98 protein-coding genes, 1 tRNA gene and 1 pseudogene (1 of these 100 running past the window's edge) are annotated in these 115108 nt (G+C 64.7%); 45 read left to right on the plus strand and 55 right to left on the minus strand.

What is annotated here, in order from left to right:
* Positions 1 to 147: 147 nt before the first annotated feature.
* Positions 148 to 1155: a KpsF/GutQ family sugar-phosphate isomerase gene (locus BJ6T_RS07950; protein ID WP_028157821.1), complete on the minus strand. Its 1008-nt coding sequence runs from the start codon at positions 1153 to 1155 to the stop codon at positions 148 to 150.
* Between the two features lie 191 nt (positions 1156 to 1346).
* On the opposite strand from BJ6T_RS07950, the gene BJ6T_RS07955 reads away from it, so the two are divergent.
* Entirely contained in the window at positions 1347 to 3089 is a 1743-nt protein-coding gene (locus BJ6T_RS07955; RefSeq protein WP_014491793.1) for an outer membrane beta-barrel protein, read from the plus strand.
* A gap of 211 nt (positions 3090 to 3300) precedes the next feature.
* Here the strand turns inward: BJ6T_RS07955 and BJ6T_RS07960 are convergent, their stop codons facing one another.
* Together BJ6T_RS07960 and gltB are read right to left on the minus strand one after the other, a co-directional pair.
* Positions 3301 to 4752 carry a glutamate synthase subunit beta gene (locus BJ6T_RS07960; protein WP_014491794.1) on the minus strand — a complete coding sequence of 484 codons (1452 nt, stop codon included), beginning with the start codon at positions 4750 to 4752 and terminating at the stop codon, positions 3301 to 3303.
* 145 nt (positions 4753 to 4897) lie between these two features.
* Positions 4898 to 9631, minus strand: coding sequence for a glutamate synthase large subunit (gene gltB / locus BJ6T_RS07965; RefSeq protein ID WP_014491795.1), 4734 nt, complete (start codon positions 9629 to 9631; stop codon positions 4898 to 4900).
* A 491-nt stretch (positions 9632 to 10122) separates the two neighbouring features.
* On the opposite strand from gltB, the gene BJ6T_RS07970 reads away from it, so the two are divergent.
* Entirely contained in the window at positions 10123 to 10902 is a 780-nt protein-coding gene (locus tag BJ6T_RS07970) for a hypothetical protein (protein WP_014491796.1), read from the plus strand.
* 142 nt (positions 10903 to 11044) lie between these two features.
* Here the strand turns inward: BJ6T_RS07970 and BJ6T_RS07975 are convergent, their stop codons facing one another.
* Positions 11045 to 11815, minus strand: a complete 771-nt coding sequence (locus BJ6T_RS07975; protein ID WP_014491797.1) for an alpha/beta fold hydrolase — start codon at positions 11813 to 11815, stop codon at positions 11045 to 11047.
* A gap of 153 nt (positions 11816 to 11968) precedes the next feature.
* Positions 11969 to 12430 (minus strand): Hsp20 family protein, encoded by a 462-nt coding sequence (locus BJ6T_RS07980; RefSeq protein WP_014491798.1) that lies wholly within the window; start codon positions 12428 to 12430, stop codon positions 11969 to 11971.
* A 207-nt stretch (positions 12431 to 12637) separates the two neighbouring features.
* On the opposite strand from BJ6T_RS07980, the gene BJ6T_RS07985 reads away from it, so the two are divergent.
* Positions 12638 to 13585 carry an alpha/beta fold hydrolase gene (locus BJ6T_RS07985; RefSeq protein WP_014491799.1) on the plus strand — a complete coding sequence of 316 codons (948 nt, stop codon included), beginning with the start codon at positions 12638 to 12640 and terminating at the stop codon, positions 13583 to 13585.
* A gap of 58 nt (positions 13586 to 13643) precedes the next feature.
* Here BJ6T_RS07985 and BJ6T_RS07990 read toward each other — a convergent pair whose 3' ends face one another.
* Together BJ6T_RS07990 and BJ6T_RS07995 are read right to left on the minus strand one after the other, a co-directional pair.
* Positions 13644 to 16454 carry a di-heme-cytochrome C peroxidase gene (locus BJ6T_RS07990; protein ID WP_014491800.1) on the minus strand — a complete coding sequence of 937 codons (2811 nt, stop codon included), beginning with the start codon at positions 16452 to 16454 and terminating at the stop codon, positions 13644 to 13646.
* A gap of 189 nt (positions 16455 to 16643) precedes the next feature.
* Positions 16644 to 18440 carry an adenylate/guanylate cyclase domain-containing protein gene (locus tag BJ6T_RS07995; RefSeq protein ID WP_014491801.1) on the minus strand — a complete coding sequence of 599 codons (1797 nt, stop codon included), beginning with the start codon at positions 18438 to 18440 and terminating at the stop codon, positions 16644 to 16646.
* 214 nt (positions 18441 to 18654) lie between these two features.
* Between BJ6T_RS07995 and BJ6T_RS08000 the strand changes: the two genes are divergently transcribed.
* Both BJ6T_RS08000 and BJ6T_RS08005 read left to right on the plus strand, forming a co-directional pair.
* On the plus strand, positions 18655 to 19287 hold the full coding sequence (locus BJ6T_RS08000) for a LysE family translocator (RefSeq protein ID WP_014491802.1): 633 nt from the start codon (positions 18655 to 18657) through the stop codon (positions 19285 to 19287).
* A gap of 66 nt (positions 19288 to 19353) precedes the next feature.
* A complete protein-coding gene (locus BJ6T_RS08005; protein WP_014491803.1) occupies positions 19354 to 19764 on the plus strand; it encodes a GFA family protein in 411 nt (136 codons plus the stop codon).
* A gap of 3 nt (positions 19765 to 19767) precedes the next feature.
* Here the strand turns inward: BJ6T_RS08005 and BJ6T_RS08010 are convergent, their stop codons facing one another.
* The gene (locus BJ6T_RS08010; protein WP_028169936.1) at positions 19768 to 20520 is read right to left on the minus strand and encodes a sulfite exporter TauE/SafE family protein; all 753 of its coding nucleotides are present in this window, start codon (positions 20518 to 20520) and stop codon (positions 19768 to 19770) included.
* Between the two features lie 95 nt (positions 20521 to 20615).
* Between BJ6T_RS08010 and BJ6T_RS08015 the strand changes: the two genes are divergently transcribed.
* The gene (locus BJ6T_RS08015) at positions 20616 to 21509 is read left to right on the plus strand and encodes a LysR substrate-binding domain-containing protein (RefSeq protein ID WP_014491805.1); all 894 of its coding nucleotides are present in this window, start codon (positions 20616 to 20618) and stop codon (positions 21507 to 21509) included.
* A gap of 77 nt (positions 21510 to 21586) precedes the next feature.
* Here the strand turns inward: BJ6T_RS08015 and BJ6T_RS08020 are convergent, their stop codons facing one another.
* The 4 genes from BJ6T_RS08020 to BJ6T_RS08035 form a co-directional block, all read right to left on the minus strand.
* Positions 21587 to 22381 carry a dienelactone hydrolase family protein gene (locus tag BJ6T_RS08020; RefSeq protein WP_014491806.1) on the minus strand — a complete coding sequence of 265 codons (795 nt, stop codon included), beginning with the start codon at positions 22379 to 22381 and terminating at the stop codon, positions 21587 to 21589.
* Between the two features lie 191 nt (positions 22382 to 22572).
* Positions 22573 to 23538, minus strand: a complete 966-nt coding sequence (locus tag BJ6T_RS08025) for a Bug family tripartite tricarboxylate transporter substrate binding protein (protein ID WP_028169935.1) — start codon at positions 23536 to 23538, stop codon at positions 22573 to 22575.
* Positions 23539 to 23571: 33 nt separating this feature from the next.
* Positions 23572 to 24354: a histidinol-phosphatase gene (gene hisN, locus BJ6T_RS08030; protein ID WP_014491808.1), complete on the minus strand. Its 783-nt coding sequence runs from the start codon at positions 24352 to 24354 to the stop codon at positions 23572 to 23574.
* A 547-nt stretch (positions 24355 to 24901) separates the two neighbouring features.
* Positions 24902 to 25792, minus strand: a complete 891-nt coding sequence (locus BJ6T_RS08035; RefSeq protein ID WP_014491809.1) for an N-formylglutamate amidohydrolase — start codon at positions 25790 to 25792, stop codon at positions 24902 to 24904.
* A 327-nt stretch (positions 25793 to 26119) separates the two neighbouring features.
* Here BJ6T_RS08035 and cpdR point away from each other — a divergent pair, with 327 nt between their 5' ends.
* Both cpdR and BJ6T_RS08045 read left to right on the plus strand, forming a co-directional pair.
* A complete protein-coding gene (gene cpdR / locus BJ6T_RS08040) occupies positions 26120 to 26479 on the plus strand; it encodes a cell cycle two-component system response regulator CpdR (RefSeq protein ID WP_007597092.1) in 360 nt (119 codons plus the stop codon).
* 73 nt (positions 26480 to 26552) lie between these two features.
* Positions 26553 to 26627 (plus strand) — tRNA-Val (locus BJ6T_RS08045).
* A gap of 196 nt (positions 26628 to 26823) precedes the next feature.
* Here BJ6T_RS08045 and BJ6T_RS08050 read toward each other — a convergent pair.
* Positions 26824 to 27348 (minus strand): Cif family virulence factor, encoded by a 525-nt coding sequence (locus tag BJ6T_RS08050; protein ID WP_014491810.1) that lies wholly within the window; start codon positions 27346 to 27348, stop codon positions 26824 to 26826.
* Between the two features lie 158 nt (positions 27349 to 27506).
* Entirely contained in the window at positions 27507 to 28805 is a 1299-nt protein-coding gene (locus tag BJ6T_RS08055; protein ID WP_014491811.1) for a heme-binding protein, read from the minus strand.
* A 472-nt stretch (positions 28806 to 29277) separates the two neighbouring features.
* On the opposite strand from BJ6T_RS08055, the gene BJ6T_RS08060 reads away from it, so the two are divergent.
* Together BJ6T_RS08060 and BJ6T_RS08065 are read left to right on the plus strand one after the other, a co-directional pair.
* Positions 29278 to 29763: an L-2-amino-thiazoline-4-carboxylic acid hydrolase gene (locus tag BJ6T_RS08060; RefSeq protein WP_014491812.1), complete on the plus strand. Its 486-nt coding sequence runs from the start codon at positions 29278 to 29280 to the stop codon at positions 29761 to 29763.
* A gap of 11 nt (positions 29764 to 29774) precedes the next feature.
* Positions 29775 to 30020 carry a hypothetical protein gene (locus BJ6T_RS08065; RefSeq protein ID WP_014491813.1) on the plus strand — a complete coding sequence of 82 codons (246 nt, stop codon included), beginning with the start codon at positions 29775 to 29777 and terminating at the stop codon, positions 30018 to 30020.
* 105 nt (positions 30021 to 30125) lie between these two features.
* Here BJ6T_RS08065 and BJ6T_RS08070 read toward each other — a convergent pair whose 3' ends face one another.
* A complete protein-coding gene (locus BJ6T_RS08070; RefSeq protein ID WP_014491814.1) occupies positions 30126 to 30584 on the minus strand; it encodes an NUDIX hydrolase in 459 nt (152 codons plus the stop codon).
* A 230-nt stretch (positions 30585 to 30814) separates the two neighbouring features.
* On the opposite strand from BJ6T_RS08070, the gene BJ6T_RS08075 reads away from it, so the two are divergent.
* Positions 30815 to 31237: a RidA family protein gene (locus BJ6T_RS08075; RefSeq protein ID WP_014491815.1), complete on the plus strand. Its 423-nt coding sequence runs from the start codon at positions 30815 to 30817 to the stop codon at positions 31235 to 31237.
* A 9-nt stretch (positions 31238 to 31246) separates the two neighbouring features.
* On the opposite strand, the gene BJ6T_RS08080 is transcribed toward BJ6T_RS08075, so the two are convergent.
* Positions 31247 to 32338 (minus strand): enolase C-terminal domain-like protein, encoded by a 1092-nt coding sequence (locus BJ6T_RS08080; protein ID WP_014491816.1) that lies wholly within the window; start codon positions 32336 to 32338, stop codon positions 31247 to 31249.
* A gap of 194 nt (positions 32339 to 32532) precedes the next feature.
* On the opposite strand from BJ6T_RS08080, the gene BJ6T_RS08085 reads away from it, so the two are divergent.
* Positions 32533 to 34095: an adenylate/guanylate cyclase domain-containing protein gene (locus BJ6T_RS08085; RefSeq protein WP_014491817.1), complete on the plus strand. Its 1563-nt coding sequence runs from the start codon at positions 32533 to 32535 to the stop codon at positions 34093 to 34095.
* A 293-nt stretch (positions 34096 to 34388) separates the two neighbouring features.
* Here BJ6T_RS08085 and BJ6T_RS08090 read toward each other — a convergent pair whose 3' ends face one another.
* The 7 genes from BJ6T_RS08090 to BJ6T_RS08120 form a co-directional block, all read right to left on the minus strand.
* Complete coding sequence (locus BJ6T_RS08090; RefSeq protein WP_014491818.1) at positions 34389 to 35612, minus strand: ABC transporter substrate-binding protein; 1224 nt, start codon at positions 35610 to 35612, stop codon at positions 34389 to 34391.
* Between the two features lie 266 nt (positions 35613 to 35878).
* A complete protein-coding gene (locus BJ6T_RS08095; RefSeq protein ID WP_014491819.1) occupies positions 35879 to 36811 on the minus strand; it encodes an alpha/beta hydrolase in 933 nt (310 codons plus the stop codon).
* Between the two features lie 155 nt (positions 36812 to 36966).
* Entirely contained in the window at positions 36967 to 37482 is a 516-nt protein-coding gene (locus tag BJ6T_RS08100) for a hypothetical protein (protein WP_014491820.1), read from the minus strand.
* A gap of 20 nt (positions 37483 to 37502) precedes the next feature.
* Complete coding sequence (locus tag BJ6T_RS08105; protein ID WP_014491821.1) at positions 37503 to 39125, minus strand: flavin monoamine oxidase family protein; 1623 nt, start codon at positions 39123 to 39125, stop codon at positions 37503 to 37505.
* Between the two features lie 234 nt (positions 39126 to 39359).
* Positions 39360 to 40127, minus strand: coding sequence for a bestrophin-like domain (locus tag BJ6T_RS08110; RefSeq protein ID WP_014491822.1), 768 nt, complete (start codon positions 40125 to 40127; stop codon positions 39360 to 39362).
* Between the two features lie 264 nt (positions 40128 to 40391).
* Positions 40392 to 41249, minus strand: coding sequence for a carbonic anhydrase (locus tag BJ6T_RS42465; protein ID WP_014491823.1), 858 nt, complete (start codon positions 41247 to 41249; stop codon positions 40392 to 40394).
* A gap of 24 nt (positions 41250 to 41273) precedes the next feature.
* Positions 41274 to 42992 (minus strand): SulP family inorganic anion transporter, encoded by a 1719-nt coding sequence (locus tag BJ6T_RS08120; protein ID WP_014491824.1) that lies wholly within the window; start codon positions 42990 to 42992, stop codon positions 41274 to 41276.
* 323 nt (positions 42993 to 43315) lie between these two features.
* Between BJ6T_RS08120 and BJ6T_RS08125 the strand changes: the two genes are divergently transcribed.
* Complete coding sequence (locus BJ6T_RS08125; RefSeq protein ID WP_240537954.1) at positions 43316 to 44533, plus strand: DUF2252 domain-containing protein; 1218 nt, start codon at positions 43316 to 43318, stop codon at positions 44531 to 44533.
* 32 nt (positions 44534 to 44565) lie between these two features.
* Here the strand turns inward: BJ6T_RS08125 and BJ6T_RS08130 are convergent, their stop codons facing one another.
* The 3 genes from BJ6T_RS08130 to BJ6T_RS08140 form a co-directional block, all read right to left on the minus strand.
* A complete protein-coding gene (locus tag BJ6T_RS08130; protein ID WP_014491826.1) occupies positions 44566 to 44835 on the minus strand; it encodes a hypothetical protein in 270 nt (89 codons plus the stop codon).
* Between the two features lie 377 nt (positions 44836 to 45212).
* Complete coding sequence (locus BJ6T_RS08135) at positions 45213 to 45626, minus strand: DUF3606 domain-containing protein (protein WP_014491827.1); 414 nt, start codon at positions 45624 to 45626, stop codon at positions 45213 to 45215.
* Positions 45627 to 45830: 204 nt separating this feature from the next.
* Positions 45831 to 46400 carry an alpha-ketoglutarate-dependent dioxygenase AlkB gene (locus BJ6T_RS08140; protein ID WP_014491828.1) on the minus strand — a complete coding sequence of 190 codons (570 nt, stop codon included), beginning with the start codon at positions 46398 to 46400 and terminating at the stop codon, positions 45831 to 45833.
* A 79-nt stretch (positions 46401 to 46479) separates the two neighbouring features.
* Between BJ6T_RS08140 and BJ6T_RS47000 the strand changes: the two genes are divergently transcribed.
* Positions 46480 to 46620, plus strand: a complete 141-nt coding sequence (locus BJ6T_RS47000; protein ID WP_007597071.1) for a hypothetical protein — start codon at positions 46480 to 46482, stop codon at positions 46618 to 46620.
* A gap of 84 nt (positions 46621 to 46704) precedes the next feature.
* Here the strand turns inward: BJ6T_RS47000 and BJ6T_RS08145 are convergent, their stop codons facing one another.
* From BJ6T_RS08145 to BJ6T_RS08155, 3 genes are read right to left on the minus strand one after another with little or no spacing between them, the layout of a single operon-like run.
* The gene (locus BJ6T_RS08145) at positions 46705 to 48291 is read right to left on the minus strand and encodes an ATP-binding protein (RefSeq protein ID WP_014491829.1); all 1587 of its coding nucleotides are present in this window, start codon (positions 48289 to 48291) and stop codon (positions 46705 to 46707) included.
* Positions 48288 to 48992 (minus strand): response regulator, encoded by a 705-nt coding sequence (locus tag BJ6T_RS08150; protein ID WP_014491830.1) that lies wholly within the window; start codon positions 48990 to 48992, stop codon positions 48288 to 48290. The genes BJ6T_RS08145 and BJ6T_RS08150 overlap by 4 nt, the downstream gene beginning before the upstream one ends.
* Before the next feature lie 16 nt (positions 48993 to 49008).
* On the minus strand, positions 49009 to 50505 hold the full coding sequence (locus tag BJ6T_RS08155; protein ID WP_014491831.1) for a DUF4153 domain-containing protein: 1497 nt from the start codon (positions 50503 to 50505) through the stop codon (positions 49009 to 49011).
* 189 nt (positions 50506 to 50694) lie between these two features.
* On the opposite strand from BJ6T_RS08155, the gene BJ6T_RS08160 reads away from it, so the two are divergent.
* Positions 50695 to 52059 carry a glycoside hydrolase family 3 N-terminal domain-containing protein gene (locus BJ6T_RS08160; RefSeq protein ID WP_014491832.1) on the plus strand — a complete coding sequence of 455 codons (1365 nt, stop codon included), beginning with the start codon at positions 50695 to 50697 and terminating at the stop codon, positions 52057 to 52059.
* Here the strand turns inward: BJ6T_RS08160 and BJ6T_RS08165 are convergent.
* The gene (locus tag BJ6T_RS08165; RefSeq protein ID WP_014491833.1) at positions 52035 to 53657 is read right to left on the minus strand and encodes an ABC transporter substrate-binding protein; all 1623 of its coding nucleotides are present in this window, start codon (positions 53655 to 53657) and stop codon (positions 52035 to 52037) included. The two genes, BJ6T_RS08160 and BJ6T_RS08165, sit on opposite strands and share 25 nt — an antisense overlap.
* A gap of 108 nt (positions 53658 to 53765) precedes the next feature.
* On the minus strand, positions 53766 to 54656 hold the full coding sequence (locus BJ6T_RS08170) for a LysR family transcriptional regulator (protein WP_014491834.1): 891 nt from the start codon (positions 54654 to 54656) through the stop codon (positions 53766 to 53768).
* Positions 54657 to 54753: 97 nt separating this feature from the next.
* Between BJ6T_RS08170 and BJ6T_RS08175 the strand changes: the two genes are divergently transcribed.
* Both BJ6T_RS08175 and BJ6T_RS08180 read left to right on the plus strand, forming a co-directional pair.
* Complete coding sequence (locus tag BJ6T_RS08175; protein ID WP_014491835.1) at positions 54754 to 55431, plus strand: peroxiredoxin-like family protein; 678 nt, start codon at positions 54754 to 54756, stop codon at positions 55429 to 55431.
* A gap of 327 nt (positions 55432 to 55758) precedes the next feature.
* Positions 55759 to 56379 (plus strand): outer membrane protein, encoded by a 621-nt coding sequence (locus tag BJ6T_RS08180; protein WP_232208375.1) that lies wholly within the window; start codon positions 55759 to 55761, stop codon positions 56377 to 56379.
* Positions 56380 to 56397: 18 nt separating this feature from the next.
* On the opposite strand, the gene hydA is transcribed toward BJ6T_RS08180, so the two are convergent.
* Positions 56398 to 57852: a dihydropyrimidinase gene (gene hydA, locus BJ6T_RS08185; RefSeq protein WP_014491837.1), complete on the minus strand. Its 1455-nt coding sequence runs from the start codon at positions 57850 to 57852 to the stop codon at positions 56398 to 56400.
* Positions 57853 to 57966: 114 nt separating this feature from the next.
* On the minus strand, positions 57967 to 58575 hold the full coding sequence (locus BJ6T_RS08190) for a TetR/AcrR family transcriptional regulator (RefSeq protein ID WP_028169933.1): 609 nt from the start codon (positions 58573 to 58575) through the stop codon (positions 57967 to 57969).
* Positions 58576 to 58678: 103 nt separating this feature from the next.
* Between BJ6T_RS08190 and BJ6T_RS08195 the strand changes: the two genes are divergently transcribed.
* From BJ6T_RS08195 to BJ6T_RS08220, 6 genes are all read left to right on the plus strand, one after another.
* Positions 58679 to 59374 (plus strand): PspA/IM30 family protein, encoded by a 696-nt coding sequence (locus BJ6T_RS08195; protein WP_014491839.1) that lies wholly within the window; start codon positions 58679 to 58681, stop codon positions 59372 to 59374.
* Positions 59375 to 59410: 36 nt separating this feature from the next.
* On the plus strand, positions 59411 to 59686 hold the full coding sequence (locus tag BJ6T_RS08200) for a YiaA/YiaB family inner membrane protein (RefSeq protein ID WP_014491840.1): 276 nt from the start codon (positions 59411 to 59413) through the stop codon (positions 59684 to 59686).
* Between the two features lie 261 nt (positions 59687 to 59947).
* Positions 59948 to 61009 (plus strand): amidohydrolase family protein, encoded by a 1062-nt coding sequence (locus BJ6T_RS08205; protein ID WP_014491841.1) that lies wholly within the window; start codon positions 59948 to 59950, stop codon positions 61007 to 61009.
* A 72-nt stretch (positions 61010 to 61081) separates the two neighbouring features.
* Positions 61082 to 62194 (plus strand): amidohydrolase family protein, encoded by a 1113-nt coding sequence (locus BJ6T_RS08210; RefSeq protein WP_014491842.1) that lies wholly within the window; start codon positions 61082 to 61084, stop codon positions 62192 to 62194.
* 21 nt (positions 62195 to 62215) lie between these two features.
* On the plus strand, positions 62216 to 62629 hold the full coding sequence (locus BJ6T_RS08215; RefSeq protein ID WP_014491843.1) for a Rieske (2Fe-2S) protein: 414 nt from the start codon (positions 62216 to 62218) through the stop codon (positions 62627 to 62629).
* Positions 62630 to 62702: 73 nt separating this feature from the next.
* Positions 62703 to 62909 (plus strand): hypothetical protein, encoded by a 207-nt coding sequence (locus BJ6T_RS08220; RefSeq protein ID WP_014491844.1) that lies wholly within the window; start codon positions 62703 to 62705, stop codon positions 62907 to 62909.
* A 298-nt stretch (positions 62910 to 63207) separates the two neighbouring features.
* On the opposite strand, the gene BJ6T_RS08225 is transcribed toward BJ6T_RS08220, so the two are convergent.
* Positions 63208 to 64053: an SDR family NAD(P)-dependent oxidoreductase gene (locus tag BJ6T_RS08225; protein ID WP_014491845.1), complete on the minus strand. Its 846-nt coding sequence runs from the start codon at positions 64051 to 64053 to the stop codon at positions 63208 to 63210.
* A gap of 183 nt (positions 64054 to 64236) precedes the next feature.
* On the opposite strand from BJ6T_RS08225, the gene BJ6T_RS08230 reads away from it, so the two are divergent.
* From BJ6T_RS08230 to BJ6T_RS08240, 3 genes are all read left to right on the plus strand, one after another.
* Entirely contained in the window at positions 64237 to 65733 is a 1497-nt protein-coding gene (locus BJ6T_RS08230) for an aldehyde dehydrogenase family protein (protein ID WP_014491846.1), read from the plus strand.
* 119 nt (positions 65734 to 65852) lie between these two features.
* Positions 65853 to 66980 (plus strand): alkene reductase, encoded by a 1128-nt coding sequence (locus BJ6T_RS08235; protein ID WP_014491847.1) that lies wholly within the window; start codon positions 65853 to 65855, stop codon positions 66978 to 66980.
* A gap of 118 nt (positions 66981 to 67098) precedes the next feature.
* Positions 67099 to 67605: a GFA family protein gene (locus BJ6T_RS08240; RefSeq protein WP_014491848.1), complete on the plus strand. Its 507-nt coding sequence runs from the start codon at positions 67099 to 67101 to the stop codon at positions 67603 to 67605.
* On the opposite strand, the gene BJ6T_RS08245 is transcribed toward BJ6T_RS08240, so the two are convergent.
* Complete coding sequence (locus BJ6T_RS08245; protein ID WP_014491849.1) at positions 67559 to 67990, minus strand: TfoX/Sxy family protein; 432 nt, start codon at positions 67988 to 67990, stop codon at positions 67559 to 67561. The two genes, BJ6T_RS08240 and BJ6T_RS08245, sit on opposite strands and share 47 nt — an antisense overlap.
* 150 nt (positions 67991 to 68140) lie before the next feature.
* Here BJ6T_RS08245 and BJ6T_RS08250 point away from each other — a divergent pair, with 150 nt between their 5' ends.
* On the plus strand, positions 68141 to 69802 hold the full coding sequence (locus BJ6T_RS08250) for a thiamine pyrophosphate-binding protein (protein WP_014491850.1): 1662 nt from the start codon (positions 68141 to 68143) through the stop codon (positions 69800 to 69802).
* 230 nt (positions 69803 to 70032) lie between these two features.
* Here BJ6T_RS08250 and BJ6T_RS08255 read toward each other — a convergent pair.
* A pseudogene (locus BJ6T_RS08255) lies at positions 70033 to 71412 on the minus strand (LLM class flavin-dependent oxidoreductase).
* A gap of 285 nt (positions 71413 to 71697) precedes the next feature.
* On the opposite strand from BJ6T_RS08255, the gene BJ6T_RS08260 reads away from it, so the two are divergent.
* The 6 genes from BJ6T_RS08260 to BJ6T_RS08285 all read left to right on the plus strand — a co-directional run bounded on the left by BJ6T_RS08260 (position 71698) and on the right by BJ6T_RS08285 (position 77461).
* Positions 71698 to 73083, plus strand: a complete 1386-nt coding sequence (locus BJ6T_RS08260; RefSeq protein ID WP_014491853.1) for a M20 family metallopeptidase — start codon at positions 71698 to 71700, stop codon at positions 73081 to 73083.
* Positions 73084 to 73182: 99 nt separating this feature from the next.
* Positions 73183 to 74094, plus strand: coding sequence for an amino acid ABC transporter substrate-binding protein (locus tag BJ6T_RS08265; RefSeq protein WP_014491854.1), 912 nt, complete (start codon positions 73183 to 73185; stop codon positions 74092 to 74094).
* Between the two features lie 127 nt (positions 74095 to 74221).
* Complete coding sequence (locus BJ6T_RS08270) at positions 74222 to 74953, plus strand: amino acid ABC transporter permease (RefSeq protein ID WP_014491855.1); 732 nt, start codon at positions 74222 to 74224, stop codon at positions 74951 to 74953.
* A 4-nt stretch (positions 74954 to 74957) separates the two neighbouring features.
* Entirely contained in the window at positions 74958 to 75650 is a 693-nt protein-coding gene (locus BJ6T_RS08275) for an amino acid ABC transporter permease (protein ID WP_014491856.1), read from the plus strand.
* 12 nt (positions 75651 to 75662) lie between these two features.
* Positions 75663 to 76394, plus strand: a complete 732-nt coding sequence (locus BJ6T_RS08280; protein WP_014491857.1) for an amino acid ABC transporter ATP-binding protein — start codon at positions 75663 to 75665, stop codon at positions 76392 to 76394.
* A 206-nt stretch (positions 76395 to 76600) separates the two neighbouring features.
* Positions 76601 to 77461 (plus strand): D-amino-acid transaminase, encoded by an 861-nt coding sequence (locus BJ6T_RS08285; protein ID WP_014491858.1) that lies wholly within the window; start codon positions 76601 to 76603, stop codon positions 77459 to 77461.
* Positions 77462 to 77601: 140 nt separating this feature from the next.
* Here the strand turns inward: BJ6T_RS08285 and BJ6T_RS08290 are convergent, their stop codons facing one another.
* Genes BJ6T_RS08290 through BJ6T_RS08300 form a run of 3 tightly spaced genes read right to left on the minus strand, consistent with a single transcriptional unit; the run spans position 77602 to position 80975 of the window.
* Positions 77602 to 78063 (minus strand): carboxymuconolactone decarboxylase family protein, encoded by a 462-nt coding sequence (locus tag BJ6T_RS08290; protein WP_007615070.1) that lies wholly within the window; start codon positions 78061 to 78063, stop codon positions 77602 to 77604.
* A 28-nt stretch (positions 78064 to 78091) separates the two neighbouring features.
* Positions 78092 to 79708: an MDR family MFS transporter gene (locus BJ6T_RS08295; protein WP_014491859.1), complete on the minus strand. Its 1617-nt coding sequence runs from the start codon at positions 79706 to 79708 to the stop codon at positions 78092 to 78094.
* 34 nt (positions 79709 to 79742) lie between these two features.
* Positions 79743 to 80975, minus strand: a complete 1233-nt coding sequence (locus tag BJ6T_RS08300) for an HlyD family secretion protein (protein ID WP_014491860.1) — start codon at positions 80973 to 80975, stop codon at positions 79743 to 79745.
* A gap of 142 nt (positions 80976 to 81117) precedes the next feature.
* On the opposite strand from BJ6T_RS08300, the gene BJ6T_RS08305 reads away from it, so the two are divergent.
* Positions 81118 to 82026, plus strand: a complete 909-nt coding sequence (locus tag BJ6T_RS08305) for a LysR family transcriptional regulator (protein ID WP_014491861.1) — start codon at positions 81118 to 81120, stop codon at positions 82024 to 82026.
* Between the two features lie 115 nt (positions 82027 to 82141).
* Here the strand turns inward: BJ6T_RS08305 and iaaH are convergent, their stop codons facing one another.
* Positions 82142 to 83560, minus strand: a complete 1419-nt coding sequence (gene iaaH / locus BJ6T_RS08310) for an indoleacetamide hydrolase (RefSeq protein WP_014491862.1) — start codon at positions 83558 to 83560, stop codon at positions 82142 to 82144.
* 75 nt (positions 83561 to 83635) lie between these two features.
* The gene (locus BJ6T_RS08315) at positions 83636 to 87085 is read right to left on the minus strand and encodes an indolepyruvate ferredoxin oxidoreductase family protein (protein ID WP_014491863.1); all 3450 of its coding nucleotides are present in this window, start codon (positions 87083 to 87085) and stop codon (positions 83636 to 83638) included.
* Positions 87086 to 87237: 152 nt separating this feature from the next.
* Here BJ6T_RS08315 and BJ6T_RS08320 point away from each other — a divergent pair, with 152 nt between their 5' ends.
* Positions 87238 to 87693 (plus strand): Lrp/AsnC family transcriptional regulator, encoded by a 456-nt coding sequence (locus BJ6T_RS08320; RefSeq protein WP_014491864.1) that lies wholly within the window; start codon positions 87238 to 87240, stop codon positions 87691 to 87693.
* Positions 87694 to 87816: 123 nt separating this feature from the next.
* On the opposite strand, the gene BJ6T_RS08325 is transcribed toward BJ6T_RS08320, so the two are convergent.
* Genes BJ6T_RS08325 through BJ6T_RS08335 form a run of 3 tightly spaced genes read right to left on the minus strand, consistent with a single transcriptional unit; the run spans position 87817 to position 91056 of the window.
* Positions 87817 to 88602: a fumarylacetoacetate hydrolase family protein gene (locus BJ6T_RS08325; protein WP_014491865.1), complete on the minus strand. Its 786-nt coding sequence runs from the start codon at positions 88600 to 88602 to the stop codon at positions 87817 to 87819.
* A 14-nt stretch (positions 88603 to 88616) separates the two neighbouring features.
* Positions 88617 to 89984, minus strand: coding sequence for an LLM class flavin-dependent oxidoreductase (locus BJ6T_RS08330; RefSeq protein ID WP_014491866.1), 1368 nt, complete (start codon positions 89982 to 89984; stop codon positions 88617 to 88619).
* A 19-nt stretch (positions 89985 to 90003) separates the two neighbouring features.
* A complete protein-coding gene (locus BJ6T_RS08335) occupies positions 90004 to 91056 on the minus strand; it encodes an Ldh family oxidoreductase (RefSeq protein ID WP_014491867.1) in 1053 nt (350 codons plus the stop codon).
* Positions 91057 to 91351: 295 nt separating this feature from the next.
* On the opposite strand from BJ6T_RS08335, the gene BJ6T_RS08340 reads away from it, so the two are divergent.
* The gene (locus tag BJ6T_RS08340) at positions 91352 to 95467 is read left to right on the plus strand and encodes a bifunctional diguanylate cyclase/phosphodiesterase (protein ID WP_014491868.1); all 4116 of its coding nucleotides are present in this window, start codon (positions 91352 to 91354) and stop codon (positions 95465 to 95467) included.
* Here BJ6T_RS08340 and BJ6T_RS08345 read toward each other — a convergent pair.
* The 5 genes from BJ6T_RS08345 to BJ6T_RS08365 all read right to left on the minus strand — a co-directional run bounded on the left by BJ6T_RS08345 (position 95441) and on the right by BJ6T_RS08365 (position 101280).
* On the minus strand, positions 95441 to 95782 hold the full coding sequence (locus tag BJ6T_RS08345; RefSeq protein ID WP_014491869.1) for a hypothetical protein: 342 nt from the start codon (positions 95780 to 95782) through the stop codon (positions 95441 to 95443). The genes BJ6T_RS08340 and BJ6T_RS08345 overlap by 27 nt on opposite strands.
* Positions 95783 to 96007: 225 nt before the next feature.
* Positions 96008 to 97000, minus strand: coding sequence for a UDP-glucose 4-epimerase GalE (gene galE / locus BJ6T_RS08350; protein ID WP_014491870.1), 993 nt, complete (start codon positions 96998 to 97000; stop codon positions 96008 to 96010).
* Between the two features lie 19 nt (positions 97001 to 97019).
* Complete coding sequence (locus BJ6T_RS08355) at positions 97020 to 97826, minus strand: WecB/TagA/CpsF family glycosyltransferase (RefSeq protein ID WP_014491871.1); 807 nt, start codon at positions 97824 to 97826, stop codon at positions 97020 to 97022.
* Entirely contained in the window at positions 97819 to 100197 is a 2379-nt protein-coding gene (locus BJ6T_RS08360; RefSeq protein ID WP_014491872.1) for an exopolysaccharide transport family protein, read from the minus strand. The genes BJ6T_RS08355 and BJ6T_RS08360 overlap by 8 nt, the downstream gene beginning before the upstream one ends.
* Positions 100198 to 100479: 282 nt before the next feature.
* Positions 100480 to 101280, minus strand: coding sequence for a class I SAM-dependent methyltransferase (locus tag BJ6T_RS08365; protein WP_014491873.1), 801 nt, complete (start codon positions 101278 to 101280; stop codon positions 100480 to 100482).
* A 396-nt stretch (positions 101281 to 101676) separates the two neighbouring features.
* On the opposite strand from BJ6T_RS08365, the gene BJ6T_RS08370 reads away from it, so the two are divergent.
* The gene (locus BJ6T_RS08370; protein WP_014491874.1) at positions 101677 to 102705 is read left to right on the plus strand and encodes a glycosyltransferase family 2 protein; all 1029 of its coding nucleotides are present in this window, start codon (positions 101677 to 101679) and stop codon (positions 102703 to 102705) included.
* Positions 102706 to 102711: 6 nt separating this feature from the next.
* Here BJ6T_RS08370 and BJ6T_RS08375 read toward each other — a convergent pair whose 3' ends face one another.
* The gene (locus BJ6T_RS08375) at positions 102712 to 103698 is read right to left on the minus strand and encodes a glycosyltransferase (protein WP_028169931.1); all 987 of its coding nucleotides are present in this window, start codon (positions 103696 to 103698) and stop codon (positions 102712 to 102714) included.
* Positions 103699 to 103947: 249 nt separating this feature from the next.
* On the opposite strand from BJ6T_RS08375, the gene BJ6T_RS08380 reads away from it, so the two are divergent.
* The 3 genes from BJ6T_RS08380 (at position 103948) to BJ6T_RS47005 (ending at position 107689) form a co-directional block, all read left to right on the plus strand.
* The gene (locus tag BJ6T_RS08380; protein WP_014491876.1) at positions 103948 to 105015 is read left to right on the plus strand and encodes a glycosyltransferase; all 1068 of its coding nucleotides are present in this window, start codon (positions 103948 to 103950) and stop codon (positions 105013 to 105015) included.
* A gap of 61 nt (positions 105016 to 105076) precedes the next feature.
* Entirely contained in the window at positions 105077 to 106429 is a 1353-nt protein-coding gene (locus tag BJ6T_RS08385; RefSeq protein ID WP_014491877.1) for an O-antigen ligase family protein, read from the plus strand.
* A gap of 117 nt (positions 106430 to 106546) precedes the next feature.
* A complete protein-coding gene (locus BJ6T_RS47005) occupies positions 106547 to 107689 on the plus strand; it encodes a GNAT family N-acetyltransferase (RefSeq protein ID WP_014491878.1) in 1143 nt (380 codons plus the stop codon).
* 21 nt (positions 107690 to 107710) lie between these two features.
* Here BJ6T_RS47005 and BJ6T_RS08395 read toward each other — a convergent pair whose 3' ends face one another.
* Entirely contained in the window at positions 107711 to 108250 is a 540-nt protein-coding gene (locus BJ6T_RS08395) for an RBBP9/YdeN family alpha/beta hydrolase (protein WP_014491879.1), read from the minus strand.
* 122 nt (positions 108251 to 108372) lie between these two features.
* Here BJ6T_RS08395 and BJ6T_RS08400 point away from each other — a divergent pair, with 122 nt between their 5' ends.
* Together BJ6T_RS08400 and BJ6T_RS08405 are read left to right on the plus strand one after the other, a co-directional pair.
* On the plus strand, positions 108373 to 108849 hold the full coding sequence (locus BJ6T_RS08400; RefSeq protein ID WP_014491880.1) for an Lrp/AsnC family transcriptional regulator: 477 nt from the start codon (positions 108373 to 108375) through the stop codon (positions 108847 to 108849).
* 113 nt (positions 108850 to 108962) lie between these two features.
* Positions 108963 to 109847, plus strand: coding sequence for a protein-L-isoaspartate O-methyltransferase family protein (locus tag BJ6T_RS08405; RefSeq protein WP_014491881.1), 885 nt, complete (start codon positions 108963 to 108965; stop codon positions 109845 to 109847).
* A gap of 291 nt (positions 109848 to 110138) precedes the next feature.
* Here the strand turns inward: BJ6T_RS08405 and wrbA are convergent, their stop codons facing one another.
* The 3 genes from wrbA to BJ6T_RS08420 all read right to left on the minus strand — a co-directional run bounded on the left by wrbA (position 110139) and on the right by BJ6T_RS08420 (position 112443).
* Positions 110139 to 110738, minus strand: a complete 600-nt coding sequence (wrbA, locus tag BJ6T_RS08410; protein WP_014491882.1) for an NAD(P)H:quinone oxidoreductase — start codon at positions 110736 to 110738, stop codon at positions 110139 to 110141.
* Between the two features lie 203 nt (positions 110739 to 110941).
* The gene (locus tag BJ6T_RS08415; RefSeq protein ID WP_014491883.1) at positions 110942 to 111640 is read right to left on the minus strand and encodes a pirin family protein; all 699 of its coding nucleotides are present in this window, start codon (positions 111638 to 111640) and stop codon (positions 110942 to 110944) included.
* Between the two features lie 50 nt (positions 111641 to 111690).
* Entirely contained in the window at positions 111691 to 112443 is a 753-nt protein-coding gene (locus BJ6T_RS08420; RefSeq protein ID WP_014491884.1) for an SDR family NAD(P)-dependent oxidoreductase, read from the minus strand.
* Positions 112444 to 112562: 119 nt separating this feature from the next.
* Here BJ6T_RS08420 and BJ6T_RS08425 point away from each other — a divergent pair, with 119 nt between their 5' ends.
* Entirely contained in the window at positions 112563 to 113498 is a 936-nt protein-coding gene (locus tag BJ6T_RS08425) for a LysR family transcriptional regulator (protein ID WP_014491885.1), read from the plus strand.
* 110 nt (positions 113499 to 113608) lie between these two features.
* On the opposite strand, the gene BJ6T_RS08430 is transcribed toward BJ6T_RS08425, so the two are convergent.
* A complete protein-coding gene (locus tag BJ6T_RS08430; protein WP_014491886.1) occupies positions 113609 to 113866 on the minus strand; it encodes a hypothetical protein in 258 nt (85 codons plus the stop codon).
* A 148-nt stretch (positions 113867 to 114014) separates the two neighbouring features.
* Here BJ6T_RS08430 and BJ6T_RS08435 point away from each other — a divergent pair, with 148 nt between their 5' ends.
* Both BJ6T_RS08435 and BJ6T_RS08440 read left to right on the plus strand, forming a co-directional pair.
* Entirely contained in the window at positions 114015 to 115001 is a 987-nt protein-coding gene (locus tag BJ6T_RS08435) for a tripartite tricarboxylate transporter substrate binding protein (RefSeq protein WP_014491887.1), read from the plus strand.
* A 94-nt stretch (positions 115002 to 115095) separates the two neighbouring features.
* Positions 115096 to 115108 carry the 5' portion of a hypothetical protein gene (locus tag BJ6T_RS08440; protein ID WP_014491888.1) on the plus strand. 347 nt of this gene lie beyond the right edge of the window, so the window shows 13 of its 360 coding nt (coding positions 1–13); the start codon lies at positions 115096 to 115098; its stop codon lies beyond the right edge, outside the window.

Below are 115108 nucleotides of genomic sequence, written 5' to 3' on the forward strand. Positions count from 1 at the left end.
GATGGGGAGGCAGGTGTCGCCACACCCTCACTGTCATTCCGGGGCGCGCCACTTGGCGCGAGCCCGGAATCCATGGCGAGACAAACTCTGCGGCATGATGAAGCCCGGGCTCATCGCTTCGCGATGCCCCGGGATGACGGGTCAACCTTACGCCACGCCCGCCCGCAGCAGATCGTGCAGGTGCACGATGCCCACCACCTTGTCCGCTTCGGTCACGACCAGCGTCGTGATCTTGCTTGTGTTCAGCACCTCGATCATCTCGGTGGCGAGCATCGAGGGCGGCACTGTCTTCGGCTGCCTGGTCATGATGTCGTCGGCAGACGCCGTCAGGAGATCCGGCCGCATGTGGCGGCGCAGATCGCCGTCGGTGATGATGCCCGCGATGCCGCCGGCATCGTCGACGATGCAGACGCAGCCCAGGCCCTTGGCCGACATCTCCATCACCGCGTCCGACATCTTGGTGCCGAGCGGCTTGAGCGGGATCTCCGCGCCCGTGCGCATGTAGTCGCGAACGAATTTCAGCATCGCACCGAGCTTGCCGCCGGGGTGGAAATGCGCGAACTCCAGCGCGGTGAAGCCGCGGCCTTCGAGCAGCGCGATCGCGATGGCATCGCCGATCGCGACCTGCATCATCGTCGACGTCGTCGGCGCCAGATTGTGCGGGCAGGCCTCGCGCGCCTTCGGCAGCTCGATCACGATGTCGGCGGCCTGGCCCAGCGAGGACGCCGCGTTCGACGTCACCGCGATCATCGGGATCGCGAAGCGCGCCGAATAATTCACGAGGGTCTTCATCTCCGGCTGCTCGCCGGACCAGGACAGCGCCATGATGACGTCGTCGGCGGTGATCATGCCGAGATCGCCATGGGCGGCTTCCGCGGTGTGGACGAAGAAGGCCGGGGTGCCGGTCGAGGCCAGCGTCGCCGCGATCTTGCGCGCCATGTGACCGGACTTGCCGAGGCCGGTGACGATGACGCGGCCCTTGGCGTTGCGGATCAGGTCGACCGCCCTGGCGAAGGTCGCGCCCAGCGGACCGCGCAGGGCGGCGGCGAGCGCATTGATGCCGCCGCTCTCCGTCTCCAGCGTGCGGAGCGCGGATTCGACGCTATCGGGGATGGGGCCGGATGATGGGGTCATCAGCGGTTTCGAGCTCGGCATGTTCAGGTCCAGGGAGGAGGGGCACTCGCCCGTTGGCGCCTGCTTAGCATGCCCGAGCGGGAGAGGCGACGCGGCCGCCAAAGCCCTCAACCGGTCATTAACCATAATTGTTTTAACTCCATTAACGATGGTTCCCGCCAACCGGTGGAGGTCATCATGGAAGTCTTTGATTCCGTTGGAGTTCTTACATCGTGGGGGCGCCTCCAGGCACGAGCCGGAGCAAACGCGGGCATTTCCTGCGCGCGGCTTTGCCGTGCCTCGCGCTGACGGTCCTGCAAAGCGCGCCGGCGGCCGCCCAGAGCCTCACGCCCGACCTGTTCAATCCCAACCGCGGCGGCTTCGCCGCGCTCGACACGCTGCCGACGCGGCGTACCGCGGGGGTGCCGCAGGCGCCGTCGGATGCGCTCCCGGCGCTGCCCGATCCCAATGCCGATCCGCGCAAGCGCCAGCAGGCGCCGGCGACCTCGCGTGTCGGTCAGGTGCCGACCTACGGCCTGCCGGCGGCCAACGGCGCCAACGCCTCCGGCTACGACTCGCTCAACCGCAAGCGGCAGCAGCCCAAGCTCTATCCCGGGCAGCCGAAGCCGAAGCGCCCGGTCGGACCGGGCTCGCCGGTGCCGTCGGCAACGCCGGACAGGACGCTCGGCCCGCCGCGCATTGCGCCGCCGCCGTCCGAGACCGCGCACAAGACACCGGTCGCCCCGGCGATGGCCGGCAACGTGCCGGGCCAGCCGCTGCGCCGTCGCCTCAAGGTCGATGACGACGCGTTCGGCGCGGTCGGCGACTATGCCGGCAGCTTCCTGATCAAGGGCGGGCTCGAGCTGTCCGCCGGCTACGACACCAATCCGGCGCGCCTGAACAAGCCGGTCGGCTCGCCGGCCTATGTGGTCGCGCCCGATCTTCTCGTGATGTCCGACTGGGAGCGCCACGCGCTGGTCGCCGATCTGCGCGGCTCGTTCTCCGGCTACACCAACAACATGCCGGCGACTATCGACGGCTTCGCCTCGCCGTCGCCGGTCGAGATCGATCGCCCCGATTTCACCGGCCATGTCGACGGCCGCCTCGACGTCGACCACGATTTCAAGCTGACCTCGCAGCTCCGCCTGCGGATCGCCACCGACAATCCCGGCAGCCCGAACGTGCAGGCCGGCCTGCAGAAATATCCTGTTTACGCCGCTTACGGCACCACGCTTGGCTTCGACCAGACTTTTAATCGCTTCCAGGTCGCAGCCGGCGCCACGGTGGATCGCATCGCCTACACCGATTCCAAACTCACCGATGGCTCGACCTTCAGCAACGGCGACCGCGACTTCAACCAGTATGGCGGCATCGGCCGCTTCTCCTACGATCTCAAGCCGGGCCTGAAGCCGTTCGTCGAGATCGAGGGCGACACCCGCGTGCACGACCAGGCCGCCGACCGCAACGGCTACTTCCGCGATTCGAACGGCGGCTACGCCAAGGTCGGCTCGTCCTTCGAATTCTCGCGCATCCTCATCGGCGAGATCTCGGTCGGCTATTCCGCGCGCAATTACGTCGACCCGCGCCTCAGCCAGCTCGCGGGCTTCCTCACCTCGGGCTCGCTGATCTGGAACGCGAGCGGCCTCACCACGGTGAAATTCGCTACCGACACGCAGATCGCCGAGACCACGGTCCCCGGCTCCTCCGGCGTGCTGGTGCACACCTACGGGGTCGAGGTCGACCACGACTTCCGCCGCTGGCTCACCGCAGTCGGCAAGTTCACCTACGGCACCTACGACTACCAGAACCAGAACCGCAACGACAAAACCTACTCGCTCGAAGGCAATCTGATCTACAAGCTCAACCGCAACATCTGGATCAAGGGCACGCTGCGCCGCGACATCCTGGACTCGAACCAGGCGGGGTCAAGTTCGCAGGGTACGGTGGTGATGCTGGGGGTGAGGCTGCAGAATTAGCGGGCATGGCGGAGCGCGTTTGAGCGTATGCGCATGCGGCTTAGTTGGCACCGCTCTCGCCACCTACTCCGCTGTCATGCCCCGGCTTGACCGGGGCATCCAGTACGCCGCGGCCCATCATTTTAACTTCAACTGTCTCTGGAATGCTGGATCGCCCGGTCAAGCCGGGCGATGGCAACGTTTGTTGAACTGGCAGCAGAACTAGGCGCGGTTACCGCGGCAGATCCGTCTTCCCCATCAGGAACGTATCGATCGACCGCGCGCACAGCCGGCCCTCGCGGATCGCCCACACCACCAGCGATTGCCCGCGGCGCATGTCGCCGGCGGTGAACACGTTCGGGCGCGAGGTCTGGTAGTCGAGCGTGTTGGCCTTGACGTTGCCGCGCGGGTCGAGATCGACCGAGAGCAGCTTGAGCAGGCCCTCGTGCACGGGATGCACGAAACCCATCGCGAGTAGGACCAGCTCGGCATCGAGCTCGAACTCGGTGCCGGCAATCGGCTTGAACTTGTCGTCGACGCGCACGCAGTGCAGCTTCTTGACCTTGCCGTTCTCGCCGGAAAACTTCTGCGTCAGCACGGCGTATTCGCGGATCGCGCCTTCGGCCTGGCTGGAGGAGGTGCGCATCTTGAGCGGCCAGTTCGGCCAGGTCAGGCCCTTGTTCTCGCGCTCGGGCGGGGCGGGCATGATCTCGAGCTGGGTCACGGAGAGCGCGCCCTGGCGCAGTGAGGTGCCGATGCAGTCAGATCCGGTGTCGCCGCCGCCGATGACGACGACATGCTTGCCGCCGGCCAGGATATCGGCGACGCCGCCGAGGGGCTCCTCGGAGACGCGGCGGTTCTGCTGCGGCAGGAAGTCCATGGCGTAGTGGATGCCTTGAAGATCGCGGCCGGGGATCGGCAGGTCGCGCGGGGCTTCGGCGCCACCGGTCAGCGCGACCGCGTCGTACTCGTTGAGCATCTCGCGCGGGTCGACATTGCCCTCGGCGCCGACATGGCTGTTGTAGTGGAAGGTGACGCCTTCGCCTTCCATCTGCTTGACGCGGCGGTCGATGACGCCCTTCTCCATCTTGAAGTCGGGGATGCCGTAGCGCAGCAGGCCGCCGGCCTTGGCGAACTTCTCGAACAGGTGCACGTCGTGGCCGGCGCGCGCGAGCTGCTGCGCGCAGGCCATCCCGGCCGGACCCGAGCCGATCACCGCGACCTTCTTGCCGGTCTTGACGGCCGCCACTTCCGGCCTCAGCCAGCCATTGTCCCAGGCGCGGTCGACGATCGCGCATTCGATGGTCTTGATGGTGACGGGGTTGTCGTCGATGTTGAGCGTGCAGGACGCTTCGCACGGCGCCGGGCAGATGCGGCCGGTAAACTCCGGAAAATTATTGGTCGAGTGCAGGTTGCGCGAGGCCTCTTCCCAATTGCCCTGATAGACGAGGTCGTTGAAATCGGGGATCTGGTTGTTGACCGGGCAGCCGGGCGTGCCGGGCGCGACCGAGCCGGTGCCGTGACAATAGGGAATGCCGCAATTCATGCAGCGCGCGGCCTGGTCGCGCGTTTCCTTCTCGGTCAAGGGAACGACGAACTCGTTGTAATGCTTCACGCGCTCGGCGACCGGGGTGTACTTGCGGTCATGCCGTTCGATTTCGAGAAAACCCGTGATCTTGCCCATTAAACCCGAAGTCCCTGCCGCTTAATTCGTTTGTTGCTTCTTCAACCGTCATTGCGAGGAGCGAAGCGACGAAGCAATCCAGTCTGTTACTGAGGAGAAAGTCTGGATTGCTTCGCTACGCTCGCAATGACGGGCGCTGATACTGTTACGCCCCGATCGCGATTTTCGGCTCGGCGTCCGCGTTGGCGGCCATTTCGCGCAGCGCGCGCCGGTATTCGACCGGCATCACCTTGCGGAATTTGGGCAGCCAGTCCTTCCAATTGGCAAGGATCTCGGCGGCGCGCTTGGAGCCGGTCGCTTTCGCATGGCGCGTGATCAGGACGTGCAGGCGCTCGACGTCGGAGTCGAGCAGGTTCCGGAACACGTCGACCCGGCCATGCGCCTCGAGGTCACCGGCGTGATTGTAGGTGCCGGCGTTGATCAGCTCTTCCGACAGGACCGGCTCGAGCTCAACCATGCTGAGATTGCACAGCTTGTCGAAGTCGCCGGCCTCGTCGAGCACATAGGCGATGCCGCCGGACATGCCGGCCGCGAAGTTGCGCCCGGTCTTGCCGAGCACGACCACGATGCCGCCGGTCATGTATTCACAGCAATGATCGCCGGCGCCTTCGACGACCGCCACCGCACCCGAGTTGCGCACGGCGAAACGCTCGCCGGCGACGCCGCGGAAGTAGCACTCGCCCTGGATGGCGCCATACATCACCGTGTTGCCGACGATGATGCTCTCTTCCGGCACGATGCCGCTGTTGGCGGGGGGCTTGACGATGATCTTGCCGCCCGAGAGGCCCTTGCCGACATAGTCGTTGGCTTCGCCTTCGAGCTCGAAGGTGACGCCTTGCGCCAGCCACGCGCCGAACGCCTGGCCGGCGGTGCCCTTGAGGCCGACATGGATGGTGTCGTGCGGCAGGCCGGCATGGCCGTAGATCTTGGCGACCGCGCCCGACAGCATCGCACCCGCGGAGCGGTTGGTGCTGTTGATCCTGGCCTCGATCTTCACCGGCGCGCCGCGGTCGAGCGCAGGCGTCGCCTTCTCGATCAGCGTGCGGTCGAGCACCGCCTCCAGATGATGGTTCTGGCGCTCGGAGTGATAGATCTTCTGGCCCTTCTCTTCCTTCTGCTTGACGAACAGCTTCGAGAAATCGAGGCCCTTGGCCTTCCAGTGCGCGACCAGCCTGGTCTGGTCGAGCAGCTGAACCTGTCCGATCATCTCGTTGAAGGTGCGGAAGCCGAGCGACGCCATGATCTCGCGGACTTCCTCGGCGACAAAGAAGAAGTAGTTGATCACGTGCTCGGGCTGGCCGGTGAAGCGCTTGCGCAGGACGGGGTCCTGGGTCGCGACGCCGACCGGGCAGGTGTTGAGGTGGCACTTGCGCATCATGATGCAGCCGGCCGCGATCAACGGCGCGGTGGCGAAGCCGAACTCGTCGGCACCCAGCAGCGCGCCGATCACGACGTCACGGCCGGTGCGGAAGCCGCCGTCGACCTGGACCACGATGCGGCTGCGCAGCCGCTCGCGCACCAAGGTCTGGTGGGTTTCGGCAAGGCCGATTTCCCACGGCGAGCCGGCATGCTTGATCGAGGTCAGCGGCGAAGCGCCGGTACCGCCCTCGAAGCCCGCGATGGTGACATGGTCGGCGCGCGCCTTGGCAACGCCGGCGGCGACCGTGCCGACACCGATCTCGGAGACGAGCTTGACCGAGACATCGCCCGTCGGGTTGACGTTCTTGAGGTCGTAGATGAGCTGCGCCAGATCCTCGATCGAGTAGATGTCGTGGTGTGGCGGCGGCGAGATCAGGCCGACGCCCGGCGTCGAGTGGCGGACCTTGGCGATGGTCGCGTCGACCTTGTGGCCGGGGAGCTGGCCGCCTTCGCCGGGCTTGGCACCCTGCGCCATCTTGATCTGCATCATGTCGGAGTTGACGAGGTACTCCGTGGTGACGCCGAAGCGGCCCGAGGCGACCTGCTTGATCGCCGAGCGCATGGAATCGCCGTTCGGCATCGGCTTGAAGCGGTCGGCTTCCTCGCCGCCTTCGCCGGTGTTCGACTTGCCGCCGATCCGGTTCATGGCGACCGCGAGCGTGGTGTGCGCCTCGCGCGAGATCGAGCCGAAGCTCATCGCACCGGTCGCGAAACGCTTGACGATGTCCTTGGCCGGCTCGACCTGCTCGAGCGGGATCGGCTTGCGCTTTTCCTCGTCCGCATTCTTGATCCGGAACAGGCCGCGCAGCGTCAGCAGCCGCTCGGACTGCTCGTTCAGGATCTTGGCGAAGGCGCGGTAGCGTTCCAGCGAATTGCCGCGGGCGGCGTGCTGCAGCAGCCCGACCGACTCCGCGGTCCAGGCATGATCCTCGCCGCGGCTGCGATAGGCATATTCGCCGCCGACATCGAGAGCGGTCTTGTAGACCTGCGCCTCGCCGAACGCGTCGGCATGACGGCGCACGGCTTCTTCCGCGATCTCGGCAAGGCCGACGCCCTCGACGCGGGTGTGGGTGCCGGCGAAGAACTTGGAGACGAAGTCGGCCTTGAGGCCGACCGCATCAAAGATCTGCGCGCCGCAATAGGACTGGTAGGTCGAGATGCCCATCTTGGACATCACCTTGAGCAGGCCCTTGCCGATCGACTTGATATAGCGCTTGACGATCTCGTAGTCGTCGAGCGAGCCGGGCAGGCGATCCTTCATCGCGATGATGGTTTCGAACGCGAGATAGGGGTTGATCGCCTCGGCACCGTAGCCAGCGAGACAGGCGAAGTGATGCACTTCGCGCGGCTCACCGGATTCGACGACGAGGCCGACCGAGGTGCGCAGTCCGACGCGGATCAGATGATGATGCACGGCGGCGCAGGCCAGCAGTGCCGGGATCGGCACGCGGTCGGTGCCGACCATGCGGTCGGACAGGATGATGATGTTGACGCCCTCGCGGACGGCGGCTTCCGCACGCGCGCAGAGCTCGTCGAGCACCTGGTCCATGCCTGCCGCGCCGAGACCGGCGTGGAAGGTGGTGTCGAGCGTGCGCGACTTGAAGTGCGACTCGGCCACATCGGAGATCGAGCGGATCTTTTCGAGGTCCGCATCGGTCAGGATCGGCTGGCGCGCTTCGAGACGCTTGGTGGTGGCAAGGCCCTGCAGGTCGAACAGGTTCGGCCGCGGTCCGATGATCGAGACGAGGCTCATCACCAGTTCCTCGCGGATCGGGTCGATCGGCGGGTTGGTGACCTGCGCGAAGTTCTGCTTGAAGTAGGTGAACAGCGGCTTGGCCTTGTCCGACAGCGCCGAGATCGGCGTGTCGTTGCCCATCGAGCCCGCGGCTTCCTCGCCGGTGGAGGCCATCGGCGTCATCAGGATGGAGATGTCTTCCTGGCTGTAGCCGAACGCCTGCTGGCGATCGAGCAGCGACAGGTTGGAGCGCACGCCGGTGGTCGGCACCTTCGGCAGCTCTTCCAGCACGATCTGGGTCCGCTCCAGCCACTCCTTGTAGGGATGGCTCCGGGCGAGCTCGGCCTTGATCTCGTCGTCCGGAATCAGGCGGCCCTGCTCGAGGTCGACCAGCAGCATCTTGCCGGGCTGCAGGCGCCACTTGGTGATGATCTGGTCCTCGGGGATCGTCAGCACGCCCATCTCGGACGCCATCACGATGCGGTCGTCTTTGGTCACGAGATAGCGCGCCGGCCGCAATCCGTTGCGGTCGAGCGTGGCGCCGATCTGGCGGCCGTCGGTGAAGGCGATCGCGGCGGGGCCGTCCCACGGCTCCATCAGCGCGGCATGATATTCGTAGAAGGCGCGGCGCTTCTCATCCATCAGGGGATTGCCGGCCCACGCCTCCGGAATCATCATCATGACGGCGTGCGGCAGCGAGTAGCCGCCCTGCACCAGGAATTCGAGCGCGTTGTCGAAGCAGGCGGTGTCCGACTGGCCTTCATAAGAGATGGGCCAGAGCCGGTTGATGTCCTTGCCGTACAGCTCGGAGCTGACGGAAGCCTGGCGCGCCGCCATCCAGTTGGTGTTGCCGCGTAGCGTGTTGATCTCGCCGTTGTGCGCGATCATGCGGTAGGGATGCGCCAGCGACCAGGCCGGGAAGGTGTTGGTCGAGAAGCGCTGATGCACCAGCGCCAGCGCGCTCTCGAAGTCCGCCTCGTGCAGATCGGGATAGTACTTGCCGAGCTGGTCGGCGAGGAACATGCCCTTGTAGATCACGGTGCGGCACGACATCGAGCACGGGTAATAGCCCGCAAGGCCGCGGTCGCGGCGCTGGTAGATCGCCTGCGAGATCGACTTGCGCAGGATGTAGAGCCGGCGCTCGAAATCGTCCTCGGTCTTGGCGGTGCCGTTGCGGCCGATGAACACCTGGATGCAGGCGGGTTCGGTCGGCTTCACGGTGACGCCGAGCGAGGAATTGTCGGTCGGCACGTCGCGCCAGCCGAGCAGGGTCAGGCCCTCTTCCTTGATCTGGTCGGCGATGATGCTCTTGATGACGTTGCGCCAGGCGGTGTCGCGCGGCATGAACAGCGCGCCGATGGCGTATTCGCCCGGAGCCGGCAATGCGAAGCCGAGCTCCTTGGCCTTGCGGCTGAAGAACGCGTGCGGGATCTGCACCAGGATGCCGGCGCCGTCACCGGCGCGCGGGTCGGCGCCGACGGCGCCGCGATGCTCGAGGTTGCAGAGAATGCTGAGCGCGTCCGCGACGATCTCGTGGGACTTCTTGCCCTTGATGTTGGCGATGAAGCCGACGCCGCAGGAATCTTTTTCCAGGCTCGGATCGTAGAGGCCTTCGGCCGGCGGGCGCGAATTGTGTTCCTGAATCGGGTCGGTCGTTTTCGAGGCGACCGTCGCCGACAGTTCTTCTGCCACGATGTTTGCGCGCTCGAATTGCGACCCGTTCATTGTTCCAATCCTCTCCATGCGGCAAGCTGCCTCACCGCTATCTTCGGCGCACCTTGGGCGTTCCGCGGCACCCGCCTCTGGGTCACCGCTCGTCCGCTGCGAGCCGCATTTTCTTAAATTCAGGCCAAGGCGTTCTTCGTCCCCGAGAACGGCTTTGCCTGTTGCCTTCCTGGCGCTCGAAAGCACCGAGTTTCGTTGCAATCCGTATGCCGGAACTGCAAGCAAAATTGAGACAGTCTTCCTGTCCTAACCATCACCTTGCCAAATTTTTGTCTATCACACAAGCGCGCGGAAGTCCCGATTCCCGGAGTGTCAATCAGCGCTTTCCGCATGGTATGCGGCCCCGGTTTTGAAGCAAACGCGCCCCGATCCGGCCCTGCCGACGCCGAAATCCCGAATGAAGCTTCGGATCAGCCCTTCGAAAGGCGCGCCACGCCGCAAGAAGCGAAAGAGCGCGAGACATTCGGGGGCCTGACAGGAGCGTGTCGACCATGAAGTTTTTCACAGGATGTGTGGCCGCTGCCACGCTGGCGCTGGTGGCGACGGCCGCCGAGGCGCAGGTTCCGGCAAACGGCGCTGCGCGGGGCGCCTATATCGCGGTCTCGGATTTCGACGGACCCTATGGGCCGCCCGAAGCCGCGCCGCCACCGCCGCCGCGCTACGGTTACGGTTATGGCTATGGCTACGAGGAGCGCGGCCCGGCGCCGGCGCTGCTGCCGCCGACGGAGGTCTACGCGGTGCTGCGCGACAACGGCTTCTCGCCGCTCGGCATCCCGCGCCTGCGCGGCAGCGTCTACACCATCGCGGTGATCGACCGCCGCGGCGACGACGGCCGGCTGGTGATCGATGCCCGTGACGGGCGAATTTTGCGCTTCATGCCGGCCGCTGACGCCTTCGGCATGGCACCCGGCGATGAGATGCCGACGGTTGCACCTTACCGTCCGCAAAGCGCGCTGCCGCCGCCGACCATGGTCCGCGGCGGCCCGCCGCGTCCGCCGGCCTCGATCCCGCATGTCGCCAGCCGCACCGTGCCGCTGCCGAAGGCCGCCCCGCGCCGCGGCGAGGCGCCTGTCGCCGCCGCCAAGCCGGCCGCGCCTGCACCGCAGCAGGCACAAGCGCCGCCGGCACAGCCCACCCAACAGACCGCTGCCGTGCAGGCAAAGCCCGCTGAAGCCGCCCCGCAAACCGCCGCGCCAACCGTCGGTCAGGCCAAGCCGGCCCCGACGATCATGCCGACGCAGGAGATGCCGGCGGCGCAGGGGCTGGACTAGCGCGTCGCTGATTTGACGCGACGGCGCGGATTACAGATTCGGTGTCGTCCCTGCGTTCGCGGGGACGACACCGGGGACAGACCTGAGCAAAACAAAAGCGCCCGAAAAGCTCGGGCGCTTTCTCATTGCGGCGATCGCGCGCTCAGCTCCGCGCATACCCCGCGGCTTCCAGGATCAGATTGGCCACGTCCTTTGGATGCGACACCAGCGAGAGGTGGCCGGCATCGAGCTCGATCGTGGTTGCGTTCATGCGCTTGGCGAGGAAGCGTTCGAAATCGGGATTGATGGTGCCGTCGTTCTTCGACACCGCGTACCAGCTCGGCTTCGTGTGCCATGCAGCTTCCGTGGTGCGGCCGGCGAAGATCGAGGCGGCCGTCGGCCATTGCACGGCGTAGAGCTCCCTGGCCTGCTCCGGCTTCACGCCATTGGCAAAATACTTCAGGAAGGCGTCTTCCGAGAGCTTTGTATAGCCGTCGCGCTCGACGATGCCGGCACGGGCCGGGCCTGCCGGAAACTGCTTCGACAGCGCGACGAAGTCTTCGTTCGCATCGGGCGCGCGTGCGGCGACGTAGACAAGGCCGGTGACCTTCGGGTCGTTGCCGACCTGGCTGATCACGGTGCCGCCCCAGGAATGCGCGACCAGCACGGTCGGGCCATCCTGTTCGGCGAGCGCGCGCTTGGTCGCCTCGACGGAGTCCGCAAGCGACGACAGCGGATTTTGCACGGCAGTGACGTGCAGGCCCGCGGCCTGGAGGATCGGGATCACCTCCGACCAGCTCGATCCGTCGGCCCAGGCGCCGTGTACCAGCACCACGTTCTTCGCCTTCACCGTCTGCGGCGTCTGCGCGTGAGCCAGGCTGATGGGGGCCGCCAGCAGGCCCGCGGCGACGAAAAGGCTGCGCCAAAGTGACATGATCGTGCTCCGTATTGTTCTTGCTGCGATGCCCAAAGGACGGAGCGTGTGGTCGCGGCGTTACGTCTCCTCACCGTTCTGTGATGCGATGCAAAACGAAAAAACGCCCCGGGGCACCGGGGCGTTTTCGCAACTTGGCGGCTGTCGGCGTGCTTAGGCGGCGACCGAGCTCTCGATCACCTGCGCCTTCGGCGCGCCCGCGTTGATGGCGATCTGGCGCGGCTTCTTGGCTTCGGGAATCTCGCGCACGAGGTCGACGTGAAGCAGCCCGTTCTCGAGCGAGGCGTCCTTCACCTGCACGAAGTCGGCAAGCTGGAAGGCGCGCTCGAAGGCACGCGCGGCGATGCCGCGGTAGAGCACTTCGGACTTCGAGTTCTCGTTGGCGACTTTCTCGCCCTTGATCGTCAGCGTGTTTTCCTTCGCGACGATGGAGAGCTCGTCCTTGGCAAAGCCCGAGACCGCAACCGAGATGCGGTAGGCGTTCTCGCCGGTACGCTCGATGTTGTAGGGGGGATAACCGGGGCTGCCGTCCGAACCGGCCTGGTCGAGCAGGCTGAAGAGGCGGTCGAAGCCGACGGTGGAACGGTAAAACGGAGTCAGGTCGTAGCTACGCATGGTCTAGTCCTCCATTGAGCGACTGTTGGTAACCCGCCCGCCAATCGGGCCGGGCTTTAGTCTGTGTGCAGCCTGATGTTCCGGTTCCGAAACACTGGTAGCGGCCTGCACCATGGTGATATGGGTTCAGGGGAACGGCGTTCAAGAGGGCGGCAATCTGCGCCTTTTCGGCGCTCCAGCCCCTTGATTTGCAGCATTTCTCGCCCAATGACGCTGATCTCGATTCCGTCCAATCCCGTTCCCGAAGACGTCGTCAGCGGCACCATCAAGACACCCGATGGCGCCGAGCTGCGCTTTGCGCGCTGGGCGCCGCCTGCGAACCGCAAGGGCACGGTCTGCGTCTTCACCGGACGCAGCGAGCAGATCGAGAAATATTTCGAGACCGTGCGCGACCTGCGCGACCGCGGCTTCGCGGTGGCGATGATCGACTGGCGCGGGCAGGGCCACTCCTCGCGCCGCCTGCGCGATCCGCGCAAGGGCTATGTGCGCGACTTCTCCGATTTCGAGATCGACGTCGAGACCTTCGTGCAGCAGGTGGTGCTGCCGGATTGCCCGCCGCCCTTCTTCGCGCTGGCCCATTCCATGGGCGGCACGGTGATGCTGCGGGTGGCGCATGCCGGCAAGCGCTGGTTCGACCGCATGGTGCTGTCGGCGCCGATGATCGACCTGCCCGGTCGCGCCACCTCGTTTCCGGCACGGGCGCTGCTGAAGACGATGCGCCTGATGGGGATGGGCGGTCGCTATGTCCCCGGCGGCAGCGACCACATCACCGGGCTCAATCCCTTCATCAACAATCCGCTGACCAGCGATCCCGTGCGCTATGCGCGCAATGTCGCGATCCTGGAGGAGGATCCGACGCTCGGGCTCGCGTCACCGACGGTCGCCTGGGCCGATGCCGCCTTCCGCGCCATGAACACCTTCAAGGGCAAGAACTACCCCTCCGAGATCCGCCAGCCGATCCTGATGCTGGCGGCCTCCAGCGACAACGTGGTCTCGACCGCGGCGATCGAGGAGTTCGCCTATCATTTGCGCGCCGGCTCCCATCTCGTGATCGCCGGTGCCAAGCACGAGATACTCCAGGAGCAGGACCGCTACCGCTCCCAGTTCTGGGCCGCCTTCGACGCCTTCGTGCCGGGCACGCCGCTGTTCAAGTGAGGAAGCAGCGGCGGTGCGCTCCCTCGCCCCGCTTGCGGGGAGAGGTTAGCAGGCAGCGCTACAGCGTCTTCAGATACTCGATCAGGTCGTAGCGCTCTTGCTCCTTGAGCACGCGGCCAATGGTGCCGTCCTTGCCGGGGCCCGGCGTGCCATCGAACGAATGGCCGGCATTGCTGTTGCCGAAGGTCTCGGTGCCATCAGACGCTCGCGTCGAGAAGCGCGACTGCCCGGTCTTGCAGCTCTCGCCGTCGACGACCGCGAAGCCGACCTGCTTCGGATCGTAGTCGCGACCACCACCCATGCAGAACGATTTGGGGCGCTCGGCCGCGGGGCTCAGCATCCAGTAGAGCGAGGGCACCGATCCGTTGTGCAGGTAAGGCGCGGTGGCCCAGACGCCGTTGAGCGGGCGCGCGCGATACCAGGGCCGCGGCTCCTTCGCCTCGGGCGGCTGCGGACCGGGATTCGGGCAGTTCTTGCGCTCACCCCACCAGGCCTGCTGGACCTTCGGGTCGATCTTCGCATCGTCCATCGCCTTGCGGCTGACGATGTCGACGAGCACCATCAGCCCGAGCGAGTACGGCATGTCGGTCGAAGAGACATCCGGCAGGTTGCAGCTCCACCAGGCATTGAGATTCTGCGTGGGATCGAGCTTGAGAAAGCCCGGGACCTGAACCGTCCGCGTCTCCAGCACGCTGGCCTGAGCGGGATCGGTGCCCATGCCTTTGACGCTTTTCTGGACCTCGTTGAGGAATTTGTCTTTGCCGATGGTCTCCCAGCGCGACGAGGACCAGATGCTCTGGTCCGGAAACTCGGTGTCGAACACGGGATCGTTGACCGGTCCGAGATGGCATTCGACGCAGATCTGCGCGTAGAGCTTGCGGCCGTTCTTGACGCGCTCGCCATCGATCTTCCAGGCATTGTCGCCGAAGATGTCCGACGGCCATTTCGGCGATGTCAGTCCGGAGAGCTGCTTTTTCGGATAGGGCGCCGACCCCTTCAGCAGATCCTCGATCCAATTCAGATTCTTGATATCCATCGACGAGCGGAACAGCGTGTCCTTGGGGGTATTGTCGGACAGATTGAGCAACGCCGTCACGCCCAGCGCTTCGCCGGCGTTGCGGATCAGCGGTTGTTCGATGGACGCGTCATATTGCGCGAATTTGAGCCAGGGCACGGTCCAGATCGGCGGGAAGCTGACCGGCGCGTCCTTGGCATGCAGATTCTTTTCGAAGCCGCTGAGGCCGCTGATCGTCATGTCCTGGGCGAAGACCTGATTGCCGATGCGGTTGAGCGCGTCGAGACGGCCGTATCCTTCCTCGGTGTCCTGCTGCTTCTCTTCCCGCTTCGTCTTCTCGTTGAACCTCGTCTTGCCGTCGATGGTCTTCGCGTAGGTCTTCTCCCAGTCGATCAGGAATGTGCTGATCGTGCGCAGCTTCTGCTTCAGCGCATCGCGATCCGCATCGCTGGCGGAGGGGCCGAGCACACGGTCGGCGAAGCGCGTAAAGCGACCCGGCACGAGGAGCGTGTAGGCGATCGACAGACCCGTCGTGACCTCGAGCTTCCTCAGGTCGGTCATCGCCGGGCCGCCGTCGAAACGGACGTCGATGCCTTTGTAGTGGATCTGGCCGGTGTGGCAGGCGGCGCAGGTCAGGCCGATCCGGTCCTCGCCGACCTGGCCGGTCGCAGGGTCCGGTACGCCGGTCATGCGCGCAAAGCCGACGGGCAGGCCGTCGACGTTTTCAGCCTGGGCGCCCCAGTTAACCGGCGGATCCCAAAGCCGCGCCGGTATCGGCTTGGTCTTGTCGTAGATGTTGGCGTAGCCGAACCGGCGCAGCGTGGCGTCATCGGTGTTGATCGTCTGCGGGCTGGGAATGAAGCCGAAGCGCTGCAGATGGTCGCTGTCATGCAGCATCCCGGGCTTGGCGAAGAAATGAAGCCGCGGCTGCTCGAGCGCCATGAACCAGCTATAGGGCACCGGGAAGGTCGCGGTGCCCTGACTGGCGTGATGAAACCAGTGCCGGTCCTCCAGCGCCCAGTTTTGCTCGAGCCAGTACGCGGCCCGGGGTTCGACGAGCTTCGGCAATGGCGGCGCCACGAGGTCACCGAGGATGCCGGGCAGCATCGGCTGGAATTGATCCGGAAAGCGCAGCGCCACGACGCCAAAGACGAGGAGCGCGGCGACGAGTCCGCCGGCAACGCGCAATATGAGCGAGGGCGGCTTGACAGGCTGGCTGACGATCCGCTGCGTGATCCTCTCAGGGAATTTGCGCTCGTTGAACAGCGTACGCACGTCGGCGATGGCGAGATAGCGGTTCTCGCCTTCGCCCTTGCCCATGATCTTCAGCAGGATGGGCCATTCGAATTGCATCAAGATCCGGTAATACCAGCGCGCAGCGCTCCCGGCGCGCTTGAGATTGTCGCGCATGTAGCTCTGTATTTCCGACGCGTTGATGCCGGGCTCGGTGCCGCCGCCGTTGGGATCGGAATAGTCCCTGCCGAAGCTGGCCAGGCGGGCGATCTGTTCCTCGTTGACCTTGCCGTCGACGCCGAGGATGCGCGAACCGGCGCCACGCTTGTCCAGCGGGCCGCCGCGCAGCGCATCGAGCTGTGCGCCCGAAAAGATGCTCTTCAGGATGTGACCGAAGCCGTTGGCGATCAGTGCGATGCCGCGGGTCTCGACGCGGGCCACCGTCTTCATCAGCCCCTTGTCGCCGCTCGCATTCGCGATCGTCTGCGATAGCTTGCCGATCGGGACGGTCCCGCCGTCGACGAAACCTTCGCCGACGAGGCCGCGCAGGAAGGGGCAGGGATTGTCTGGCGAGACCTGGATCGAGGGATCGAAGGGAGGCTTCGAGGCGGGGTCGTTCATGGCCCAAAATCCTGAAAACAGCGAATCGTGAAATGAAGACGCGCCGATAGAGCGCGGAAAGTCCTAACAAACCGACAGCAACTTATACTACTTCAGCGTGTAAAGAAGTGTGGCTGAATTCACTGTCCTGTCAATAAAAGCCGGCGCGAGGTTGCGAAGGGAGTGGATCGGGACCGAGAAGGCCGCCTGTCAGGACTCGGCCGCGCGTTTGACGTCGCTTTGCACCAGGGTCAGCTTGCTGAGCGGCACGCCTGCGTTCAGAAGCCCCTCGCGGTAATGGGCAAGGTCCTCGGGCCGCTTCCAGTGGAAATTGCGCAAGTGACGATCGACATTCAGCGTCGGGTAGTTGCGCATCAGCACGCCGACGGCCTCGCCCGCCTCATCGTCCCGCCCCAACTGTGCCAGCGCCGCGGCACGGATCGCCAGCGCCTGCATGTGGTTCGGGTTGATGTAGAGCTGCTCGCGGGCCCAGGACAGGGTCGCGTCGTATTGCCCCAGCAGATAATGGCTGAAGGCGTTCAGCGCGGCCCATTGGTAGCGCGGGTCGCTGTTGTCGCGCTGCGCGGCCATCGAGAACAGCTCGATCGCCTCGCGGTGCTCGCCGATGACGAAATGGCAGATGCCGAGCACGCCGCGCGCGCCCATGTCGTAGGGATTGAGCGCGACCGCGCGCTTGGCGGCGTCCATCGCGGCCTCGTAATGCCCCTCCATGGCATGCGCCCAGGACAGGATCGAGAAGGCGAAGGAGGAGCGCGGGTCGAGCCGGACGCTGGTCTCGGCGAGGGCCATCGCCTCGGTCCACATCTCGCGCGTGCCCTTGACCCACCCGAACTGGATGCTCTGGATCTGGATCGTGGCGAGATAGGCGTGCGCGATCGACAGTTTGGGGTCGAGGCTGATGGCTTCGCGGAACAGGCCGACGGCGCTGGCCAGGTCTTCCTTGGTCTGCCGGTAGTAGTGCGACAGCCCCTTGAGGAAGCGGTCCCAGGCGGTCACGTCGGTGGAGAGCCGCGCCGGCGCCGAGGCCTCGGCACGGACGATCTCGGTGGCGATGGCGGCGGACAGATTGGTGGTGATCTCGTCCTGCATCGCGAACAGGTCGCCGATGTCGCGGTCGTAGCGGCCGGTCCAGAGCTGCTCGCCGGTCTCCGGCGCGACCAGCTCGGCGGTGACGCGGATCTTGGCTCCGGCGCGCCGCACCGAGCCCTGGATCAGATAGGTGGCATCGATCTCGCGCGCGATCAGGCGGGTGCTGGTGTTCCTGCCCTTGAACGCGAAGGTCGAGTTGCGGCTCAGCACGCGATAGAAGGATTGCAGCGACAGCGCGTGGATCAGATCCTCGGTGAGGCCGTCCGAGAAATATTCGTCCTGGGCGTCGCTGAGATTGGCGAAGGGCAGCACGCCGACGATCGCTGTGCGGTACTGCTGCGACAGCGCCGACGCCTCCCGGAGCTCGGGCGCGAGCACCGGCGCACCCTCGGGCATCCAGGTCCAGACCCCGATCGGGTCCTTGATGTTCTTGAAGCGATGGTTGCCGGCATCGACCAGCAGCGCGGTCAGGTGCTTGCTCGCCTCCCGGTAGGCCTTGGCCGAGATGGCGAAGCCGCCGGGGCTCGCCACCGATTCGAGGCGGACGGCAATGTTGACGTCGTCACCGAATACCTCGTCCTCGTCGGCGATGACGTCGCCCATGTGGATGCCGAGGCGAAACTGCATGGCGCGCTCGGCAGGCAGGTGATGGTTGCGCTCCGCCATCAGCGTCTGCATCGCGATCGCGGCCTCGACGGCGCCGACGATGCTCGGGAATTCCAGCAGGAAGCCGTCGCCGGTGTTTTTGACGACGCGGCCGCCATGGTTGAGGATGATGGGATGGATCGCGCTGCGATGGGCCTTGAAGGCGGCATGGGTGCCGGCCTCGTCGCTGCCCATCATGCGCGAATAGCCGGCGACATCGGCGCAGACGATGGCGGCCAGACGTCTTTCCATAATCCGGAGCTCCAAGAGATCGATGACCGGCCACGGCGTGGCAGTCGCCTCGAATCCCGCATTTCCAAGAACCTTGCCTTTATAGAGCAGATAAGGCTGAGCGAAAGCATGATCCGCATTGCAAATTTGAGGTAAATTCCCCGCAATCCTGGCGGTGGACGGCGGCGGCCGAACCGAATAAGCCCGCCTTTCAGGACGGACGGGGGCACCTCACATGCTGGGCATTCACGAGATCTGGCTCTTCATCCTGTCGGGCATATTGCTCAACATCACGCCCGGCCCGGACTCGGTCTACGTGATCGGCCGCAGCATGCAGATGGGCTGGCGGGGCGGCGCCTCGGCCGCGCTCGGCATCAGTTTTGGCTGCTTTTTCCACGTCGCGGGCGCGGCAATCGGCCTTTCGGCGCTGCTGATGGCCTCATCGACCGCCTTCTCGATCCTGAAGCTGGTCGGCGCGGCCTATCTCGTCGTGACAGGACTTCAGATGCTGTGGTCGCGCCCGGTGCTGGCCGCAGTCACCGACGAGCCGGCGCGCAGCCCGCTGCGGCGGGTCTTCCTCCAGGGCGTCTTCACCAACGCGCTCAATCCCAAGGTCGCGCTGTTCTTCCTGGCCTTCCTGCCGCAATTCGTCGCAGCCGATTCCCCGGACAAGCCGCTCGCCTTCCTGACGCTCGGCCTGATCTTCATCTTTACCGGGACGTTGTGGTGCCTGGTGCTGGCGGCGTTCGCGGCAAGGGCCGCCCATCGCTTGCGGAGCTCCGAAGGCGCGATCGCCTGGGTCAATCGCGCGCTCGGCGGCCTCTTCATCTATCTCGGCATCCGCGTCGCCATGCTGGAGACGCGATAATTCATTCGAACGGATGACTGGTCCGGCATGCAGTCGGCCCGATAGAGGCCGCGCGGGGAGGTTTCGATGGTTCGTGGAAGCTGCCTATGCGGCGCCGTGCGTTTCGAGATCGATCAAGTGCGAGCGCTGACGCATTGTCATTGCGCCAATTGCCGCAAGCTGACCGGTGCGGCCTTCGCCACCTATGCCCATGTCGATGCCGACAAGTTTCGCTTTGTTGCCGGCGAGGACATGACCGTGGCTTACGAATCCGCGCCGGGGAGCTTCCGCCATCGCTGCAAGACCTGCGGCTGCCTGACGCCGGGCAAGGCGAGTTATCTGCCGACCGTCAGCATTCCCGCCGGCCTGCTCGATGACGATCCCGATGTCAGGCCCCGCCTCCACGTCTTCACCTCGTCGCGCGCGCCGTGGTGGACGATCCAGGACGATCTGCCCCAGCACGAAAAATGGGTGCCGGGCTACGAACCCAAATCGTAGGCCTCAGGCGAACTCCTTCAGCAGTGCGCTGCCGGCGAGATAAACGCCGAGCAGGATCATCGCGATCAGGAACCAGCGGCGAAACGCTTCCGCCGGCATCCGCGCCCGCACCGACTGGCCGACGAACATGCCGGCAAAGGCCATGGCCATGCCCACGGCGCCCGGCACGGCGTTCGCCGGCGTCAGCAATCCGCCGGCGGTGAGATTGAAGGCGAGCGCCAGCGTCGCCGTCGTGAAGAACACGCCGAGCGCCTGCACCAGCTCGTCCTTCTCCATGCCGATCGCCTGCATGAACGGCATCGAGGGGATCACCTGCACGCCGGTCGAGGCCGAGATCACGCCGGTGATCACGCCGACCACGCCGCCGGCCCATTTCTCGTTCTGCGGCGCGACCTGGAACTTGAACTTGCTGAGCCCGACGATCGCGTAGATCACGAGCAGGATTCCGAGCACGATCGTGCCGTAACGGGCATGGGGACCGGTCAGCGCGCCGGCATTGAGCCAGCATCCGATCACGGTGCCGATCATCAGCGGCCACAGCCGCTTCAGGATGTCGCGCAGATAGGGGCCGGCGAAGGTCTGCCAGATATTGGTGACGATGGCGGGCACGATCACGATGGCGATCGCGCGGCTCGGCGCCATGCTCACCGCGAGCAGGCCCATTGACACGGTCGGCAGGCCGAGCCCGACCACGCCCTTGACGAATCCGGCGATCAGGAAGACGGCGGCGATGAGGATGAGGAGCGGGTCGATGATCATATCTTGCACATTGACCGAAGCCGCGCGCCGGCACAATCTGGAGGTTACGGAGACAGCCTTCGTCCTTGCCGGAGGCTGAGGAGAATCCAGCCATGCGCTTCGACCTCGTCGACCTCCAGCTCTTCATCGCGGTCGCCGACCAGCGCAGCATCACCCGCGGCGCCGAGCGATCGAATCTCGCCTTGGCCTCTGCCAGCGCGCGGATCAAGGGATTGGAGGATGCACTCCGCGTTGCCCTGCTCAACCGCGGGCGCCGTGGCATCGAGCTGACGGCCGCTGGTGAAAGCCTGCTCGATCACGCCCGCATCGTCATCCATAATGTCGAGGCCTTGCAAGGCGATCTCGCCGCCTATGCCAGCGGTGTGCGGGCGAGCGTGCTCCTGCTTGCCAACACGTCGGGGCTCTCGGAGCACCTGCCGCGGGCGCTCGCGGCATTCCTCCGTGAGCATCCCGATATCAATGTCGACGTCGAGGAGCGCGAGAGCGCTGACATCGCCGCCGCGATTGTCAGCGGCGCTGCGGATATCGGCTTCGCGGCGGAGCATGCGCTGCCCGACAGCGTCGAACGATTTCTGTTCAGCGAGGACCGGCTGATGCTGGTGGCCGCGCGCCGAAGCGACCTCGGCAGTCGTCGCCAGATCGACTTCCAGGAGGTGACCGAACGCGATTTCGTCGGGCTTACGGCGTCGACTGCGTTGCAGGTTCACATCTCCCGGCATGCAGCGAAGCTCGGTGCCCGCCTTCGCGTTCGCGCCCGCCTGCGCGATTTCGACGCGATCTGCCAGATGGTCGCCGCTGACGTCGGGGTTGCCGTTGTTCCGGAAACCGCGGCAAGGCGCTGCGCGAGATCGATGCCGATCGTGGCCATCCGGATCCGCGACGGTTGGGCCAATCGAAGATTGACGATCTGCGCCCGCAGCTTCAAATCATTGCCGCGCCCCGCCAAGCAATTGGTGGACTATTTGCGTGCCGAAGTTCAGAGGTGAGACACGATCTTGAAGGTCGGGGGACGACGCAGCTCGCCAAGGCTCGAAAAGGCCACCCACAAGGTGGCCCTTTCTGTCTACTTTTTGAGGTCGGCGGCGAAAAACTTGGTCGCCTCGGCCTTGGCTTCCTGATCCGCCTTGGCGTCGTATCTGAGTGGCAGGTTGAACTTCGTGCCGAGCTCGGTCGCTTCGGGGTTCGTGAAGGCGTGCACAGCGCCCGGATATTCGACGATCCGATAATCGGCCTTGGCGGCGTCGAAATCCTTCTTGAGCGCATCGTATTGCTCGCGCTTCACGAAGGGGTCGTCCGCGCCGTTCAGGATCAGGATTTTTGCCTTGACGGTTCCCGGCCCTGGCGCAGGCGTATTGAGACCAAGCGATGCATGAAAGCCCGCAACGGCGGCGAGGTCGGCGCCGGCACGCGCCATGTTCAAGACCACTGCGCCGCCGAAGCAGTAACCAACGGCGCCGATCTGCTGGGGATTGACCGAAGCCTGTTTGGCAAGCTGGTCCCGCGCGGCCTTGAAGCGCGACTCCATCACCGCTGGGTTCTTCATCACCGCGCCCGACAGCGCGCCGGCGTCCTTCGGGTTGTCGGCGGTCTTGGCGTCGCCATACATGTCGGCAATGAAGGCCGTGTAGCCCTGCTGCGCGAACTTCCGCGCCTCGTTGTGGATGTGATTGGTGATGCCCCACCATTCATGCACCATCACGATTCCGGGGCGCTTGGCTTGGCTGGCGTCGTCGTACACGACGAAGCCCTTCATTGTGGTCTCGCCGTCGCTATAGGTGACCGGCTCCTCCTTGATCGCGGCGTTTGCGCTGGTGACCATTGCGATGGCGCAAAATGCTCCCAGTATCATTGTCCGCATGCTGACCTCCCGCGGGTTTGGCGCCAATTACATTGGCATGCCAGACATTGCAGCGCCATACTGCGAAAGCGGCGGTGTGCGACACAGGGCCGTGATTGCGTGGTTAGGCCGGCTCGCGGCAATTCCTTGTGTTGCCCCTCGGGCAAAACAGGCGAGATCCAGGTCAATTCAATTCGGGAACAAGTCTTCCGCTACTTCGCTGTTTCGACGCCGGCGTCCTTGATCACCTTGGCCCATTTCGCGGTCTCATCCGCGATGAACTGCCGAAAATGCTCCGGCTCATCGCCGATCAACGTTGCGCCTTGCGCGGCGAGCTTCTCCTTCACCGCCGGATCTGCCATCGCCTTCGTTGCCAGACCATGCAGCGCGGCGACGATCTCCTTCGGCGTGCCCTTGGGTGCGACCATGCCGTACCAGTTCTCGATGCGCAGGTCGGCAAAGCCTGCTTCCGCGGTGGTCGGCACGTCGGGCGCGGTCGCGGAGCGCTCGGCCGAGCCGACCGCGATCGGCTTCAACGCGCCGGCCTTGACCTGCGGCAGCAGCACCGGAAGATCCAGGAAGGTCATCTGCACCTGCTGGCCCAGGAGATCGTTCACCGCGGGAGCTGCGCCACGATAGGGCACGTGGACGATGTCGATCCTGGCCGTCAGCTTGAACAATTCGCCGGCGAGGTGCGGCAGGCTGCCGGGGCCGGAGGAGGCGAAATTGAGCTTTCCGGGCTGCGCCTTGGCGAGCGCGATCAGCTCGCCGATGTCCTTTGCGGGCACGTTGGTGGCGACGACAAGCATTTCCGGCACGGTCGCAACCAGCGTCACCGGCGTGAGGTCGCTCGAGGTGTCGTAGGCGACCCGCTCCATGCTCGGGCTGATCGCGAGCGCGCCGGCCGAGGAGATGGCGATGGTGTAGCCGTCGGGCGCGGCCTTCGAGACCGCGTCGGTGCCGAGCACGCCGCCCTGACCGCCGCGGTTGTCGATCAGCACCGGCTGCCCTGATAGCTCCGACATGCGCTGGCCGATCACCCGGGCAATGATGTCGTTGGGACCGCCGGCCGGGAACGGCACGATCAGCTTGATCGGCTTTGCGGGAAAATTCTGCGCAGAGGCGAGGGTGGGAAACAGAAGCAGGAATGTGAGGAGGAGCTTAGGCCAGTTGTTCATGCAGGCTCTTTTCATGCACGCTCCTTGGGGCGTTTATCCGTTGAGCAGTTTCAGTGCTTCTTCGTGAACTCTGGCGTCGCCGGCCGCGATGATGCGGCCGCCGCCCTGGGCCGGCTTGCCTTCCCAGGTGGTGACGACGCCGCCGGCGCCGGTCACGATCGGGATCAGGGCCGCGATATCGTAAGGCTTCAGCTCGGTCTCGACCACGAGATCGACGTGACCGGCCGCCAGCATGCAATACGAGTAGCAGTCGCCGCCATAGCGTGACAGCCGCGCGCCCTGTTCGATGCGGCTGAAAATGGCGCGATCGCGTTCGTTCATCAGCAGCGGGCTGGTGGTGTAGCTCGTTGCCTCCGACAGCGAGGCGCAGCGGCGGACCTGGAGCCGGCGCTCGCCCGACGGGCCTTTATAAGTGGCCGAGCCGTTGTCGCCGGAGAAGCGCTCGCCGATGAAGGGCTGGTGCATCATGCCGTACACCGGCGCGCCCTTGTGCAGCAGCGCGATCAGCGTGCCCCAGATCGGAAAGCCGCCGATGAAGGATTTCGTGCCGTCGATGGGGTCGAGCACCCAGACATAATCGGCGTCCTCGCGCTCATTGCCGAATTCCTCGCCGACGATGCCGTGCTGGGGGAAGCTCGCCTTGATCAGCCGGCGCATCACCGCCTCCGCGGCGCGGTCGGCCTCCGTCACGGGGTCGAAATCCTTGGTCTTGCTCTTGTCGTCGATCGACAGCGAGGTGCGGAAGAACGGCAGGATGGTTTCGCCGGAGGCGGTGGCGAGCCGTCCGATGAAGGCTGAGAAGTCGATCACCGTCACGGCGCATCCTCAAAACGAAAGTCGGGTGAAGCTCGCTCTTGCCTAGCTCAATTCGCTTCTCGCGTGCAGCGCTGAGTTGGTTTGCTCCCTGGTATTTTGGATGCCGCAACCGGCTGCCCCATCCCAGTCATATGCTGGCCAAATATCGATCACAGAGTTGAAAACTTAGTTCCGAGTATGCCTTGTTCGTATGCAAACGGTTATCAACCCATTGAATTTCCTTATCAAAGAAACTGAATCTGGGTTTCGCTATAAGCAAATGAGCCATGTGCATATTGCATGGGAAACGGCTCGAAAGCCCTTGCACTTTGTGCGTCGCGGCCGCATATTGTTGCGGTGCGGTAGCGCTCTGCGTTACCGCTGCCCTCCTTGGGCGTTTCCTCCCTAGACTTGGGCCGCTTCTTCATCAGAAGCGGCCCTTTTTTCTTTGAGCCTCGATCTTCACTTCGAGCGCGTGAAAACGCGAAGCGAAGATTCGGCGCACGATACGCTGGCAGCTTGATCTGATGTTTGGTCGGCGATGCGATCGCGCGGCGGCGGCTCGCTATTATTCCGCCGCGGCCTGGAACGGGCCGAGATCGCCGAACGGGATCGTCGTCGCCAGCACGTCGGCGAGCACGCCGAAGTCGCTTGCCACTTGCGCAAAGCGCGGACTGCGCTCGCGTCGCCGCTCGTCCATGTAGATCGCGCGGTTGAGCTCGAGCTGCACCGCGTGCAGGCCGCTTGCGGGGTTGCCGTAATGCTCGGTGATGAAGCCGCCGGCATAGGGCTTGTTGCGACCGATCGAATAGCCGAGCCCGCCCATGGTCTCCTCGACCCTGTCCGGAAGCAGCGGCGTGCAGCTCGTGCCGTAGCGGTCGCCGATCACGATGTCGGGCCGCCGCGGCTCGTCCCTGCTGACGCCGACCGAGGGCATCGAGTGGCAATCGACCAGTACCACGGTGCCGAACATCTGGTGCACCTTGTTGATCAGCCGGCGCAGCGCGCGATGATAGGGCTTGTACAGCGTCTCGATCCGCGCCAGCGCATCGTCGACCAGGATGCGTTCGCGGTAGATCTCCTGGCCGTCGCCGACCACGCGCGGGATGGTGCCTAACCCGCCGGCGACCCGCATCGAGCGGGTATTGGCAAAGCTCGGCAGCCGGCCGGTGAACATGCGGGGGTCGAGCTCATAGGGCTCACGATTGACGTCGACATAGGAGCGGGGAAAGTTGACCCGCACGGTCGGAAAGCCGCGCTCGCTCAAATGGCCGATCAGCTCGTCCATGAAGGAATCTTCGGACCGCCGCAGCGTCGTCAGGTCGATCCTGGAGGCGCTGAGGAATTCGTCCGGATAGGTCGAGCCGGAATGGGGCGAGTTGAAGATGACAGGCGCGCGCCATTGCGCGGGCTCCACGATCTCGAAGGCGGGCGACACGTCGCCGTCAAACCGGGTCATCTTCTCAGGCTTCGTCCCTTCGCGCCGCAGGATCCGGGTCTCGGATCGAATTGATTCGGCCGGTGGAGCGGCTCTTATGTGTCGCCATTGTCTGGAATCGCAACCATTCTGCCAAGCGAAAAGATGTGATCGGCGCTGGAACATGTCTTAACCGTGTGGGCAGGGAAGCGGGGATGCGCCGGCGGCTCGATTGATTCGTGCCGCATTCGGGTTCACAAGGGACCGGCAGCGCAGCCAGCCCAGGGTAAAGATTTTCACCCCAAATTTACCGTCTGTCGGGCTTAGTAACCTCTGCTGATATCCTCTGGGGATTTGACGTTTCCTGCCATGCCCAAAATCCTGCTCGCCGAAGACGACAACGACATGCGCCGTTTCCTGGTCAAGGCGCTGGAAAACGCTGGTTTTCAGGTCTCGTCCCATGACAACGGCATGGCCGCCTATCAGCGGCTCCGGGAAGAGCCGTTCGAGATGCTGCTGACCGACATCGTGATGCCGGAGATGGACGGCATCGAGCTCGCCCGCCGGGCCTCGGAACTCGACCCCGACATCAAGATCATGTTCATCACCGGCTTCGCCGCGGTCGCCCTGAACTCGGATTCGGACGCCCCCAAGAACGCCAAGGTGCTGTCCAAGCCGGTGCATCTGCGCGAATTGGTCAGCGAAGTGAACAAGATGCTGGCGGCCTAAATCGGCCCCCTTCGGTCCTTGCACCGGCTCCCCTGAGCCGTTATAGGGACGCGACCCGATCTAGAGACATCTAGGGCGCGTAGCTCAGCGGGAGAGCACTACCTTGACATGGTAGGGGTCACAGGTTCGATCCCTGTCGCGCCCACCATCCTTCGCTCGCGATCGCGAGAGTAGGATGCCACACCGAAGCCCAACGGGCGCAGGCGGGCTTGCCGCCGCAAGCCTCGGCCAGGCCCAAACAATCCGCGATTGCGAAGCGCGCGCGTAGCTCGCATGGAGCGAAGCGCAATCCGGGATTTGCCCCGGTGCTGCAGCAAGCCACGCCCGACGATACCCGATCGCAGCTATTTCAGTTCCGTGTTCGCGACCGGCAGGACGGAGGCGACGGACCAGCCGTTCGCATCCCGTACGTAGGTCTGGCTGATCAGAAACGTATTCTGTTGGGGTGGCTTGCCGGGAAGGCCGCGCGTGAAGACGATGGGAACGAGGACCTGCATGACCTCGTTCGAGATCACGGCGACGTGGAATTTCGACATGTCGGGTTCGAGGTGCCAGGTGCCCTCGTAATAGCCCTTGAAGCGGTCCGCGACCGCATCACGGCCTCTGGTTTCGATACCTCTCGCAAACAACAGCGTGCCGGGCGAATTCCACAACATGGCCTTCACATCGCCCGCGTTGTGCGCATTCTGCGCGGCAATGAATTTTTCGAAGATGGTTCGCGCCTGCGCATCATCTGCCGCGGCCAGCGCCGGTCCGGCCGACCAGGCGGTCGCCGCGAGAAACAGCGCTGCGGCAATTGCCGCAACATGACCGCGCCGTGCAAATCGTCGTAGCCTGATGGAGCCGCGGGACATCTTGGAAGGGGGCATGATCATCTCTCTTTTGGATGACAATGATCATACCATTGATCGCCTCGCCGGCTTTTCAGGATCGCGCGAGCGGCGGTCACCGTTGCATCACGGCTGCGTTGGTTCAGGCCACGTCCGATGCCGCGGACGTGGCGCATCGTCGTCACACGCCATCCGCCTCACGTCAGCGGCAACAGATGATCCGGGATCGGCACGGGTGCTGCCGGCACCAGCGATGCGACCGAGACGTGCGGCCAGGTCAGGCCGGCGAAATCCAGCATGACCTTCTGTGAGTACTGGATCTGCGTCGTCGCCACTTTGACGTGGCCGCCCTTGAAGCCCTTGTTGGGCACGAACGGGATCGTGGCGACGAAGCTCGGAACCAGCGGCACGTTGCTCCTCTGGCGCGGTTGCAGGATCACCGGCGGCGTTCCCGGCGGCAGGGCCGGCACGTCGATGTCGTAAACCACCGTCTCGATCCAGAACACCGCGTCCATCTGGAAGGCGTTGGCGTTCGCGCCATTGCCGCCCGGCGGCGGAACGGGCAAGCCTTGAAGGAACGCGATGTTCGCGGTGCCGCCGGCGAAGCTCGGCGCCTGCGGATGCGGGCCGGGCGAGGGGATGGCCGGCAACGGGCCGCCGGACAGCGGCGTGCCGGGCTTCGTGGATGTCTCGATGGCGATGGTCTGGGTGATGGTCTGATGCGCGATCTGACTGCGCAGCACCGTGTTCGGATCGGTGATCATGGCCTGGGTGAGCTTGCCGGAGGCCATCAGTGCGGTCAGATCCTGAGGTAGCCGGCGGGTGGTGTTGTTGGCCGCGGTCTGATTTTGGAAGGGGATCTTGTTGCCCGGATTGCCGCCGATGAACGGGGTGATGTCGATCGCTGCGATGGTCGGTTTGCCGCCGACCGGAGGCAGCGCGGTGCCTTGCGCGACGATCGTCGTGCCGTGCGGGATCGACGCCATGCGCGCAACGGTGAACGGCTCGTGCGGATTGGTGGTGGCCGGCACCGCCAGCCAGATGCCGGGTTCGAAGTGAATGCCCACGGGCGTTCCCGTGGTGATGTCGTTGATGGTCTGGAGATACGGCACGCCGTTGAGGAATGCGTCCGCCTGCTGCAGCGAGCCGCGATTGGGGATCGAGCCGAGACTGTTCGAGAACGACATCGTCTCGTCGGTGAGATTCAGCTCCAGCACGTTGTCGTCGGGGTCCGTGGTGTTGATCGGCCCCGGCATCGGCGTCGGCGTGATCTTGCTGTCGGGCCGGAAGATCGTATTGAATCCCTGTCCTGTGAAGGTGCCCGTGAAGGCCGACAGCGGACCGAGGATGGGCGGCAAGGTGACCGGCGGACGCGCAGCTCGGGCAGCGGCCCCCGCGGCGGGCTGCGCGGCGTCCCTGAACACCTCGTCGACCTCGTGGATGGAGAAATTCGCGGTCTTGGTGAATGCACTGGTGAGTGGTTTGGGCTCGTCCATGGTGATCCCTCGCGATGCTGCAACTGTCGATGCCGGCCTTTCCCCGGGCCGACTGTCCGGGCAGGTGAGTCCTGCGCTATTGCGCCTCGTGATCCCGATCGCGTCTCGTGATCCGCCCGATGCCGGGCATGACAACATCGTTCACGCGCGCTCATGTGCGCGTGCCGACTACGAACATCGATCGGCCCTATGTTGTCGGCCGGGCCGGATACTCAACGGATCCGCGTGAATCGGTCGTGATCTTCAACTTGCGGTTCGGGCAAATGTGCGGTCGGAAAATAGGCGAGCCCTGCGAACTGAGCGAAGCATTGCTTCCTTCTCCGTGGTCGAAAATGAGATCATTAAAATGGATGTCGGGCGACTGGGCGGCTTCGGTTATGCTGGACTATCATACAACCTTAAGATGGTCGCAAATGTGTGCCAGGTCACAGGGCCAAAGAGTTGCAGCAACGAGAGACGAGCGAGGCTGCCCATGAGCGTTTCCGTCATCGAGCAGGCAAAAATCCAGGCGCAGGTGCTGGTGCCGCTGGTCAAGGCATTGCAGGCCGAGCTCGGCGAGGCGCGCGCCAACACACTGGTGCGGAAGACGCTCGGCGATCTCTATCGCGGCTTCGGTGAGGAGTTCTGGAAAACGAAGAACGAGACCGAGAACAAGACCGATCTTAGCAAGGCCGTGTCGTCGGCGTTCAAGGCCTATGCCCGCGACGATGCCCTCGCCTATGACGTGATCGCGCAGACCGAAGACACCTTTGCGTTCGACGTGACGCGATGCGCCTATGCCGAGTTCTACAAGGCGCTGGGCGAACCGGAGCTCGGCTTTCTCCTGGTCTGCACTGCCGATTTCGCGACCGCGGACGGGTTTGGTCCCGACGTCAGGCTCACGCGCACGCAGACCATCATGCAAGGCGCCAGCCATTGCGATTTTCGCTACCGGCGCGATACGGGGGGATCACGGTGAAGGGGACGCAAATGATGCGGGCAAGCTGCCTTGCCATGGCAATGCTGGCGCTGATGGCGTCATGCGCCGATGCGGCGATCATCGACTGGCAGGCCGAGCTTCAGCGCTGCCGCGTGCTGCGGCAGAACGTGGCGCCGCTGCTTCAGGCCGGCGAGGGGATATCCGCCGTCGGCCGCTCCAACAGATCCGTCCGCCGTTGCATCTGGATCCAGCGCGTGGCGGTGCGCAAGAAGATCCCCGGCGCGGAGGTGTGGTAACACTCCGTCATTGCGAGCGCAGCGAAGCAATCCAGAATCTTTCCACAGTGACAGTCTGGATTGCTTCGCTGCGCTCGCAATGACGATGTGGAGGCAGCGACGTATTCAGGTCCATCTCCCGCGCAGCAAGCCCTTCAGTCCTGTCGGATAGAGGCGCGGCCCGCCCTCGACGTCGAGCTCCGCAAGATCGAACCAGCGTGCGACGATCTCTTCGCCGTTATCCTCGCGGAAGTCGATGCGGTCCTGGCCGCTGAACGCGCCGTCCGGAAGCGCGACCTCCGCGATGAACATCACCTCGTGCCCGGTCGATCCCTCGTGCACAAAAATGTTCTCCATCACCAGCGGCTCGCCCGTGATGGCGATGTCCACGCCGAGCTCTTCGTGAAATTCCCGCACCAGCGCCACCCGCCAGCTCTCGCCGAACTCGATTTCGCCGCCGAGCGGGCGCACGCCCTTGATCCGTCCTGCATCGTCACGCACCTCGGCCGCGAGCAGGCGCCCGTCCCGCCAGTGCAGGCCGATCGCGACGACGCGGATGTGAGGGTGGGGCCGCCACGTGGTCATGGGGCATCGTTATCGTGCCCGCCGCCGCTGCGCAATGCGCGGTGGCGAGGCCTTGTCGGGCTGGATACGCACCGCCTTCGGCAGGCAAATGCTTCGCAGCCTTGATCCGTGACTCTCCGCCTGCCATTGTCCGGTCATCCATGACGGCGACGAGCCTGGTGGGATACAATTTGCGGCGTTCGGCGAAAATTGTCGCTTCGCCGGACGTGACGAGAAGGCAGGTTTCCGAGATGAGCAGCGTGAACAAGCCCGGCGGCAACTATTTGCCGGTGATCATCCATGGTGGAATCGCGTATGTCAGTGGTCAGCTGCCGCGTCGCGGTGAGGACCTGCTGTATGCGGGCAAGGTCGGCGCAAATGTCGATATCGCGGCCGCGCAGGAGGCCGCTGCTCTCTGCGCCGATCTCTGCATTTCGGCCATCAACCACGCAACAGGCGGAGAGGACAGGATCGTCCAGGTCCTGCAGCTCGTTGGCTACATTGCTTCAGCGCCCGGATTTACCCAGCAGTCGCAAGTCATGAATGGGGCCTCCGACCGGCTGATCGAGCGCTTGGGCGATCGCGGTCGTCACACGCGCACGTCTGTCGGCGTCGCCGAGTTGCCGCGGGGCGCTCCCGTCGAGCTGAGTATGATTGCCGCTGTTCGGTCCTAAGAGGCGGTCTTATCCGACGAGATATTTCTTCACCGCCGCCTCGTCCCACGCAATCCCGTTGCCCGGCTCCTCGCCCGGCAGGGCAAAGCCGTCCTTGATCTGCAATCGCGTCGCCAGCACGGCGTCGGCCCAGTCGACATATTCCAGCCAGTGCGCGGTCGGCGTCACGCAGAGCAAATGCGCGCTGACCTCCGAGAACAGGTGCGTCGACATCTCGATGCCGGCGGCCTGCGCGAGCGCGGCGGCGCGAAGCCACCCGGTGACGCCGCCGATGCGCTGCACGTCGGGCATCACGTAGTCGCAGGCTTCCGCGGACAGCGCCGCCTGCATCGAGAAGGCGCTGTCAAAATTCTCGCCGATCTGGACCGGGGTGCGCAGCGCATCCGCAATGCGCGCGTTACCAGCGTAATCGTCGTGGCGGATCGGCTCCTCGATCCAGGTCAGCCCCTCGTCGTCGAGCATCTCGCCGCGGCGGATGGCTTCGGTGACCGTCAGGGCCTGGTTGTAGTCGCACATCAGCGTGACCTGATCGCCGACGGCCTTGCGCACCGCGCGCACCACGGCGAGATCCTCCCGCGCATCGGGCCGGCCGACGCGGATCTTTGCGGCGTGAAAACCTTCGGCGAGCAGCTTGTGGGCTTCGTCCACCGCGGCGCCCGCCGGCATGATGCCGAGCCCCTTCGAATTGTAGGCCCTGACCGGCTTCGGCGCGCCGCCGAGCAGGCGCGCGAGCGGCAGGCCTTTGCTGCGCGCCAGCGCGTCCCATGCCGCCATGTCGATGCCGGATTGCGCCAGCCGCTGCAGGCCGGCGAGGCCGAGCAGGGTGAAGCGCTGGGTCAGCTTGCGCTCGATCTCAAACGGCAGCAGCTCGTCGCCGGCGAGGAGCTCTGACATTTCCGTGACCATCGCCGTCAGCGGCTTCAAGGCCGAAGGCGTGATCGAGAACAGATAGGCATGCCCCACCGCGCCCTGGTCGGTCTCGCAGTCGATCAGCACCAGCGGCGCCTTTGCGACCGCGCCGGTCGAGGTCTTGAGCGGCAAATTCATCGGCACGATCACGGGGCGCGCATTGAAGCGCTTGATGCGGATGGTCTCGGTCATATGGAGGATCTCCCGGCGGAGTGAATGCAGGTTAATGCCGATCTTAAACAATCGTCATGAAACGAAAAGCCATTTGCTGCGACCACCATGAAATGGGGTTGCGCGGCCTCGGATTTGCGGGCTCTCTGCCGCCGCAAGCTCTTGCCGCGAATTCCAGGGATTTGCGACAAGATCGCACACGACGGAGCCACAGGGTGAAACAAGAGATCTCCGAAGAACAGCGCAAGAGCGGCATCCTCACGGGGGCCGTGATCGCCTTGCTCCTGCTCGCCTTGCCGCTCGCGGTGTGGTTGGACCTGACCGACCTCAGCAAGACCGCGCTGCGCCGGCAGGCCGCCGACCTCAACTCGGTAATCACGAGCGTGCGCAGCTACTATGCGTCCAACGTGGTCGGCCGCATCCTGGCCAACCCTGATGGCACCACCAGGGTCGTCCACAATTACGAATCCGTCCCCGGTGCGATCCCGATCCCGGCGACGCTGTCGCTGGAGCTCGGACGGGTGATCGGCGCGCAGCAGGAGAACATCGCCTACCGCTTCGTCTCGGATTTCCCGTTCCGGAATCGCGCCGCGCACCAGCTCGACAAGTTCGAGAGGGACGCGCTCGACGCGCTTCGGAAGGACCCCGAGCAGAAGATCGTCGAGACCGAGACCTCGCTGTTCTCCGACAAGGTCCGGCTGGTCGCGCCCGTTACGATGGGGCCGGCCTGCGTCAGCTGCCACAACAGCCACCCCGAGAGCCCGAAGAAGGACTGGAAGGTGGGCGACGTCCGTGGCATCCAGGAGGTGATCATCGCGCAGCCGATCGCCGCCAACATCTTCTCGTTCAAGTTCCTGCTGGCCTATTTCCTGATCGCCGCGGGCTGCGGCCTGTCGTTCCTCTCGCTCCAGCGCCGCCAGGCCGGCCGCATCAAGGGCATGAACAAGGAGCTCGAATCCGCCAACGACTTCCTGGCTTCGCTCTCCATGAAGATCTCGCGCTACATCCCGCCGCAAGTCTACAAGAGCATCTTCAGCGGCCAGAAGGACGTCACCATCCACACCGAGCGCAAGAAGCTGACGATCTTCTTCTCCGACATCCAGAATTTCACGGCGACCGCGGAGCGGCTTCAGCCGGAATTGTTGACGCAGCTCCTCAACGAATATTTCACCGAGATGTCGGCGATCGCGCACGAACATGGCGGCACCATCGACAAGTTCATCGGCGATGCCATGCTGATCTTCTTCGGCGACCCCGAGACCAGAGGCGACCGTGCGGACGCTGAGGCCTGCCTCCAGATGGCCTGGCGCATGCAGCAGCGTCTTGCCGAGCTCAATGCGAAGTGGCGCGCGTCCGGCATCGAGCAGCCGTTCCGCTCGCGCATGGGCATCAACTCAGGCTATTGCAATGTCGGCAATTTCGGCAGCAGCGACCGCATGGACTACACCATCATCGGTGCCGAAGCGAACCTCGCCGCGCGCCTGCAGTCGATCGCCGAGCCCGGTGGCATCGTGCTGAGCTACGAAACCTTCGCGCTGGTCAGCGACATCGTCCGCGCGCACGCATTGCCCGCGATCACGATGAAGGGCATCAGCCGCGAAATCATTCCCTATTCGGTCGACGCGCTCAACGACGCGACGGCGGAGAAGAGCGGTGTCATCACCGAGCGCGCGCCCGGCCTCGAGCTGTATCTCGACCCCGCGGTGGTGAAGTCGGGCGATGCCGCACGCGTCCGCTCGCTGCTGGAAAACGCGCTGGCTTCGCTGAAGCCGGCGTGAGGGTGCGGACTCGCGAGCATCTTCTTTTTCCATCGAGAGAGTGTGCCGTGTGGCACCCCGCTCCCTAACCCTCCCCCGCAAGGGGGGAGGGAACGCAGTTGTGCGTGTGGCCGCTTCAGGGTGATGATGATTGGCTTTAGTTCTGTGAACTCATTGAGCTTGTGAGCCCAGCTCTCCCTGCGCGGCACAATGCGCTCCCTCCCCCCTTGCGGGGGAGGGCAGGGGAGAGGGGTGACCCAGCAAAAGGTGCGTGCTTGAACGCCGCGCCGCACCAACCCACCTCGACGCGAGACTCACCGCGCCGCCCCCTCGGTAAACGCAGTCTCGATCACATCACCAAAAGGCTGCCACGACCTGCCGTCGAACTGCACCAGCCGCATCTGCTTGATCGGCAGGTAGCTGTTCGGCGAGGTGTTCATCCTGATGTTGGGCAAGGCGACGGAGGGCTGCTGATCCCGCAGCGAAGCCGCCTGGCGCATGATGTTGTCGCGTGACAGGTCGTCGCCACATTGCTTCAGCACCTGCGTCAGCGCCTCGGCTGCGGCGTAGCCATAGACCGCGGCGCTGTTGTTGGTGCTTTCGACGTGGTGGTACTTGTCCATGAAGGCGAACCAGTCCTTCATGGCGGGGTCGTTCTTCCATGCGGGGTCGCTCGGATCCTTCAGGAAGGCCGCCGAGATCACGCCGGCCGAATTCTCCAGGCCCGCGGGCGCCATCGCGTTGGCGATCGAGGCGGAGGCGTCGTTGACGATGATGACCGGGCGCCATTTGAGTGACGCCGCGAGCTTAATCACCTTGGACGCCGTCGACGGCACGCCGAGGAAGACGAAGATGTCGGCGCCGGCGCGCTTGAGGATCGAGACGTGCCCTTCGAGATGCTCATCGTTGATATCGAAGGCGATGTCGACGAGAACGAGACGGTTCAGGTCGCCGAGACCTTCCTGGATGCCCCGGTAGAGCATGCGTCCGAACTGGTCGTTCTGCCAGAGCACCACGATCTTCTTCTTGGGGTAATAGGCCTGGATGTAGTTGGCATAGATGCGCCCCTCCGACCGGAACGACGGCTGCCAGCCCATGGTCCAGGGAAACGCCTTGGCCTGGCTGAGCTCCTCGTCGCCGGAGGCGACGAACAGCTGCGGGATTCGCTTCTCGTTCAGGTACCAACGCGTGGCGATATTGCCGGGCGTGCCGAACGAGCCGAACATCAGGTGCACGTCGTCCTTCTCGACCAGGTTGCGCGTCAGCTCCAGCGCTGTGGCAGGATCGGAATTGTCGTCGCGCGTGATGAAGCGGATCTTGCGGCCGTTGATGCCGCCGCGCGCGTTGACCATGTCGAAATAGGCGGCTTCCGCCTGGCCGATGGCGCCGAATTCCGAGAGCGGTCCCGAATACGGCATCACGTTGCCGATGCGGATTTCGTCGCCGCTCGCGGGTTGGTCTGCGCGTTGCTCGGACATGGCGCCAAGCGACGCGAGAGCGATCATCGAAACGAACAGCATCCTGCCGATGACGCGCATGCTCGATACCTTGATATTGGCCCCTCCAAGAGGTCGGCTCAATCCGCACCAAGTCCGCTTGATCTACGTCAAGCGTTTGTCAAAGCTGTGGCTTGATCGCCCGCTTCAAGGCGACGAATCGCGAACGAAACGACAGCCGTGTTGACGGGCTCCGACGGTAGTCTGCGTGCGTAGCGCGTCCTCGATTGAGAGGGTCCCCGTGTGGCACCCCTCTCCCTAGAGGGGTAGCTCGGCAAAGGTCGGAGTAATAAGCGAGCCGCGCGCCGCTACGGCAGCCCGCGCGCTTCGAGCTGATGCACAAGCAGCAGCGTCGGTTCGGCGAGGCTGTCGCCGGAGCCGTCGAGGCCGAAGGCGGCGGCGATGCCGTCGCGGCTGCGCAGCAGTGTGCTGCGCGGGCAATGGCCGGCGCCGCACAGCGTCTTCTTCAGGGTCTCGCCCTGCGCCACGACGCTCGCGGGATCGTTCGCGGCCCAGGCCAGCACGATCGGCGCGTCGACGTTGAGGATGCCGGGGAAGACCGACCGCTTGTCATATTCGGTGGGGTCGGTGCCGAGATAGGCCTTCTCGCTGTCGCTCGCGTCCTTGCCTGCGCGGTAGATCCCGGACACCAGCACGACGGCCGCGACATCGGCGCGATCGGTCTGGAACTCGGGATGCGCGAGCAAGGTGGCGACATGGAAGGCGCCGGCGCCGTAGCCGACCGCGACGATCTCGCGGGCATCGCCATTGAACAGGTCGATATTGCCATGGACCCAGGACAGCGCCGCCGCCACGTCGGTCGCACCCATCGGCCAGGCCGCCGCCGGCGCAAGGCGATAGCTGACGCGCACGCCGATCATGCCGTTGCGCGCGGCAAAGCACATCGCCTGGTCCTGGATCTCGCGGGACAGGTCCGGCGCGCCGCGATCGCCGGTAAAGGTGTCGCCCCCCACGAACAGCAGCACGGGCCGGGGCGTATCCGCCTTGGTCTCGCTGGTGGTGGCGACGTCGAGCACGTTGGCCTCGCTGTCGCCGTAGCGCAGCCCGCGCGAGAACGAGACCTGCTCGCACAGCCGCGCGGTGCCGCCGGCGGTCGTGTCGTTGTCGGTGAGGCCCACCCGGACGATATCGGACGGCCCCGTGAGCCGCGTCGGCGACGGACCGTGTGCGGAAGCTGCCGTCATGCCCAGGATGAGGAAGAAAGCAAGATAATTCTTCATGTTGGTATGTTGGTGCCGGCCCTGCGTGCCCGATATGGGCTCGCGCGTTTGGCCCGTCTTTTCAATTCGCCTTATTAGTTAGTTCGCCTTGAGGCGATTTCACGGCACCCGGTTTCTTGCCCACGTCCTTGCCCATGTTCTCGCCCATGCGCGGTTCAATTCCCCGGTTGGAACGTGCAGTCGGCCCCGCTGCCGTCCTTGCGGCGGATGGCATTGGGGTCGATCGTGCAGCTCAGCTGGCTCAGGCTCTCGAAGTTCGATCCCGCCGCACCATCGGGCGGAATGCCGGCGAGCGCTTCTGTCGCGAAAATTTCATTGGCCGTCGAGCCGTTCACGGTCCTGCTCTTCTTGCCGAAGGTCAGCTCGCAATTGCGTAGCGTGATGTCGACATTGCCGGTGCGGCAGACGATTCTGTCCACGGTCACCACGATCGGCTTCTTGTAGGGAATCTCGGCATTGGCGGCGAACAGCATCGCCACCGCCTTCTTCTCGGCGCCGGTCAGGTCCGGCGACAGCGGCGCGATCACGCCCGCGAGCGCCAGCGCCGTCGAGCCCGAGACTTTTGCAGGCGTTGCCCCCGAGGCTCCGGTGGCGTCGAAGGCACCGGCAAGAACGAGCGCGGAGACGATGCGGGCCCAAATCCGGGATCGGGCCCCTGTCGTGAATGTCATTCGCGTCGCTCCCTCTCCCGTCACGGCCTTGATGCCGCGAGGCGCCCCGAGCCTATGACAGAATTTCCGTCCCTGGCTGAGCCCTGCGCTTCAGGCTGCTTGTCGATGGCCTTGATGATCGCAGCCGCCGCCGTCTGGCCGGACTGGAGAGCGCCTTCCATGTAACCGAAATAGGCAAAGCAGGTGTGCTCGCCGGCAAAGAACAGGCGGTCCTCGAAACCCTTGGCCAGCAGCGGCCCGGCGCGGCAGACCTCGCCCGGGGCGGGACAGGAATAGCCGGCGGCGGTCCATTCGTCGCGCGGCCAAGCCATGAACTCCGGTTGATCGGCCAGATGCGCGACATAGCCCTTGTAGACGCTGCCGAGCTGCTGCGCGTAGAACGCATCGACCTGCGTCTGGTTACCGGGCCGGTAGTGCTTGAGAGCTTCGGCCGCGACATCGGCGCCGGCGAACAGGCTGAGCTCGACCGGGTGCTCCGGCGGGGCGATCTGGTTGTCCGTCCCTTCCCAGGTGACACCAAACTGGTTCGAGATGGCCGTCGGAGCGAGGCCCTCACCGATCCAGAAGCGCTTCTTGAGCGGGCTGAGATATTTCACCGCCGTCCCCATCGTGACGTAGTAGTCGTGCGGCAGGTGGGGCGTGATCGTGATCTTGGCGTTGGGTGAGTCCGGCCACAGGCTTGGGGGTATCGCGAGCACGGCATAATCGGCGGCAAAGGGCGCGCGTGCCGTTCCGTTGCCGGAGGGGCTGAACTCCAGGGTCACGCCTTCGCTGTCGATGCGGATGGCGCGCACCGGCGTCGACAGGTGGGTGCTGGCGCCGTTGTCCTTGATGTCCTGCGCGAGGCGAATGGCGAGCTCCTGATTGCCTTCCGAGCAGCGCAAGGTCTCGGTCTGGGTGAAGAAGGCGTCGATCTGGTTCTTCATCCGTCCGCCCGCGACGACGGCCAGATTGGCGAGAAGGCTCTGCTTGGTGGTCGGCTGGCCGGCGTCGTTGGAGAACTGCTCCTCCATGGCGTGCTTGGTGAGCTTCGAACAGTCGAGGCTCGCGATCCACTCCGCAATCGTCCTGGCGTCGAGTTTCCTTGCGCCCTTGGCGCGCCAGGGCTTGTCAGGCTTGACCCGGCCGGCCCACCGGCTGAGCTTGCCGAAAGCGTCGTCCATCTCATGATAGACCAGCTTCATCTGGCCGTCGGAGAGCTTGTGGCCGTCGAGAAACAGCGGCATGTCGAGCTCGAGCGCATCGAAATTGGTGTCCGAGGTGATAACGGACAGGCCGAGCTCGAACCGCTTGGCATATTTCAGCCAGAGCGGATGGTTGTAGCCGATCAGCTCGCCGCCGGCCTCGACGATCCCGCTCGGCTTCTTCTTGCTGAGAACCCGGCCGCCGAAGCGGTCGCGGGCCTCGAACAACGTCACCTCACAATGCGCAACGAGCTCGGAGGCCGCCATCAGGCCGGCGAAGCCACCGCCGATGATCGCGACTTTCGGGCGTCGCACCGCCAGCGCGCGGAGCGCGGTGGGTGAGCGGATCGCGGGCGGGGTGGGTTGAAGGGCGAGCTTGTCCTTGACTCGCCGCTGGCGCTCCGCCCCCGAAATCCTGGGCCCGTAACGCCGGTGCAGCCGCGCAAACAGCGAACGCATTGAAAAGACCCTCCAGGAAATCGCCGGGGTCACCGGTCCCATTGGCCTGTCGGCCTAAGGATAGACGGCAACCTCAGGGAGAGTCGAGTGCGGCATGAACGGCAAAACGATCGCAGCGGAAGCAGATGATCGCCCGACGATACGCGCGCGCATACCGCAGATGATCCGTCACGTTGCCGCTGTCACGCGCAGGCGCGCTGCACGCCGGCCGGCCCGGCGGCTCGCGGGACGACCTTAGCGCGCTCGATCGCCGAGCGAGTTCGCCAGACTTTCCAGGTTTTGCGGCCTCACCTCAATCAGGCCATGGCGAGGAGCATCGATATCGGCGATCAGGAGGAAGGCAAACGAAACGATCAGCGGTAGTACGAACAACATGCCTCGCCCGGCCTTGCCGCTTCGGTAGCCCATCAGCGCATTCGAACATAGCGCCATGATCGCCAGGAAAAACCATGCGGCAGTGGGGATCCGATTCCAGAACGCGGCCTGCGTATAGCCTTGCGAATTAAGCACATCGTTCATTCCGGCGATTGCCAGCGCTTCCACGGGCGTTGGCTGCGCAGACGAGGATTTGCGGACTGCAGACCAGAGAGCGGCTTGCAACTGAGCCGTCCGTTCTGCGATTTGCTTGCGCTGATCGTCGTCCTTGTTGAGATAGAACTGGATGCGTAGGCCCGTGTACTCGGCAAGGAGCTTGCGGACGATTGCGGCATCGGCGGCGGGAAGAAAATCGGCTCGCAACATTTCGGTTCCGATGGCGTTGGCTTCCGCCTCTTCGAAATTCTTGCGCTGATCATAACGATTGGCCGCCATCGAAAAGCTGAAGCCGATGATCAGGCCGAGCAACGTCAGGGTCGCCGCAAGGATGACGCCAAGAAGTTCGCTCTGCTCGTCGTCGGCGGTCGGATAATGTCTGCGTAGCCATGATCCTGCGACCGCAACGACCGACAGCGCCACAAAGGAAACAATGAACAAAAGCAGCGGGTTGTGTGTCAGATTTTCCATTGCGAACTCGGCAAAATCAAAGACTCCGACCTGCCCATTTCCGGTCGGCAAAGGGATAATCTAGCATTCATATTGCTGACAGTGTCGCGGGCCGCCTTCCAGTGGCCGCACGGTCGCTTAGGTCAACATGCGAATAATCCGACGTGAGCAAATCGCTCGCTCCGCCTCGTTGAGCGGGTCTCAATACAGCGTATCGCCACTTCGCTGATGGGCCAATAGAGCGCTTTGCCGGCGGCGCATTCCACTTGCCTGTTAGCACTTCCGCTATCGGAGCAGATCGGCAATTCGCTCCGACCGAACCATGACGTCGCCAAGGTCGACGAATCCGGCGAGGTCGTGCGGGGGTGCCGCAAGTCCGACGCCTTTGGTATCGCCTGGATGCGGCGCCCACACTTCTCGGGTATCAAGCAGGTAGACGCCATACACCGCCCGCAGGCCATGCGCGTCGTTCGCCCCGACCGCTTGCTGTATTGAATAGGCTGCGAGCGCGGCGTTGGTCACGATCGATGTCTCGATAAGGGCTTCCCGGTATCTCGGATGGTGCACAATCTCAGCACCGAACGCCGCGGCCAGCTTCCTTGCGCAGGTCTGAATCACGACCAGCAGACGATCCAGAATGTTGCGCAGCGAATGCTTCGTCGCGAGGGTCAGGTAGTCGCCGGGATCCAGGAACACATCCACAGCGCTGGTCACGGCGCCGCATCCGCTATGTCCCAGGACAACGATGAGCTTCAGACTGCCGCCCAGGTGCTCCACCGCAAACTTCAAGCTGCCCAGGACGTCGGTGCCCAGCACATTGCCTGCGACCCTGACGACGAAGAGGTCGTTCGGGCCTTCGTTGAAGATGAGTTCGATCGGCACCCTGGCATCCGAGCAGCCAAGAACCGCGGCGAAGGGATGTTGGGTGGGTGTTCCGATTGCGCCGGAGAGCAGGCCCAGATCACGCGCATCGACGGGCACGACTCTCTCTGTCCGCCCATGTTCGTCTTTGACCTGATCGAGCAGCGCGGCGAAGGTCCGGTTGCCTTCATCGAGACGAAGTCGCGCTTCGTCGCTATCGGATGGTCGGTGTCTCGCAGGTGCATCTGCTTGATATCGGTAGATGACGTCGACCGTTTTCACATCGGCTTCCTTTTGCGGACAGGGTTAGCCTGTCTGTCTCAGGGTCACCAAAAGCACCTTCTCGACAGTTGCTGTGCGATCGATGCCTCCGACCTTGTTCTCGAGGCCATCGGCGCGCAGGAGATCGCGCACCCTTCCGTGGGCGCCGACGATCCGCAGCGCGATACTTCGGCCGGAGAGCTCGGCCTCCAGCTCGCGCAGCATCCGTGAGCCCGCGAGATCGATAAACGGTGATGCGGACAGATCGCAGACCACCAGACGGATCGGGCCCGAGGTGGATTGAACGCGGGCCAGAACCGCTTCCCGCACGGCATCGGCATTGGGGTAGATCAGCGAGGCCTCCGGCCGAAACACGATCACGCCAGGCACCGGCTCGTTGTCAGGATGGCGGTCCATATCGGAATATTGTTCGGTCCCCGGAATCCGCCCGAGGAAGGCGACGTGGGGCTGCGATGCACGCGCCAGCAGCAGCAGAATGGAAGCCAGCGCCGCGAGCAGGATGCCGTGAAGAATTCCAAGCCAAAGCACGGCGAGGAGCGCGATCGCCGCTGCCAGGAAGTCGAGCCGGCTGACGTGCCACATGCGGATCATCGCCGGGAAATCCAATAGTCCATAGATCGCGGTGAGGACGACCGCGGCGAGCACAGCCTTCGGAAGGTTCTCCAGTAGCCCCGTGAGAAAGAGCAGGCACAGAGCCAGTGTGGCCGCGGCGAAGATGAGTGCTAAAGCTGAACGGGCGCCCGCCTTGTCGTTGACGGCCGACTGCGACAGTCCACCGGCAACCGGGTAACCCTGACCAATGGCTGCGGCGAGATTGGCGGCGCCGATGCCGAGAAGCTCCTGGCGTGCGTCGATTGCATAGCCGTGCTTTGCCGCAAGGGTTCGCGCCGCGGACACGCCCTCGATGTAGGCCAGCAACAGGCAGCCCCCCGCAAGCGGCAGGATGCCCTCGACGTCCCGGATCCGCAGAGCCGGCGGGGCGAGGCTCGGCAGACCCGACGGAATCTTGCCTGTCACGGGAACGCCAAGCGCCGGCAGACCGAGCAGGCTCGCGGCCGCGATAGCCAGCACGACGACGCCGAGCGCGACGGGGCGTCCCGGCATCAGGCGCCCGCCGGCGACGAGCAGAACGAGGGCCACGACCCCTACGAGAAGGACAAGCAGCTGGGTCTGACCGAGCTGTCCGACGAACAGATAAACCCGTTCGAAGAAGTTGTGACCGCCGCCCGGGACGCCGAACAGGCTCGGCAACTGCGTCATCGCGATGGTGAGGCCGGCACCAGCCTTGAACCCGACCAGAATGCTGTCACTGATCAGTTTGACCAGCGCGCTCAACCGCAACAGCCAGGCGAGGAAGCTGAGTGCGGCCACGGTGAAGGCAGCAAGGCTGGCGATCTGCACATAGCGGAGTGCGTCGCCGGCAGCCATCGCGCCCACCGTGCCCGCGATCATGAGCGAGATGGCGGAGGTCGGCCCGATCGCAAGCTGGCGCGACGAGCCGAACAACGCGTAGCCGATGCCTCCCAGCAGGTAGCCGTAGATGCCGACCTGCGGAGGCAGCCCGGCAAGTCCGGCATAGGCAAGGGAGACCGGGATTGCGTAGGCTGCGAGCGTGATGCCGGCGATGATGTCGGAAGGCAGCCAGGCCGCGGAATAATCCGCGAGCCACCGGGTTGGCGGTAGCCAGGACAGCCACGCGCTCTGCCGCTCGACGCTGCCCGTTGGTTCTGTCGCGTCTGCCATGGTGCCAAGCCTTTCGGCCGGTGGGACGGCAACACTGACGTGGCTGCCTCGCGATCGCTTGATCCAGGTCAATGCCCTCGAGGCTTCCCGATCGAAAAATGAAGCATAGACCGGGGTTCGTGATGGATTTTGCCAGTCACAAATCAGAGGCCAAGACGCGGCCGACTGCCGGCCCAACACCCCACATCGTCTTCCCAAGCGATCGCGCTGCCGCCGGCAAGGCTCTGCGCGACAAGCTCGCGCGCGAGCAACATGGCCGCTGGAAGCCATCCAAGGAGCGGCCGAGCCCCCTCGACATCCTGCGTAGATCGGACGCCGGCCGGGTGAAGGAGCTGGTGCCGATCCGCTATGGCCGGATGCTGCAATCGCCGTTCGCATTCTATCGTGGCTCCGCGGGCGTGATGGCCGCGGACCTGGCGCTCACGCCGAGCACCGGGCTGAACGTGCAGGCGTGTGGCGACTGCCACCTCGCGAATTTCGGCGGCTTTGCCACCCCCGAGCGCCATATCATTTTCGACATCAACGATTTCGATGAGACGTTGCCGGCCCCGTGGGAATGGGACGTCAAGCGTCTCGCCGCCTCGGTCGTGCTCGCCGCACGATCGATCGGATTGTCCGACACCACAGGCCGCAATTGCGCGATCGCTGCTGCGCGCGGCTATCGCGAACACATGCGCGGATTCTCGAGGATGGATCCACTCGCCGTATGGTACGCGAACATCGCCGCCGAGGATTTGATGGCGATCGCGCCAAAGAGGGCCCGGAAGCACCTGCAACGGCGGATCGACCATGCGGCCGTGGACAGGGGCTCGGAGCTGGATTTTCCCAAGCTTGCCGGCAGCATTGGCGGGCAAATCCGCATCACCGAGCAACCTCCGCTTATCTTTCACCCTGGAGCGGCTCACGGTTCTGATTTCCTGTCGACGCTCGAGGGGATCTTGCGCATTTACCGAGATTCGCTGGCCGACGACCGGCGTCAGCTATTCGACCGCTACCGGCTGGTCGACGCCGCCATCAAGGTGGTCGGCGTTGGAAGCGTAGGCCGGCGATGCTGGATCGTCCTGTTGATGTCGGAGGCCAACTGCCCTCTGTTTCTGCAGGTGAAGGAGGCGGCGCCATCCGCTCTGGAGAGCTATGCGGGAAGGAGTGCCTATCGTCATCACGGACAGCGCGTGGTTGTGGGTCAGCGCCTGATGCAGCCCGCGTCGGATATTTTCCTCGGCTGGCTCACGGGCCCCCACAACCGTCCGTTTTACGTACGGCAGCTGCGCGACGCCAAGATCAAGCCCCTGATCGAAACTTTCGACGCGAAAGTTCTGGAGGTCTATGCGGGCGCATGCGGCTGGGTGCTCGCGCGTGCGCATGCCAAGGTCAGCGAGATATCGGCGACGATCAGCGGGTATCTCGGCTCATCCAGCGACGAATTCGACCAGGCCATGGGCCACTTTGCGCTTGCCTACGCCGATCAGGCCGAGCGCGACCATGCCACCCTGAAAGCTGCCGTGAAGAAGGGCGACATCAGGGTGTATCTGGAATCCTAGCAACAGTGCTGCGCTGCGGACCAGCAAAGATCTCAGCGGCAGACGTAAGTGCCGTTGACTAGCACGCGCACGCAGGCCGTGCCGGCAGCGGCCGCACCTACGGCGGCGCCGCCAACGACCGCCCGTCGCGTCTGCCGACGCGCAACGCCCGCAACGCTGACAGGGGTCAGCGGGCGACCGACCCGCGCCTGAGCGCTCTCGACAGACAGCGAGACGCCGCCTTGATCGGTCCAGCCGAAAGAAAGCAACACCCCGCCCATCAAGGCGGCAGCTGCGACGGCAAACGTTCCCATCCGTTTCATAGGCCTTCTCCGTTACGCAACCAGTCCCCGCGCATGAGCTTGCTCGCGCCAGCTTCGCCAGTCTTGATTCAGATCAACGGGCCATCGCAGAACGATTCATCTCGAAGCGTCCTTTTCGACCAGAATGGACACGCTCACTGACATAACCCACAACGGGAATACCATCAGGCTCCAGTCGAGATAGTAGCTCTCGGCTAGGAGCCCGATCGCCACCGAGCAGTAATTCAAACTCCTGATTGACGGGGCGAATCATGCGCTACGAGCCCACCGACGATGAGTGGACTGGCATCGCTCTATCAACGTGATCAACCGAGCAGGTGACGTATGTCAGGCAGGCGCGCGCGGCGCATGTCCGCGCAGCGGTCAGAAGGGGCGTCTCAGGCCGCCTGCTTGCGCTTGGTCGGCTTGGCGGTCTTGCTCACCCTCTTCTTGGCTACCGTCTTCTTCGCCGCCTTCTGGGCCGCGAGATAGGCTTCGACTTTCCTGGAGGAATGGCCGGCCGCGGCGACGGCGGCCTTCAGCTTTGCCGGGGTGATCTTGAACTTCTTCGACCAGTAGCGGACCTCGTAGGCCTCGCTCAGCGCGATCCGGCTCTTGTCGGAGGCGCGGTGCTTCTGGAGCTTGATGTAGGCCTCGACCTTTTTGGCGGAGCGGCCGACCTTCTTGACGGCGTATTTCAGCTTGGCCGGCGTCACCTTGAACTTCTTCGACCAGTAGGCGACTTCGTATTTTTCGGTGAGCGCAATCAGCGCGCGATCGGCGCCGCCCCGCTTTGCCTTATTGTCGGCCATGCTTTCCTCCCCTGCCCTGGATGGCATCCAGTCTAGCATGCAACCCGATTTGGAACACAAGGCGTGGGTCGCGCGGCGATTGCGCGGTACGGCGGTTTTGCACCGAAGTGTCAAACGGTTGTCGCGCACAACCCCGCTTCAAGCCGGAAACGGCGTTCTACTGTGCATGGGGTTGTTTTCGCAATTTTAGTTTTGGACCGGCCGTTACGCCCGCTGCATCGTCCGAAAGGTGATCGAATAGCGGCGTGCCTCGACCGGCGGGATGCTGTGCTCCCAGTGCGACCGCGCCTCTCCGTCCATCAGGTAGAGCGAGCGCGGCAGGGCTTCGAGCGCGTGGCGCTCCCATTTGTCGCCGCTGCGGCGGCGGAAGCGGAATTTGCATGGCGAGCCCAGCGACAGGCCGAGGATCTCCTTGAAGTGCGGCTTGTCGCGGTGCCAGCCGATGCCGACGCCGGTGTCATATTCGGTGCAGAGCACCTGCCGGACGCTGCCGGCGGCGAGGCCCGCCCAGGCCTCGGCCTGCCGCGCGACGGGCAGGACCCACTCCGGGATCGGCTCGGCCTCGGCCAGCCGTTGCAGCGAATAGTCATAGCGATAGCCGAACGACGCCACCCGGCGGTTGCCCTCGAAGGCGCCGAACTGGAAGCGCTGCAGCGGCAATGCTGCGATGCGGTCGATCAAGTCCTGCTCGACCGCGGCCTCGACGAAGTCATCGGTATAGCGAAGCCCCGCAGGGCCCGCTTGCGGGTCGGCAAATAGACCAAGCTGCGTCATTGCTCGCATTTCCGTGATGGAACCTATTGGCGGCTGATGCGACTTACATAGGACACGAAAAAAAACGTGCGAGGCTGTCATGGCAGAGAAGCATACCGCCGATCCGGCGGAGATCATGCGGGCGACCGGTCATCCCGAGCTGGAATATGCCGCCGGCTGGACCATCGCCGGTCTGGTCACCATCGGCACCATCGTCGCCGCCTGGGTGTTCGCGATCTAGGGCATGATCCGGAAAAGTGTGAAGCGGTTTTCCGAACAGATCTTGCCAAAACAAAAAACTGAGGGGCGATGACCTCATCGCGCCTCAGGCAATCGGAAACTGGAGTTCGAAGGCCGCGCCCTCGTCGGTCGGCTTGAGCCTGATCGAGCCGCCATGGCTCGCCATCACCGCGCGCGCGATCGCCAGCCCCATGCCGGTGCCGCCCTGGTCGCGGCGGGTGGTGAAGAACGCATCAAAGATCCTGTCGCGGTTCGGCGCCGAAATCGGCTCGCCGTCATTGCTGACCGTCACAAGCAGGGTCGTCCGCTCGTCCACCGCCTCCAGCCTGATGGTCCTCGCCTTGTGCCGCATCGCGTTGTCGGCGAGATGCGACAGCACGATCAGCGCCTTCTCGCCGGACATGCCGATCGCCCGGTCGAGGCGGCCGCTGGCCTCGATCGAGCTTGCCGGAAAGCGGCTCCGGAGGTCGGCGACCACGGGCGCAAGCTCGGTGCGCTCGTTCTGCGGCAGGCTCTCGGCGCGGGCGAGCTCGCGCAGCCGCTGCGCCATCGCTTCAAGCCGCTGCGTGTCCGACAGGATGTTGGCGATGAACGTCTTCTGCTCGACCGGCGTCAGGCCTTCCGGCTTTCCTTGAAACGAATCCTGCAACAGCTCGGCCGCACCCTTGATCGAGGTCAGCGGCGACTTGAGCTCGTGGGTGAGGTGGGCCGAGAACGTCGCGATATAGTCGGAGCGCCGCGCCAGCTGCTCGGCCATGCCGAGGAAGCTGTGCGACAGCTGGGCGAATTCGCGGGTGCCGTAATGCCGGAGCGGCCGAAACGCCTCGCGATCGCCGCGGCCGATCCGCGCGGCGCGGTCGATCAGTTCGCGCATCGGCAGCGTGATGGTGCGAGAGAACACCAGCCCGATCGCGATGGTGCCGAGGATCACGGCAAGCCCCGCCAGCACAAACTTACCGCGCTCCTGGTAGAGATGATCAAAAATGTTGCTCGGCGTCCGCGTGGTGTAGATCACCCCCGCAACGCGGTTGTTGACGATGACGGGCATCGCCGAGAACACGTGCACGCCGAGGCCGCGGCTGAAGGAATAGATCGGCGGCGGCGGCCGATCCGGGACGCGGTTGCGCAAGGTGGCGCGGTACTGCCCGTGCAGCGCGTCCGCGACCTCCTCGATATGGGCGAGCGATTGCCCGACCTCGTAGCGCCCGGCGATCACCACGCCCTGCGGATCGAGGATGCGAAAGCCCGCCAGCGTCACCTTCTGGGTCTCGCGGATGATCGGCGTTAGCCTTGCGCCGATCTCGACATAGGCTGGCTGCGCCGGCTGCGGAGCGGCTTGCGCATCGGGCCGCCGCCGCAAGAGATCGTTGGCGGTGAGGTCGAGCGCGGGACGGATCGGGGTGACCTGGTCGCCGGGGTCGGGCAGCACGTTGGGCGGCACCTCGGCGCCAAGCGTCAGGCCGCTGTCGAGCCGCGCCGTAACCTCCTGCGCGTAGATGGTCGCGAGCACACGGCTCTGCGCGATCAGCTCGGCCTGGGTCTGGCGGATCAGCTGGTTGTCGTAGAGGCGGAAGAAGAACAGGCCGACCAGCGGCAGCACGCCGACGGTCGCAAGCACCGTGAAAATCACGAGGGTGAGCGACGGCCGCCATTTGTCGGGCGCTGCGCTCATGCATCTTTCTCGCAGCGGCCGAGCTTGAAGCCGACGCCGTGGATGGTCTCAATCACGTTCTCGCAATTGTGCGCCGCGAGCTTGGCGCGGATGTTGCGGATGTGGCTGTCGATGGTGCGGTCGGAGACCTGGATGTTGAGCTGATAGGCCGCCCGCATCAGCTGCTCGCGGTTGAACACCGAGGTCGGCCGGGTCAGGAACGCGCGCAAGATGCCGAACTCGATCGCGGTCAGCTTCAGCGGCGTGCCGGCAAAGGATGCGGCATGCTGCTCGGGATCGATCAGGAGGCCGCCCTGCGACAGCGCGCCCGGCCCGGCCTTGGCCTCGCCATGGCGCGGGCTGAGGCGGCGCAGGATGACGTTGACCCGCGCCACCAGCTCGCGCGGGCTGAACGGCTTTGTCACGTAATCGTCGCCGCCGATCTCGAGGCCGAGGATGCGGTCGATCTCCTCGTCGCGCGCCGACAGGAACAGGATCGGGGCGTCGGAGGTCTTGCGGATCTCGCGGCAGACGTCGAGGCCGTCGAATTCGGGCATGCCGATGTCGAGCACGATCAGGTCGGGCTTGTCGGCGGCAAAGCGGGCGAGTGCCTCCTTGCCGTCGCGCGCCTCGATCACGTCCATGCCGGCCTTCTTCAAGGCGACGCGGATGACTTCGCGGATGTGGCCCTCGTCGTCGACGATGAGAATGCGATGCGCCAAGAACCTCTCCGCTTCCTCAGCCTGCCCGCTGATCCTTCGCCTGCGCGTCCAGCCTGCGCTGGAGCCGCCAGCTCCGAAAGCCCCAGCTCCGCCAGGCCAGATCCTGGCGCTGCTGTTCTACAAGGCGGTCGCGGCGCGACACAAGGCAGCTCTCGGGGGCGCCGGGCCGGAGCAAGATGGCCTTGTCGATGGCAGGCAGCGCCTGCGGCCCGAGCGTCAGGAGATAGTTGATGTCGATCTGCACGCCCTTGCCCGATGCTTCCCGGCTGTGGACGACATTGTAGTCGGCAATGAACGCATCGAAGTTCACGAGCGAGCAGCCATAGAGCACGATCGTCAGCGCGATCAGATTGGCTCCGACGAGCCACTGGTTGGACCGGTTGAGCGCGATGCGCGCCACAATCAGGACCAGCCCGAGCGCCACCAGCCCCATCCAGATGAAGGCCGCGATCCGCCAGTAGGTCAGCATGTAGATGTCGACATAGAGATCGAGGCGGAGGATGGAGGAGGCGACGAGCAGGACGTTCTGCCCGACCCAGAGATAGACCAGCGGCCGGATCACCTTGGATTTTTCGGCCGCCCCGCCCGGGCGCATCGCCACCAGCACGAAGGCGGCGGCGAGCAACGCGGTCGCTATCAGCGGATAGGCGCCGCGATGGGCGTAGGCCGCATAGGTCAAATTGTCGGGCAGCGCCACATGGCCCCAGAGATAGATGCCGTCGAGGATGGACTGCGCCGCGAACAGCAGGTTGAACAGGATCAGCGAGCGCAGAATGGTGGAGGGGGGCAGAAATTCGGCCGAGACCAAGGGCGGGAGCGGGGGCGGCACGGGGCCGTCGGCAACGGCGGTGGTGACAATCGTCCTGCGCCGCCAGCGCACATGGATGAACGGCCAAACCAGCGCCAGCATCATGGCCCAGAACAGCACGCGCGGGATGCTGATATATTCGAGGATGAGCTTTGGATTGAGCAGTGACACCCACTGCTCGATCACCGGATTGGCCGCAGCGAACAGCGCGACGAAGACGGTGCTCAGCACGGCAGGCATCAGCCAGAGCGCGAGGCCGCGGGTGAACGCCGACAGGTTGAAGATCTGGAGCGCCTCGAGGAAGAACCTGAAGGGGCCGAGCAGGAAGAAATTGCGCAGCGCGCGGGCAGGCTCAGCGAACCCGGTCGTTTCCGGATTGGTTGCGATCAGAAGCGCAATGGTCAGCGCCATGGTGAGGATCAGCACGGACAGCATGTTGAGCTCCTCGACGGCCGGCACGAGACCGGCGACGAGAACGGCCGTGCCGATCATGGCGCGCCGCAGATCCAGGGCCGCTTGATTGAAGAGCACCGACACGCAGGCCATCGCGATCGCAAAGAGCGTCAGCGACAGCCCGATCCGCTGGCCGTAGAACAGCCAATCGGCGAGCGCGGCCAGCACGAGCGCGAGGCCGACCTTGGCCGGGATCGAGGAATGCCTGATCGGCCGGATTTCCGCTGCTATCGTCGAAGCCAGGCTCGTCATGTCCAAATGACCTTTCGTGATGGGTGGCATCACGAAGTCTGAACACCTCTTGTGCAGAAGGCGGGACCATCGTCTGCACGGTTTCAGGAGTCTTTTGCAGTTTTCGTGCAGGCGCGCGTTTGTCTCTCGCGCAGCGTGATTCGCTTTGATAGGTGCGAAGCATTCGCCACTCATAGCGTGTGACGCATCATGCAATTCCTCGGTCGTATCGGTCTCGTCCTGCTCTGGCTGGCCGCGCCGCTTGTCGCATTCGCCGCTGCCAACAAGAACGATCCCTATCTGGTCCCGCTGCGCGGCGCCGGAAACCTCGCGCTTGTCGCCGCAAGCCTCGCGATCGTCATCCTCCTGCTGCGCAGGGGACGGTGGCGCACCATCGCGGGCAAGCCGCTCGTCGTGCTCTGGTGCCTGCCGCCGGTCCTGATGTCGGTGGCGCATCTCAAGTTCGAGCTGCGCAAGCACGAGGTGCTTGCCGCGAGCGCCGCCGAGGCGCGTCAGCTCGGACCTCACTTCATGGTGGGCTATTCCTCCTTTCCCGAGGTTGCGCGCCTCGCCGAGCAGGGCTTGATCGGCGGCGTCTACGTGACCCGGCGCAACATCCGTGGCCGGACCGTCGAGACGTTGCGCACCGAGATCGCGGCGCTCCAGGACAAGCGGCGCGCCGCCGGCCTGCCGCCGCTGGTCGTTGCGGCAGACCAGGAGGGCGGCATCGTCGGACATCTCGCGCCGCCGCTGACGAGGGTGCCGGCACTGGCGACGCTCAGCGGGCTCGCCCCCGACGAACAGCAGGCCAAGGCCGAAGAGTTCGGCCGTACCCACGGCCGCGAGCTCGCCGGGCTCGGCGTCAACCTCAACCTCGCGCCGGTGCTCGACCTCAAGCCGCCGGTGCGGCGCAATCGCCTCGATTTTCATACGCTGATCGGCCAGCGCGCGATTGCGACCGACCCTGCCGTCGTCAGCACGATCGCGAGCGCCTATGTGCGCGGGCTGGAAGAGTCAGGCGTCGGTGCTACGCTGAAGCATTTTCCCGGTATCGGCCGCGTCCGCACCGACACGCATCATTTCAGCGCCAATCTCGATACGCCGGTGAAAGAGCTCGAAGCCACCGACTGGCTACCGTTCCGCGAGGTGCTGTCGCATTCGCGCAGCGCGCTCATGGTTGGGCATGTCACGCTGACGACCGTCGATCCCGATCGCGCCGCCTCGCATTCGAAACGCGTCATCGATGGCATCATCCGCGACAAGTGGGGTTACCAGGGCATGGTGATGACCGACGACCTCGTGATGGGGGCGATCTACCAGCACGACGTCTGCAAAGCCGTGGTCGAGGCGATCAACGCCGGCGTCGATCTGCTGCTGGTTGCCTATGACGGCGCGCAATTCTACCGGGTCTTCGCCTGCGCGCTGGATGGGGCGCGGCAGGGCAAGCTCGACGCGGCGATGCTGCGCACGAGCGCGGCGCGGTTGGCGCGGGGCTTCCCGACCGAGCAGGCGCGGGCCAACTTAGACGTCGTCCGCGTTGTCGAGCGGCATCAGCCCTTCGCGAACTGGCGGTAGTCGGGTTCGCGATGAAACCAGAACTCGTAGCCTGTGATGGCCTTTTGCATGGCGACGTCGTGGATCGGCTGGTTGAGTGGAACGATGGGAACGTCGCGCCTGCAGAGCGCGATGAAATCCTTCACGCACCGGTCGTATTCCGCTTCATCCGCCGTGAAGCGCGCCTTGTCGATCAGCGCGTCCATCGCCTTGTTCTGGTAGGACGAGATGTTGAAGATCGAATTGTTGCCGTGGAAATTCCAATAGAAATAGTACTCGGGATAATCGAGCCAGCCGCTGAAGCGGTTGAGCGCGAGCGGCAGCTCCTTCTTGTTCAGCGTCGTGCGCCAGTTCGCGCCGGGGATTTTCTCGATCGACGCCTTGATGCCGATCCTGGCGAGACTTTCCTGGATCAGGATGGCGGTCGGCTCGCCGACGGTCGCAGTGCCCGTGTCGAGCGACAAGATCGTCTCCAGACCGGACTCGAGGCCTGCTTCCTTCATCAGCGCCTTGGCCTTGTCGAGATCGGTGACATAGGGAGAGGGCTGTGGCCACACCGGCTTTGAGACATCGGCGGCGCCGCCGTACATCGGAACGGCGCGGCCGAAGAACGCGCTGCTCTGGATCTGCTCATAAGGCATCGCCCAGGCGATGGCCTGTCGTAGCTTCACATTGTCGAACGGCGGCTTCGCCGTGTTCAGCGCGACGTACCAGAGCGCGTTCGGGATCGGCACGCCCGAGACCTTGACCTTGCCTTCCTTGATAATCTGCTCGAAGTCTCGCGGCGCAAAGCCGCTGGAAATATCGGCATCGCCCCGCTCCAGCATCGCGCGGCGCGTGCCGGCCGAGGGGACGTCGCGCGCTATCACGCGCTTGATCTTCGGCAGTGGTCCGCTCTTCCAGTCGTCGAAGCGCGCGAGCACGGTCTCGCTTCCTGGCTTCCAGCTTTCGATCCTGTAGGCGCCGCCACCGGCCTCGTTGGTCCTGAGCCAGGCCAGCGCCCATGGGTCTTCCGGAGTCGCGTTCTTCTTGGCGAGTTCGGAATTGATGATGAAGGGCACGACGACGGCGACGTTGAACAGCAGCATCTTGTCCTTGCGGACATAATCGATGCGGAAGGTGTGGTCGTCGACGACCACGAACTGCTCGGGCTTCTCCAGCGAACCCGCCGACATCTGGAAGGTCGGGAAGCCGCCAACCTTCACGGCACGGTCGAACGACCATTTGACGTCCTTGGCGGTAACAGGCGTGCCGTCGTGGAATTTCGCGTCCCTGCGAAGCTTGAAGGTGCAGGACATGCCGTCGGCGGCGACCTCCCAGCTCTCGGCGAGTTCAGGCGCGAGCTTCTCGCGATCATGGGACACGGTCCCGTCGGGCAGCGTCCTGGAGGCGTAGGTGAGCAGGCGGTCGTAGCAATTCCAGGACAGGCCGTTCACGGTCTGGTTGGAGCCGACGCCCTGCATGTCGAGCGAGTTCGGCCCGAGCTCCTGCACCACCAGCAGCGTCTCGGCACACCCCTGGGCAGTGGCGAAGCGAGGTGCGATGGCGGTCAATCCCGCTGCGCCAAGGCCTCCCAGCAACACATTGCGGCGGCTGATGTCGAAAGACGATGCGTTCATCGATGCCTCCTTGAGCCAATTGCGACCAAAGGAGGCAAGCGCCATGCCATTAAATGCGACGCCTGGTGTCGCAGTCCGCCGTGCCCGCGGAACGGTCCGGCGCGTCCCTCATGGCGTCTGTTTCATGTCGGTTGCGAGATAGTCCACCAGAGCGCGTACTTTGGTCGAGGGGCGGCGGCCACCCGGGAAGACGGCATAGACGTCGATGGGCGAAAGCTTGTAGCTCTTCAACAGGGGGACCAGCGTGCCGGCGGCGATCTCGGGTCCGGCCATGACTGGCGATGTGATCGCGATGCCGAGCCCCGCCTGCACACAGGCGAATACGCCGGGGCCGGAATCGGTGGCGATGCGGCCGCGGACATCGACCGATGTCTCCGTTCCGTTCCGCGTGAACGACCAACTGGTGCGGCCGGACTGGCCTGGTCCGAAAATGCAATCATGGGACGCGAGGTCCGCCGGCGTTTTCGGTGCGCCACGGATGGCAAGATAAGACGGCGATGCCACCACGAGGCGCGGCAATATCCCGAGACTTCGCACGCCAAACCCGGAGTCGTTGAGCAGGCCGAGCCGAATGGCGACGTCGGTGCCCTCGGCGACGAGGTCCTGGCGTTCGTCGACCACGGATAGCTCGACGCGCAGCAGCGGATGCGCAGCCAGGAATTTCGGCAGGCGCGGGATGATGTTCCGGGAGCCGTACATGACGGGCATCGTGATGCGGATCGTGCCACGCAGCGAATCGATGCCGCGCGCGGCATCCTCGGCGTCCTCGATATCGGAAAGCACTTCGCGAGCGCGGGTGAGGAACAGCGCGCCGGCGTCGGTGGCGGTGATGCGGCGCGTGGTTCGCAGCAGCAGCTTGACGCCGAGCCGCGTCTCCAAGTCGCCGATGATGCGCGACACCGAGGGCTGCGACAAGCCGAGCTCGCGCGCGGCCTTCGAAAAGCTGCCGCTCTCGGCCGCGCGGACGAAGACGGCCAATTCTTGCAGTCGATCGCTCATTTGAAATCCGGATAAATGTTCTCCGTCTGCACTGTATACCCCTTCATTCACAAATGATCCAGATAGAGCGGGCCAACAGCAAAAGATGGAGCTACCCATGGCCCTGCAAGACAAACTCGACGCCTTCAAAGCCGATTTCGAAGGCGGCCGCTTCCCGCTCAAGCCCGGCAAGGAGGCGCTCGACACCATGCACCGCGCCACCGCCGAATTGATCGCGAGCGGCCAGGCGCAGCGCGCGAAGAAGGCCGGCGACGCCGCGCCGGAATTCATCCTCAGGGATCCCGACGGCAAGCCTGTGTCGTCGCGCGACCTGCTCGCAAAGGGACCGCTGGTCGTGTCGTTCTATCGCGGCGTCTGGTGCCCGTATTGTAACCTCGAGCTCCAGGCGCTGCAGGAGGCGCTCCCGGAGATCGCCGCGCGTGGTGCGAGCCTCGTTGCGATCTCGCCGCAGACCGCGCCGAACAGCCGCAAGTCGGAGCGCGAGAACAAGCTGTCGTTCCCGATCCTGAGCGACGTCGCGAGCGGCGTCGCCGACGCCTTCGGCATCCGCTTCGCGCTGCCGGCCGATCTCGTCGCGCTCTACAAGTCCTTCAAGAACGACCTGCCGACGTTCAACGACAATCCGGCCTGGGTGCTGCCGATGCCCGCGCGCTATGTCATCGGCCGCGACGGCATCATCGCTTATGCGGAGGTGAACCCGGACTACACGCAACGTCCCGATCCATCCGAATTGCTGCCGGTGCTCGACCGGTTGCGGGCCGGCAAGGCGGCTTGAGTCGTTCGCCATTCCGGGGCGAGCCGACGTGACCACGAAACGTGGTCGCGATTTCGCCCCGGAATTCCGACGGCGTCGCAGGTCTGCCCCCGGTAGAGCATGGCGCTGTTTCCGCTGTGGCCCGTTGGTCACACATCAAGATAAAGTCAACCTTAGGGGTGTGGCTGCTTGTCGCAACAACCCGTTTCCGGCAACAAGAGCGGCATTGCTTTTGGGAATTGGCGGGGGCCGGGAATGCATCGTCTTGCGGTGATTGGCGTTGGGTTGGTTTCGATTCTGGGATTTGCAGGCGCGGCAAGTGCGGCGGATCTGGCGGTCAAGGCCCCAGTGGCGACCAAGCAATTCAGCTGGACCGGGTGCTTCATTGGCGTTCATGCCGGTGGCGATTTCAGCTACGACAAGATCAGGAGCTCGGGCGATTTCAGCTCCACTGGTTTCATCGGTGGCGGGCAGATCGGCTGCGACTATCAGTTTGCATCGGCTTGGGTCGTCGGCGTCGAAGGCCGCGCGGCCTGGTCCAGCCTGACCAGCAAGACGCCCGGTCTCGGCAGTTTCGGCGGCGTGATCGTCCCGACGCAATTCACCGTCAGCAACGACTTCCTGGCATCGGCGACTGCGCGGCTCGGCTATAGCTTTGCCGGCAACTGGCTTGCTTATGGCCGCGGCGGCGTCGCCTGGACGCGGGAAAAGGCCGACAATGTTCTCACGCCTCCGCTTCTTGGATTCCCGGTCGATCCCAAGGCGACCGCGACGCGCACTGGCTGGACCGCCGGCGTCGGCCTCGATTGGGCATTCGCGCCGCACTGGTCGACGAACTTCGCGTACGACTACTATGATTTCGGCGCCAACGATTTCTTTCTGACCAATTCCGTCCCGCTGGTGACCTTCAGCGGAAACCTGAAGGACAGAATCCACGCCGTGACCGTCGGTGTGAACTATCGCTTCTGACCGAGGACCGGAGAAGTCCTACGGCGTGACCGCGCCGCGTGCGACCGCGCGCGGGGCGGTCAGTTGTTTCCATGTCGAGTTGGCGACGTGCACCGGCGAGAACGCCGGACGCTCGATGTAGTGACCGTCGCCGGCCTCGGCGCAGAGATCGCCATCCTTCCAGACGATGCGGCCACGCGAGAGCGTCGCGGCCGGTCCGCCGGTGCAGGCAAAGCCTTCGAACACGTTGTAATCGATCCGGCTCATCTGCCGCTTCGCGCTGATGGTCTTGCTCGCCCTGGGGTCCCATACCACGATATCGGCGTCCGAACCGACGGCGACGGCGCCCTTGCGCGGGTAGATGTTGAGGATGCGCGCGATGTTCGCCGAGGTCACCGCGACGAATTCTTCCTTCGTGAGCCGCCCCGTGGCGACGCCCGCGGTCCACAGAAGTGCGAGCCGATCTTCGAGGCCGCCGGTGCCGTTCGGGATCTTCCTGAAATCGCCGCGCCCGAACCGCTTCTGCTCGGTGGTGAAGGCGCAATGATCGGTGGCGACCACCTGGAGCGAGCCTGATTGCAGGCCGGCCCAAAGACTGTCCTGGTGCGATCTGTCGCGGAACGGCGGCGACATCACGCGCTGTGCGGAATGATCCCAGTCCCTGTTCTGGTACTCGCCGGCATCCAGCAGCAGATGCTGGATCAGCGGCTCGCCATAGACACGTTTGCCCGCGGCCCGTGCGCGGGCGATTGCCTCATGCGCCTCACGGCAGCTCGTGTGCACGATATAGACCGGCGTGCCCGTCATGTCCGCGATCATGATGGCGCGGTTGGTGGCTTCGCCCTCGACCTCCGGCGGCCGTGAGTAGGCGTGGCCTTCGGGGCCGGTGACGCCGCGCGCGATCAGCGCTTCCTGCATCAAGGCGACGACGTCGCCGTTTTCCGCATGGACCACAGGCATGGCGCCGAGATGGGCGCAGCGCGCGAACGAGTTGTAGAGCTCGTCGTCGTTCACCATCAGCGCGCCCTTGTAGGCCATGAAGTGCTTGAAGGTGTTGATGCCGTAGGTTTTGACCACGGTCTCCATCTCGTCATAGATCTGCTTCGACCACGACGTCACCGCCATGTGGAAGCCGTAGTCGGTCGCCGCCTTCTCGGATTTGTGCCGCCACTCCTGATAGGCCGCGAGCATCGACTGGCCGGGATCGGGCAGGCAGAAGTCCACCACCATGGTGGTGCCGCCGGTCAACGCCGCCTTCGTTCCGGATTCGAAATCGTCGGCGGTCACCGTGCCCATGAACGGCATTTCGAGATGGGTGTGCGGATCGATCCCGCCCGGGATGACATAGGCGCCGCCGGCATCGACGATCTCCGCGCCCGTCGGTGCATCGAGCGATGTTCCGATCGCGACGATGGTCTCGCCATCGACCAGCAGGTCAGCACGGCGCGAATGATCGTGATTGACGACGGTGCCGCCGCGGATGAGGAGGGACATGGGAGACTCCGGAGAGAGGACGAGACGCGGCGAAAGCTAGGCGTGCTGCCAGCGATGCGACAGGCGAAATTTTAGTCAGGCGTCGCCGCCAGTTTCGCTGCGCTCTCTCGGCTTCTACGCCGCCCTAGCGATCAAGCCGTCGATCATCGCCCGCACCAGGCCCGCGATTTCCTTCCGCAGCGCCGGCAGCGGCACGGCGACCAGCCTCTGCTCGAGCCCCAGCGCCACCATGCCATGCACGGCCGAGAACAGGCTGCGCGCGGTGATGCCGAGCTCCTCTGTCCCTCTGTCCGGAAACAACGCTGCCAGTGGCGCGTAGATGTGGCGGAACAGCTGCAACTGGTCGTCCACGGACCAGTCGGGGACTTCCTTGCCAAGCTCCATGCGATGCTCGAACATTGCGCGCCAGAGCTCGAGATTCTCTGCGGCGAAATCGCAATAGGCGATCGCGATGCGGACCAGCGTCTCCTGCGGCGATGGATTGCCCGCGCTCACCGCCGCGCTGAGCACCTTGTCGAGCCGGAGTAGCGTGCGCGAGCCGACGCGCAGGACCAACTCGTCCATGTCGGCGACGAGATTGTAGACCGCGCCATTGGCGCAGCCGATCTCGCGGGCGAGATCGCGGGTTTTGAGACCCGCCAACCCTCGCTCAGCGATCATCCGCTCGGCCGCCTGGATCAGGTCGGCCCGCAGTTTCTCTCGACGTTTCAAAGCTCTAGTCATTTGTTAATCAAATTCTTGAGCAGCGCTCAAATATTTATTGAACGATGTTCAAGGTCTCTGCTACAAACCATTCGTGAGCAACGCTCATAACAGGGAGCAGCAAATGTTCAAGACCGTAGTGACGCTTTTCCGCGGCAGCGTGGCCGCCGCGGGCGAGGAACTGGAAGACCGGACGGCCCTTCTGATCCTCGACCAGCAGATGCGCGATGCGGCCGCCGCCGTCGAGCGCAGCAAGCGGACGCTGGCACTGGCGATCGCCCAGGACCAGCAGGAAGGCCGCAAGCTCGAGGCGACCGTCGCCCGCATCGCCGACCTCGAGACCCGCGCGGTTGCGGCGCTCGACGGTGGCCGCGAGGACCTCGCCAAGGACGCGGCCGAAGCCATTGCGGGCCTGGAGGCCGATCGCGATGCGGCGATGACGGCCCGCGCGTTGTTCGCGACCGAGATCATCAGGCTGAAGCGCCACGTCGCAAGCGCGCAGGCTCGCATCACCGAGCTCGATCGCGGCCGCCGCGTCGCCCGTGCCTCCGAAGCGGTGCGCTCGCTTCGCCGCAGCGGCATCGAGGCGGCACGTCCTTACGAATCCACGTTGCCGGAAGCGGAGAGCACCTTGAGGCGCCTGCGCGACCGGCAAATGGAAGCCCAGGCCGCTGACGACGCGCTGGTCGAGCTCGATGCGGCCACTGGCCCGCTCGCCACCGCCGAAAGACTCGCCGAGCAGGGCTTTGGCCCCCGGCTCAAGACGACCGCGGACGACGTGCTGGCGCGGTTGAAGTCCAAGCGCATGCCGACGGCCTGACCCCAAACTCATCATTCGAACCGACAGGAGACCATCATGAACCAGAACGGCCAGCCCCACAGCAGCGCCTGGGTGACCTTCACTTACGCGTCCTTCGCAGCCTCCGCGTTCCTCGTCGCCATCGGCATCTTCTTCCTGCCGATCGATCTCTGGATGAAGGGCTATCTCACCATGGGCATCGTGATGCTGATCCAGACCTGCATCACCCTGACCAAGACGGTGCGCGACAATCACGAGAGCAGCCGGCTGGTGAACCGGATCGAGGATGCCAAGGCCGAGCGCCTGCTGATGGAAGTGTCCAAGGCGGCTTGAGGCGAGAGCGCATATAAGCGTGATGCTAGTTGCAATATGGAGCGGCGGATGCCCTGGCATCCACCGCTCGCGCCGTGAGACCATCCACCATCGAGCAGCCGTGGCGTGCGACGATCGCGGAGCTTCATACCGCGCCTGCGAAATGCAACCGAGCCATGACGGATCGCGCGGGCGGGCGACCTTGCGCGCCGGCGCGGGCAGGGGCACTCTGCGCAAGCGGCGCACAAGAACGCCGCCAATAAGATTGCGCGAGGAAGCTTCATGGCGGTGACGCGGATCGACTGCGATATCCACCCGGCGGTTGGTGGCACACGCACGACGCTGCTTCCCTATCTCAGCGATCACTGGAAAGAGCAGGTCGTGAGCCGCGCCATCGACGGGCTCGATCTCACCTCCTATCCGCCGAGCATGCCGCTGACCGGCCGTGCCGACTGGCGGTCGGCAAATGGCGCCAAGCCCGGCTCCGATCTCGCCATGGTGCAGAAGGGCGCCTTTGATCAATTGGGCGCCAGCCACGCGATCCTCAACGTGCTCTACGGCGCGCAGGCCGTATTCGACGCCTATATGGCCGCCGATTTCTGCAAGGCGATCAACGACTGGATCGCCGCCGAATGGCTGTCGCGCGATCCCCGCCTGCGGGCTTCCATCGTGGTGCCGATGCAGGACCCGGATCTCGCGATCGAGGAGATCGAGCGCCGCGCCGGCGACAATCGTTTCGTCTCCATCCTGGTGTTGGCGCAGGGCGAGACGCTGCTGGGACGGCGGCATTATTGGCCGGTGTACCGGCTCGCCGAGAAGTACAGGCTGCCGCTCGCGATCCATGCCGGCACGCAATATCGGCAGGCGCCGAGTTCGGCCGGCTGGCCGTCGCATCGCTACGAATACTACTTCGTCGAGGCGCAGGCGTTTCAGGCGCAGATATTGAGCCTGATCTATGAGGGCGTGTTCGGCAAGTTTCCGAACCTGAAAGTCGTGCTGATGGAATCCGGCGTGAGCTGGCTGCCGGCCTTCATGTGGCGCGCCAACAAGACCTGGCGCGGCGTCCGCGTCGAGGTTCCCTGGGTCGAACGCGAGCCGGCCGCGATCATCCGCGACAATTTCCGCGTCACCATGCAGCCGTTCGACGCGCCTAACGATGCCAAGAGTGTCGAGGAGATCATCGACCAGATCGGCTCGGAAAAGATGTTCTTGTTCGCGTCCGACTATCCGCACTGGCAGTTCGACGGCGACGATCCGATCCCGCCGAACCTGCCGAAGAGCATCATCGCGAAGATGTGCGTCGACAATCCGCTGGAAACGTTTCCGCGGTTGTCGCTGAACTAGCGCATGATCCGGAAAAAGTGGGAACCGGTTTTCCGATAAGATCATGCGCAAACAAAAAAACTGGAGGATCGCATGAGTGACGTCATCGACCGCCCGCTGCTCGACGAGGAAAAGCCCGCCACCTCGCGGCTGCGTATCGTCGATTGCGACGTGCATCCGAGCCTGCACTCGTTCGACGATCTGAACGAGTTCCTGCCAAAACGCTGGCAGCAGCATCTGAAGGAGTATGGCAGCCATTTGCGCACGCCTTATCTCTTCACCACGCCCTATCCGCGTTCCTCGCCACTGATCGCGCGGCGCGATGCGTGGCCGCCGACCGGCGGGCCGCCCGGCTCCGATCTCGCTTTCATGCAGAAGCAGCATCTCGATCCGCTCGACGTCGAGTTCGGGATTCTGCAGGTGCTCGATCTCTTCATCTTCTCGCAGCAGAACCTGGAGTTCGGCGCCGCGATCCAGCGCGCCATCAACGACTGGCAGCTTGCGTTCTGGTCGCACCGCGATCCGCGCTTGAAGGCCTCGATCCTGGTCGGGCAGGACGGCGTGGATCTCGCCATCGCCGAGATCGAGCGCTGCGCCAAGATCGGCGAATACATCCAGATCAACGTCTCGCCGCGCGCCAACGAGCCGCTCGGCCGCCGTCGCTATTGGCCGATCTACGAGCGTGCGCAGGCGCTGGACCTGCCGCTCGGCATCCATGTCGGCGGCTATGGCGGCCATCCGCCGACCGGCGGCGGCTGGCCGTCTTATTATGTCGAGGAGCACCAGTCCAACGCGCACACCATCGCGGCGCAGCTTGCGAGCCTCGTCATCGAAGGCGTGCCGGAGCGCTTTCCGAAGCTGAAGATCGTCTTCATCGAGGGCGGCTTCGGCTGGATCCCCTCGGCGGTGTGGCGGATGGACCAGCATTTCGAGCGCTTCCGCAGCGAGGTGCCGCATCTCAAGCGCAAGCCGTCGGAATATGTGCGCGAGCATTTCTGGTTCACGACGCAGCCGATCGACGAGCCCGACGAGGCGCGGCATCTGCGTTCGCTGATCGAATGGGTCGGCATCGATCGTCTGCTGTTCTCGTCGGACTATCCGCACTGGGATTTCGACGATCCGCGCTTCGCCTTCAAGACGCCGCTGACGGAGGCCGAGCGGAAGAAGATCTTCAGCACCAATGCCCGTTCGGTCTACAAGTTCTGAGCAAGGAGGTTCTGAACGGATATGGCCCGTCACATTGTCGCGCGCACCTCGGAGATCCCGCCCGGCGGCAACAAGGTCGTCGATATCGCGGGCCGCGACATCGTCGTGTTCCACGTCAATGGCGAGTTCTTCGCGCTGTTGAACCGCTGCCCGCATGAGGGCGCGCCGTTGGAGAAGGCGGCTTGCGTCGCGCGGCTGACCTCGCCCGAGCCCGGAATCTATGAGCGCTCGCGCGTCGGCGAGATGCTGCGCTGTCCCTGGCACGGCTGGGAATTCGACATGCGCAACGGCCAGTCCTGGTTCGATCCGAAACGGGTCAAGATCCGGTCCTATCCGGTCGCGGTGGAACGTGGCGAAGAGTTGCAGAAGGGCCCGTATGTCGCCGAGACGTTTCCGGTGCATGTCGAAGACAGCTATGTGATTGTCGAGGTCTGAGCCGGCATTGCCGATTGAGATTCCAACGCAGGTGCGTTATGGCTCTCGCGCTTTCCAGAGGCGGAGATGAGCTTTGTCGAAACAATCCCTGCGTGAGGAGGCCGAGCGCCTGATCCGCGAATCGATGGAAAAGAAGACCATCGTCGTCAAGCAGGGCTCGACCCGCATCGAGGCCGTCTGCGGCAAGTGCGGCGCGCCGAACCGGGTGCAGGCTGAAAAAGGCCAGAGCCGGGTCAAGTTCGCCTGCAAGAATTGCGGGCATCAGCAGGAAACGCTGTAGCGTTCTTAACCTCTCCCCGCCCTTCTGCGGGGAGAGGCGTAGGCCGCCTTTCGGCGGTCGTTCTCAAGAACGCCGAAGCAAAGCTTCAGCTATGTCACCCTCGGCGATGCGAAGCATCGTCCGACGCGATCCGGGTGAGGGGCATGGCACAGAGCCGCCGCGACAAAAGTCTCGCCGACTCCACGCCGTCCGCTACGGAATCCCTTTCAATAATTCGCGCCGCAGTTTGCGGATGCGGCGCCTCACCCCACCCTCTCCCCGTAAGAACGGGGCGAGGGAGTGAGAGAGCGGTGCAAGCCTACGCCCCCTTCACGAACTTCGCGAACGCGTCGGCATAGTCCGGATGCCAGCGCGACAGCGGCGGGCGGTTCTCGACGATGTCGCCGGCGGCCCACAGCATCCGCTTCTCGTCGAGCGCGCGAGGTACATCGTTGTCCGGACAGAGGATGTAGAAGTCGCCGGCCTCCAGCCGCGCCAGCATGAAATCCACGGTCTGCTCAGCCGTCCAGGCTCCGGCCGGCTTCTCGGTGCGGCCCTTTGCGGTCAGGCCGGTGAAGACGAAGCCGGGAATGAGCAGATGTGCGGTGATGCGGCAGTCCTTCGTGTTGCGCAGCTCGTGCTGGAGCGCTTCCGTAAACGCCTTCACGCCGGCCTTGGAGACGTTGTAGGCGGGATCGCCGGGCGGCGTGGTGATGCCCTGCTTCGAGCCGGTGTTGATGATGAGGCCGGGCCTGCCGCGCGCGATCATGCCGGGCGCGAAGATGCGCGAGCCGTTGATGATGCCCCACATGTTGACGCCGATGATGCGCTGCCAGTTGTCGGGCTCGGCGAACAGCGTGCTGCCCGGCTGAATGCCGGCATTGTTCATGAGGATGTCAGCACCGCCGAAGCGCTCGCGCACGCCGCGTTCCAGTTCCGCCACGCTCTCGGCCTTGCTGACATCGACCGCGAACGTCATCACATGTGTAGCAGGCGTGACGGATGACAGTTTTGTTGCAGCTTCCGCCAGCCGCGCCTGATCCACATCTGCGATGCACACCTTCAAGCCGACGCGCGCGAAGGCCAGCGCGGCAGCCAGTCCGATACCGGATGCGCCGCCCGTGATCACGGCGACATTGTCTTTGACGATGGCGGAATGTGGCATGGTTGGTCTCCGGGGAAGGGATCGGTCGAGCTATAACATGGCACTCGCGCGACCCTGCACAAGTCGGCATGGGAGGTCTTCGTTCCACGCCGCCTTTACGCCTTTCCGGCGGCGCTGTATTCTATTTGACCTAACGATCCCGCCTAGATCGGACCAATCAATCATTTGACAGGGAGTGCAGCCATGGCTGTGTCGCAGGCTATTCCGATCACGCGCCATCCGTTCGCCAACGGGTCCTACAAGCAGATGCTGATCGACGGGAAGTGGGTCGACGCTGCCTCAGGCAAGCGCTTCGAGACCCACAACCCCGCCACCGGCGAATTGCTGGCGACGGTCGCCGAGGGTGACAAGGAAGACATCGACCGCGCGGTCGCCGCCGCTCGCCGTGCCTTCGAAGGCCCCTGGAGCAAAGTAAAGCCGTTCGAGCGGCAGAACCTGCTGCTTAAGCTCGCCGACCTCGTCGAGAAGAATTTCGACGAATTGTCGCAGCTCGACACGCTCGACATGGGCGCGCCGCTCAGCCGCACCCGCGCCTATCGCCTGCGCGCCGTGGGCATGCTGCGCTATTACGCCGGCCAGACCACCGCGATCCACGGCGAGACCATCGAGAACTCGCTGCCCGGCGAAATCTTCTCCTACACGCTGAAGGAGCCGATCGGCGTCGTCGGCGCCATCATTCCCTGGAACGGCCCGCTCACCGCGACGATCTGGAAGATCGGTCCGGCGATCGCGACCGGCTGCACCGTGGTGCTGAAGCCCGCCGAAGAGGCGCCGCTCACCTCGCTGCGTATCGCCGAGCTGGCGATGGAAGCCGGCATTCCGCCTGGCGTCGTCAACGTCGTGCCCGGTTATGGCGAGACCGCGGGCGCCGCGCTCGCTTCGCACCACGACGTCGACAAGGTCGCCTTCACCGGCTCGCACGTCACGGGTCAATCGATCATCCGCGCCTCCGCCGGCAACCTCAAGCGTGTCTCGCTCGAGCTCGGCGGCAAGTCGCCGGACATCGTGTTCGCGGATGCCGATCTCGATGCCGCAGTGCCGGGCGCCGCGATGGCGGTGTTCGCCAATTCGGGGCAGATCTGCAGCGCCGGCACGCGTCTGTTCGTCGAGCAGTCGGTCTACGAAGAGTTCGTCGGCCGCGTCGCCGAGTTCGGCAAGAAGCTGCAGGTCGGCAACGGCCTCGATCCCAACGTTCAGATCGGCCCGCTCGTGTCCGAGGAACAACTCAAGCGCGTCACCGGCTATCTCGATATCGGCCAGAAGGAAGGCGCGCGTGCGCTCGCCGGCGGCGGCCGTGTCACCGAAGGCGCGCTGTCGAAGGGCTTCTTCGTCTCGCCGACCGTGTTCGCGGGCGTGCAGGACAACATGCGCATCGCGCAGGAGGAGATTTTTGGTCCCGTCATCTCCGCGATCGCATTCAAGGACATGGACGAGCTGGTCAAGCGCGCCAACAACACCACGTTCGGCCTCGGCTCGGGCCTGTGGACGCGCGACGTCAGCAAGGCCCATGCGGTCGCGAAGAGCCTGCGCGCCGGTTCGGTGTGGGTGAACTGCTACCAGGCGATGGACCCAGCCGTGCCGTTCGGCGGCTACAAGATGAGCGGCTATGGCCGCGAATCCGGCAAGCAGCATGTCGAGGAATATCTCAACGTGAAGGCCGTCTGGATCAAGACGGCGTAGGGCCTGCTCCCTCCGGCGTTCCGCGAGAGGGAATATCTGGTTTTAATGGGGCGGCGCCTTTTCCAGGGGCCGCCCCTCGCTATATGATCCGCATCCTTTCATAGTCGTCTGAGGCCCACATGAAATTCGAGGCGTTGTTCAAACCGTTGCAGGTCGGTCCGTACAAGCTCGCGCATCGCGTCGCGTTGGCGCCGCTGACGCGCATGCGCGCCGAGCGCGAGAGCTTCTCGCCGCGGCCGCTCAACGCCGAATATTACAGCCAGCGCGCCACGCAAGGCGGCTTGATCATCGCTGAAGCGTCGCCCGTGCTCTCGCATGGCCGCGGCAACCCCGCGACGCCCGGCATCTATTCGGAGGCGCAGATCGCCGGCTGGCGCAAGGTGACGGATGCCGTGCACGCCAAGGGCGGCATCATCTTCCTTCAGCTCTGGCATGTCGGCCGCGTCTCGCATTCGTCCTTCCACGGCGGTGAGCTTCCGGTCTCGGCTTCGGCGATTGCGATCAAGGCCGAAGGCATGAAGGCCATGACCGCCGACGGCAAGATTTCTGATTACGAGACCCCGCGCGCGCTGGAGACCGACGAGGTCAAGGGCATCGTCGAGGCCTTCCGGCAGGGCGCCAAGAACGCGCTCGCCGCCGGTTTCGACGGCGTCGAGATCCACGGCGCCAACGGCTATCTGCTCGAGCAGTTTTTGCAGTCGCGCAGCAACCAGCGCACCGATCAGTATGGCGGTTCGATCGAGAACCGCGCGAGGTTGCTGCTGGAGGTCACGCAAGCGGCGATCGACGTCTGGGGTGCGAACCGTGTCGGCGTGCGGCTGTCGCCCCACGGCATCGCCAATGATTCCGGTGAGCCCGATCCGATGCCGCTTTACACGCACGTCGTGAAGGCGATCGACAAGCTCGGCCTTGCCTATCTTCACTTCATCGAGCCACGCTCCAGCGGCGCCGGCCGTGCCGACGTCCACTGGGAGAACGTGCCCTCCGCAATGGTGCTGTTCCGCCCGCTCTACAGCGGCGTGCTGATGACAGCCGGCGGTTTCACCGGCGAGACCGCGAATGCGGCGATCGCCGACGGCCACGCCGATATCATCGCCTTCGGCCGCATCTTCATCTCCAACCCCGATTTGCCGCGCCGCCTTCGGCACGACTATCCGATCACGCCGTATAACCGCGCGACGTTCTACGGCGGCGAGGAGAAGGGGTATACGGATTACCCGGTGTATGACGAGCTCGCGACGGCGTAAGTCTCTCCGTCGTCATTCCGGGGCGACGCTCGGGACCGCGCGAAGCGCGGCCCGGGAGCGTCGAGCCCGGAATGACGATCGTGTATTGTCGTCTTCGCAATGACGACGGAGAGAGACCATGGCCAAAGCCGCAGTCGCCGCAGGAACCGCCACCGGCCAATGCCTCTGCGGCAAGGTCACCTTCGAGATCGACGTCCCCGCGCGTTGGGCCTGGCATGATCATTCTGCCAGTAGCCGCCGCGCCCACGGCGCGGCCTATGCAACCTATGTCGGAAGCTGGAAGAAGCGCTTTCGCATCACCTCGGGGAAAACCGCGCTCGCCCGCTACGAGGACAAGGCGACCAAGACCGCGCGCAGCTTCTGCGCCCATTGCGGCACGCCGATTGCGTACGAGCGGCCGCGCGGACCGCACATGGTCAACATCCCCCGCGCACTGTTCAACGAGCGCACCGGCCGCCAGCCGCTCTATCACATCGCGATCGAGGAGCTTCAGGAATGGGCCTATACCGGCGAGCCGCTGGTGCCGCTGAAGGGCTTTCCCGGTGTGGTCTGGCAGCGCTCGAAAAAGAAGAAGCGCGCTAGCGGCGAAGACCCTTTCGAGCTCGGCCGCGAGGAGGTGCTTTAGCCTTGGCGGCGACCTTGGTCTTCGCCGCAACAGCCTTCCGCGGCGCCGCTTTGCGTCCCGCGGTATTCGCCGCCACGAAGTCGAGCCCGCGCTTGACCCATTTTTTCAGCTCGGCATCGCTCTGATAACCGTCCGGCGCGAGGCGCACAAAGCCGGTCATGATGCGCCCGCGCATTTCCATGGGGCTGGTATGCGGCTCCTGCAGCATGCGTGCATGCGCGTCCGGGCCGACGCGGATCAGCATGCCGCCGCGCCCGCTTACGGTGCAGCACATGGTGTTGTTCACCATGAAGCAGAGGCCGCCCATCATCTTCTTTTCCGCGACGTCTCGCTGACCCGCCAGCAATTTGCGCACCCGCGCCGCGGTGTTCTCGTCATAGGCCATCGCGTCTCCCCGTGCAGGTTTACGCCGGAGCATGTTCCCAGCTCGCCCGCGCCGACGCAAGTCTGCCATGACGGCGCTTCCTTGCGTGCCTCGGCCAAGTTCGGCCATCATGCCTCATCTTGCGGCAGCGCCCGCGGGTCTGGAGGACACATGAAGAACAAGATTACCGGCCGCTCCGCTTTTCTCGCGCTGCTCAAGGACGAGGGCATCACCCATCTGTTCGGCAACCCCGGCACCACCGAGCTGCCGATCATGCATGCGCTGAAGGACCATCCTGATCTCACCTATGTGATGGCAATGCAGGAGAGCCTGGTGGTCGCGATCGCGGATGGCTACAGCCGCGCCTCCGGCAAGCTCGTCGCCTGCAACGTTCATGTCGCGCCGGGGCTCGGCAACGCGATGGGCTCGCTCTACAACGCCCAGTTCACGGGCACGCCGATGATCCTGACCGCCGGCCAGCAGGAGCAGGGCCACGGCCTGATGGAGCCGGTGCTTTATGGCCCGCTGGTGCGGATGGCCGAGCCGCTGGTGAAATGGGCGGTCGAGGTGACGCGGCTGGAAGATCTGCCGCGCATCGTCCGCCGCGCCGCCAAGGTCGCGATGACGCCGCCGACCGGGCCGGTGTTCATCTCGCTGCCGGGCGACATCCTCAACAGCGAGGCCGGCATCGATCTCGGCCGCTCCACCCGCATCGATGCCCGCGTAAAGCCGTCGGACGAGGCGCTGAAGGCGTTTGCCGCGCGGCTGCTCAAGGCCGAACGTCCCGTCATCGTCACCATGGACGAGGTGGTCAAGAGCGATGCACTGAAGGAGGCCGCCGAACTCGCCGAGCTTTTGGGCGGGGCCGCCTATCAGTCCTCGACGCCCTATGGCTCGCATTTCCTCTCGGAAAGCCCGAGCTTCGTCGGCACGCTGGCGCGCGTGCAGAAGGCCGCGCGCGACACGCTTGCGCCCTACGATCTGCTGATCGCGCTTGGCGGCGATCCCCTGCGGATGTCGGTCTATAGCGAGGTCGATGCGCTGCCTGATGGACTCGGCATCGTCCAGATCGGCCTTGTCGATTGGGAGATCGCCAAGAACTACGGGGCTGAAATCGCGCTCAAGGCGGATCTGAAGGAAACGCTGCGGGCGCTGATCCCGGTGCTGAAGGAGATGGGCGGCGCTGCGCTGGCAAGCCGTGCAAAGCAGCGCCTCGCCGAGCTCGCTCCGAAGAACTGGACCGCGCGGCGCGCCGCGCTGGTCGAGCAGATCGGCAGGAGCGCCGGCCGCAGCCCGATCGATCCGGATTTCCTGGTGCTGCAAATGGTCGAGGCCATGCCCGATCATGCGATCCTCGTCGACGAAGGGCTCACCTCGAGCCGCCAGGTCACGGCGTTGCGTCCGCACCGCGACCGCTATGGCTATCACGGCCTCGCCTCCGGTGGCATCGGCTGGGGCCTGCCGGCCTCCGTCGGCGCCAGCATCGCCAATCCGGATCGGCCCGTGGTGTGCTTCTCCGGTGACGGCAGCGCGATGTATTCGATCCAGTCGCTGTGGACGGCGGCGCATCACAAGCTGCCGCTCAACGTCGTGATCGCCAACAATGGCGGCTACCGCATCATCAAGCAGCGCCTGCTCGCCTTCCATGGCGACGACAATTACGTCGGCATGGATTTCGTCGATCCGCCGGTGGATTTCGCAGGGATTGCGACGGCGCTCGGCTGCGAGGCGATCAAGGTGAGTGATCCCCGTGAGCTGAAGGCGACGTTGTCGTCGGCGTTCAACCGCCCCGGAACGAAGCTGATCGAGGTGATGGTGGACGGGAAGGTGTAGGGGGCAGCTATCGTGCTGGTATTCGCCGCGTTCTCACTGTCATCACCCGCGAAAGCGGGTGATCCAGTATTCCAGAGGCGGCAGTAATAGAGTCGAGAGGCCGCGGCGTACTGGATGCCCCGGTCCCGGCTCCGCCAAGGCTACGCCGGGGCCACAAGGATGCTCGGCCGCCGAAGCCTTTTGGCGAAGGCGGCAAGCCGGGGCATGACAGCGCACCTAAGGTAAGCAGCCTACCCCTTCTTCCCCACCCGATATCCCGCGGCCGGATGCGGCGCGTCGAGCCTTGCGCGGCCGTCGCCGAACAGCTTCTCCCGCAATGTGCCCTTTGCATATTCCGGCTTGTAGCGGCCGCGCTTGGTCAGTTCCGGCACCAGCATGTCGGCGATATCCTCGAAATCGCCGGGCGAGATCGCAAAGGCGACGTTGAGGCCGTCGACGTCAGTCTTCTCGAACCAATCCTCGATCTTGTCGGCGACGCTCTCGGGCGTGCCGACCACGACCGGGCCGGCGCCACCGATGCCGACATGCTCGATGACGTCACGCACGGTCCAGACGCGGTCGGGGTCGCCGCGGGTGACGTTGTCGAGCGCGCTGCGGCCGGCATCGTTCTGGACGTGACGCACCTGCTGGTCGAGCTCGTAGCCGGAGAAGTCGATGCCGGTTCATCCCGACATCAGGGCCAGCGCGCCCTCCGGACTGATATGCGACCGGTAGTCGGCATATTTGGCCGCCGCTTCGGCTTCCGTGTTGCCGAGGATGATCGTCATCATGTTGAACATCAGGATCTCCGCCGGGTTGCGGCCGAGCGCGGCGGCTTCCTGGCGGATTGCCGAGACGCGCGGCCCGATGATCTTGGCCGACGGTCCCGACATGAACACGCATTCGGCATGCTTCGCCGCGAACTGCCGGCCGCGCGGCGAGGTGCCGGCCTGGTACAGCACGGGCGTCCGCTGCGGCGACGGCTCGCTGAGGTGGATGGTGTTGTTGATGCGGTAATTCGCGCCCTCATGATTGACGCGATGGACCTTTGTGGGATCGGTGAAGATGCCGCGCGCCCGGTCGCGCAGCACGGCGTTGTCCTCCCAGCTGCCTTCCCAGAGCTTGTAGACGACCTCCATATATTCGTCGGCGATGTCGTAGCGATCGTCGTGCCCGGTCTGCTTGTCCTTGCCGGCCCCGCGCGCGGCGCTGTCGAGATAGCCGGTGACGACGTTCCAGCCGATCCGTCCCTCGGTGAGGTGGTCGAGCGTCGACATCCGCCGCGCGAACGGGTAGGGCGGCTCGAAGGACAGATTGCTGGTGACGCCGAAGCCGAGATTCTGCGTCACCGCCGCCATCGCCGAGAGCAGCAGCAGCGGCTCGTTCGACGGCGTCTGCGCTGCATTGCGCAAGGCCGCGTCAGGGCTGTTGCCATAGACGTCGTAGACCCCGAGCACGTCGGCCAGGAACAACCCGTCGAAACGGCCGCGTTCCAGCGTCCTGGCGAGATCAATCCAGTAGGGCAGGCGGTTGTATTCGGCGGTGCGATCGCGCGGATGGGTCCACAGCCCGGGTGATTGATGCGCGACGCAATTCATCGCAAAGGCGTTGAGCCTGATCTGCTTGGCCATGATGATCCCCCGGCGCCCTGTACCAAGCGCTCTTCGAATGATAGACGTGCGCCTCAACTTGGCGAAGTTCTTGCATATAATTGGCCCTTGGCAAGGGGCAAGAATAGAAAGGCTTGCGCTTGGCAAGGCCAAAATCAGCGGCGCTCCCGCTCTTGGCAAGCCAATCTCAAGAGAGCAAGAACGAAATCGCAAGAGAACTACAAGAACTGTCCAAGTCCCCGCCACTTTCGAAGGGCTACCTGTCTCGGGTAAGGTCCTTCGTCCCAACGCCCCGAAAAACCAGCCATGACCAGAGCCGACGCCATCGCCCGCGCCCGTGACGATTTCAAATCCGGTGCGTTCCTCACCGAGCTCGACCGCCGCGTGGCCTTCAAGACCGAAAGCCAGAACCCGTCGCGCGGCGCCGAGCTGCGCGGCTATCTGGAACAGGAGATGATGCCCTCCTTTGCCGCGCTCGACTTTACCAGCCGCATCGTCGAATCCCCGAGCGGCAAGGCGCCGTTCCTGTTCGCCGAGCATCACGAGAGCGCGTCAGCGCCGACGGTGCTGATCTACGGCCATGGTGACGTCGTCGACGGCATGGAGGGGGAGTGGCGCGACGGCCGCGATCCCTGGCGCACGACGGTTGCGGGCACGCGGCTCTACGGCCGTGGTACCGCCGACAACAAGGGCCAGCACAGCATCAACATGGCGGCACTCCGCGCGGTGCGCGAAGCCCGCGGCGGCAAGCTCGGCTTCAATGCAAAATTCATCGTCGAAATGGGCGAGGAGATCGGCTCGCCCGATCTCGGCAAGGTCTGCGATCTCAACCGCGATGCGCTCAAGGCCGATCTGTTCATGGCCTCAGACGGACCGCGCCTGTCGGCCGACCGGCCGACCTTGTTCCTGGGCTGCCGTGGCGGCATCCGCATTCATCTCGACGTCAATCTGCGCGATGGCGGCCATCATTCCGGCAATTGGGGCGGCGTGCTCGCCAACCCCGCGACCATTCTCGTCAACGCGATCTCGACGCTGGTCGACGGCCATGGCCGGCTTCAGCTCGACGCGCTGAAGCCGCCGCGGCTCACCAACCAGATCCGCAGCTATCTCGCCGACGTGCAGGTGGTGCCGACCGAGGACGAGCCGGCGCTCGCGGAGAACTGGGGCGAGGAAGGGCTGTCGGCCGCCGAGCGGCTTTATGCCTGGAACACGCTCGAAGTGCTGGCGATGTCGTCTGGCAATATCGAGAAGCCGGCCAACGCCATTCCCGGCCACGCCAATGCCGTGCTGCAACTGCGTTTCGTGGTCGGCACCAAGGTCGACGGCCTGATCGATGCCGTCCGCGCGCATCTGGTGCAAAAGGGCTTTCCGATGGTCGAGGTGCGGGCCGCCCAGAGCTTCGCGGCATCGCGCACCGATTTCGACAGCCCCTGGATCACATGGGCGGCGGATTCGGTGAAGGAGACGACCGGCAAGGCGCCGGCCGTTTTGCCGAATTTCGGCGGCTCGTTGCCCAACGACGTGTTTTCCGAGATCCTGGGCCTGCCGACGATCTGGGTCCCGCACTCCTATCCTGGCTGCTCCCAGCATGCGCCCAATGAGCACATCCTGCTGCCATTGACCGAAGAGGCCTTGACGGTGATGGCCGGGCTGTTCTGGGATCTCGGGGAATTGCCCAAGCCATTAAGCTGAGCCATTAACCTGAGCCGCAATCCAGCCGAAAGTCACATTCTAATCCGGCCTGATTTGTGCTTGCATCCGGCCGCATCATCCTGAAAGGGGAACAAAAAAGTGAGACATTTCCGTAGCATCGGCCTCGCGCTCGCCGCGACCTTCGCCGTCAGCCAGGCCGGGGCCCAGGAGCTGACCGGCACGCTGAAGAACATCAAGGACACCGGCGCCATCACGCTGGGCTTCCGCGATTCCTCGATCCCGTTCTCCTATCTCGACGACAACCAGAAGCCCGTCGGGTTCGCGATGGACATCTGCTACAAGATCGTCGACGCCGTGAAGAAGGAGCTCAAGCTCGACAAGCTCGAGGTCAAGCTCAATCCGGTGACTTCGGCGACCCGTATTCCGCTGATGGCCAACGGCACGATCGACCTCGAATGCGGCTCGACCACCAACAATGCCGAGCGCCAGAAGCAGGTCGCCTTCACCAACACCCACTTCCTGACGGCGAGCCGTTACGTCTTCAAGAAGTCGAGCGGCCTGAAGTCGATCGACGACCTCAAGGGCAAGACGGTGGTCTCGACCGCCGGCACCACCAACATCAAGCAGCTCACCGAGGCCAACGTCGCGAAAGGCCTCGGCGCCAACATCATTCCGGCCAAGGATCACGCTGAATCCTTCCTGATGGTCGAGACCGACCGCGCGGTGGCCTTCGTCATGGACGACATCCTGCTCGCGAGCCTGGTTGCCGGCTCGAAGTCGCCGGACGACTACGTCATCTCCAAGGACGCGTTCTCGAAGCCCGAGCCCTATGGCATCATGCTGCGCAAGGACGACGCCCCCTTCAAGAAGGTGGTCGATGCGGCGACTGCGGCGCTCTACACCTCCGGCGAGGGCCAGAAGATCTACGAGAAGTGGTTCACCCAGAAGATCCCGCCGAAGGGCCTGAACCTCAACACCCCGATCTCGGCCGAGCTGAAGAACGAGTTCGCAAAACCCTCGGACTCGCCGAACCCGGACGACTATAAGTAAGCTGAGTTGTTCGCCTCTCCCCGCTCGCGGGGAGAGGAAGCATATTCCGGCCATTCTGGAGGGAGTGGCCGGACATTTGCATAGGCGCCCGAGACATCTGTGACGGGCGCGTTCGCGCGGGGGACACGTGAACTACCACTGGAACTGGGGAATATTCTTCGAGCCGAACCCGATGGGGACCGGCACCTATCTCGACATGCTGTTGTCGGGGCTGGCGCTGACCCTGAAGACGGCCGTGCTCGCCTGGATCATCGCGCTGATCTTCGGCTCGCTGATCGGCGTCATGCGCACGCTGCCGTCCAAGCGCGCCAATTGGTTCGGCTTCTGCTGGGTCGAGTTCTTCCGCAACATGCCGCTGCTGGTGCAGCTCTTCCTGTGGTTCTTCGTGCTGCCGGAATTGCTGCCGAAGGCGGCCGGCACCTGGCTGAAACAACTGCCGAACGCACCGTTCTGGACGGCCGCGATCGGCATCGGCTTCTTCATGTCGGCGCGCGTCGCCGTGCAATTGCAGGCCGGTATCGGTTCGCTGCCGCGCGGGCAGAAGATGGCGGCGACCGCGCTCGGGCTGACCACCGCGCAGGGCTATCGCTACGTGCTGCTGCCGATGGCGTTCCGCATCATCCTGCCGCCGCTGACCTCCGAGTTCCTCAACACCATCAAGAACACGGCGGTGGCCATCACCATCGGTTTGCTCGAACTCACCGGCCAGGCGCGCTCGATGCAGGAATTCTCGTTCCAGGTGTTCGAGGCCTTCACCGCCGCGACCCTCCTCTATCTCCTCGTCAACGCCGTCGTGGTGACTGCGATGCGCTTCCTCGAGCGCTGGGTCGCGATCCCCGGCTACATCACGGGGAAATAGCGCCATGCTCAGCAATTTCGATTTCGACGTCATCCGCCGCTCGCTGCCCTATCTGTTCTACGAGGGCATGACGTTTACGTTGACGCTGACGGCGCTCGCCGCGCTTGGCGGCCTGATCTTCGGCACGGCACTCGCGCTGATGCGGCTCTCGGGCTTCAAGATCCTGGGCCGCATCGCCGGCGTCTATGTCGACTTCATGCGCTCGCTGCCGCTGGTGCTGGTCATCTTCTGGTTCTATTTCCTGGTGCCCTATATCGGGCAGTGGCTGACCGGCGCCTCGCGCCCGATCAGTGTCGGCGCGTTCGCATCCTCTCTCATCACTTTCATCATGTTCGAGGCCGCGTACTTCTCCGAGATCATGCGCGCCGGCATCCAGTCGATCTCGCGCGGACAGCCGGCCGCGGCCAGCGCGCTTGGGCTCAATTATGCGCAGACGATGCGCTACGTCGTGCTGCCGCAGGCGTTCCGCAACATGCTGCCGGTCCTGATCACGCAGACCATCGTGCTGTTCCAGGACACCTCGCTGGTCTACGTGCTGTCGATCACTGACTTCCTCGGCGCGGCCAGCAAGGTCGCACAGCGCGACGGGCGGCTGGTCGAAATGTACCTGTTCGCGGCCGTCGTCTACTTCACCATTTCCTGCATCGCGTCCTTCGGCGTTCGCCGCCTCCAGGCGCGCATCGCCATCATTCGATAGAGCGCATCGGTCATGATCGAAATCAGCCACGTCAACAAATGGTACACCCCGACCTTCCAGGTGCTGACCGACTGCACCACCAGCGTGACCAAGGGCGAGGTCGTCGTCGTCTGCGGTCCCTCGGGCTCGGGCAAGTCGACACTGATCAAATGCGTCAATGCGCTGGAGCCGTTCCAGGAGGGCGACATCAGCGTCGACGGCACCAAGGTCAACGATCCCAAGACCAATCTGCCGAAACTGCGTTCGCGCGTCGGCATGGTGTTCCAGCATTTCGAGCTGTTTCCGCACCTGAAGATCATCGACAATCTCTGCCTCGCGCAGCAGAAGGTGCTGGGACGGTCGTCCGACACGGCTGTGGCAAAGGGTATGCAGCTCCTGGATCGCGTCGGCCTGAAGGAGCAGGCGCAGAAATTTCCGGCGCAGCTCTCCGGCGGCCAGCAGCAGCGCGTCGCGATCGCCCGCGCGCTCGCCATGGACCCGATCGTGATGCTCTTCGACGAGCCGACCTCGGCGCTCGACCCCGAGATGGTGAGCGAGGTGCTCGACGTCATGGTCGATCTCGCCCGCGAAGGCATGACCATGATGGTCGTCACCCACGAGATGGGCTTTGCCCGCAAGGTCGCCAACCGCGTCATCTTCATGGACCGCGGCGAGATCGTCGAGGACGCGGCGAAGGAGGACTTCTTCGGCAAGCCGCGCAGCGACCGCGCGCAGAAGTTCCTGTCGAAGATCTTATCGCATTAACCTCTGCCGTCATTCCGGGACGCGCCTCCTGGCGCGGGCCCGGAATCCATAACCCGGCTGGTGGTTATGGATTCTCTGATGCGCAATTGCGCATCAAAGCTCGTCGCTCCGCGTCGCCCCGGAATGACGGGTTGAGGGTTTCGTGGCCCCAACAAATCCCGTATACGGACAGGCAAATCCCGCTTTCCCTGCCCAGGAGACCCGCCTTGGACTCGATCGCCTACGTCAACGGCTCATTCGTCCCGCTCTCGGACGCCAAGATCTCGGTGCTTGATCGCGGCTTCCTGTTCGCCGACGGCATCTACGAGGTTTCGGCCGTGCTCGACGGCAAGCTGGTCGACAACGCTTCGCACCTGACCCGCCTGGAGCGCTCGGTCGGCGAGATCAAGCTGAAGCTGCCGGAGACAGTCGAGCGCATCACCGAGCTCCAGAAGGAGCTGATCGCGCGCAACAAGGTCGAGAATGGCCTCGTCTATCTCCAGGTCACGCGCGGCGCCGACAAGGGCCGCGACTTCGCCTTTCCCAAGGGCGACGTCAAGTCGAGCCTGGTGATGTTCACCTCCGAGAAGGACATCATCAACGCCGCCTCGGCCAAGACCGGCATCAACGTGATCACGGTGCCCGACATCCGCTGGGAGCGGCGCGACATCAAGAGCGTGGCACTGCTCGCGCAGGTTCTGGCGAAGCAGGCCGCGGCCGAAGCCGGCGCCGGCGAGGCCTGGATGCTGCAAGACGGCTACGTCACCGAGGGCGGTTCGTCCTCGGCGTTCATCCTGACCAAGGACGACGTCATCGTGACCCGCAAGAACTCCAACGCGATCCTGCCGGGCTGCACCCGCAAGGCCGTGGTGGCGCTCGCCGAAGAGCGTCAGCTCCGCGTCGAAGAACGGTCTTTCACCGTGGAAGAGGCGCTGGCGGCGAAGGAGGCGTTCGCCACTTCAGCCTCGCTGTTCGTGCAGCCGGTGATCGCCATCGACGGCAAGAAGGTCGGTGACGGCAAGCCAGGTCCGATGGCAACGCGCCTGCGCGAGATTTACGTGGAGTTCGCGAAGGCGACGGCGGTCTGAGCCGCACGCCCAGCTATCGTAGGGTGGGCAAAGCGAAGCGTGCCCACCATTCCCCCAGCGAAGGCGTCAGAAGACGTGGGCACGGCGCAAGTGCGCCTTTGCCCACCCTACGAGATTTGCCCGAGAGGAAGCGCCGCCCCTCACGCCACCGACGCCTTCACCTTCACCGGATGCACCGCGCGGAACGCGATCGCGATCCGGTTCCAGGCATTGATGGCTCCGATCAGCATCGTCAGGTTCACCGTCTCCGCGTCGGAGAATTGCGCGCGGACCTGCTCGTAGACGTCGTCCGGCGCGTGGGTCTCGGAGATCAGCGTCACCGATTCCGTCCAGGCCAGCGCTGCACGCTCGCGATCGGTATAGAGCGGGGATTCGCGCCAGGCGTTGAGCAGATAGATGCGCTGTTCGGTCTCGCCGCGCTTGCGGGCGTCCTCGGTGTGCATGTTGATGCAGAAGGCGCAGCCGTTGATCTGCGACGCGCGGATCTTGACGAGCTCGATCAGCGATTTCTCGAGTCCCGTCGACTGGATCTGCTCTTCCAGCGCCATCAGCGCCTTCATCGTGTCGGGGGCGGCCTGGTAGAAGTTCATGCGGGGTTTCATGGTTGGTCTCCTTTTGCTGGGTTAAAGGTCAGTGGGCGCCACCGGCCGAAACTTGGCCGGGCTTCTTCAGGAAGAGGGAGGCGATGAGGGCGACGATCAGCGCGACGCCGAGCAGATAGAAGGTGTCGCTGAAGGCGAGGATGTAAGCCTGCTTCTGCACGACATGGCCGATCGCAACATAGGCGCGATGCGCAGCATCGACACGGTCGAGCACGCCGTGGTTGATGAAATACTGCGTGAGCTGCTCCAGCCGCGTACGGGTGGCCTGCTCGAACACCGAGACCGACTGCATCAGCACGTTGGAGTGATATTGCTCGCGCTTGGTCAGCAGCGTCTGAAGCAGCGCGATACCGATGGCTCCGCCGAGGTTGCGCATCATGTTGAATAGGCCCGATGCGGAACCGGCATTCTCCGGCTCGATTCCGGCGGTGGCGACGGCCGAGAGCGGCGCGAACACAAAAGCCTGTCCGACAGCGCGGACGACATTCGGCCAGAACAGCTGATCGGTGGCGTAGTCATTCGTCATGTAGATGTTCATGAAATTGGAGGCAGCGAACAGCGCGAAGCCGATGCCGATAATGATCCGGGCATCGAAGCGCTGCATCAGCCGCGGCACGAGCGGGATCAGCAACAGCTGCGGTAAGCCGGTCCAAGCCAGAACCATGCCGATCTGCTCGGCGTTGTAGCCCTGGATGCGCGACAGATAGACCGGCAAGATGAACACCGAACCGTACAGCGCGATGCCGAGCAGGAAGTTGGCGAGGATGCCGAAGCCGAAATTGCGGCGAACCAGCAGACGCAGGTTCAACAGCGGCTTCTTCGCAGTCAATTCGATCACCAGGAAGGCGGTCAGGGCAATTGCGGCGACAATGGACAGTTTGACGATGAAAGGTGAGCCGAACCAGTCGTCCTTGTTGCCTTCTTCCAGAACGGTCTGCAGCGCGGAGAGGCCGATCGCCATGGTGATGATGCCCGGCCAGTCGCCGGCGCGCAGCAGTGACAACTGCATCGGCTTGGCTTCCAGCGAGAGCCACAGCATCGCTATCATCAGCGTGCCGGGCACCAGGTTGACATAGAAGATATACTGCCAGCCCCAGTTCTCGGTGAGATAACCGCCAATGGTCGGGCCGATCGCGGGCGCGAATGTTGCAGAGATTGCAAAAAGCGCGAGTCCGATCGGTTGCTTCGTCTTCGGCAGCAACGTGATGATCAGGGTGAACGCCATCGGGATCAGCACGCCGCCGGAGAATCCCTGCACCGCGCGCAGCATGATCATCTGCGGAAGGTCCTGCGCCAGCGCGCAGGCCGCGGAGAACACCAGAAACAAGGTCGCGTTGGTGAGCAGATAGATGCGGATCGAGAACACCTGCGCAAGCCAGCCGGAGAGCGGGATCACCACGATCTCGGCGATCAGATAGGAGGTCGAGATCCAGCCGCCATCGTCGATGCCGGCGCCGATCGCGCCCTGGATGTCGGCGAGTGATGCGTTGACGATCTGGATGTTCAGCACCGCCATGAAGGCGCCGAGGGTGGCGCCGATCACCGCGATCCAGGTTTTTGCGGAAACCGCCGGCGTGGCGGGCGCAGCAGGGGCGGGAATGCTGGCAGCGGAGGCGGCGTCGGCGGTCGGTTGGAGCGTGCTCATGGAAGCCTCGTCTCGGTCACGGAGACAGGATGCATTAGGCGGTTGGTTTCGATAATCGAGGAAGCGTGGGAAGGATCGTCCGGCAGGACTTGATAATCCTGCCGGCCTTCCCGGCTTCAGCCGCCGTTCGGGCGGGGGCGTTGTTGGCGAGGCGCCCAGCCGTCTCGCGCTCGGCCAGCACAGTCGCCTTGGTGTCGATGGTCGGCACCGCCGACATGCCGGGCCTGAGCAGGCCGGTCAGGCTGTGGTCGTCGAGCACGATCTTCACCGGCACGCGTTGCACGATCTTGGTGAAATTTCCGGTGGCGTTGTCGGGCGGCAGCAGCGCGAATTCAAGTCCGCTGGCTGGCGAAAGGCTGTCGACGTGACCGCGAAGCGTGCGATTGCGAAAACTGTCGACCTGCAGCTCGACCGGCTGGCCCGCACGCACATGCGTGAGCTGCGTCTCCTTGAAGTTGGCGACGACATAAACCGCATCGAGCGGCACCACCGCCATCAATTGCGTGCCGGCCTGCACATACTGGCCGACGCGTAACGAGCGTGCGCCGACCGTGCCGTCCACCGGCGCGGTGATCTCGGTATAGGACAGGTTCAGCTCTGCCTGCTGTGCGACCGCGCGGGTGCGGTCGAGCTGTGCAGTTGCTTGGGCGCGCTGGGTGGTGAGCACGTCGACCTTCCGCTGCGTGGCCACCAGGCCTGACTTGGCGTGCTGCAATTGCGCGTTGCTGGCGCGGAGCGCCGCATCGGTCTGCTGCGCACGCTGGATCGTGCCGGAGCCCGACTTCATCAGGTCGTCGTAGCGGGCGCGTTCCTCCTGCGCGAATTTCAGATTGGCGTCGGCCGCGGCCACGTCGGCCGTGCTCTGCTCGATGATGGGCTGCTGCAGTTCGAGCTGGGCGTCGATGTTGCGCACCGAGGCTTCACCGGCGGCGACATCGGCGCGGGCCTGGTCGAGCGCGGCCCTGAAATCGCGGTCGTCTATCTTCGCGAGAAGCTGGCCGGCCCGGACCTTCTCGTTGTCGCCCACCAGCACCTTCGCGATGTAGCCGGAAACCTTGGGGGCGACGATGGTGGAATCCGCCTTCACATAGGCGTCGTCGGTGGATTCGAGGTAACGGCCGGTGCTCAGGTAGTCGTAGCCGAAGTCGCCGGCCGCGGCGATTCCGAGGGCTAGCGCCAAGCCGATGGCCGCCCGCTTGACCGCCTGCCGGGACGGGCGAAAGCTGATTTTCTGATTGGTTTCAGTGACATAAGAAGCGTTCGACATGGCATCCTCGGAATTCCCAACCGCCCCCGGTCCGAACGGTGCGCCGTTGATGCCGGCAAGATGCGCTGTCTTCCCGCTTGTGATAATCCCGGAAGAAATGGAAGCATTATCCAGCCATAGCGGATAATCCGGAGCCAGACCTATGGACCGCTTCACCAGTCTCACCGCCTTCGTCCGGGTGGTCGAAAATGGCGGCTTCTCCGCCGCCGCCCGCCGGCTCAACATGTCCACGACCATGGTGAGCAACCATGTCCAGGCGCTGGAGGACCGGCTCGGGGTTCGGCTCCTGAACCGCACCACGCGAAAAGTGAGCCTTACCGAAATCGGCAGGGCCTATTACGACCGCTCGATGCAGATCCTCGCCGATCTCGAACAGGCCGATGACATCGCGGGCGCGCTGCAATCGACGCCGCGCGGCACGCTGCGCATTCACACCGCCACGCATATGGTTCCGTTCGTGGCTCCAGTGATGGCTGAATTCCTCGCGACCTATCCGGAGGTGAAGGTCGATCTGCGCATGGGCGAGACCAATGTCGATCTGATCGAGGAGGGCTTCGACCTTGCGCTGCGCATGATCGCGCCGCCGGACTCCAGCCTGATCGTGCGGAGCCTGGCGACCTGGCGGCACGTGCTGTGCTGCTCGCACGGCTATATCGAGGCGCATGGACGCGTGCAGACGCTCGAAGAGCTTGCCGGGCACAATTGCGTGCGCCACATCAACTATCCCTTCGACGAGTGGCGCTTCTTCGATCGCAAGGGTACGCCGGCCTCGGTGCGCGTCTCCGGCAACCTGATCACCAACAGCGGCGAAGCCCTGCGCGAGGCCGCGTTGCAGGGCGCCGGCATCAGTCTTGCGGCCGGCTTTCTGGTGGGGGATGACCTCGATGCGGGCCGGCTGGTGCGCCTCCTGCCGGAGTACCGGCCGGTCGAGATGTCGATGAACGCGGTCTATCCGCATCGGCATCATCTGTCGGCGAAGGTCAGGACCTTCATCGACATGCTCGTGCATCACAGCGCCGAGCAGCAGAAGCTGATCAATCCGTATGCGTGAGTGGCGCGGCGGCAGAGCCGTAGGGTGGCAAAGGCGCGTTAGCGCCGTGCCCACCATCTCTCCATGATTCGAAAAGAGGTGGGCACGCTTCCGCTTTGCCCACCCTACGATGCCGTCAACGCGGCGGCGGCAATCGCCCGAACACGCTCTCAAGCGCCACGCCGATCGCAAGCAGGCGGCGATCGCTTCCCGCAGGGCCGTCCAGTTCAAGCCCGACAGGCAATTTGCTCGTCGCACCAAGCGCGATCGGGATCTGGACGCCGGGAATGCCGGCATTGCTGCCGGGGTCGGTGTTCTGGATGAACAGGCCGAAATTCTCGAGGCTGCTGGACTCTGGATTGGAAGCAATCGCGACGCGCGGCGTGGTCGGGAAGGCGATGGCGTCGAGCCGGTTGTTGGCAAAGGTCTTGGCGTAGAGCGCCTGAAGCGCGGGCCGCGCGGTCTTGATCGCGGCGTCATAGATCGGCTTGGCGTCAACCAAGGTGCCATCAGGGGTGGGCAGTTTGCGCGGGATCACCAGGCCGTCATAGGTGCCCTTCACGTCGGCGCTGGAGATCTCCTCCGCCAGTGCCTCGATGGTGAGGCCGGTGCCGGTGTGCTTGAGATAGGCGACCAGATCGAAATAGGCCTCGTACAGGGCGACAGGAAAGCTGACCTGGCCGTTGAACTCGGCCAGTTGCGGCATCTCGATCTCGACTACGACGATGCCCCCGGCTTTCATCTGTGTGACCGCCGCCTCGAAGGCGGCCTCGGTATCGGCATCGAGATTGGTCAGCATCGCCTTCGCGATGCCGATCCGCACCTGCTTCAAATCAGCCGGCGCAATCGTGTCGCCGCCTGCGATCACGCGATCGAGCAGCGCGACATCCGTCATCGTCGCGGCCATGGGCCCCGCGGTGTCGCGGGTGTGCGAGATCGGCGCAATACCCTCTTGCGGATAGCGTCCGACCGTGGGGCGCAACGCGGCGCATCCGTTCAGCGCCGCGGGCACCCGGACCGATCCGCCGGTGTCGGTGCCGAGCCCGCCCGCGACGATCCGCGCGCCGAGCGCGGCGCCCGTGCCGGACGAGGAGCCGCCGGCAATCAGCGTGCGGTCATAAGCGTTGCGCACGCCGAACTCCGCGCCGGTCTTGAACGCGGTGTTGTAGCCGGAGATGCCGAAGGCGAGCTCGTGCATACTGGTCTTGCCGATGATGACGGCGCCTGCAGCCCGCAGCTTCGCGACTACGGGCGCGTCGGTCTTCGGAACGTAGTCCTTCAGTGCCGGTGTGCCGGCGCTACAGGGCAGTCCCGCAACCTCGATATTGTCCTTGATCACGATGGGCACGCCGCCGAGCGGCTTTGTCCTGTCGCCCGTCGCGTCGAACGCAGCCGCGGCCTTCAGGGCACCGGCCTCGTCCAGCGTGACGAAGGCATTGAGCTCCGCACGGGCTTTGGCGCGGCTTAGTGCCTCTGTCGTGAGTGCGATGCTCGTGACTTTCCCGGCGCGCAGGTCGGCGACGGCCTGACTCAGGGTCAATTGGTCGAAATCCATGATGCGTCATCCGATTGCAGGGGCGCCAACAGGGGCCACCTAAAGCCCGGAGGCTGAGGCCTCACTGGTGCCGCGTCAACCGTGGACGTGCATCTTTTGCGTTACCGATGTCGCCAAATTCGTGAGCAACCTCTCGACCTCGGGCTTCACCTTGGCGATCGCGGTGTCCTTCACGGGTCCGTAGCCGCGGATCTCCATCGGCGCCTTTGCGACGGCAACGAGGTCGGGCAGATGTGCAGCCTCGAGCTGGCCGAGCATGCGTTCGATCAGGCCTTCATACCAGGCGATCAATTCCCGTTCTGTGCGCCGCTCATTCGTGTAGCCGAACGGATCGAACGGCGTTCCGCGCAATCCCTTCAGCCGCGCCAGCATGGCGAGCGGCATCTGGATCCACTGGCCGAAAGCGCGCTTGCGCGGACGGCCGCGTGCGTCAGCTTTTGACGGCAGGAACGGCGGCGCGAGATGATATTGGATGCGAAAACCATCCTCGAACTCGCGCTTCAGCTCGCCGAGGAAACCGCTCTGCATGTGCAGACGCGCCACCTCGTATTCGTCCTTGTAGGCCATCAGCTTGAACAGGGCGCGCGCGACCGCCTCGGTCAGCGCCTCGCTGTTCAGGTTGGCTTCGGCGCGGCGGACCCTCGCGATGGTCGTCCGGTAACGCGCAGCATAAGCCCTGTCCTGATAGGCGGCGAGGAAATCGGCGCGGCGATCGATGATCTGATCGAGCGTCTCGGCTTCGGGCGCCTCGTCGCCCCCCGGCAAAAACTCCGGATCGGCCGCGGCGATCCGGCCCCAGGCGAAGGCCTGCTTGTTGCGCTCGACCGCGACGCCGTTGAGCTCGATTGCACGCAGCAGCGCCGGCAGCGCGATCGGAATAAGCCCGCGCTGCCAGGCAAAGCCCAGCATGATGATGTTGGCATAGACGGCATCGCCGAGTAGCCGCTCGGCGAGCGCGTTGGCGTTGATGGTGTCGAGATTGTCGTTGCCAGTGACTTGTCGGATCGCGCGCAGTCGGGCAGGCGAGGCGAGATCGGCGTCGCGGAAGCGGACCACGTCGCCGGTCGGCATCTCCGCGGTGTTGACCGCGGCGCGCATGCCGCGCCGATAGGTGCCGGACGCCTTTGCTGAGGAGCTGACAACGAGGTCGCAGCCGATGAGCGCGTCGGCCGCGCCCTGGTCGATGCGGACCTGGTGCAGCGCGTCGGGACTCGCGGCCAGCCGGATATAGCTCAGCACAGGCCCGAACTTCTGCGCAAAGCCCGTGAAATCGAGTACCGAGACGCCGCTTCGTTCCAGATGCGCGGCCATGCCGATCAGCGAGCCGACCGTGATCACGCCGGTGCCGCCGACGCCTGTTACCAGCAGGTCGTAGGGACGGTCGAGCGTGGCGGGAGCAGGCAGGGGAAGCGTAGCCGCGCGGCCGACTACGTCGATCTCGCTCGCACTCTTCTTCCGGCGCGTCGCGCCTTCGACGGTGACAAAGCTCGGGCAGAAGCCGTTGAGACAGGAAAAATCCCTGTTGCAGGACGAGAGGTTGACCTGACGCTTGCGACCGAACGGCGTCTCCTTCGGCTCGACACTGAGGCAGTTGGATTCGACCGAGCAGTCGCCGCAGCCTTCGCAGACGAGATCGTTGATATAGGCAAAGCGCTTTGGGTCGGCCATCTGTCCGCGTTTGCGCCGGCGACGCTTCTCGGTGGCGCAGGTCTGCTGATAGATCAGGACGGAGACGCCGGAAATGTCTCGCAGCTCGCGCTGCACGGAGTCCATCTCCTCGCGCGGATGGATGGTTACGCCGATCGGCAGGTCTGCCGGCAAGAACTGCGCGGGATCGTCCGACACCAGCGCGATGCGTCCCACGCCCTCGGCGCGAACGCTGTGGGCGATGGCATGCACGCTGACGGGACCGTCGACCGGCTGGCCGCCGGTCATCGCCACGGCATCGTTGAACAGGATCTTGTAGGTGATGTTGGCCCCGGCGGCGATCGCCTGCCGGATCGCCATCGAGCCGGAGTGGTAGTAGGTGCCTTCGCCGAGATTCTGGAACACATGCTTGTGGCCGGTGAAGCGTGACGACGCCGCCCAGTTGACGCCTTCGCCGCCCATCTGGATCAGCGAGGAGGTCTCGCGGTCCATCCAGCTCGCCATGAAATGGCAGCCGATGCCGGCCAGTGCCTTGGAGCCTTCCGGCACCTTCGTCGACGTGTTGTGCGGACATCCGGAGCAGAAATACGGCGTGCGCGTCGCACCGCTGACGTTGATCGTGCGCGCGGCCTCGGGCATCAAGCCGGCCGCGCGTGCGGCGAGATTGAGGCCTGGGAACATCGGATCGAGCCGGCGCGCGAGCACGCCGGCGAGCGCACGCGGCGACAATTCGCCGATCCAGGAGATCAGCCGCGCCCCTCGCTCGTCGTGCTTGCCGACCATGCGCTCGGGCTTTGAGCCTGGATAGTCGTAAAAATATTCCTTGAACTGGCTCTCGATGATGCCGCGCTTTTCCTCGACCACGAGGATCTCGCGCTTGCCCTTCACGAAGTCCATCGCGTCATGCAGCGCCAGCGGCCAGACCATGCCGACCTTGTAGACGTCGATGCCGATGTCGCGGCAGGCCGCTTCATCGAGGCCCATCAGCCGCAGGGCCTCCATCAGGTCGAGATGCGCCTTGCCCGTCGTGACGATGCCGTAGGTGGCGTTGGGAATATCGTAGATGTGGCGATCGATCGGATTGGCTTTTGCAAAGGCGTAAACCGCGTGCTTCTTCGCCTCCAGCCGCTCCTCGATCTGGGGCCCCGGCAGGTCGGGCCAGCGATAGTGCAGGCCACCCGGTGGCGGCGTGAAATCGGGCGTGTTGAAGACGCGTGGCGGGCGCAGCGCGACGGATGCACCTGACTCCACGATTTCCGAGATCGCCTTGAAGCCGACCCACATGCCGGAGAAGCGGCTCAGCGCGTAGCCATATTCGCCGAATTCGAGATATTCGCCGACGCTTGCGGGGTGCAGCGTCGGCATGAACCAGCTCATGAAGGCGACATCGGATTGATGCGGCATCGAGGAGGAAACGCAGCCATGATCGTCGCCGGCAACGACCAGCACGCCGCCACGCGGCGAGGAGCCGTAGGCGTTGCCGTGCTTGAGGGCGTCACCGGAGCGATCGACGCCTGGGCCCTTGCCGTACCAGAGCCCGAACACGCCATCGACTTCGCGATCTGCCTGCGTCTCGACCTGCTGCGAGCCGAGCACCGCGGTTGCCGCGAGGTCCTCGTTCACCGCGGGGAGGAATTCGATGTGATCCCGCTTCAGCCGCTCCTGGATGCGCCAGAGCTCGAGATCGACGCCGCCGAGCGGCGAGCCGCGATAGCCAGAGATGAAGCCGGCGGTGTTCAGCCCGGCGGCGCGGTCGCGCCGCGCCTGGTCGAGCGCGATACGGACGATGGCCTGCGTGCCCGTGAGGAAGACGCGGCCCTCCTCGCGATCGTAGCGGTCTGAAAGCTCGTAGCTGTCGAGTGATGGAACGGCGTCCATGGCGGACCTCGTGCGGCATCCTGCCTGATGACGGAAGGGTATGCCGGGGAGGCTGGTAGGTCTTGCCTATTCACCCTGTCTTGATCGATAATTCGGTAAAATTTTGCGGAATACGGCAAAATTCGGTAAAAGTTACCGAATCGGGGGCTTCCATGATTGAAGAGCAGGACGCGCGGATTCTCGCCCATCTCCAGACGGACGGCCGCGCCACCAATCAGCAGCTCGCCGACGAGGTCGGCATGTCCACCTCGGCGTGCTGGCGCCGGGTGCGCGCGCTGGAGGAGGCCGGCGTCATCCAGGGTTATGCGGCGCTGATCGCGCGCGAGCAGGCAGGCTTTGCGATGTCGGCCATCCTGCATGTCTCGCTGGAGCGGCACGATGCCAAATTCGTCGACGAGTTCGTCGCGCGGGTGACCACGCGGCGCGAAGTGCTGGAGTGCTTCGCGACCACGGGCGACGCCGATTATCATTTGCGCGTCGTCGTGCAGGACATGGCGGCCTACAACCGCTTTCTCGACGAGTTCATGTTCCGCATCCCCGGCATCCGCTACGTTCGCAGCAACGTGGTGCTGAAGGAGATCAAGACGAGTGTGGCGCTGCCGTTTTGATGGCGCGGGACGTGCCGTGGTGCCGTAGGGTGGGCAAAGGCGCGCTTGCGCCGTGCCCACCGTCTCGCCTCCATTACGAATGCGGTGGGCACGCTTCGCTTTGCCCACCCTACGGCACCTCTACTACCGCTGTTCCCGAACAAACCTGTTCCGCAACGTCCCCACGCCGGTGATGTCGATCTCCACCACGTCGCCATGCCCGATGTCAGGCGAGGCGCCGTCCGTGCCCATCCAGATCACATCGCCTGGCCACAGCGTGAAGTACTTGGTCAGCTCGACCAGGAACGGCACCACGCCGAAGATCATGTCGTTGGTATAGAAGCGGTTGGTCTCCTTGCCGTTGACCCGGACGACGGTTTCCATTTTCGCCGGATTGGCCTCAGTTTCGATCCACGGGCCCATCGGCTTGAACGTGTCGGCGTTCTTCGAGCGCCACAGGCTGCGGTCGGCCTTCTGCCAGCTGCGTTCGCTGACGTCGTTGCCGATGGTGTAGCCGAACACGCAATCCATCGCATTTTGTTTGGTCAGATGCTTCACCTTCTTGCCGATCACGACGACGAGCTCGCCTTCATAGTGGATCTTGTCCGTCGCAAAGGACGGGATCACGACGTCCTCGTCATGCGCGATCAGCGCGTTCTGGGCGCGGTAGCCGATCTCGGGTCTGTCAGGGACGGCAGGCACCTCGCCGCGCTTGTCGGCGGCTTCCTTCAGGTGCTTCAGATAGTTCAAGCCGACGCAATAGAACGTGCGCGGGATCAGCGGCAGCTCGATCCGAACCTGCGCCAGCGGATGCGTGCGCGAGGTGCGCTGCCATTCGCCGAAGGGATCGCCGTCGACCGCGATCACGTGGTCGCCCTCGACGAGCCCCCAGGACGTCTTGTCGGAGGCGGTGAATTTCAGCCAGCGCATGTCGCGTCCTCCGATTATTCCGCGGCATCGCGCGGCTGCACCTTCCAGGCTCCGGCCGCGGGCCGCTTCAGCCCGAGATTTTCGCGGAGTGTCTTGCCCCGATACTCCTTCTGGAACAAGCCGCGCCGTTGTAGCTCCGGCACGACGTGTTGCACGAAGTCCGCATAGGAGCCGGGCACATAGGTCGCGGCGATGACAAAGCCGTCGCAGCCACGCTCGACGAACATCTCTTCCAGCCTGTCCGCGATCTCCTTGGGACCGCCGACCATGGCGTCGTGGACCTGGCCGCGGCCGGAGAAGGTGACGAAGTCGCGTGCGCTCGGATTGCTCTTGCCGGAATTCTTCAGCACGCCGTCGCGGATGCCCAGAATGCCCTGCATGCTCTTCAGCTCGTCCGTCGTCAACGGCTCGTCGAGGTCCTTGGAGGCAAAATCGTAGTTGAGCGCTTCGGCCAGCAGCGACAGCGCGTCGATCTCGAGCGGCAGCTTGTTGATCCGCGCCATCTTGTCCTCGGCCTCGGCCTTGGTCGCGGCGCAGACCGGCGTCGTCAAATTGCAAAGGCGCATCTGATCGGGATCGCGGCCAGCCTTGGCTGCCTCGTTTCGAACAGCGGCATAACCTTCCTTGGCACCGGCGAGATTGCGCGCGGCCGTGAAGATCACCTCGCCCCAATGGCCGGCAAAGCGCTGGCCGCGGCCGGATGCGCCGGCCTGGATGATGACGGGATGGCCCTGATCCGAGCGCGGTACCGTGAAGGGTCCGCGGGACTTGAAGGCCACTCCCTTGTGATCGAGCCGCTTCACCTTGGCCGGATCGGCAAAGCGGCCGCTTGTCTTGTCCATGATGAGCGCGCCGTCTTCCCAGGTGTCCCAATGCCCGAGCACGACCTCCATGAATTCGTCGGCGCGGTCGTAGCGGGAATCATGTTCGGGATGGGAATCGCGCCCCATGTTGAGCGCCTCGCCGTCATTGAGCGAGGTGACAACGTTCCAGCCGGCGCGCCCGCCGGACATCAAATCGAGGGTCGCGAAACGACGGGCGACGTCGAACGGCTCGTAATACGTCGTCGAGCAGGTGGCGCCGAGGCCGAGCTTGTCGGTGACCATGCCCATCGTGGTCAGCACGATCAGCGGATCCATCTTCACGCAGCGGATGCCGTATTCGACGGTGTGGGCATGATCGTTGCCGTAGCGGTCCGGCATCGCCAGCCGATCGTCGAAGAACGCCATGTGGAACTTGCCGGCTTCGAGGATCTTGGCGATCTCCTGATAATAGTCCGCCGACATCGAATCGTCGCGCGAGTCCGGATGCCGCCACGAACTCGGCAAATTCGTGCAGTTCTGCGCCTGGAGGAAGCCGACCAGTACCATCTGCCGCGTCATGCTGTTCTCCCAAATTCCGTCAGGCCAGATCGAGGACCGTGTCGAGCCGGTACTCGCCCGCCAGCGCGCGCAGCTTTTCCCAGGTCGCATCCTCGATCTCGATGCCGTCGCGCAGGCGTTGCTGCTCGCGCAACCCCTCGATTTCGCCGGGATAGTACACGCCCTTGCTGCTTTCGGAGGGCGGCGTCGATTTCAGATAGCGCGCGAATTCGGCGACCTCGCGCTTGAATTCCTTCAGCGGGCGGAACGCGGCGACGTTGAACACCGCCATGAAGCAGCCGTCATTGTGACGGCCGGTCGGTTCGACGCCGAAGCCGAGACCGGTGAGCAGGCCGCACAGCACCTCGACCATGGCGGCGAGGCCGCTGCCCTTGTAGCCTTCGGTGCCGCCGAGCGGCAGCAGCGCGCCGCCTTTGCGATATTGCGTGGGGTCGGTGGTGTGCCGTCCCTCGGCATCGATGATCCACCCCATCGGAATCTCCTCGCCGCGGGCGACCGCGAGCTGGATCTTGCCGGCCGCCACCGCCGAGGTTGCCATGTCCAGATAGAACGGCGCATCGAGATCGGACGGCACCGCGATCGAGATCGGGTTGGTGCCGAGCCGGGCCTCCTTGCCGCCGAACGGTGCGACGTGCTTCGGCGAGCGGCCGGAATCCGCCGTCGCAATCCCGATCATGCCTTCGCGCATCGCCATCAACGGATAGGCGGCGAGGCGGCCGACATGGCTTTGCCGGAACACGGTGCAGGCGGCGACATTCGCCGTCTTCGCTTTTTCGATCGTCAGCGCCATCGCCTTGGCGTTGACGTGGAAGCCGAACCCCCACTGGCCGTCGATCACGGTCGTGGTCGGCGATTCCTGGACGATGGTCCATTTGGCGCCGGGCACGATGTGGCCGGCCTTGATGCGGTCGATGTAGGTCGGAACCGCGATTACGCCGTGGGAGTCGTGGCCGGCGAGGTTGGCGTTGACGCAGCCCGTGGCCACCGCATCGGCCTCTTCCTCGGAAGCTCCGGCGGCGCGGAGCAGCGCGGCGCTGATGAGCGTGAGGCGGTCTGTCTTGACGATGGGCATGGCGTTCCCTCGGCATTGTGCCCTTAACGGGCTGCTTGTTGGGAGCCATCGTCTCAAAGCGTGGGAGCGATATCAATCTCCCGTAAACCAATACAGGGCTGCAAATTCGTAACGAGAGCGCGCCTTTGGCCGGAGAATCCTCCCGTGCGGCGGCATTCCCGACAGTTTGGCGCCGGCCGTTCGCAGCTCGTTCACTTTGATCGCGGGTTTGCAGCGCGCAATAACGACCACTTAGGCCGTCGCCGTTCATAAAGTACCCGGGAGAATTAGGCAGAAATGCCCGGGAGCTGAGACCGTGCAGACGACCCTCGCGCGCACCTTTGCAGCGTTGAGTGCCATCAACGAAGCGATCCTCTACGCGAAATCGCCGGACGAGCTGTACCAGAAGGTCTGCGACGCCGGGTTTTCGAGCGGAGACTTTCTGGCCGTTGCCGTGTTTCTGGTAGAGCCGGATGGCCGGCGGCTGTGCTTTGCGGCCGGTTGCGGCGATGACGTTGCGCGGCTGCGCTCCATCGTGATTACGACGGAAGCCGACACACCCGAAGGGTCGGGTGTTGGCGGCGAAGCCTTTCGCGATCAGAAGCTGAGCATCAGCAACGATTACCTGAATGATCATCGCTCGCTGGCGTGGCGCGAGGGCGCAGCCAAGGCCCACATCGGCGCGGCTGCGGCGCTGCCGTTGCTCTGCAACGGCAAGAGCGTCGGCGTGCTCTTTGTGACCCGCAGCGAGGCCGGCTCGCTGGACGAGCAGATGGTGTCGCTGTTCGAGCGCATGTCGGCCAACATCTCATATGCGCTGGACAATTTCGCGCGCGAGACCGCGCGGCAGACCAGCGAGCGGGCGACGCGACGGCTCAACCGCATGTTTGGCGCGCTCAGCGCGACCAACGAAGCCATCCTGCGCGCGAAGACCGAGTATGAATTGTATCAGCTCGTGTGCGACGCCTCGGTGCACGGCGGCAAGTCGCTGGCGACCTTCGTTCTGCTGAAGGAGCAGGACTCGCATTGGCTGAAGCCGGTCGCCGGTACCGGTGAGAATCTGGAGATCGTGGCCCGGACCCGCTACTCCGTCGATCCCGAGAATCCTTACGGTCGCGGCATCTCCGGCGAGGTGTTTCGCACCCAGAAGCCGTTTGTCGAACGCGATCTCGCGCGTCGCACCAAGGGGACGCCGTGGGAGCAGGCCAATGTCAACACGGGCGTTGCCGCCTGTATCGCGGCTCCCCTGATCCAGCATGGCCGAAGCATCGGCGTCATCTTGTCCTTCCTCAGCCAGTCCTGGGCGAAGGACGAGGAAGTTGTCGCGCTGATGCTGCGCATCGCCGAGAACGTCTGCTTCGCGATCGACAATTTCGACCGTGAGGCCGAGAAGGCGCGGATCGCCGAGGAGGAAGACCGCCTGGCGCGCATGTACGCGGCGCTGAGCGCGACCAACGAGGCGATCCTGCGCGCACGCTCGCGGGCCGAGCTCTTCGACCTCGTTTGCGAAGCGACGGCGAAAGGCGCCAAATTCACCTCGGCCACCATCGCACTCGTCGATCACCATGCCGAGCTGCTCCGCGTCGTCGCCTGTTACGGGCCGAACGCGGAGATGGTCCGCACCTTCAAGTTCTCCACCTCCGACCAGATGCCCGAGGGGCGCGGGCTGACCGGGACTGCCTTCCGGACGCGCCAGCCCTGCCTCAGCAACGACGTGCTGTCCGACGACCGGATCAAGCCTTGGCAGGCCAACGCCCGCCGCAACGGGATCGGATCCTCCGCGGCGCTGCCGCTGTTCAATGGCGACAGGGTCGAAGGCGTCTTCCTCTTCAACTCGCCGGAGCGCGGCACGTTCACGCCCGAATTCGTCGAGCTGCTGCAACGACTCCAGGCCAATGTCGCCTTCGCGCTCGAGAACTTCGATCGCGCCGACGAGAAGGCGAAGGCCGAAATGCAGCGCAACCGTCTTCGGGGCATGTTGGAGGCGCTGAGCGCGACCAACGAAGCGATCATGCGCGTGAAATCCCGCGCCGAGTTGTTCGAAGCCGTGTGCGAGGCCGCCGTGCTCGGCGGCACGTTCACGTCTGCCACCATCGCCTTGGTCGATCCGACGGGGCGCTATCTCGACATCGCCGTCACCAAGGGCGAGTGCCGCAGTCACGTCGAGAACTGGCGGTTCGCGACATCCGCCGATGAGCCCGAGGGACGGGGGCTCGCCGGCACCGCATTTCGCACCAAGGCACCTTGCGTCGCGAACGAGCTCCTCACGGACGTTCGTGCGACGCACTGGCGTCGAATCGCGCGGGATCACGGGACCAAATCCGGCGGCTGCTTTCCGCTGCTGAAGAACGGCACCGATGCCGTCGGCGTCCTTCTGTTCCTTTCGCCGGACGAAGGCACTTTCACGCCTGACCTCATCCAGTTGCTGGGGCGCCTCGCGGAGAACGTCTCCTTTGCGCTCGACAATTTCGCCCGGGCCGAGGAGCGGTCACGGGCCGAGGCGCAGAAGGAGCGCCTGACGCGCATGTTCGCCGCGCTGAGCGCCACCAATGAGGCGATCGTGCGGGCCAAGTCGCGCACCGAGCTGTTCGAGCTGGTGTGTCAGGCCGCGTCCACCGGCGGCAAGTTCACCTCGACGACCATTGCGCTCGCCAAGGCCGACAGCGACCAGCTCGCGATCGTCGCGGCCGCCGGGCCGTCCGCGGAGACCACGAGGAACGTTCGTCTCTCCATCGACGCCGACCGGCCCGAGGGGCGCGGCATGAGCGGCACCGCGTTCCGCACCCGGCAGCCCTGTGTCAGCAACGACTATGTCAACGACAGCCGTGTGAGCGCTTTCCATGCCGTTCTGCAAGGCGACGCCGCGCGCTCCGGCGCGGCGTTCCCGCTGATCACGCACGGCCAGCCCGTCGGCGTCATGATCTACATGTCGACCGAGCAGGAGACCTTCACAGCCGAGTTCGTCGAGCTGTTGCAGCGCCTCGCCGATAACGTCTCCTTCGCGATGGAGAATTTCGATCGCGCCGACGAGAAGAACGAGGCCGACGAGCGGATCGAATACCTCGCCTCGCATGACAGCCTGACCGACTTGCCGAACCGCGAGACCTTCAACGGGCTGTTGCGGGAGGCGATCGACCAAGCTCAGCGCCACGATCACCGTTTCGCGGTGTTGTTCATCGATCTCGACCGCTTCAAGGTCATCAACGATTCGCTCGGCCATGAGGCCGGCGACCTGCTCCTGCTCGAGGTGGGGAGCCGGCTGCGCGGTGCGCTGCGGGAAACCGACGTGGTCGCGCGCCTCGGCGGCGACGAGTTCGTGGTGATCCTCGACCAGTGCGGTGAGATCGACGACGTCCAGCGCATCGCGACCGGGCTGCTCGTGGCGCTCGCCGAGCCCATGGAGCTGGCCGGCCACGAATGCCACACCACGGCCTCGATCGGCATCGCGATGTATCCGGCCAACGGCTCCGACGTTCAGACGCTGACCAAGAACGCCGACATGGCGATGTATCTCGCCAAGGAAGACGGCAAGAACGGCTACCGCTTCTTCTCCAAGGAGGTGAAGACGCAGTCGATCGAGCGGCTGTCGCTCGAGAGCGCGCTGCGCCGGGCGCTGGAGCGCGAGCAGTTCTCGCTGAACTACCAGCCCAAGGTGGACATGGAGACCGGCCAGATCACCGGCGTGGAAGCGCTGCTGCGCTGGACGCACCCGGATCTCGGCAGCATCTCGCCGGCGCAGTTCATTCCGCTTGCGGAAGAGACCGGGTTGATCGTGCCGATCGGCCGCTGGGTGGTGAAAGAGGCCTGCGCGCAGGCCATGGCCTGGCAGCGCCGCGGCCTGTTGCCGGTGTCGATGGCGGTCAACCTGTCGCCGCGGCAGTTTGTCGACGAACATCTGCTGCAGGACGTCGACGAGGCGCTGGCGGCCTCCGGCATGTCGCCGGTGCTGCTCCAGCTCGAGGTCACCGAGAGCATGATGATGCGCAATGTCGGTCGCGCGCTGAAGGTGCTCGACGCCATCCAGAGCCGCGGCATCCGTCTCGCCATCGACGATTTCGGCACCGGCTATTCGTCGATGTCGCTGATGAAGCATTTCCCGATCGATACCATCAAGATCGACCGCTCCTTCGTGCGCGACCTGCCGCAGGATTCGGAGGACCAGGCGATCGCGCAGGCGATCATCAGCATGGGTAAGGCGCTCGGCATGACCGTGGTCGCCGAAGGCGTCGAGAACGCCGAGCAGGAGGCGTTCCTGCGCGCCCATGGCTGCGACGAGATGCAGGGCTTCCTCATCTCCAAGCCGGTGCCGGCGCGGCAGATGGCCGAGCTGCTGCGGCCGATGGAGCTGCCTGTCGCACCTCCGCTCCAGCCGGAGCAGGACCTCGCTGCGACCGAGGCCGCGGCGTTACGGCTGAAACGCGCTGTCATCTGACGGCTGCGGGTGCAGCTCGCGGACGTTGTCTTGCTTGACCTCCGCTTTGCGCGGAAAATCATCCGGCCAGGGCTGCGAGGTTTGCTCGGTGAACAGCTCGAGGAGGGCATGCGCACCTTCGGCAAAGCTTGAGCCGTCGCCGAGGCCCAGCTCGCAACACCACACCTGTCGCATCGGCTCGTGCACGTCGACCACCGCCATCGCCGGTCCCCACCACCAGGCCGGTGCCGGCGAGCGCTCGTCCTCCGGCACGGCGTGCCATAGGACGAGCTCGTCCATCACGCGCTCGAATTGCAGGCTTGCGGCCTGGTGCATTCGCTCCGTGCTCCCTGGGCTGCGCCTGAAAGCAGGCCGATGCCCGGACTCGATCGTGGCCTTCGCTGTGAAGAACAGGCTCGCGCTATTGGCGGAGCCTCACGTGCCGCTTCCATTGGCGGCCATAAGAGCAACATGCGGCGGTCGGGACATACGCCGCCGCCGGCTGTGACCATCTCTTTAGCCGCTCAGGGGCCCGACCGGCAAGTCGCAATACGGGCCCGTCTAGCGCGTTCTGAGCGGGTGCGCTGTCTGGTGCCAGGCCCAGGCAGTCCGGATCACCGTCTTTAGATCGGAATGGCGCGGCACGAAGTTCAGCACGTTTCGCGCGGCGGAGGCATCGGCGACCAGATAGGTGGGATCGCCGGCGCGACGCGGCTTCATGGTGTGCGGCACCTCGCGCCCGGTCTCCTGCCTGATGGCGTTCAGGATCTCGCGGACCGAAAAGCCGGAGCCGGTGCCCAGATTGAAGCTGCCGCCGGCATGTCCCGTTTCCAGGAGCTTCAGTGCTGCGACATGCGCCGCCGCGAGGTCGGTGACGTGGATGTAGTCGCGGATCGCGGTGCCGTCGGGCGTGTCGTAATCGTCGCCGAACACGGCGAAGTCGACATGGCCCTGCAGCGCCATCATGGCGCGCGGAATGAGATGCGTTTCGTTGTCACGCAACTCGCCGATGCCGCCGGCCGGGTCGGCGCCGCTGGCGTTGAAATAGCGCAGGCAGAACGCGCCGAAGCCGTAGGCTGCGCGATAATCGGCGAGCATGCGCTCGATCATCCATTTCGACGCGCCGTAGGGATTGATCGGCGCGCAGGGGAAGTCCTCCGGCAGCTCCTTGGAATCGGCGTTGCCGTAGACGGCGCCGGTCGAGGAGAACACGATGCGCTGGCAGCCCGCGTTGCGCATCGCCTGCAGCAGCGACAGCGTGCCCTGGACGTTGTTGATGTAGTATTTCTGCGGGTCGGTCATGGACTCGCCGACGAGGCTTGCCGCCGCGAAATGCATCACCGCCGTGACCTCATGGTCGGCGAAGGCGCGCGCCAGCGCGGCGCCGTCGAGCAGGTCGCCCGTCACCAGCGGACCGGCGACGAAGCTGCGATGGCCTGTCGAGAGATTGTCATAAACGACGGGCTGATAGCCGGCGGCAGACAGTGCGCGGCAGGCATGCGAGCCAATATAGCCCGCGCCCCCTGTGACGAGGACGGTCGGTCGGTCGGTCATGTCGTCTTCTACTCTTCTCTCAGCGATTGGAAGGCCGTTTGCGGCTGAAGAGAAGATAGAGCGCGCGAGGGTTGGTGGTCAAATAGCGCCAGAGCAGGCGGCGCGGCTCGAGCCATGTGCGCCAGGCCCATTCGAGTCCGATCTTCTGCATCCATTGCGGCGCGCGGGACCGGCTGCCCGATAAAAAGTTGAACAAGCCGCCGGATGTCTTGATAACGCCAACATTGGTCAGCAGCGGCGTGTATTCCTCGACGAATGCCTGCTCATTGGGCACGCCGAGCGCGACCCAGAGATAATCCGGGGCGAGCGCGTTGATCTCCTCGACTTTCGCGCGCAGGGCGTCGCCGCGGAAATATCCGTGGCTGTGCCCCACGATCTTGAGGTTCGGATACAGCCGCTGGACATTCGCGACCGCCGCGGCGTTCTCTTCCTCGCTGGCGCCGAACATGTAGAAGGTGCGGCCGACGGCTTCGGCCTTGCGCGCAACCACGTGGAACAAATCGGTGGTCGCGACGCGCTCCGGCAGCGGAAACCAGGATTGCAGCTTTGACGCCGCGACCAGCGGCTGGCCGTCGGCATTGATCAAATCGGCGGCGCGGAACAGGCGCTCGGTCTGCGGCTCGGTCGAGCAGCGCGCCAGCACCTCGCCATTGGCCGAGGTCAGGTACAGCGGACGGCCGATGCGATGTCTGGGATCGGTGGCCTCGATCATGAAGTCGGCGGTCGCTTCCAGGTCGAGCGCGGCCATGCGAAGGCCGCCGACGGTGATCCGCGGCACGTCGGCGGTTGCGGCCCGGCCGTCCAGATTGACGCGGCGCTCAAGCATATTGTCTGCCTCGCTGGCGCGCTTGAGTTGCGGGGGTGAGCTCGTCGAGCACGACGCCGACGAGCTTGCGCTCGGCGCGGCCGAGCGTGTTCAGGATTTCTTCCAGGCCGTCGTTGATGTCGAGGCTGGTCGGCAGCACCGCCACCAGCGCGTCGGCGTCGTCGAGCAGCTTGCGGCTGGCCGCACCAAGCGGCGTCATGGGGCCGTCGAGGATCACGAGATCGTAGCCGCCGGCGGCGCGCGCCTGCTCGATGGCCTTGCGCATGGCCTCAGTCGCCTTGCCGGCATCGCCGTCGGCGGCCGGCAGCACCGAGATGCCGTTGACCGTCTTGATCTCGCGCGCGGCCTTGCTGCCGATGGAGAGCCAGCCGAGCCGGCTCGGCTCGCTCTTGCCGGGGCGGCTCACCTTGTTCGAGAGCGAGTGTGCCTGATGGTCGGCATCGATCATCAGCACGCGGGCGCCGTCGCGCGCGGCCGCGAGCGCGAAATTCAGCGCGGTCACGCTGCGCCCGGTGGTCTCGCCCGCGCCGACGAGCGCGATGACCGGCATGGCCTTGCCGCCGGCACGCCGGGCCACGGCAGTGCGCATGTCGCGCCAGGTGTTGAGCAGCGTCGTCAGCGGAAAGCCGGGGCGCAGCGTCGGCCAGCCCAGCCGGGTCAGATCGACGCCGCCGCCGGTAGCGAGGATCGCGCCGAGCGTGTGAATGACGTCGGCCTCCTGGAGGCGCGCGATCAGCGGCTTTCCGATCAGCGTATTTTCGTCCATCTCAGGCTGCAGCGATGGCGCGGCCAGCTCCGGTAGAGATTGCGCAACCTCCGGAGCTCGCGGAGCCGGCTGCGGCTGGGCTATCTCCGGTGTCCGCGAAACCTCCGGCGCTCGCGGAGCCCGCGGTGCCGGCGTGCGTTCACGGCGCACCGGTGAGGGCGCTGCCGGCGCGGTCGCACCGGCGGACAGCAGCTCGGCCGCGACGAACCAGCTTGCGGCAGCGAGCGCGCCGAAGATGAAGCCGATCATGGCGAACATGCTCATCGCCGGCGGGAACGAGCGCCGCTGCGGCACGGTGGCTTCGCCGATGACGCGGGCCGCCGAGGTGTTCAGGGTCTCCTGCTCCTCGGTCTCGCGCGAGCGCTTGAGGAAGGACTGATAGACGTCGCGGCTGGCATCGGCCTCGCGTTCGAGCTCGCGCAGGCGCACGGCGGCCTGGCTGAGCTGGACGCTCTGCCGCTTCTGCGCTTCCAGCGCCCGGTTGAGCGAGGCTTCAAAGTCGCGGGCGCGCGTCAGATCGTTCTTGGCGGACTGCGCGAAGCGATCGATCTCTTCGTTGATGGTGCGCTTGAGATCCTCGACCTGCTTCTCGGTCTGGCGCAGCGCCGGATGCCGCGGGCCGAGCTCGCCGGCCTGCTCCGCATATTTCTTGCGGGCGTCGGCATATTGGGCGCGCAGGTTCGCGATGGTCGGCGATTGCAGCGCTTCCGAATTCGCGCCGGCATCGGCAGCGGTGCGCCGGCTCGCCTCGATCTGGTCGAGCCGCGCCTGTGCGTCCATGGTCGCCGCGCGGGCCGCGGAAAGCCGCTGGTTGCTGGCGGAGAGCTGCTGGTCGCTGATCAGCGCGTCCTGGGTGCCGACGAAATTGTTCTGGGCCTTGTAGGTGGCGAGCGCGGTCTCGGCGCTGCGCAGCCGCTCGCGTAGCTCCTTCAGGCGCCCGGAGAGATCGTTGGTGGCGCGTCGCGCGGCCGAAGCCTGCGAGTTGCGGGATTCGGCGAGGTAGGCGCTGGTCAGTGTGTTGGCGAGCATCGCCGCCTTCGCCGGATCGGTCGACCAGACCTCGATGTCGACGATGAAGCTCTTCTCGGTCTTGCGGACCGTGATGTGCCTGTTCAGCGCATCGAGCGCCGCGAGCTGCACTTCCTTCGTCTCCGCAGCGGAGGGCGCGCGGGGCTGAAGGCCGATCAGGCCGAGCAGCGACGACATCAGGCTCCTGGCATCACCGCCGCCGCCGAATTCGGGGTCCTTGTCTAGATTGGCCTGCTGGATCACCTGGAGCAGCACGCTGTTCGAGGTAATCAGGCGCGCCTGGCTCTCCACCACCATCGCCATGCCGGAGACGTCCTGCGCACGCGGCGTGAGCTCGCGATCGACGAGCTGAAGCTCGCGCGGGTCGACGTAGAGCTGGGCGGTGGCGGTGTAACGCGGCGTCACGCTCTTGCCCACGGTGACGGCAAGCGTCGCACCGAGGAGCGCGGCAGCGGCAATCGCGATCTTCCGCCGCCAGAGCAGATTGACGAGCTCCAGCACGTTGAAGCCGGCTTGAGACTTCTGCTGCGGGGCCTCCGGTCCGGCCCGATCTATCGGCTGGTTGTAGTCAAGCATAGTCCCCAGCTTTCATTCCAACGACCGCGGGCTGAGGGGTTACTCTTCGCTTCACGCCACGCACCCGGGATATAGGTGCCCAATCAACGCAACAGGGAAAATTAACCATACTCATTGAGGGACTATTCACCGAAATGGCAAACAAAGCGTTTAAGCGTATGCCGCTCTTCGACGCGTCGCGGTGACGCTGAGGTCCCCAAGGAATTAATGGTTCGTTACCGCGCGCAGCGAGGCCGCCAGGCTTCGCTCGTCCTGCGATGGACCGCGCGCGTGCCATGATTGTCAGCGCTTCCGCAGGATGACGTGGTAGTCACCGCGGCGAACGTCGATCCCGCCCGGCAGCACGGCGTTCATCACGGCGGCGGCGGTATCGACCAGAGCGGCGAACAGCGGCTTGCGCCGGCGCATCTCGGGATAGCGCGGACTCTCGACCTCGCGGCGGTAGATCATCTCGAGGCCGTTGGCCGCGGCGAATGCTTCGAGTCGCGGCAGCGTCACCAGCGGATGGAAGAAGGTCGGGAACGGCGGCTCTCCGGGCAGGCCGGCATCCTTGATGCCACGGATATTCCGGTAGAACCAGACGTGAAACCAGTGCGGCGAGTATTTGGTGACGACGCCCGACAACGAGCGTGGATTGGGCGCGCCGATCAGGATCATTCCGCCGGACTTGAGCGCGTCGCGGAAATTCAGGAGTGCGGCATCGACATGGGGCAGATGCTCGATCACGTTGTAGCAGATCACCAGATCGAAGGTTTCGCGTCCAAAGCTGTAAGTCTGCACGTCGCCGAGGATCGCCTCGTCCGCGTAAGTGTTGTTGCGGACCTGGTCTTCGTCGATGTCGACGACGGTGACCTTGCTGCGGTCGAGCAACTCCGGTGGCAGGACGCTGCACGAGCCACCGCCGGCCTCATAGGTGGCGAGCTGGCCCTGCGGCAGTTCGCGGCGCAGCACGTCGTGGACGGCGAGCAGGCTGTCGCGGGCTTCGCCGGGGATCAGATCGTGCAGCGCCTGGGTGCGTGCACTGGCCGCCGGGATTTGGATCGCCGTGGCTGTCGCGAAATCGATCGAGGCTGGCTTGTTCATTTTTTCTGACCGCGCTTGTTCGACTCAAATTTACAGGAAAAATCTCGCATGCCCGAAGAGCAAATCCGATGCCGCGCCGCTTCACCGGTCGCGGTGCTTACGGTCGGGTTAATGCGGGCAGGCGTTAACTACGGCATTGTCCATGTTGGGCTGTTGTCCGCGTGATGGACTGCGAATTGCACTATCACGTATGCAGGCACTTGCAGGAGAAACGCGCAAAAGCGGTTAAGCGTTTGGAGGGCGGGAGATCGGCGGCGTTGCGCCGTCGCGAGCCTCGGGCCCGCCGTTCATTTTGGGACTGATCTGCCCCGCGGCGATGTGCCGTCGCAGGACAGCGTCGATTCCTGCGCGATCGACGCAGGGCTTTTTCAATACATCTCGGACATCTAGGATGCCATGACACTGATCCCGACAGACCTTTCCGCCGGCCGGATCTCGGATGCCGTGCGCGATCCCAACCGGGAGATCGCGGCGAGCTCGCGCGTCATCGACCTGTCGGTCGGCATCGTCGTCTGCATTCCCTGCTTCCGTCGCCCGTACCATCTGCGGCTGACGCTGGACTCGCTGGCGAGCCAGCGCACTCCGCGCTCCTTCGCGGTGGTCATGGTCGAGAACGACGCGGTGGGGCGCGAAAGCACGCCGGTTGCCGCAGAGTATCTGGCCGATGGCCGGCTCCAGGGCGTTTGCCTGGTCGAGAAGCGGCAGGGCAATTGCCAGGCGATCAACGCCGCCTTCGAGACGGCGCAGGCGCTGTTTCCCGCCGCGACCCGCTTTCTGATGATCGACGACGACGAGATCGCTTCGCCCGACTGGCTCGAGCTGATGGTTCGCACTGCGGAGGCGACCGGCGCCGACGTGGTCGGCGGGCCGGTGCTGCCGGTCTTCGACGATGACAGCAAGCCCTGGCTGGCACGTCATCCCGCGTTCTGTCCCGCCTATGATTACAGCGGCGCGGTGCCGCTGATCTATGGCTGTGGCAACTGCCTGATCACGCGTGCGGCGTTCGAGCGGTTCCATCGTCCCGCCTTCGACCTGCGCTTCAACTTCCTCGGCGGCGGCGACTGCGATTTCTTCGTGCGGTGCCGCGATGCCGGCATGATCTTCCACTGGACGGCAGAGGCGGTCATCACCGAGACCGTGCCGCAAAGCCGCACCAGCCTCGGCTGGATCGCCAAACGCGGCCTGCGTATTGGCGCCATCAATTATCGCGTGCAGTACAAGGCCGCACGAAGCGCGCCCGCGCGGGCGCGAGTGTTCGCGCAGATGCTCGGACGGCTGCCGCTGTCGCTGGTGCGTTCCGCCCGTCTGCTCGCGACGTCGAAGGCCGTCGTCGCCATGCATCCCGCGCTGGTCGCGCTTGGCTCCATGCTCGCAGCGTTTGGCTTCGCACCGAAGCCTTATGAAGCGTCGAAAATCGTATCTTGACGCGGGTCAGATGCCCAAACAGGCGAGGGTGACCCTGACCGCGGCGCGCGGCAGCGCTTTGAGCGAGCGCCGGCCGACCATCCCGAGATAAGCCAAGGCGTCGCGATATCGGCCGAAGCGGACCGCCTGCATCGCCGAATAGGTAACGAGATGGACCTCGGCGGCCTGGCGCAGCCCGGCCGCCGTGCCCTCGGGCAGTCTCGCCAGGATCAGCCCATCGTCGAACACCCGCGCGATCGCGGGGAAGAAGTCCTTCGGCGTCCGCACGGCCGCATTCATGGTGTTGGCGGTGTGCAGGCGATAGTCGAGCAGGAGCTTTGGTGCGAACTCGAACTCGCCGATAGCGGCGAGGCGGCACCAGCAATGCCAGTCCTCGCAATATCTGAGGGACGTGTCGAAGCCGCCGATGGCGCGGAAGGCCTCCGCACGTGCGAGCGCGATGCCGCCATTGACGATGAAATTGCCGGCCGCGAGCCGCGCTAGCACGTCGCCGGACGGTTTGCGGCGTCCCTTCAGTAGGCCCCGTCGGCCGATCTGCCGTCCCTCGCTGTCGATCGTGTTGTAGTCGCCGTAGACGAGAACCGCGCGCGGAGCGGCGCGGGCCGCTGCCAGCAGCGCCGCCACCGCGCCGGGGCGCAGGCGGTCGTCGGCATCGAGGAAGAGCAGCCATTCGCCGCTCGCATATCGTGCGCCGAGATTGCGCGCGGCGGATACGCCGGCGGAGTCGTTGGTCATCAGGCGCAGCCGCGGATCACGAATGGCGCGGACGATGGCCGTGGTGGCGTCGCTCGAGCCGTCGTCGACGACGATCACTTCGGTGATCTCGCCTTGCGCCAGTGCGCTGGCGAGGGTTTCGCCGATATAGGCTGCAACGTTCTTGGCGGGAATGACGACGGACACCGATGTGGTCGAGCCGGCCGGCAGCGGGAGACGCGGCGCCGGAACGACGCGCGAGGTCGCCGGTAAATCGAGAACATCTTCGGCGGTGATCAGAGCCACGGCTCGCCTTTTAGGGATCTGTTAACCAGGGCGCATCTGCCGACTGGCATTGCGATCAATCGCACCATTGGCCCGCCGCGAATGATACTCGCATTACGACCAAATCGTTGTCGCGAAGGCCTGCGTGCCGCTGGTTTCGTCAATTAGCGTTAAGCCGCGGGCATTAAGCCTGTCGCAAATTTGGAAGAGTGCGACAGCCAGTCCCATGCGAGAATGCAGACCTGTTTGCCGCGGATGGATCTAGTGCCCGCAAAGACGTTCGAACACGACCCCGATGCCATCGTCCTCAACCTCTTCTACGAGGACAAGGACGATCGCTGGTTTCCCGGCGACCGGCATCTGCGGCGCATGGCGCGCCGGATGCTGCTCGGCGAGCCGCGCATGAGCGGGCAGCTTCGCGTGTTCCTCAATCTCTGCGCAGGGCTCGACCGGCTCGGCATCCGCTACCGCGTCAACGACTACGGCTACATCGCGCAGCATCCCGACGAGCTTGCCTGCATCATCGGCCGCACCTTCCTGCTCGACAAGTTCGCGTGGAAGAATCCGATCCTGCTCGGCGTCGCCGCCCACAATCATCCGCTGGACGACCCTGATCTGTTCAAGCGGCTGCCGGTGAAGAAGGTCGTGGTGCCCGGCCCTTGGTATGTCGACATGTACCGGCCGTACTGGCCCGACACCGAGGCCTGGCCGATCGGCATCGACACGGATCTCTGGGCACCGTCGCCGCCGTCGCAAAAGACCGTCGACGTCCTGATCTACGACAAGGTCCATTGGGACCGAGAGCGCTATGCGCCGGAGCTGATCGAGCCGGTCCGCGCCCGCCTGCTCAAGGAGGGCCGCTCGTTCACGGAATTGCGCTACGGCAGCTACAAGGAAGAAGACTATCAGGCCGCGCTGGCGCGCTCGCGCGCGATGATCTTCCTGTGCCAGAACGAGAGCCAGGGCATCGCCTATCAGCAGGCTCTGTCTTGCGGCGTGCCGGTGTTCGCTTGGGATCCCGGCGGCCCGTGGCGCGACCCGGATTATTATCCCCACCGCGTCCAGTTCGCGCCGGTGTCGTCGGTGCCGTATTGGGATGACCGCTGCGGTGCCAAGTTCATCGACATCGCGGGGTTCGAGGCGGGCTGGGACAGTTTCTGGGCCGGGTGCACCGCTGATGCGTTCGATCCGCGCGGCTTCGTGCTCGACAATCTCACGCTGGAGCAGCGCGCGCTGCAATATTACGAGATCGCGCGCAGCATCGTGCGCCCGCAGGCGGCAACGCAGGCCTCGGGCCTATTGGTTGACGGATGCTTAACAAGGATGGGCTAGACCAAAGCTTCCCCGGCTTCACCACCTGCCTTGAGCCATGGATCGAAGCATGGATCGACGCATGGATCGCAGCGCCGCTGACATGACCGACGTCGAGACCCGAACGCTGGGCCACATGCTGCACGATGGGCTCGCGGGGCTGAATGCCGCGCAGGCGGCGCGCTGCCTCGTCGCGGTTGCGGCGCTGCTGCTGGTGCTGATCACGCTCGATCCGTTTCCTGACCTTCGCAACGAGGATGTGACCACGGTCGTCGGCGGGCGCATGGCGCTCACCTATATCTCCTGGGGTCTGCTGGCTGCGGTCGCGATGTTGTTCGTCGCCGCCACCGATGCGCCTGCGCTGAAGAGCCTGGTGACGCCGCTGCATCTTTGTCTCGTCGGCTGGCTGTTGATCAACATCGTCTTCTCCGAGAGCCGCGGCGTTTCGATCCAGCGCTTCGTGCTGGCGGTCAGCGTGACGTCGCTCGCAGTGCTGTTGCCATTGCTGCCGCCGACACAGCGGACCTTCAACCTGTGCCTTGGCGGCGCCGCGCTCGTGCTGCTGGTGCTGTGCTATCTCGGCGTCTTCCTCGCGCCGCAATATTCGATGCACACCGCCCTCGACCTCACCGAGCCGCAGCTTGCCGGCGACTGGCGCGGCAGCTTCGGCCACAAGAACATCGCTTCGCCGGTGATGACCATCCTGGTCTATGTCGGAATTTACCTGTCCGCCGTCGGCTCGTTTGTGATGGGACCGGCGATCGCGGCGCTGGCCGGCATCTTCCTGATCTTCACCGGCGGCAAGACGTCGACGGTGCTGTGCCTTGCGATCTACGCGCTCGCCTCGCTGGTCTATGTCACGCCAGGCCTGTGGCTGAAGCGGGTCATCTGCTTCGTGCCGCTGATCGTGATGAACCTGCTGACGGTCGGCAGCGTCCTGAGCCCGGCGCTCGGGGCGCTGACGCGGCTGCTTCCGCTCGATCCCACCTTCACCGGCCGTTCCGCCATCTGGGAGTTCGCGCTCGCGGCCGTCGCCGAGAAGCCGATCATCGGTCATGGCTATGCGGCGTTCTGGGACGACGTGACCGCGCGGCAGACCGCTCAGGGATCCGAATGGGCGACGTCCGCCGCGCATAGCCACAACAGCTATCTCGACCTCGCGGTCACCATCGGCCTGCCGGGGCTATTGCTGGTGATTCTCGTCTTCGTGCTCGCACCGCTTGGCAATTTCCAGTCGGCCCAGGCTCACAACCGTAGCCGCGCGCTGGCAAAACTGTTCCTCACCGTGTGGCTGTTCGGCTTGTATTACGGGGCCACCGAGACCTTCCTGCTCGAACGGCAGAACCCGATCTGGTTCATGTTCGCGCTTGCAGTGGCTGGCCTGCATTTCCTCGCCAGGTTCCAATGCGTCGAACAGACGGAACCGGAGCGCTGACAGCTTGTCGCAGCCGGAGCGATAGTGATGTTGGCTTAACGATAAGCCGCTACGTCACTTGTGGTCTGCGACAAACATAATCTATCTGGAAACATTCAGTAATCGCATGTCCCGCGGATGACGTTTCTCAGCGTCGAGCAATCAGATGGTCTTGTGTCCAGCACGTCGGGAATCGCTGTCGATTTCGTGCGTGACTGGCGGCAGGCCGCATCGCGCCTGAGCGCGGGGCATCGCACCGCATTCCAGCACGGTTACTGGCTCGGCGCATGGTACGAGGCGTTCCACGACTCTGCACCGCTGATCGCGTTGATCTCCGATGCCGCGACCGGCAAGGACATCGCGGTGGTGCCGATGATCAGCCACATCAGGCGCGGCATCCGCATCGTCGAATTCGCCGATCTCGGCGTCTCCGACAACAACGCGCCGATCCTGGCGCTCGATGCCGCGTTGGACGCGGCGGCGACCGATGCGATCGGCAGGGCGCTGGTCGATGCGGTGCGCGCGTTGCCCGACCGCTTCGATCTGCTGCGGCTGAAGAAGATGCCGGCCCATGTCGGCGGCAAGCCGAACCCGCTGGTGTCGCTCGGACGGATCGGATCCTGCTCGCTCAACGGCAATCTCGTGCTGACGGGCGACGACTATGAGGCCTATCGGGCCTCGATCAAGCGCATGCAGATGCCGCGCTGCTGGCGGGTCTTCAGCCGTCATGCCGGCGCGCGGCTCGAGATCGCCACGGACGTCGCGCGTGCGCGCGAGCTGCTGGACGTGATGGATGTCCAGCAGCAGGTGCGCATGCGAAAGCTCGGCTCGCGCTTCGTCCTCAACGACGACGCTCATGCCCGATTCTATCGCGAGGTCGCCCGCCAGGGTATCGCGGAAGGCTATGGCGTCATCTCGGCGCTGGTCTGCGACGAGGCCGTCGTCGCGACCACGTTCGGCGTCAGGTCTGGTGCGAGCTATTTCCTCCTGCGCATCAGCCACGCCGGCGATTCATGGTCGAACTGCTCGCCGGGGCTGCTCGTCACCGAGCGGACCATGGCGGCGCTGCATGCAGAGGGCGTGCGCCGTTTCGATCTCAGCATCGGCAACCAGGACTACAAGCGCCGCTTCGGCGCTGCGAAGGTCGCATTGACCGACGTCAGCATCGCACTGTCCTGGCGCGGCGCTCCCTATGCATGGCGCGACCATGCCGCGCAGAACCTGCGTCGCTATCCCAGGCTCGCCGCCGTCGTCAGCCGGGCGATACGCAAGACGCGGTGACGGAGGCCGTCCGTACCGGCGTCATCTCGAAAGGCCGGCACTGAAGGTGTCCAGCAGCGCGCGACCCTGCGGCCAGTCGCCGAGCCCGCTCGACGCATTGATGTGGCCAAGGGCGCCCAGCACGATCAGACCGGACTTCCAGGCACGCGCTCGCTGCTGTGTCTTATCGAGCCCGCCAAAGGGATCGTCGGTGCTGGCGATGATGAGCGAGGGGAAGCGCAGCGTGCGGTCCGGCACCGGCTTGAACGCAGCCGCCTCGGCGGGAAAATTGGCGCCATCGGGATCGGGCACCGCGACCAGAAAAGCACCCGCGATCGTGGATGGGAAGCGCGTGGCCCAGTGCGCCACCAGCAGGCAAGCGAGGCTGTGTGCGACCAGCACCGGCGGCTTCGCGCAGCGCCCGACCGCCTGCTCCAGGGATTGCTCCCAATCGGCGAGCTCCGGCCGGTCCCAGCTCGCCGGCTGAAACCGCGTGAAACGTGTATCGTTGCGCTCCCAGAGTGTCTGCCAATGAGTTTCTGCGGAGCCGCCGAGGCCGGGCAAGGTGATGATGTCGTGCATGATCGTCCCGTGATATCTGAGATGAACGTGCAGTGTGGCCGGTCTTGGTGCTGCGTCACATGGCAAGTGATCGGCAAAAGAGATCATCTGCCGATGATCTCAAGGTGGAATGGAGAATTGTCTTGGATCGCTTCGGAAGCATTGACACCAAGGATCTGAAGATCCTGGAGGCATTGCAGGCCAATGCGCGCGTGCCGCTGTCCGAGCTCGGCCGTTCCGTCGGGCTGTCTCAGCCGGCCATCTCCGAGCGCGTGAAGCGGCTCGAGGAAGCCGGGATTATCGAAGGCTACGGCGCCCGCATCAATCCGCGCGCGCTAGGGCTCGGCCTGATGGCGCTGGTCCGCCTGCGCACCTCGCATGAGCACATCAAGACCTGCCTCAAACGGTTCAGCGAGATTCCGCACATCGTCGAAGTCCATCGCGTGACCGGCGATGATTGCTTCGTGCTCAAGGTGCTGGTTCCCGCGCCGGAAGATCTGGAGACGATCGTGGATCGTATCGCCGGCTTCGGCGCTGTGACGACCTCGCTCGTGCTGCGGAGCGAGCCGGCGCGACCGATCGGTAAAGACCTCATCAGGAAGAAGACCGAACGCGGTTGAGGCGTGGCCCGCGCGATCGACACGTCACCAGGCTGTCACAAAATCTTCGATTGCGCCGAGCTTCGATGATCGCGCGCGTTGTGCTATCGTCGCCCTCACTTTCCGGAGGCGGCATGGAAGATCGTTCGGCAAAATATCGCGCATTCTATGCGCAGTTGATCTGCGCTGCGGCCAAGACGACGGATCCCCGTATCGAGCAGGCCTTTCGCACGGTCAGGCGCGAACCCTTCGCCGGACCCGGACCGTGGTCGATCTCCGTCGGTGGCCATCCCTATGTCGTGACGCCCGACGACGATCCCGCCTTCCTCTATCAGAACACGCTTCTGGCGCTGGAGCCGGCGCGCGGCCTCAATATCGGGATGCCCGGCGCGCACGCCTATTGGCTCAGCGGCTGCGGCGTGAAGGAAGGCGAGACGGTCATCCAGATCGGTGCCGGCAGCGGCTACTACACGGCCATTCTCGCCGAGCTCACGGGACCTTCGGGCCGTGTCCATGCCTATGAGATCGACGAACGCCTGGCGGCACTCGCGCGCGAAAATCTGAAGGACATCCCGCATGTCGAGCTGGAAGATCGCTCGGGCATCGCGTCCGATTTACCGGCCGCGAATGTGATCTATGTCTGTGCGGGCGCGGCACAGCCGGCCACGCAATGGCTCGATGCGCTGCGGCCCCGCGGCCGGCTGGTGTTCCCGTTGGCGCCGGAGGGCATGCTCGGTGGCATGTTGATGATCACGCGCCCGGAGGAGGGCGCGGTCTGGCCGGCGAAATTCCTGAGTCGAGCCCAATTCATCGGCTGCGCGGGACTGCAGGACGCGGATGCCGGCCGGCGATTGTCCGAGACCTTCGCCAAAGGATGGGAGAGCGTGCAGTCGCTGCGCAGAGGCGGCGCTGCGGACGAGACGTGCTGGTTTGCCGGTGAGGGCTGGTGGCTTTCGACCGCTGCGGCGCTCGTCCCGACGGTTCCAATCAAGCCCCACGCCGACCTCACGCAGGCGTGACGGATCGCCCACGCCTTACGATTTCGTGCACCCGGCGCATTGCAGCCGGCCGCGTGAGGCGCGGAACAGGCTGCGGCAATACCAGCGCCGCGCCAACGCCTGCGCAGGCCTGCGGATCATCTGTGCGATCAACAAAAGTTCGAAAGCCATTGGTATCGCTTTTGGTCAAATATCCCGACCACGTAGATGGGGCGGCATTCCCGAATGAGAACGCCGCCCCCGTCGCATCAGCCATGCAGTCGTTCGCCAAGCCTGACTGCGAGGCTCAGCCATGAAGTTCAGCCGTGAAGTTCAGCGGTGAAGTTTCTTGGCGGTCTCCGCGATCTGGCGGCCCTGATAGCGCGCGCCGGCGAGCTCGTTGGCGCTGGGCTGGCGGCTGCCGTCGCCGCCGGTGATCGTGGTGGCGCCGTAGGGGGCGCCGCCGGTGACTTCGTCGAGCTTCATCTGGCCGGCAAAGCCGTAATTCATGCCGACGACGACCATGCCGAAATGCAGCAAATTGGTGATGATCGAGAACAGCGTCGTCTCCTGGCCGCCATGCTGGGTCGCGCTCGCGGTGAAGGCGCCGCCGACCTTGCCGTGCAGCGCGCCCTTGGCCCAGAGCCCGCCGGCCTGGTCGAGGAAGTTCGCCATCTGCGAGGCCATGCGGCCGAAACGGGTGCCGGTGCCGACGATGATCGCATCGTAATTGGCGAGATCCTCGATCTTGGCGACGGGCGCGGCCTGATCGACCTTGTAATAGGACGCCTTCGCGACTTCGGCCGGCACCAGCTCGGGCACGCGCTTGATGTCGACGGTGGCGCCGGCCTCGCGCGCGCCTTCGGCGACGGCATTGGCCATCGCTTCGATATGGCCATAGGCGGAATAATAGAGGACGAGAACTTTGGTCAAGGTGGTCTCCGTTGAGTGATGGGTGAGTTTTGTTGAGTGATGGGGTGGGCTCATCGGCTTGTTTGTCATTGCCGTGCTTGACCCGGCAATCCATCTCTTCAAGGACTCTCACGAAGGTGATGGATGCCCGGCGAAGGACTCTCGCGAAGGTGATGGATGCCCGGCTCAAGGCCGGGCATGACGATTTCGTGAGGAGTTGGAGCTTACGCCGCGTCGACCAGCACGAGCTCGGAGTCTTCCAGCGCCGTGATCTTCACGCGGTCCTCGTCCCGGATCGCGACACCGTCGCGGGCATTGACGCGCACGCCGTTGACTTCCACTGAACCTGCCGCCGGCACCAGGTAAACGTGACGCGACTTTTGCGGCTCGTACTCGGCGCTCTCGCCGGCCTTCAGCGTGGTCGCGAGCACCCGCGCATCGGCGCGGATTGGCAGCGCGTCCTTGTCGGCCTCGAACCCGCTCGCGATGGTGACGAGCTGGCCCGAGCGGTTCGCTTTCGGAAACGGCTTCGAACCCCAGGTCGGCTGGCCGCCACGTGCGGTCGGCTCGATCCAGATCTGGAAGATGCGCGTGTCGGTCGGCTCGAGATTGTATTCGGAGTGGCGGATGCCGCTGCCGGCGCTCATCACCTGCACGTCGCCCGCTTCAGTGCGGCCCTCGTTGCCGAGGCTGTCCTGATGGGTGATCGCGCCCTCGCGCACATAGGTGATGATTTCCATGTTGGCGTGAGGATGGGCGGGAAAGCCGGTGTTCGGCGCGATCTCGTCGTCGTTCCACACCCGCAAGGCGCCGTGACCCATGTTGTTTGGATCGTAGTGGCCAGCGAAGGAGAAATGGTGCTTGGCCTTGAGCCAGCCGTGATCGGCGCCGCCGAGCTTTGCGAAAGGTCTGAGTTCGATCATCTGCGTAATTCCTTTTTGCGATCCTTTGGGTTGAACGGCTGGCGCCTGGATCAGGCGCCGAACCCGCCGTCGACGTTGAGCACGGTGCCAGTGACGAAGGAGGCTTCCGGGCTTGCGAGGAACACGACGCCGGCAGCGACTTCCTCGGGACGGCCGAAGCGCTGCAGCGCGTGCTGCTTGCGCTGGGCCTCCGCGAAGTCGCGATCGTCATCCGGATTCATGTCGGTGTTGATCGAGCCGGGCTGCACCACGTTCACGGTGATGCCGCGCGGGCCGAGGTCGCGGGCCGCGCCCTTGGTGTAACCGACGACGGCCGCCTTGGTGGCGACGTAGTCGGCAAGGCCCGGGAACGAGGCGCGGTCGGCGAGCATGGAGCCGACGGTGACGATGCGACCGCCTTCGCCCATCAATTGCGAGGCAGCGCGGATCGCCGCGATCACGCCGTGCACGTTGACCTGATCCTGCCGTTCCAGCGCACCAGTGTCGGCATTGGCATCGTCGGTCGCACCACCGGCGGCAACGCCGGCATTGTTGACGAGAATGTCGAGATGGCCGAATTCCCTGGCGACGTCATTGACGAGCTCTGTCACGTCCTTGGCCGAGGCCTGGTCGGCCTTGAAAGCGCGGGCCTTGACGCCGCGGGCCTTCAGCTCGGCGACGACCGCCTCGGCCTTTTCGGGCGAGGCGACATAGCTGATGGCGACATCCGCGCCTTCATCGGCGAGAGCGCGGGCCGAGGCCGCGCCGATGCCGCGCGAGCCGCCGGTGACGAGGGCAACCTTGCCTGAGAGCTTCTTGGTCATTGGATTTCTCCATTCCGTGGGTTTGCGATTGACCCTTGGATAAGCCTCCGCCTGTGGTATAGAAATAGAAACTGTCGAAACACATTGTTTCCTGAAATACCCCGATTGGATCGGCGCACATGGCAAAACTCCCCGATTTCGAGGCGCTCGCGATTTTCGCAAAAGTCGTGGAATTACGGTCGTTTGCAGGGGTCGCGAGCGAGCTCGCGATGTCCAAGGCAACGGTGTCGAAGGCGGTCACGCGGCTGGAGGAACGGCTCGGTGCCCGGCTGTTCAACCGCACCTCGCGGCGGCTGGCGCTGACCGACGCCGGGCACAAGCTCGCCGAACGCGCCACGCGCCTCCTCGTCGACGGCGAGGCGGCCGAGAACGAGGCGCTGGCGCAATCGGTGGCGCCGCGCGGCCTGGTTCGGCTCGCCGTGCCCATGACCTTCGGGATCAAGGCGGTGGCGCCGCTGCTGCCAGAGTTCTTCGAAACCTATCCGGAGGTCTCGGTCGATCTGCATCTGAGCGATGCGACCATCGATCTGATCGGCGAGGGTTTTGACATGGCGGTGCGGATCGCGCGGCTGCCGGACTCTTCGCTGATCGCGCGGCGGCTCTTCACCATGCCGCGCTTCACGGTGGCCGCGCCGTCCTACCTCAAGAAACATGGCCGGCCGACGCATCCGATGCATCTCGCCGAACACAAATGCTTCAGTTACGCCTATCTCTCGACGCCCAATGTCTGGAACTACACCAATTCGGCAGGCGAGCAGGCCAGCGTCCGTCCGGGCGGACAGCTTCGCGTCAACAACGGAGAGGCGGTGATGCCGGCGCTGATCGCCGGCCTCGGCATCGCCGAACTGCCCGAGTTCATCGTCGGCGAGGCGATTTCGTCCGGCGAGGTCGAGGTGATCCTGAAAGACTGGAAGCAGGCCGAAGGCGGCGTGCATCTGGTGACGCCACCCGGCGGCCCGCGCCCCGCGCGCGTCGAGGCGCTCGGCGATTTTCTCGCGGCGAAACTGCCGGGCACGTGCAAGCGGCGGCCGCGCGGGAAGGTGAAGGGGGCGTAGCGCGAGCGGCCTCTACGGCCCCCGTCATTGCGAGCGCAGCGAAGCAATCCAGAGTGTCTCCGCGGAGGGATTCTGGATTGCTTCGCTGCGCTCGCAATGACGGAGCCTGACTACGACACCTTCACGCCGCCGATCGCGACAATGCGCAAGGCTGGCTTCAGCGTTCCCTCCAGCTGCGTCTTCAATTCGTGCACACGTGGGTCGGTCGAGCGTGCCGCGCAGGCGGCGTATTGATGGACCGATTGCGCCAGCGCGCGCCGCGCTTCCGGCGTTCGCGTCAATTCGGGCTTTGAAAGCCGCAGGACGATCGCTGCGAGATTCACCAGCATCTCGTCCAGGGCGACGTCGATGGTCGCAAGATTCCGCATCACTCACTCCTTCGGGTGGGCAACAGCGGGTTCACGGATGCGTTCCTGACGGGGCCGGACATGGTCAATGCTTCGTTAATGCCTTGTTCTTGCCGCGCGGCACGCTAGGCTGGCGAAACAAAAGAAAATCGGGGGGTAGGGGACCATGATGGATCGACGCGATCTCTTGCGTGCCGCTGCGGCATTGCCGCTGTTGCGGGCTGCATTGCCTGACAAGGCCTTTGCGCAAGCCTATCCGGTACGTAACATCACCATGATCGTGCCGTTTCCGGCCGGCGGACAGGCCGATCTCGCCGCGCGCCCGGTGGCGATGGCGCTGGAGCGGATCCTCGGCAAGCCCGTCATCGTCGACAACCGCGCCGGTGGCGGCGGCGGATCGGTCGGCAATGCCGCGGCGGCCCGCGCCGAGCCCGACGGCTACACGCTGCTGATGACGCTGTCCTCGCTCGCGGTGCTCCCCGAAGCCGACCGTCTGTTCGACCGACCCGTCGCCTACGAGGTCTCGCAGTTCATGCCGATCGCGCGCGTGCTGGCCGATCCCACGCTGCTCGCGGTGCCGGCCTCGGCGCCGTGGAAGACGGCGCAGGATTTCGTCGAGGATGCGAAGAAGCGGCCGGGCCAGATCACTTACGGCTCGTCCGGTCCTTACGGGACGCTGCATGTCGCGATGGAGATGTTCGCGAACAGCGCCGACATCAAATTGCTGCATGTTCCGTTCCGCGGCGCGGGCCCGGCACTGACCGCGCTGCTCAGCGGCACCGTGCAGGCGATAGCGGCCGCGCCGGGCACGCTGAAGCCGCAGGTCGACGACGGCAAGCTGCGCGTGCTCGGCAATTGCGGCGCCCAGCGCATCGCGAGCTTCCCCGACGTTCCGACCTTCCAGGAACTGGGCTACAAGGACGTCGAGATGTACATCTGGGCCGGGCTCTTTGCACAGAGTGCTCTTCCTGCACCGGTCGCGAGCCGCCTGCGCGAAGCGATGGCGCAGGTGATGACGAGCCCGGATGTGCTCAGGAGCTTCGAGGCCTCGGGCAGTCTGGTCGCCTATCAGGACGCGCCGGCATTCTCGCAATTCGTGGCGACGGACAGCGCAAGGCTGATCGCGGCGGTGAAGAAGATCGGCCGGGTGGAATAGGTTCCCGCCGCATTTTCACATTTTTTGTTGGTTCAGAACCTGACCGCGTCTCATTGATTGAAGACAAATCAAGGGAATCGAGAAGGATCGGGACATGCGAACAGAGC

This window comes from Bradyrhizobium japonicum USDA 6 (assembly GCF_000284375.1).
In the GTDB taxonomy this organism is placed as follows: Bacteria; Pseudomonadota; Alphaproteobacteria; order Rhizobiales; family Xanthobacteraceae; genus Bradyrhizobium; species Bradyrhizobium japonicum.

Coding starts and splice junctions, on each gene's coding strand:
- BJ6T_RS07950 (WP_028157821.1), bottom strand. CDS start 1,155: ATGCCGAGCTCGAAACCGCTGATGACCCCATCATCCGGCCCCATCCCC.
- BJ6T_RS07960 (WP_014491794.1), bottom strand. CDS start 4,752: ATGGGCAAGATCACGGGTTTTCTCGAAATCGAACGGCATGACCGCAAG.
- gltB (WP_014491795.1), bottom strand. CDS start 9,631: ATGAACGGGTCGCAATTCGAGCGCGCAAACATCGTGGCAGAAGAACTG.
- BJ6T_RS07970 (WP_014491796.1), top strand. CDS start 10,123: ATGAAGTTTTTCACAGGATGTGTGGCCGCTGCCACGCTGGCGCTGGTG.
- BJ6T_RS07975 (WP_014491797.1), bottom strand. CDS start 11,815: ATGTCACTTTGGCGCAGCCTTTTCGTCGCCGCGGGCCTGCTGGCGGCC.
- BJ6T_RS07980 (WP_014491798.1), bottom strand. CDS start 12,430: ATGCGTAGCTACGACCTGACTCCGTTTTACCGTTCCACCGTCGGCTTC.
- BJ6T_RS07985 (WP_014491799.1), top strand. CDS start 12,638: ATGACGCTGATCTCGATTCCGTCCAATCCCGTTCCCGAAGACGTCGTC.
- BJ6T_RS07990 (WP_014491800.1), bottom strand. CDS start 16,454: ATGAACGACCCCGCCTCGAAGCCTCCCTTCGATCCCTCGATCCAGGTC.
- BJ6T_RS07995 (WP_014491801.1), bottom strand. CDS start 18,440: ATGGAAAGACGTCTGGCCGCCATCGTCTGCGCCGATGTCGCCGGCTAT.
- BJ6T_RS08000 (WP_014491802.1), top strand. CDS start 18,655: ATGCTGGGCATTCACGAGATCTGGCTCTTCATCCTGTCGGGCATATTG.
- BJ6T_RS08005 (WP_014491803.1), top strand. CDS start 19,354: ATGGTTCGTGGAAGCTGCCTATGCGGCGCCGTGCGTTTCGAGATCGAT.
- BJ6T_RS08015 (WP_014491805.1), top strand. CDS start 20,616: ATGCGCTTCGACCTCGTCGACCTCCAGCTCTTCATCGCGGTCGCCGAC.
- BJ6T_RS08020 (WP_014491806.1), bottom strand. CDS start 22,381: ATGCGGACAATGATACTGGGAGCATTTTGCGCCATCGCAATGGTCACC.
- BJ6T_RS08025 (WP_028169935.1), bottom strand. CDS start 23,538: ATGAACAACTGGCCTAAGCTCCTCCTCACATTCCTGCTTCTGTTTCCC.
- BJ6T_RS08035 (WP_014491809.1), bottom strand. CDS start 25,792: ATGACCCGGTTTGACGGCGACGTGTCGCCCGCCTTCGAGATCGTGGAG.
- cpdR (WP_007597092.1), top strand. CDS start 26,120: ATGCCCAAAATCCTGCTCGCCGAAGACGACAACGACATGCGCCGTTTC.
- BJ6T_RS08050 (WP_014491810.1), bottom strand. CDS start 27,348: ATGCCCCCTTCCAAGATGTCCCGCGGCTCCATCAGGCTACGACGATTT.
- BJ6T_RS08055 (WP_014491811.1), bottom strand. CDS start 28,805: ATGGACGAGCCCAAACCACTCACCAGTGCATTCACCAAGACCGCGAAT.
- BJ6T_RS08060 (WP_014491812.1), top strand. CDS start 29,278: ATGAGCGTTTCCGTCATCGAGCAGGCAAAAATCCAGGCGCAGGTGCTG.
- BJ6T_RS08065 (WP_014491813.1), top strand. CDS start 29,775: ATGATGCGGGCAAGCTGCCTTGCCATGGCAATGCTGGCGCTGATGGCG.
- BJ6T_RS08070 (WP_014491814.1), bottom strand. CDS start 30,584: ATGACCACGTGGCGGCCCCACCCTCACATCCGCGTCGTCGCGATCGGC.
- BJ6T_RS08075 (WP_014491815.1), top strand. CDS start 30,815: ATGAGCAGCGTGAACAAGCCCGGCGGCAACTATTTGCCGGTGATCATC.
- BJ6T_RS08080 (WP_014491816.1), bottom strand. CDS start 32,338: ATGACCGAGACCATCCGCATCAAGCGCTTCAATGCGCGCCCCGTGATC.
- BJ6T_RS08090 (WP_014491818.1), bottom strand. CDS start 35,612: ATGCGCGTCATCGGCAGGATGCTGTTCGTTTCGATGATCGCTCTCGCG.
- BJ6T_RS08095 (WP_014491819.1), bottom strand. CDS start 36,811: ATGAAGAATTATCTTGCTTTCTTCCTCATCCTGGGCATGACGGCAGCT.
- BJ6T_RS08100 (WP_014491820.1), bottom strand. CDS start 37,482: ATGACATTCACGACAGGGGCCCGATCCCGGATTTGGGCCCGCATCGTC.
- BJ6T_RS08105 (WP_014491821.1), bottom strand. CDS start 39,125: ATGCGTTCGCTGTTTGCGCGGCTGCACCGGCGTTACGGGCCCAGGATT.
- BJ6T_RS08110 (WP_014491822.1), bottom strand. CDS start 40,127: ATGGAAAATCTGACACACAACCCGCTGCTTTTGTTCATTGTTTCCTTT.
- BJ6T_RS08120 (WP_014491824.1), bottom strand. CDS start 42,992: ATGGCAGACGCGACAGAACCAACGGGCAGCGTCGAGCGGCAGAGCGCG.
- BJ6T_RS08130 (WP_014491826.1), bottom strand. CDS start 44,835: ATGAAACGGATGGGAACGTTTGCCGTCGCAGCTGCCGCCTTGATGGGC.
- BJ6T_RS08135 (WP_014491827.1), bottom strand. CDS start 45,626: ATGGCCGACAATAAGGCAAAGCGGGGCGGCGCCGATCGCGCGCTGATT.
- BJ6T_RS08140 (WP_014491828.1), bottom strand. CDS start 46,400: ATGACGCAGCTTGGTCTATTTGCCGACCCGCAAGCGGGCCCTGCGGGG.
- BJ6T_RS47000 (WP_007597071.1), top strand. CDS start 46,480: ATGGCAGAGAAGCATACCGCCGATCCGGCGGAGATCATGCGGGCGACC.
- BJ6T_RS08145 (WP_014491829.1), bottom strand. CDS start 48,291: ATGAGCGCAGCGCCCGACAAATGGCGGCCGTCGCTCACCCTCGTGATT.
- BJ6T_RS08155 (WP_014491831.1), bottom strand. CDS start 50,505: ATGACGAGCCTGGCTTCGACGATAGCAGCGGAAATCCGGCCGATCAGG.
- BJ6T_RS08160 (WP_014491832.1), top strand. CDS start 50,695: ATGCAATTCCTCGGTCGTATCGGTCTCGTCCTGCTCTGGCTGGCCGCG.
- BJ6T_RS08165 (WP_014491833.1), bottom strand. CDS start 53,657: ATGAACGCATCGTCTTTCGACATCAGCCGCCGCAATGTGTTGCTGGGA.
- BJ6T_RS08170 (WP_014491834.1), bottom strand. CDS start 54,656: ATGAGCGATCGACTGCAAGAATTGGCCGTCTTCGTCCGCGCGGCCGAG.
- BJ6T_RS08175 (WP_014491835.1), top strand. CDS start 54,754: ATGGCCCTGCAAGACAAACTCGACGCCTTCAAAGCCGATTTCGAAGGC.
- hydA (WP_014491837.1), bottom strand. CDS start 57,852: ATGTCCCTCCTCATCCGCGGCGGCACCGTCGTCAATCACGATCATTCG.
- BJ6T_RS08190 (WP_028169933.1), bottom strand. CDS start 58,575: ATGACTAGAGCTTTGAAACGTCGAGAGAAACTGCGGGCCGACCTGATC.
- BJ6T_RS08195 (WP_014491839.1), top strand. CDS start 58,679: ATGTTCAAGACCGTAGTGACGCTTTTCCGCGGCAGCGTGGCCGCCGCG.
- BJ6T_RS08200 (WP_014491840.1), top strand. CDS start 59,411: ATGAACCAGAACGGCCAGCCCCACAGCAGCGCCTGGGTGACCTTCACT.
- BJ6T_RS08205 (WP_014491841.1), top strand. CDS start 59,948: ATGGCGGTGACGCGGATCGACTGCGATATCCACCCGGCGGTTGGTGGC.
- BJ6T_RS08210 (WP_014491842.1), top strand. CDS start 61,082: ATGAGTGACGTCATCGACCGCCCGCTGCTCGACGAGGAAAAGCCCGCC.
- BJ6T_RS08215 (WP_014491843.1), top strand. CDS start 62,216: ATGGCCCGTCACATTGTCGCGCGCACCTCGGAGATCCCGCCCGGCGGC.
- BJ6T_RS08225 (WP_014491845.1), bottom strand. CDS start 64,053: ATGCCACATTCCGCCATCGTCAAAGACAATGTCGCCGTGATCACGGGC.
- BJ6T_RS08230 (WP_014491846.1), top strand. CDS start 64,237: ATGGCTGTGTCGCAGGCTATTCCGATCACGCGCCATCCGTTCGCCAAC.
- BJ6T_RS08235 (WP_014491847.1), top strand. CDS start 65,853: ATGAAATTCGAGGCGTTGTTCAAACCGTTGCAGGTCGGTCCGTACAAG.
- BJ6T_RS08240 (WP_014491848.1), top strand. CDS start 67,099: ATGGCCAAAGCCGCAGTCGCCGCAGGAACCGCCACCGGCCAATGCCTC.
- BJ6T_RS08245 (WP_014491849.1), bottom strand. CDS start 67,990: ATGGCCTATGACGAGAACACCGCGGCGCGGGTGCGCAAATTGCTGGCG.
- BJ6T_RS08250 (WP_014491850.1), top strand. CDS start 68,141: ATGAAGAACAAGATTACCGGCCGCTCCGCTTTTCTCGCGCTGCTCAAG.
- BJ6T_RS08260 (WP_014491853.1), top strand. CDS start 71,698: ATGACCAGAGCCGACGCCATCGCCCGCGCCCGTGACGATTTCAAATCC.
- BJ6T_RS08275 (WP_014491856.1), top strand. CDS start 74,958: ATGCTCAGCAATTTCGATTTCGACGTCATCCGCCGCTCGCTGCCCTAT.
- BJ6T_RS08280 (WP_014491857.1), top strand. CDS start 75,663: ATGATCGAAATCAGCCACGTCAACAAATGGTACACCCCGACCTTCCAG.
- BJ6T_RS08290 (WP_007615070.1), bottom strand. CDS start 78,063: ATGAAACCCCGCATGAACTTCTACCAGGCCGCCCCCGACACGATGAAG.
- BJ6T_RS08295 (WP_014491859.1), bottom strand. CDS start 79,708: ATGAGCACGCTCCAACCGACCGCCGACGCCGCCTCCGCTGCCAGCATT.
- BJ6T_RS08300 (WP_014491860.1), bottom strand. CDS start 80,975: ATGTCGAACGCTTCTTATGTCACTGAAACCAATCAGAAAATCAGCTTT.
- BJ6T_RS08305 (WP_014491861.1), top strand. CDS start 81,118: ATGGACCGCTTCACCAGTCTCACCGCCTTCGTCCGGGTGGTCGAAAAT.
- iaaH (WP_014491862.1), bottom strand. CDS start 83,560: ATGGATTTCGACCAATTGACCCTGAGTCAGGCCGTCGCCGACCTGCGC.
- BJ6T_RS08315 (WP_014491863.1), bottom strand. CDS start 87,085: ATGGACGCCGTTCCATCACTCGACAGCTACGAGCTTTCAGACCGCTAC.
- BJ6T_RS08320 (WP_014491864.1), top strand. CDS start 87,238: ATGATTGAAGAGCAGGACGCGCGGATTCTCGCCCATCTCCAGACGGAC.
- BJ6T_RS08325 (WP_014491865.1), bottom strand. CDS start 88,602: ATGCGCTGGCTGAAATTCACCGCCTCCGACAAGACGTCCTGGGGGCTC.
- BJ6T_RS08330 (WP_014491866.1), bottom strand. CDS start 89,984: ATGACGCGGCAGATGGTACTGGTCGGCTTCCTCCAGGCGCAGAACTGC.
- BJ6T_RS08335 (WP_014491867.1), bottom strand. CDS start 91,056: ATGCCCATCGTCAAGACAGACCGCCTCACGCTCATCAGCGCCGCGCTG.
- BJ6T_RS08345 (WP_014491869.1), bottom strand. CDS start 95,782: ATGCACCAGGCCGCAAGCCTGCAATTCGAGCGCGTGATGGACGAGCTC.
- galE (WP_014491870.1), bottom strand. CDS start 97,000: ATGACCGACCGACCGACCGTCCTCGTCACAGGGGGCGCGGGCTATATT.
- BJ6T_RS08355 (WP_014491871.1), bottom strand. CDS start 97,826: ATGCTTGAGCGCCGCGTCAATCTGGACGGCCGGGCCGCAACCGCCGAC.
- BJ6T_RS08360 (WP_014491872.1), bottom strand. CDS start 100,197: ATGCTTGACTACAACCAGCCGATAGATCGGGCCGGACCGGAGGCCCCG.
- BJ6T_RS08365 (WP_014491873.1), bottom strand. CDS start 101,280: ATGAACAAGCCAGCCTCGATCGATTTCGCGACAGCCACGGCGATCCAA.
- BJ6T_RS08370 (WP_014491874.1), top strand. CDS start 101,677: ATGACACTGATCCCGACAGACCTTTCCGCCGGCCGGATCTCGGATGCC.
- BJ6T_RS08385 (WP_014491877.1), top strand. CDS start 105,077: ATGGATCGCAGCGCCGCTGACATGACCGACGTCGAGACCCGAACGCTG.
- BJ6T_RS47005 (WP_014491878.1), top strand. CDS start 106,547: ATGACGTTTCTCAGCGTCGAGCAATCAGATGGTCTTGTGTCCAGCACG.
- BJ6T_RS08395 (WP_014491879.1), bottom strand. CDS start 108,250: ATGCACGACATCATCACCTTGCCCGGCCTCGGCGGCTCCGCAGAAACT.
- BJ6T_RS08405 (WP_014491881.1), top strand. CDS start 108,963: ATGGAAGATCGTTCGGCAAAATATCGCGCATTCTATGCGCAGTTGATC.
- BJ6T_RS08415 (WP_014491883.1), bottom strand. CDS start 111,640: ATGATCGAACTCAGACCTTTCGCAAAGCTCGGCGGCGCCGATCACGGC.
- BJ6T_RS08420 (WP_014491884.1), bottom strand. CDS start 112,443: ATGACCAAGAAGCTCTCAGGCAAGGTTGCCCTCGTCACCGGCGGCTCG.
- BJ6T_RS08425 (WP_014491885.1), top strand. CDS start 112,563: ATGGCAAAACTCCCCGATTTCGAGGCGCTCGCGATTTTCGCAAAAGTC.
- BJ6T_RS08430 (WP_014491886.1), bottom strand. CDS start 113,866: ATGCGGAATCTTGCGACCATCGACGTCGCCCTGGACGAGATGCTGGTG.
- BJ6T_RS08435 (WP_014491887.1), top strand. CDS start 114,015: ATGGATCGACGCGATCTCTTGCGTGCCGCTGCGGCATTGCCGCTGTTG.